This is a genomic window from Algoriphagus sp. AGSA1, from assembly GCF_021390545.1.
Taxonomy (GTDB): Bacteria; Bacteroidota; Bacteroidia; order Cytophagales; family Cyclobacteriaceae; genus Algoriphagus.
The window spans coordinates 115,344-196,398 of the sequence record NZ_JAJUWR010000009.1 but is presented as its reverse complement, the minus strand read 5'-3'; the positions used below and the strand labels follow the sequence as shown (position 1 = coordinate 196,398).

The 81,055-nt window shown below is 42.9% G+C and carries 65 protein-coding genes and 1 pseudogene (1 of these 66 running past the window's edge); 34 read left to right on the top strand and 32 right to left on the bottom strand.

The window, feature by feature from the left end:
- Positions 1-100: 100 nt before the first annotated feature.
- Complete coding sequence (locus LZF95_RS09135; RefSeq protein ID WP_233754677.1) at positions 101-1,927, bottom strand: alkaline phosphatase; 1,827 nt, start codon at positions 1,925-1,927, stop codon at positions 101-103.
- A 250-nt stretch (positions 1,928-2,177) separates the two neighbouring features.
- Here LZF95_RS09135 and LZF95_RS09130 point away from each other — a divergent pair, with 250 nt between their 5' ends.
- Both LZF95_RS09130 and LZF95_RS09125 read left to right on the top strand, forming a co-directional pair.
- Positions 2,178-3,281 (top strand): phosphatidylinositol-specific phospholipase C1-like protein, encoded by a 1,104-nt coding sequence (locus LZF95_RS09130; protein WP_233754676.1) that lies wholly within the window; start codon positions 2,178-2,180, stop codon positions 3,279-3,281.
- Positions 3,250-5,103 carry a metallophosphoesterase gene (locus tag LZF95_RS09125; RefSeq protein ID WP_233754675.1) on the top strand — a complete coding sequence of 618 codons (1,854 nt, stop codon included), beginning with the start codon at positions 3,250-3,252 and terminating at the stop codon, positions 5,101-5,103. Before LZF95_RS09130 ends, LZF95_RS09125 begins: the two co-directional genes overlap by 32 nt.
- Positions 5,104-5,212: 109 nt before the next feature.
- Here LZF95_RS09125 and LZF95_RS09120 read toward each other — a convergent pair whose 3' ends face one another.
- Together LZF95_RS09120 and LZF95_RS09115 are read right to left on the bottom strand one after the other, a co-directional pair.
- Positions 5,213-6,958, bottom strand: a complete 1,746-nt coding sequence (locus LZF95_RS09120; RefSeq protein WP_233754674.1) for a RagB/SusD family nutrient uptake outer membrane protein — start codon at positions 6,956-6,958, stop codon at positions 5,213-5,215.
- A gap of 131 nt (positions 6,959-7,089) precedes the next feature.
- Positions 7,090-10,176 (bottom strand): TonB-dependent receptor, encoded by a 3,087-nt coding sequence (locus tag LZF95_RS09115; RefSeq protein WP_233754673.1) that lies wholly within the window; start codon positions 10,174-10,176, stop codon positions 7,090-7,092.
- Between the two features lie 709 nt (positions 10,177-10,885).
- On the opposite strand from LZF95_RS09115, the gene LZF95_RS09110 reads away from it, so the two are divergent.
- Both LZF95_RS09110 and LZF95_RS09105 read left to right on the top strand, forming a co-directional pair.
- Positions 10,886-12,727, top strand: coding sequence for a hypothetical protein (locus LZF95_RS09110; RefSeq protein WP_233754672.1), 1,842 nt, complete (start codon positions 10,886-10,888; stop codon positions 12,725-12,727).
- A gap of 211 nt (positions 12,728-12,938) precedes the next feature.
- Complete coding sequence (locus tag LZF95_RS09105) at positions 12,939-13,943, top strand: exo-alpha-sialidase (RefSeq protein WP_233754671.1); 1,005 nt, start codon at positions 12,939-12,941, stop codon at positions 13,941-13,943.
- A gap of 648 nt (positions 13,944-14,591) precedes the next feature.
- On the opposite strand, the gene LZF95_RS09100 is transcribed toward LZF95_RS09105, so the two are convergent.
- From LZF95_RS09100 to LZF95_RS09090, 3 genes are read right to left on the bottom strand one after another with little or no spacing between them, the layout of a single operon-like run.
- Positions 14,592-15,977: an NAD(P)(+) transhydrogenase (Re/Si-specific) subunit beta gene (locus LZF95_RS09100; protein WP_233754670.1), complete on the bottom strand. Its 1,386-nt coding sequence runs from the start codon at positions 15,975-15,977 to the stop codon at positions 14,592-14,594.
- Positions 15,974-16,261: an NAD(P) transhydrogenase subunit alpha gene (locus LZF95_RS09095; RefSeq protein WP_233754669.1), complete on the bottom strand. Its 288-nt coding sequence runs from the start codon at positions 16,259-16,261 to the stop codon at positions 15,974-15,976. Before LZF95_RS09095 ends, LZF95_RS09100 begins: the two co-directional genes overlap by 4 nt.
- 12 nt (positions 16,262-16,273) lie before the next feature.
- Positions 16,274-17,452, bottom strand: a complete 1,179-nt coding sequence (locus tag LZF95_RS09090; protein ID WP_233754668.1) for a Re/Si-specific NAD(P)(+) transhydrogenase subunit alpha — start codon at positions 17,450-17,452, stop codon at positions 16,274-16,276.
- A 355-nt stretch (positions 17,453-17,807) separates the two neighbouring features.
- Between LZF95_RS09090 and LZF95_RS09085 the strand changes: the two genes are divergently transcribed.
- The 4 genes from LZF95_RS09085 (at position 17,808) to LZF95_RS09070 (ending at position 21,889) form a co-directional block, all read left to right on the top strand.
- On the top strand, positions 17,808-19,268 hold the full coding sequence (locus LZF95_RS09085; RefSeq protein ID WP_233754667.1) for a Gfo/Idh/MocA family protein: 1,461 nt from the start codon (positions 17,808-17,810) through the stop codon (positions 19,266-19,268).
- Between the two features lie 253 nt (positions 19,269-19,521).
- Positions 19,522-19,755 carry a hypothetical protein gene (locus LZF95_RS09080; RefSeq protein WP_233754666.1) on the top strand — a complete coding sequence of 78 codons (234 nt, stop codon included), beginning with the start codon at positions 19,522-19,524 and terminating at the stop codon, positions 19,753-19,755.
- Positions 19,756-19,880: 125 nt separating this feature from the next.
- On the top strand, positions 19,881-20,882 hold the full coding sequence (locus LZF95_RS09075) for a Gfo/Idh/MocA family protein (protein ID WP_233754665.1): 1,002 nt from the start codon (positions 19,881-19,883) through the stop codon (positions 20,880-20,882).
- A 212-nt stretch (positions 20,883-21,094) separates the two neighbouring features.
- Positions 21,095-21,889 carry an SDR family NAD(P)-dependent oxidoreductase gene (locus LZF95_RS09070; protein ID WP_233754664.1) on the top strand — a complete coding sequence of 265 codons (795 nt, stop codon included), beginning with the start codon at positions 21,095-21,097 and terminating at the stop codon, positions 21,887-21,889.
- Between the two features lie 198 nt (positions 21,890-22,087).
- Here LZF95_RS09070 and LZF95_RS09065 read toward each other — a convergent pair whose 3' ends face one another.
- From LZF95_RS09065 to LZF95_RS09045, 5 genes are all read right to left on the bottom strand, one after another.
- Positions 22,088-23,716 carry a sulfatase gene (locus LZF95_RS09065; RefSeq protein WP_233754663.1) on the bottom strand — a complete coding sequence of 543 codons (1,629 nt, stop codon included), beginning with the start codon at positions 23,714-23,716 and terminating at the stop codon, positions 22,088-22,090.
- Between the two features lie 99 nt (positions 23,717-23,815).
- A complete protein-coding gene (locus LZF95_RS09060) occupies positions 23,816-25,522 on the bottom strand; it encodes a RagB/SusD family nutrient uptake outer membrane protein (protein WP_233754662.1) in 1,707 nt (568 codons plus the stop codon).
- A 13-nt stretch (positions 25,523-25,535) separates the two neighbouring features.
- Positions 25,536-28,844 (bottom strand): TonB-dependent receptor, encoded by a 3,309-nt coding sequence (locus tag LZF95_RS09055; protein ID WP_233754661.1) that lies wholly within the window; start codon positions 28,842-28,844, stop codon positions 25,536-25,538.
- A 118-nt stretch (positions 28,845-28,962) separates the two neighbouring features.
- The gene (locus LZF95_RS09050; protein WP_233754660.1) at positions 28,963-29,970 is read right to left on the bottom strand and encodes a FecR family protein; all 1,008 of its coding nucleotides are present in this window, start codon (positions 29,968-29,970) and stop codon (positions 28,963-28,965) included.
- A 167-nt stretch (positions 29,971-30,137) separates the two neighbouring features.
- Positions 30,138-30,812: an RNA polymerase sigma factor gene (locus tag LZF95_RS09045; protein WP_233754659.1), complete on the bottom strand. Its 675-nt coding sequence runs from the start codon at positions 30,810-30,812 to the stop codon at positions 30,138-30,140.
- Positions 30,813-31,196: 384 nt separating this feature from the next.
- On the opposite strand from LZF95_RS09045, the gene LZF95_RS09040 reads away from it, so the two are divergent.
- The 3 genes from LZF95_RS09040 (at position 31,197) to LZF95_RS09030 (ending at position 36,168) form a co-directional block, all read left to right on the top strand.
- On the top strand, positions 31,197-33,611 hold the full coding sequence (locus tag LZF95_RS09040) for a DUF1549 domain-containing protein (protein ID WP_368670770.1): 2,415 nt from the start codon (positions 31,197-31,199) through the stop codon (positions 33,609-33,611).
- A 345-nt stretch (positions 33,612-33,956) separates the two neighbouring features.
- Positions 33,957-35,387, top strand: a complete 1,431-nt coding sequence (locus LZF95_RS09035) for a DUF1501 domain-containing protein (protein WP_233754658.1) — start codon at positions 33,957-33,959, stop codon at positions 35,385-35,387.
- A gap of 160 nt (positions 35,388-35,547) precedes the next feature.
- Positions 35,548-36,168: a dihydrofolate reductase family protein gene (locus LZF95_RS09030; protein WP_233754657.1), complete on the top strand. Its 621-nt coding sequence runs from the start codon at positions 35,548-35,550 to the stop codon at positions 36,166-36,168.
- Between the two features lie 866 nt (positions 36,169-37,034).
- Here the strand turns inward: LZF95_RS09030 and LZF95_RS09025 are convergent.
- A complete protein-coding gene (locus tag LZF95_RS09025) occupies positions 37,035-37,682 on the bottom strand; it encodes a DUF6266 family protein (protein WP_233754656.1) in 648 nt (215 codons plus the stop codon).
- Positions 37,683-37,968: 286 nt separating this feature from the next.
- On the bottom strand, positions 37,969-38,226 hold the full coding sequence (locus LZF95_RS09020; RefSeq protein WP_233754655.1) for a hypothetical protein: 258 nt from the start codon (positions 38,224-38,226) through the stop codon (positions 37,969-37,971).
- 241 nt (positions 38,227-38,467) lie between these two features.
- On the opposite strand from LZF95_RS09020, the gene LZF95_RS09015 reads away from it, so the two are divergent.
- The 4 genes from LZF95_RS09015 to LZF95_RS09000 all read left to right on the top strand — a co-directional run bounded on the left by LZF95_RS09015 (position 38,468) and on the right by LZF95_RS09000 (position 42,118).
- A complete protein-coding gene (locus tag LZF95_RS09015; RefSeq protein ID WP_233754654.1) occupies positions 38,468-38,881 on the top strand; it encodes an XRE family transcriptional regulator in 414 nt (137 codons plus the stop codon).
- Positions 38,882-39,264: 383 nt separating this feature from the next.
- Positions 39,265-39,867, top strand: a complete 603-nt coding sequence (locus tag LZF95_RS09010) for a hypothetical protein (RefSeq protein WP_233754653.1) — start codon at positions 39,265-39,267, stop codon at positions 39,865-39,867.
- A complete protein-coding gene (locus tag LZF95_RS09005; RefSeq protein WP_233754652.1) occupies positions 39,867-40,316 on the top strand; it encodes a type II toxin-antitoxin system VapC family toxin in 450 nt (149 codons plus the stop codon). The genes LZF95_RS09010 and LZF95_RS09005 overlap by 1 nt, the downstream gene beginning before the upstream one ends.
- Positions 40,317-40,945: 629 nt before the next feature.
- The gene (locus tag LZF95_RS09000; RefSeq protein ID WP_233754651.1) at positions 40,946-42,118 is read left to right on the top strand and encodes an alpha/beta hydrolase-fold protein; all 1,173 of its coding nucleotides are present in this window, start codon (positions 40,946-40,948) and stop codon (positions 42,116-42,118) included.
- 697 nt (positions 42,119-42,815) lie between these two features.
- On the opposite strand, the gene tnpA is transcribed toward LZF95_RS09000, so the two are convergent.
- Positions 42,816-43,262 carry an IS200/IS605 family transposase gene (gene tnpA, locus LZF95_RS08995; protein ID WP_233754650.1) on the bottom strand — a complete coding sequence of 149 codons (447 nt, stop codon included), beginning with the start codon at positions 43,260-43,262 and terminating at the stop codon, positions 42,816-42,818.
- A 593-nt stretch (positions 43,263-43,855) separates the two neighbouring features.
- On the opposite strand from tnpA, the gene LZF95_RS08990 reads away from it, so the two are divergent.
- Entirely contained in the window at positions 43,856-46,003 is a 2,148-nt protein-coding gene (locus LZF95_RS08990; protein ID WP_233754649.1) for an alpha-amylase family protein, read from the top strand.
- 72 nt (positions 46,004-46,075) lie between these two features.
- Positions 46,076-46,729: a DUF2490 domain-containing protein gene (locus tag LZF95_RS08985; RefSeq protein WP_233754648.1), complete on the top strand. Its 654-nt coding sequence runs from the start codon at positions 46,076-46,078 to the stop codon at positions 46,727-46,729.
- 126 nt (positions 46,730-46,855) lie between these two features.
- Here LZF95_RS08985 and LZF95_RS08980 read toward each other — a convergent pair whose 3' ends face one another.
- The gene (locus LZF95_RS08980; protein ID WP_233754647.1) at positions 46,856-47,737 is read right to left on the bottom strand and encodes an SDR family oxidoreductase; all 882 of its coding nucleotides are present in this window, start codon (positions 47,735-47,737) and stop codon (positions 46,856-46,858) included.
- Between the two features lie 155 nt (positions 47,738-47,892).
- On the opposite strand from LZF95_RS08980, the gene LZF95_RS08975 reads away from it, so the two are divergent.
- Positions 47,893-48,258: a helix-turn-helix domain-containing protein gene (locus LZF95_RS08975; RefSeq protein ID WP_233754646.1), complete on the top strand. Its 366-nt coding sequence runs from the start codon at positions 47,893-47,895 to the stop codon at positions 48,256-48,258.
- 173 nt (positions 48,259-48,431) lie between these two features.
- Here the strand turns inward: LZF95_RS08975 and LZF95_RS08970 are convergent, their stop codons facing one another.
- Both LZF95_RS08970 and LZF95_RS08965 read right to left on the bottom strand, forming a co-directional pair.
- Positions 48,432-49,169, bottom strand: coding sequence for a phytanoyl-CoA dioxygenase family protein (locus tag LZF95_RS08970; protein WP_233754645.1), 738 nt, complete (start codon positions 49,167-49,169; stop codon positions 48,432-48,434).
- Between the two features lie 83 nt (positions 49,170-49,252).
- Positions 49,253-49,702 (bottom strand): KTSC domain-containing protein, encoded by a 450-nt coding sequence (locus tag LZF95_RS08965; protein WP_233754644.1) that lies wholly within the window; start codon positions 49,700-49,702, stop codon positions 49,253-49,255.
- Between the two features lie 346 nt (positions 49,703-50,048).
- Between LZF95_RS08965 and LZF95_RS08960 the strand changes: the two genes are divergently transcribed.
- The 4 genes from LZF95_RS08960 to LZF95_RS08945 all read left to right on the top strand — a co-directional run bounded on the left by LZF95_RS08960 (position 50,049) and on the right by LZF95_RS08945 (position 53,064).
- Positions 50,049-51,104, top strand: coding sequence for a linear amide C-N hydrolase (locus LZF95_RS08960; RefSeq protein ID WP_233754643.1), 1,056 nt, complete (start codon positions 50,049-50,051; stop codon positions 51,102-51,104).
- Between the two features lie 178 nt (positions 51,105-51,282).
- A complete protein-coding gene (locus tag LZF95_RS08955) occupies positions 51,283-51,618 on the top strand; it encodes a hypothetical protein (protein WP_233754642.1) in 336 nt (111 codons plus the stop codon).
- A gap of 201 nt (positions 51,619-51,819) precedes the next feature.
- The gene (locus tag LZF95_RS08950) at positions 51,820-52,671 is read left to right on the top strand and encodes an HAEPLYID family protein (RefSeq protein ID WP_233754641.1); all 852 of its coding nucleotides are present in this window, start codon (positions 51,820-51,822) and stop codon (positions 52,669-52,671) included.
- Positions 52,672-52,740: 69 nt separating this feature from the next.
- Positions 52,741-53,064 carry a hypothetical protein gene (locus LZF95_RS08945; RefSeq protein WP_233754640.1) on the top strand — a complete coding sequence of 108 codons (324 nt, stop codon included), beginning with the start codon at positions 52,741-52,743 and terminating at the stop codon, positions 53,062-53,064.
- Here LZF95_RS08945 and LZF95_RS08940 read toward each other — a convergent pair whose 3' ends face one another.
- The gene (locus tag LZF95_RS08940) at positions 53,065-53,292 is read right to left on the bottom strand and encodes a hypothetical protein (RefSeq protein ID WP_233754639.1); all 228 of its coding nucleotides are present in this window, start codon (positions 53,290-53,292) and stop codon (positions 53,065-53,067) included.
- A 352-nt stretch (positions 53,293-53,644) separates the two neighbouring features.
- On the opposite strand from LZF95_RS08940, the gene LZF95_RS08935 reads away from it, so the two are divergent.
- Positions 53,645-54,040 (top strand): DUF1398 domain-containing protein, encoded by a 396-nt coding sequence (locus LZF95_RS08935; RefSeq protein WP_233754638.1) that lies wholly within the window; start codon positions 53,645-53,647, stop codon positions 54,038-54,040.
- A 168-nt stretch (positions 54,041-54,208) separates the two neighbouring features.
- On the opposite strand, the gene LZF95_RS08930 is transcribed toward LZF95_RS08935, so the two are convergent.
- Together LZF95_RS08930 and LZF95_RS08925 are read right to left on the bottom strand one after the other, a co-directional pair.
- Positions 54,209-54,547, bottom strand: coding sequence for a hypothetical protein (locus LZF95_RS08930; protein WP_233754637.1), 339 nt, complete (start codon positions 54,545-54,547; stop codon positions 54,209-54,211).
- Positions 54,548-54,742: 195 nt separating this feature from the next.
- Positions 54,743-55,909 carry a dicarboxylate/amino acid:cation symporter gene (locus LZF95_RS08925; protein WP_233754636.1) on the bottom strand — a complete coding sequence of 389 codons (1,167 nt, stop codon included), beginning with the start codon at positions 55,907-55,909 and terminating at the stop codon, positions 54,743-54,745.
- 110 nt (positions 55,910-56,019) lie between these two features.
- Here LZF95_RS08925 and LZF95_RS08920 point away from each other — a divergent pair, with 110 nt between their 5' ends.
- The gene (locus tag LZF95_RS08920) at positions 56,020-56,571 is read left to right on the top strand and encodes a cysteine hydrolase family protein (RefSeq protein ID WP_233754635.1); all 552 of its coding nucleotides are present in this window, start codon (positions 56,020-56,022) and stop codon (positions 56,569-56,571) included.
- Positions 56,572-56,956: 385 nt separating this feature from the next.
- Here the strand turns inward: LZF95_RS08920 and pgi are convergent, their stop codons facing one another.
- The gene (gene pgi / locus LZF95_RS08915; protein ID WP_233754634.1) at positions 56,957-58,600 is read right to left on the bottom strand and encodes a glucose-6-phosphate isomerase; all 1,644 of its coding nucleotides are present in this window, start codon (positions 58,598-58,600) and stop codon (positions 56,957-56,959) included.
- 252 nt (positions 58,601-58,852) lie between these two features.
- Between pgi and LZF95_RS08910 the strand changes: the two genes are divergently transcribed.
- On the top strand, positions 58,853-59,620 hold the full coding sequence (locus LZF95_RS08910; RefSeq protein ID WP_233754633.1) for a TonB family protein: 768 nt from the start codon (positions 58,853-58,855) through the stop codon (positions 59,618-59,620).
- A gap of 120 nt (positions 59,621-59,740) precedes the next feature.
- On the opposite strand, the gene acnA is transcribed toward LZF95_RS08910, so the two are convergent.
- A complete protein-coding gene (gene acnA / locus LZF95_RS08905; RefSeq protein WP_233754632.1) occupies positions 59,741-62,518 on the bottom strand; it encodes an aconitate hydratase AcnA in 2,778 nt (925 codons plus the stop codon).
- Positions 62,519-62,672: 154 nt separating this feature from the next.
- Here acnA and LZF95_RS08900 point away from each other — a divergent pair, with 154 nt between their 5' ends.
- Entirely contained in the window at positions 62,673-63,731 is a 1,059-nt protein-coding gene (locus tag LZF95_RS08900) for an endonuclease/exonuclease/phosphatase family protein (RefSeq protein ID WP_233754631.1), read from the top strand.
- Positions 63,732-63,741: 10 nt separating this feature from the next.
- Here the strand turns inward: LZF95_RS08900 and LZF95_RS08895 are convergent, their stop codons facing one another.
- Genes LZF95_RS08895 through LZF95_RS08880 form a run of 4 tightly spaced genes read right to left on the bottom strand, consistent with a single transcriptional unit; the run spans position 63,742 to position 66,701 of the window.
- Positions 63,742-64,719: an MlaD family protein gene (locus LZF95_RS08895; RefSeq protein WP_233754630.1), complete on the bottom strand. Its 978-nt coding sequence runs from the start codon at positions 64,717-64,719 to the stop codon at positions 63,742-63,744.
- Complete coding sequence (locus LZF95_RS08890) at positions 64,716-65,468, bottom strand: ABC transporter ATP-binding protein (RefSeq protein WP_233754629.1); 753 nt, start codon at positions 65,466-65,468, stop codon at positions 64,716-64,718. The genes LZF95_RS08895 and LZF95_RS08890 overlap by 4 nt, the downstream gene beginning before the upstream one ends.
- 3 nt (positions 65,469-65,471) lie before the next feature.
- The gene (locus LZF95_RS08885) at positions 65,472-66,269 is read right to left on the bottom strand and encodes an ABC transporter permease (protein WP_233754628.1); all 798 of its coding nucleotides are present in this window, start codon (positions 66,267-66,269) and stop codon (positions 65,472-65,474) included.
- 60 nt (positions 66,270-66,329) lie between these two features.
- A complete protein-coding gene (locus LZF95_RS08880) occupies positions 66,330-66,701 on the bottom strand; it encodes a response regulator (RefSeq protein ID WP_233754627.1) in 372 nt (123 codons plus the stop codon).
- 487 nt (positions 66,702-67,188) lie between these two features.
- Between LZF95_RS08880 and LZF95_RS08875 the strand changes: the two genes are divergently transcribed.
- Both LZF95_RS08875 and LZF95_RS08870 read left to right on the top strand, forming a co-directional pair.
- Positions 67,189-68,568, top strand: coding sequence for a TIGR00341 family protein (locus LZF95_RS08875; protein WP_306422302.1), 1,380 nt, complete (start codon positions 67,189-67,191; stop codon positions 68,566-68,568).
- Positions 68,569-68,673: 105 nt separating this feature from the next.
- The gene (locus tag LZF95_RS08870; RefSeq protein ID WP_233754626.1) at positions 68,674-69,129 is read left to right on the top strand and encodes a YciI family protein; all 456 of its coding nucleotides are present in this window, start codon (positions 68,674-68,676) and stop codon (positions 69,127-69,129) included.
- Positions 69,130-69,274: 145 nt separating this feature from the next.
- On the opposite strand, the gene LZF95_RS08865 is transcribed toward LZF95_RS08870, so the two are convergent.
- Positions 69,275-70,189, bottom strand: a complete 915-nt coding sequence (locus LZF95_RS08865; RefSeq protein ID WP_233754681.1) for a glutaminase — start codon at positions 70,187-70,189, stop codon at positions 69,275-69,277.
- A gap of 253 nt (positions 70,190-70,442) precedes the next feature.
- Here LZF95_RS08865 and LZF95_RS08860 point away from each other — a divergent pair, with 253 nt between their 5' ends.
- From LZF95_RS08860 to LZF95_RS08850, 3 genes are read left to right on the top strand one after another with little or no spacing between them, the layout of a single operon-like run.
- Positions 70,443-70,790: a PadR family transcriptional regulator gene (locus LZF95_RS08860; protein WP_233754625.1), complete on the top strand. Its 348-nt coding sequence runs from the start codon at positions 70,443-70,445 to the stop codon at positions 70,788-70,790.
- Between the two features lie 19 nt (positions 70,791-70,809).
- Positions 70,810-71,490 (top strand): hypothetical protein, encoded by a 681-nt coding sequence (locus tag LZF95_RS08855; RefSeq protein WP_233754624.1) that lies wholly within the window; start codon positions 70,810-70,812, stop codon positions 71,488-71,490.
- On the top strand, positions 71,487-72,185 hold the full coding sequence (locus LZF95_RS08850) for a hypothetical protein (protein ID WP_233754623.1): 699 nt from the start codon (positions 71,487-71,489) through the stop codon (positions 72,183-72,185). The genes LZF95_RS08855 and LZF95_RS08850 overlap by 4 nt, the downstream gene beginning before the upstream one ends.
- 115 nt (positions 72,186-72,300) lie before the next feature.
- Here the strand turns inward: LZF95_RS08850 and LZF95_RS08845 are convergent.
- Positions 72,301-72,498: pseudogene (locus tag LZF95_RS08845) on the bottom strand (glycoside hydrolase domain-containing protein); the annotation flags it as partial.
- A gap of 186 nt (positions 72,499-72,684) precedes the next feature.
- Here LZF95_RS08845 and typA point away from each other — a divergent pair.
- The gene (gene typA, locus LZF95_RS08840; protein ID WP_233754621.1) at positions 72,685-74,490 is read left to right on the top strand and encodes a translational GTPase TypA; all 1,806 of its coding nucleotides are present in this window, start codon (positions 72,685-72,687) and stop codon (positions 74,488-74,490) included.
- Positions 74,491-74,571: 81 nt separating this feature from the next.
- Here typA and LZF95_RS08835 read toward each other — a convergent pair whose 3' ends face one another.
- Positions 74,572-75,558, bottom strand: a complete 987-nt coding sequence (locus tag LZF95_RS08835; protein WP_233754620.1) for an aldo/keto reductase — start codon at positions 75,556-75,558, stop codon at positions 74,572-74,574.
- 253 nt (positions 75,559-75,811) lie between these two features.
- On the opposite strand from LZF95_RS08835, the gene LZF95_RS08830 reads away from it, so the two are divergent.
- Positions 75,812-76,204: a Dabb family protein gene (locus LZF95_RS08830; protein WP_233754619.1), complete on the top strand. Its 393-nt coding sequence runs from the start codon at positions 75,812-75,814 to the stop codon at positions 76,202-76,204.
- A 176-nt stretch (positions 76,205-76,380) separates the two neighbouring features.
- Positions 76,381-77,700, top strand: coding sequence for a S41 family peptidase (locus LZF95_RS08825; RefSeq protein WP_233754618.1), 1,320 nt, complete (start codon positions 76,381-76,383; stop codon positions 77,698-77,700).
- Here the strand turns inward: LZF95_RS08825 and LZF95_RS08820 are convergent.
- The 3 genes from LZF95_RS08820 to hisIE all read right to left on the bottom strand — a co-directional run.
- Positions 77,697-78,563 carry a universal stress protein gene (locus tag LZF95_RS08820; protein WP_233754617.1) on the bottom strand — a complete coding sequence of 289 codons (867 nt, stop codon included), beginning with the start codon at positions 78,561-78,563 and terminating at the stop codon, positions 77,697-77,699. The two genes, LZF95_RS08825 and LZF95_RS08820, sit on opposite strands and share 4 nt — an antisense overlap.
- Positions 78,564-78,805: 242 nt before the next feature.
- The gene (locus LZF95_RS08815) at positions 78,806-80,407 is read right to left on the bottom strand and encodes a BCCT family transporter (RefSeq protein WP_233754616.1); all 1,602 of its coding nucleotides are present in this window, start codon (positions 80,405-80,407) and stop codon (positions 78,806-78,808) included.
- A 109-nt stretch (positions 80,408-80,516) separates the two neighbouring features.
- On the bottom strand, positions 80,517-81,055 hold the 3' portion of the coding sequence (gene hisIE, locus LZF95_RS08810) for a bifunctional phosphoribosyl-AMP cyclohydrolase/phosphoribosyl-ATP diphosphatase HisIE (protein ID WP_233754615.1). Its footprint extends 61 nt past the window's final position; 539 of the gene's 600 nt are visible here — the last part of the coding sequence; its start codon lies off the right edge, out of view — the gene reads right to left on this strand; the stop codon is at positions 80,517-80,519.

Here is an 81,055-nt window from a genome sequence, read left to right as displayed (position 1 = left end):
GGAGAATCCCGATTCCTATAAAATTAAACGGTATTCAAAAAAATAGAGGCCGAAATCAGGAAATCGGCCTCTATTGAATAAAAAAGGCTGTCTTCAATTATCAAACATCAATATGAGACAGCCTCTTCTTTTTAATCAATCCAATAATCCTATGAAACACCTCCGTATTCTCATACACCCCTCTGAAGTCACCTGAGTGTGCCCCATAGGCGAATATCGGTACCATAATCCCGGTGTGGTCATCGCTGTGGAAACCAAGTTCCACCTTACCTGAAGCCACATCTCCCTGAGGTAAAGAAACCCCGCCTGTCTCATGGTCAGCCGTGATCAAAACCAAAGTTCCCGGATGCTCATCTGCAAAGCGTATCACCTCCCCTATTACCTCATCGAAGTCCAGCATTTCGGATACGATCATAGAGGTGCTATTCGCATGTCCCCCCGAATCAATATTTGCAGCCTCTACCATCATAAAGAACGGCGATTGTTTCTGCTCGAAAAAGTTAAGTGCGGCATTGGTGCTTTTCAAAAGATAATCCCCTCTGCCATCCAGCATCTTAGGCAAGGAGCCCTGAGCCGCAAAATAGCCAACCCGGTCTCCTGCCAACTCTTCCAGGCTTTCAACCAAGGTGAAGCCTTCTGCCTTCAGATTTTCGACTTCGAAGGCAAAATTATCCGCACCTCCACCTATGAATAGATTCAGTTTACTCTTTGGTAAAAAAGCAGCAATCTCTTCCGAGTCATCCCGCTCCGGATGATGTGCATAAAACGCCGCCGGAGTAGCACCTGTCAGTTTATCAGTGGTGATAATCCCACTGGAAAAACCAAAGTCAACCAGAATATCAGGCAGGTTTCTTAAGGGTTTCCCATCTGGCCCCACACTCAAAGCTCTGTTATTTGTTTTTTCACCAGTGGCATAAGCGGTGGCTCCCGCCGCAGAATCGGTGGTGAAATCATCCGCCGCCTGAGTCTTTACCAACCCCATATTCTTCAACTGGGTCAAGTTCAGCTCATTTCCATTGGCAAATAATCCGGCAGAAATCTGAGCCAATCCGTTCCCATCCCCTATCATTAAAATCACATTCTTCACCGGAACATCTGTACCATCTATTTCAAAATTAGGTTGGTAAACTTCATGTTTGTCCGGATTTTGGTAGATATTCTCCCCCAATTTACCCAGGTATTCAGCCGCAGCGATAGGATGGTCGGTATTGATATAATCCTCAGCCATTTCATAAAAAGCCTTCCAGGCAGATTTGCTGTCAGGAGAGCCCCAAAAACGAACCGGCTTATCGAAACTGTGAACCATATCAATGAAGTTCTGGACTTCTTGGCGCTCACTTTCCACCATTCTTCCCTTACCATTCCAGACAGAAAACTGCCTGAAACTCAAACTTACCATCCCTATCTTTTCCCAGGGTAAATCACTATTCAACTCCTTGCTTTGGTAATCAAAAAACATCCAATCCGGGTACTTTTGATAATCCTCCGGCTTGGGTCTATTTCCTGAAATTATCAGCTTCAAACCAGTCGGATTACCTTTACTGTAAAGCAGCTCGTCATAATTTGCCATACTTTCCAGCAAAACCTCCAGTGTAGCATAGGCCTCTGTTTTCAGATCAACCAACAAATGGAAATCAACAGAAGAAATCACGCCGCTTTTCAATCCCTCGGAAATAGGATTTAAGTACAAACTCTCTAAAGTTCGCTTCGGATTAATAGTCTCTGGTTCATGCGCAGCCATCAATTTCCCCTCTTGCAAAATCACATCTACTTCAATCGATGAAGCCCCAGCTGAATAAGCCGTCCAAAAAGGTACCGTCTGAAGATAGTCGTTGTGCGAATGAAGTTGGAAAGTTCTAGATTCCTGTGCCGCAAGCTGAAAAATGCTAAACAGCAGAAAAAGAAGAGATAGAGGGAATTTAAGCATGTCCAAAAATAAGATATTCAGAAGAAATAAGAATCTGAAAACAGCAAATAAGCAAGGCTTAACACTTTGATAAAGTCAAAATCATCGGTCAACGACCAGAATAAAAACAATATAACATAAGGAACTCCAAATAAACTTTATACAAAAAAAACCTCTATCCTGAGTTGACATAAATTAATAACATAAAGGTGATGCAAGTTTCAGTGCATTCCTTCTAAAAAAATGAAAATTGCGGATTAAATCACTCCCAATGAAAACCACAATCTTCCGCTCTTTTACAGCTTTTCTCCTTTTGATTTCACTGCACATTTCCGCCCAAGAACTGAAAATCAATCAGATCCAGGTAATCGGGAGTCACAACAGCTATAAAAGCCAAATGGCTCCTGAACTGCTGGAGTATTTATCCAAAGTTAATCCTTCCGCTTCGCAAAGCCTGGAATATGCACACATCTCTCTCGAAGCCCAGTTGGAACTAGGATTGAGAAATCTTGAACTCGACGTGTTCCATGATCCGGAAGGAGGAAGGTACTCCAACCCAAAAGGCTTGGAGATCATCAAAAGCAGTGGAGGGAGCATTCCTGCTTATGATCCTGATGATGCGCTTTCCAAACCCGGATTGAAGCTTTTCCATGTACAGGATCTGGACTTTCAGTCGCATTTTCTGCTGTTTGCAGATGCGTTGAAAGCCTTGAAAGCCTGGAGTGAAAACAATCCGAATCATACGCCAATTTTTATTCTGATCAATGCAAAAGACGGAAACATCCCCGGAACCCGTTCTACGCTTCCCTTTACCGCTACCGCTCTGGACAGCATAGATCTGGAAATCAGGACGCATTTGGGAATGGAGCATTTAATCACACCTGATATGGTACGGGGAAAATTCCAGGATTTGGAATCAGCGGTATTAGCAGGTAACTGGCCTCTCCTTGAGGATGTGAAAGGAAGATTTCTTTTTGTCCTGGATGAAAATGAAGAGAAAACAGACCGATACCTAACCGCAAAGCCTGACCTGAAAAACGCAGTGCTATTTGTCAATAAAAAAGAAGGGGATCCCACTGCCGGATTCAGAATTATAAATAATCCAATCGAAAACGAAACTTACATCAGGGATCTTGTCAAAAAGGGATATATGATCAGAACCCGGGCAGATTCTGACACCAAGGAAGCCAGGGATAATGATTACACAAAATTCGAAAAAGCCAAGGCTTCCGGTGCGCAGGTGATATCTACTGATTATTATCAGCCCTCCACTTTCTTCAAATCGGATTACCAAGTTAAATTCGGAGAAAACATATATGAGAGAGTAAATCCGATAATGGTCAATGATAAAACTCCTACTTCTGATTTTGAATAAAAAGCACCTACTCCCGGCGATCCTTGGTACTGCCTTTCAACTGGCTTTCTCCCATTCGAGCCTAGCGCAGACAGAGACACAACAAATTGCATTTCTATCAGATATCCATCTGCAAGATGTCTATGCGGATCTGAATTCTGAGGATTTCCAAGGCATTTTCAATCCTGCTTCCGGTAAATACGCCACTGTCCGGACCATGAAAAGCCAGATCAATTCCACAAGACTTTTCAATGAAAACTACTTTGCATTCATCGCCGCCCTGGAAGATCTAAAAAGAAAAGGCATTCAACTCGTGGTACTTCCGGGAGATTTCACCGATGACGGGCAACCTATGAATGTTCTGGCGCTAAAGAAAATATTGGATGAATATGCGGAAGATTCCGGAATGCGCTTTTTCCTGACTACCGGCAATCATGATCCTGTCAAGCCATTTGGAGCACTGGCGGGAAAACGGGACTTCCTTGGCGCAGATGGCTCAGAGCAATCTATTGCGGGCTCTAAGGCCGTTTTCCCATCTTCAGAGGTCGCTCTTTCGGATCAGGTCAATTACTGGGGATATGCGGAGATCACTGAAATTTTGGGGGATTTTGGTTTTTTCCCCAGTGAAAAAGACCTTTTTTGGGCTCATCCGTTCCAGCCACTGGATGTGGATAATTATGATTTTCAACAAGCAAAAGACAATTCTGCTCTAGAAAAACGGGTATATGAAGCAGGTGATTCCGGGCTTTTCTTACCCGATGCCAGTTACGTGGTAGAACCGATAGACGGAATTTGGCTTTTAGCTTTGGATGGAAATGTTTATACTTATAACGGAAGTGAGTGGAAAGGATCATCCGTAGGCTTTAACCAAGCTGCTTTTCACAAAAAACACCAACTAGACTGGATCAAAAAAGTAGCTGCCGAAGCTGAAAGGAGAGGAAAATCATTGATTTCCTTTAGCCACTATCCTTTAGTGGAATTCCACGACGGAGCTTCAAGTGAAATGGGTTCTCTTTTTGGAACCCAGAAATTCCAGCTCGAACGGGTGCCTTCTACTGAAACTACCAGTCAATATGCTAAAGCTGGGGTCAGAATCCATTTCGCCGGGCATATGCATATCAATGACACAGGGATTTACCATGACCAAACAACCACCCATACCATGTATAATATACAAGTACCTTCATTGGCAGCTTTTCCACCTGCGTACAAAACCTTAAGAATCCCCGATGCTTCCTCGCTTGAGATCGAAACTATCTCTCTGACTGAAGTGGAGCACATGAATGAGTTCTTTGATCTCTATCGAATGGAGCACCGATGGCTGCTGGAAAACCAAGACCCCGGAATATGGGACAGTTCTATACTTGCTTCCAAAGACTATCTTGAATATACCCGAAATCACCTATTGGAACTGACCAAATCCAGGTTTATCCCCTCTGACTGGCCAGAAAATCTCGCCATCCTATTACAGCATCTCACACATTCCGAACTCATCAATTGGAGCAAAATGAATGAGAATGATGGGGAACTTTTCCTCGGCGAAAAATTAAAAAAGCTGAAGATCAAACGTAACAAGGCTACTTCCAACAGAACCATTATCGATGATTTCTATTTACTTAAAAACGGTGATGAGCTTGGAAAAAATATGATTTCAGAAGATAGGGTTGAATTTTATGAAGAGTTGATTCCTTTGGTTACACAAAAAAAATATACCTCAGCACATCACTTAAACAGGGAGCTCATTCAGTTTTTTGGGATTTTTGATAAGCTGTATCACTCCTTGCCCTCCGATCATTTCTCTATAGATTTAAAGAACAACACCATAAAAAAAATAGTGAATTGATACAAAAGAGTTTATTGACAAAATCGAGGCGATATGTGGGGTTTAAAAACACAAAAACCGATGGGCAATAATCCCATCGGTTTTTTTGTATTCAGAAGGTTGATAGGTTTTAATATCCAGGGTTTTGCACCAAAAATCCCGCTTCACTTGATGCTCCGTCCATAGCCCTTTGAGGAATAGGAAACAATCGCTTGTTGACATCAGTATCATTCTTCTCTGTCCAGCTATCCTCATATTTCCCAAAGCGTATTTGATAGGTTCTTCTATGACCTTCCCAATACAACTCAAAGCCTGACTCACGGAATAAAATATCCAGATCAATCGTATTCAATGGAGCTGGAGTCTGAGCCGGACGCGCATTCCTTGAAGTTCTCAAAGTGTTGATATCTTCCAGCGCTCCAGCATTGTCACCTTTTCTTAGCTTGGCCTCAGCACGCATCAAGTAAATCTCTCCTAAGCGGACCAATACTAAATCCACACTACTGAAGTTACAGCAATCAGGGGCAGTATGGCTAAACTGGTATTTTGAGAATCTGTATCCAGCATTGTGTAAACTACCTTCCGTAGAAAAATCAATTTTCAGCGTATGATCAACATACCGGATGTCTGCCCCGCTGCTTCTTCTATTGATCACTGGGTATATTTTCACTTTTCCATCTCCGTCAGTCATGATATTCCCGCTACCGTCTTTTCTCGGCCCCCAAATGATATTCCTCAATATACCTCGGTTTATCTCAAATTCCTTTGCCTCAATAGTATAGAAATGATTTGCATCATTCGTAGGATTTACCCCTGTGAGATCCTTCAGGTTTTCAGGAATTATCGTGTTTTCCTTGAAAAAACGGGCATCAGCCTCAGCTGGATCCACATCCCCATAAGCATCTACCCAAGTCTGGAAGAAGTCTGGGGTCACTCCTACAGCGTCTGTACCACGGGTATTGGGAAATTCCGGTCTTGGAATCAGGTCTCCTGAAATCGGCCAATACGCCCATCGGCTATGCTCAGTCTGAAGCACTCCTCTTTGGTCAAGGGAGAAGATAATCTCAGGATTGCTGTGGTTACTGTCATCAAATAATTCAAAATATTCCGGAGACAGTGAATATGGTCCACTGATGATTCTATTGGTATATTGGATCACTTTGTCCATATCTTCTGATCTGAAGTCTGGCGTGCCATATGGATCTCTATACACCGCTGCATTGAGATAAAGTCTGGCCAACAATGCTTCCACTGCATGTTTGTTCAGTCTTCCCGGACCTTTTGTGTTATTGATCACATCCACTACAGATAATAATTCCGACTCTATGTAGCTGATCGCTTCTTGACCTCTAAGAAGTTCTGAGAGTTGGTCAGATGCATCTTTTTTGAAGACCAGCCCCCAGTTGTCAAGTGCCAACATATTGAGGTAAGCCTTCATGGCGATCATCTCATACAGTGGATCCTGAGCAGTAGAATTCCCGTTATCAACTTCCAATTGCAGTCTTTCCACTGCCAATACCGCTCTGGATAAAGCAAGTGTGATAGCCGTCCAGGTATCTCCCACCAAGCTATTCGTAGGGGTCATCAGATGCTGATGAATTGCGATGAACTTGCCCCCATCAAACCAATCCGTTCCTCCTCTATAAGGAAGGATTCCCTCATCAGAGGCCACCTCCTGAAGTCCGAAATTCACCGTATGCATCCATACCTGACGAAGCATACCATATACAGGAGCTATGGAGCCACTAACCACTTCTGCTTCACCTGTTCCGGTAAGAGACTCATCTAGAATTTCTTCGTCTAAGTCTGTACAACCTAGGAATGCGAACAGGAAGGCTGCTACAGGAAGTATTTTATAAAATCTATTAGTTTTCATGTGTTTGTAATTGTTTTTCAATGATCACATGGAATCTCGCCCGGGGAATAATCATCCCTTTGTGTGTCGCCTTCGACATGCTCGATTTCATATGTTTATAATTTTCAATAGTCTTACTTACTATCAACTTCTTAGAAGGTCAAATTCAGATTGATTGAGAATGTTCTGGCCCTAGGATAGGTGAACCTATCGATACCAAATGTCTGGATCCCAGCTGCGGTAGAACCTGTATTCACCTCAGGGTCAAATCCGGAATAATCCGTGATCACAAAGAGGTTTTGTCCAGTAACAGAAAGTCGGATATTTTGGAAAGCATCAGACAATCCCATTGCCTCTGTATTCAGGTTATATCCCAGTGTGGCATTATTCAACCTGAAAAAGGAGCCGCTTTCCAGGAATCGTGTAGAAACGGTATTGGAATTATTGAATGATTCCTCAGGGTACTGAACAGCAAAGTCAGTGGTGTTATTTGACCTGGACAGCTGTGCTTTGGTAAATAAAGACATGGCCGTGTGATTATAAATCTTATTACCCGCGGCACCATTGAAGTTCAACCCTAAATCGAAGCCTTTGTACCTGAAATTGGTATGAAAACCATAGATAAATTTAGGAATGGCACTTCCTACCACACTACGGTCATTGTCCAAGACTGCTCCGTCTCCATTGATATCCCTAAATCTATTCACACCATCTTCAGTAATCCCGTCAAACTGAAGCATATAGAAAGCGCCAATCGGCTGATTATTGATATAGCCGTTGATAGTGGCTCCAGTCTGGCCTGCACCTTGTGCTGCTCCAGTGGTCAACACCGAATAAGGAGAGTCTTTCACTTCATTTTGAATAAAGGTGACATTGCCTCCGATGTTGTATGAAAAAGAACCTTGATCATTGCTAGAGTAATCCAAAGCCAATTCGACCCCACTGTTATGGATCTCCATATCCGGAATATTGTTCCAATACGTGGATGTAGGCTGTACAGGATCTGCCGGAACCACTTCCAGTAGGATATTGGAAGAGACTTTATTAAAGTAATCCAAGGTACCTGTCAATCGGTAATCAAAGAATGCAAAATCAATCCCCAAATCTATCTGGGTAGATACTTCCCACTGAAGATTAGGATTGGCCAGACGTGTGAACACTATCCCATAAGGATATCCATCCAGGGAACTAGCGTCGGTATCAATAGGATATGTGTTATAGCTCCCCCCTCCTTGAGAGAGTCTGTCTTCAGCATAACTTGCCTTGGTGATTTTTGAAGGAATTTCCTGGTTTCCTGTTTGTCCCCAGCTTCCACGCAGTTTCAGATTATTGAAAAAGGAATTTGCCATAAAGTCCTCCTTACTGATATTCCACCCAAGAGCTACAGATGGGAAGTACCCATATTTGTTGTTCTCGCCGAATTTAGAAGATCCATCAGCACGGATGGTGGCAGTAAATAAGTACTTCTCCGCATAGACATAGTTGAATCTGCCGAAGAAGGATTGCAATTCATTGCGGATCGCAGATGAATTTACCGTAGTAGGATATTCACTGGTACTGTTATGATCCTGGTATCTAGGTTCTATATTATTATCAGCAAAGCCTCTCGCAGATGTGGTCCTGTATTCGTCCAGAAATGTCTGGTAAGAATGCCCGGCAAGTAAAGTAAGGTTGTGGATATTAGTATTCCAGTTATAGGTCAGGGTATTCTCCACCAGCTGGTTGGTATTGGCACTGATGGTCTGATCCAATGAACCATCTGAAATATTCGACTCATTGATCACGCCCGTGTAAGGTTTGTATTGTTGATACCTGTTGGTACCGGAATAATCCACTCCAAGGTTTAGCTTGTAAGTAAGACCATCCAGTATCTCAAATGATGGAGAAATAGTACCTATAATCCGATTATTGGCAGCATGGTCACTGTATAATTCATATCTCTTCAGTGGATTGAGCGCATTGGTATTCAATAAAGTAGGCTCCCCATTAGTATAGGCCGGTACAGTAGGGTTTAGACTGAGCATGTCACTGATCGTAGAGGTGATGCTTGGTCGCAAATTCTGGGTATGAGAAGCCGTCAGGTTATAGTCCACAATCAATCGACCATTGAATGCCTTCTGGTTCATATTCAGTTTTCCGGAATAACGCTTCAGTTCACTGTTTTTCAAAATACCCTCTTGATCCTGATAGCCCACGGAGGTGAAATAGGAAAATTTCTCCGTGTTGGCCCCACTCATAGAAAAATTATAATCCTGGGAAAAACCGGTCTGTGTCAATTCATCCTGCCAATCTGTATTCCCCCCGAAATCCTCCAATGCTCCGCCTGCGGCTACTACTTGGTTACGGAATTCATCAACCCCGAAAACATCAATTTTCTTGGCTATAGATGACCAAGCTGAGGAAGCTGAGAAATTCATCTGGGTAGTGCCTTTTTTTCCTTTTCTGGTAGTGATTACGACTACGCCGTTAGATGCTCTGGACCCATACAATGCCGTGGCACTGGCATCCTTCAGCACATCGATACTTTCTATATCGTTTGGATTGAGGAAGTTGAGCGGATTGGAGGCAATGCCTGTATCGGAATTATCCAGCAAGAATCCATCGAGTACATACAGGGGCTGAGTACCGGATCTAAGACTGCCCACACCTCTGATTATCACGTTCTGAGTTGCTCCCGGCTCACCACTCGTAGAGGTAATGTTCACACCGGCAATCTTCCCTTGCAATAGATCCACAGGATTTGAAACCACCCCTCTGTTGAAGTCCTCACTTTTCACCGAACCGATCGCTCCTGTGACATCCGATCTCTTTTGGGTACCGTACCCTACCACTACCAACTCATCCAACTGGGTAGCGTCAGGCTGCAATTGTACGTTAATAACAGTTTGTCCATTCACTGAGATTTCTTGTAGAACATATCCTACATACGATATCTGAAGGATGGCATCCTCACCTACTTCTATGGAAAATTTCCCATCAAGATCCGTGACGGTACCGTTTAGGGATCCTTTAATCCGTACCGTAGCACCAGGAAGCGGCGAGCCGGTTTCATCTGTGACAGTACCTGAGACAGACTGTAACTTAGGTACTAAATAGGGCATAGCCCCGCCCCCTATAAGCGCAGAATCATTTTCAACACCTTTTGCAATCAGGTGCGATGGGCCGGAACTTACTCCTGCCCAAATAACCATACATGTTGAAGCACGGATGATTTTTGATAACGGTAATTTTAAATTCATAAAATTTAAGCGTTGGGTAGATAAGAAATATAAAATTATAATTGACAATCAACAAGTTTCAGAAGAATATTTTATTCAATCTCAGCGCAAAAGTAAATTATATAAAAGGCAATGCTGTTAAGGAATTTTTAGGATTCTATTATGAATACAAAATTTGATTTTCTAAGGCTTTCCCAACCTAAAAACTAAACATCCGCAATCTCTCACTCCTGAAGAAAAAACTCACTAAACCTTAATTTTCAAATCCTTAAAATAATTCCTTATCTAGAAAAAACATTGAAATTTCATTCACACAAATCCATCAATCCGCTGCATAAACTATGGTGTTTACATATCACGCAGCTACTCCAATCGATTTGGAGAAAAACAATAACACTAAATTTCAACAAGCTCTTGCCCCCATTTAACCCTTGATTAACACATCCATACCACTTACTATAACCAAACTCTTACAGAAGAGTAAACTTATCAATAACATCAAACAACTTTAAAATTATATAACCTTAATATATAAACAACACCATCTTAACAATACCAGAGTCAAAACCTTGAATTTTTCACCTTTTCACCGTGCAACACTGTCATACCCTCCAAGTAAGAATAAGAACATCTGGATGATCAATCCGCGAAAAGATTCAAAGATATTTTTAGTCAAACCCCTGCTGGATTTGCAATTGTGGCAAAGAAAATGCGATGAAGCAAATAACTCATGCCGTCTGTAAAAACGGTGTCTAATACTTTTCAAGATTTTATTCAATACGTGGCTATACGGTCAATCAAATTGATTTTAGTTCTACTTGTACATAGCTGTATAAGCGAGGAGCTCATTGCCCAGACTGGGAATGATACCTCCACGACAACGATCGCTCAGCAGGCCCTGGAAAAAGGAAAGGATTTCATTACCCGATCCAATAGAGATACGGTATTGGCAGAAAAAGCAGAAGAGAAGTTTCTTCCTTTTGAAGGCAGGATAATCAGGAGTATCCATGTGGAGACGGTAGGGTTTGAATTTTCAATATATGGTGAAGAAAAGCCCATTGTGCAGAAAATCGGGCATCTCGCCAATAAGCTTCATACCAACACCCGGGAAAAGACAATTCAGCAGCACCTTTTTGTCAAGCCAAATCAACGGTTAAACCCATATAAATTAGGAGATAATGAGCGATACCTGAGGGATCAGAATTTCATCCTGGAAAGCAGGATCATTGTCACCCCGGTATTGGATACAGATTCGGTGGACCTTACTGTAGTGACGCGTGATATTTTCAGTATAGGAGGATCCCTTGGAGGAAGCTTTCCTGCTGCCCCACTTCTCAAGGTTTACGACGCCAATGTAGATGGACGTGCCCAGGGCTTCGAATTCGATTTACTTTTTGATGTGGACAGAAGTCCCAAAACCGGCATTGCGGTAGCCTATTCCAAAAGCAGTATTTTGGGTAGTTTTGCTGATTTGTTGATTTATTATACCCAGATCAATTCAGGCCTCAGTATGGGAGAGGAGGAGGAATTTGCTACAGGATTCAGCTTGGAAAGACCGCTGGTCTCACCTTATTCAAGACTTGCCGGAGGTGCCGGATGGAGCCATAACTGGTCCAAAAACGTAAATTCCCGTCCTGACTCTCTCTTTATGGACTACAAGTACAATGTATTGAACCTATGGGGCGGGTATAATTTCGGGGCAGATAAGGCGGTCCAGGATCGTAGCCGCAAGTTTCTAGCCCTACGGGTATTTGATGGATACTTTATTGATCAGCCAGAACAGGAAAACGCCCTAGACAAAAGCCGCTATTACAACAGTCAGGGAATTTTGGCTGAATTCACCATGTATGAGCAGGACTTCTTTAAGACTCAATATGTCTATGGATTCGGCAGGACTGAGGATATACCATCAGGCTATAATCTTTCTGCTACTGCGGGGATGACCAAAACCTCCGGATACGAACGTCCCTATGGAGACATCAACTTAAATTATAAGGCCGCATTTACAGGCGGCAGTTTTTATGAAGTCCTCATAAATGCCGCCGGATATCTCCGTAATGGCCTAGAAGATGTCGTGATTCAGACCGGAGGCACTTTTTATTCCCAGGCATTCTCCCTGGGCAGGTATAAAATCAGGAATTCAGGCACCTTATTGTACACCCAGCTTTTCAACAGGCTCACCAATGACTGGCTCACCATCCGGGGAAATACGATTCCAGGACTACGAGTAGAAGAAGTAGATGCAACCCAGAGGATTTCCTTAGGGTTCGAATCCAGCTTATTTACCCCATGGTCGCTAATAGGTTTCCGAATTGCCCCTTTTTCCTCCTTTTACTGGGCCAAGTTGAAATGCTCGACCTGTGGAGACAAATACCAAAATTTCACCGGCATTAGTCTCGGCATGAGAATCAGAAATGAAAACCTGGTCTTTGGCACCATGGAGATCAAAGGCACATTCATCCCAACGGATGATGATGGACAGTCTAAGTTTGCTTTTAGCTTTCGCAAAAATCTGAGGTTCAGAAAATCCGACATTTTTGTGACTGCACCAAATTTGATAAACTATAATTGATTTCAACAATGAGGAATTAGATCCTCCGATTATCCAGCATCTTGCAGGGTATCACATCCGAGAAGGCAAACACGAACTAACATAGGAGGACTGGGAACATTTTATAGATTTTGCAGAACTCCAGTGGAATCTATTCAGGAGAGCACGGGATACTGTGTTTTTTCCAATTCATTACTTTATATTTTCAAACCAAAACCAGATGCTTATCCTTATGAATTCCCTATTGCTATTCCTGACTTTATTCAGCTTTGTACCAAAAAACGAGAAACCAAAGGTGAAAATCCTCACATCCGGTTTCATTTACGAAGAAGCTCCATTTCCCTCCTGCCATGCCTCCACACTAGTGGAAACAGACCGTGGGATTCTTGCTTCTTGGTTTGGGGGAACCTATGAACGACATCCAGATGTAAGTATATACACCTCCCTTTTGGAGGAAGGCGATTGGTCTGTCCCGGAAATGGTAGCTGACGGAGTGGAAAACAAGGACTTCCGTAATCCTACCTGGAACCCCGTGCTCTACCGAAATCCTGAGGGACAACTCGTACTTTTCTACAAAGAAGGCCCTAATCCAAGAGAATGGTGGGGACTGTACAAAACCTCTGATGATGGGGGCATGAACTGGTCTGAAGCTGTACAGATTCCTCCCGGAATGCTAGGCCCTGTCAAAAACAAGGCGGTACTGTTGGCGGACGGCACCCTACTTCACCCTAGTAGCTTCGAAACCAACGGAATATGGAGTATGCATGTAGAAACTACTACTGCGGACATCCAAAACTGGAACAAAACAGAAATCGACAACGGTGAATTCCATGCTATCCAACCTACCATTTTGACCTACGCAGACGGTAAGCTACAGATGCTTGCCCGAACCCAGGAAGGTGTAATCGGCAGCACTTGGTCTTCTGATGGAGGAAAAAGCTGGACTAAGGTAGAATCCACAGGTTTGATCCATAATAATTCTGGAATAGATGCCGTGACTCTCAAAAACGGAATGCAACTATTGCTTTGTAACCCCATAAAAAACGGAAGAAATAAGCTCTCACTATTCATGTCCACTGATGGAGAAAACTGGGACGAAATTTATATTTTAGAAGATCAACCTGAAGGAGAATTCAGCTACCCGGCTATTATCCAGGCTCAAGATGGTTCGGTACACATGACCTATACCTACAATAGAGAAAAAATAAAATACGTGGCTTTGACCTTGGAGCAATGATCTTTTGCTCCACAAGACACTGTGAAATCGAGCCTAGTTTTGCCCCTCCCGGGGCTGTGAAGTTTGTTGTTCTCTGCTAGTCCCCCGGCTTTGCCGAGGGTTATGAATAGTTGCAACCCTTCGGGTTTTCATCGCCTGTGACACAATAAAATGTTTTTTTACAGATATTCACATATTCAAGTACACTGGTTCTATCCATTATATCACCCCAATGATTCTACTCTTTATTAATCGAACTCAGGTTAGGACCTGCTGAAAAACGCCCATATTAGACCAAAACCTATCATTTTGAATGCTTAGTCCATTTTTCATACAAGCGGTTTTTCAGCAAGCGCAAGCTTTTTAACAACTATAAGTCCTTGTTCATGCACCAGAAAATCCCAAAATCGGGATTTTCTAGCTAGTCTCAGGCACACCATCTTCTATGTTGGCCTCATTCGAAGTATAAGCATACATCTTCATTCAGCAGCCTTGAACCTGCCTGTCCGGTAGGCCCCCTCCCGGAGGGCAGGCAGGCCTGGCATACCTGAGACTTTTTCAGTAAGCCCTACCTAGTAGAGAGCACGGGGCGGGATCCGGTGGGGCAAAAAAAACCAGCGGTCTGGATTTCAGACCGCTGGTTTGCTAGATGACTATACTTTTACAGATTTACATCTCCTTCATTTCAGTTACCACTTTGGTAATCGTCTGTTTGGCATCACCGAAAAGCATCAGACAATTAGGATAGCCAAACAATTCATTTTCCACCCCGGCATATCCTTTTCCCATACTTCGTTTGGAGACAATTACCGTCCTGGCTTTATCCGCATTTAGGATCGGCATACCATAAATGGGGCTTTGCGGATTATTTCTGGCGGCAGGATTCACCACGTCATTTGCCCCTACGATCAGCACCAGGTCTGTATTTGCGAATTCATCATTGATAGACTCCATTTCTATCAGTTTATCATAAGAGATATTGGCTTCAGCAAGCAGCACATTCATGTGCCCCGGCATCCTTCCTGCTACGGGATGGATGGCAAACTTGAAGTCGATTTTCCGCTTTTCGCACTGCTCCATGAGCTCCCGGATCACATGCTGGGCCTGCGCCACTGCCATTCCATATCCCGGAACCACAATCACGGATGACACCCCGTCAAAAAGCATGGCGGTCTCCTCCACCCCTATTTCTTTCACCGTAATAGATGGTCCGTCTGCTCCTCCTTCGGCTACGGTCTGTCCAAATCCGCCCAACAACACATTGATCAGGGAACGGTTCATAGCTTTACACATGATCTGGGTAAGAATGATCCCTGAGGCTCCCACCAGTGAACCTGCCACAATCAGTACGTTATTGTTCAGGATAAAACCAGTGGCGCAGGCTGCCATACCAGAGTAGGAATTCAGCAGGGAGATCACCACGGGCATATCCGCACCTCCGATAGGGATCACTGTCAACACTCCTAAAAGCAATGCTATTACGATAAGGATCACGACCAGCATAGGGTTTGTCTGATCGAGTACAGTAAACACCGCCGCTGCCAGAAAACCTAAAAACAGAATAAGGTTGATCGGATGCTGTCCCTTGAAAGTAATAGGTGAGCCGGATATATTCCCATTGAGTTTCAGATAGGCTATCAAGGATCCTGTAAATGTGAGACCACCTATAAATACGGATACGATAATACTGATCACCGTCACCAGTTCTATGGATTCCATATTCACTTCCGTACGCAGGAAATAATCCGACAAGGCCACTGAGAAAGAGGCCAACCCACCAAATCCGTTGAAAATGGCAACCATTTCAGGCATTTTGGTCATCTCCACCTTATTGGCATAATAAAGACCTACAGCTGATCCCAAAACAACACAGGCAAATATCTCTACCAAGGAAACGGCATCAATCTGAACCAAGGTGGCCAATATGGCTATAAACATCCCCAATGCCGAAATGCGGTTGCCCTTTCTGGCTGATTGGGTTTTATTCAACATTTTGATTCCCAGCACAAACAATATGGAGGCGACCAAATAGGCTAATTCTATTGCTAAACTCATTTTTTCTTGAACATTTTAAGCATACGATCTGTGACAGTGTAGCCGCCGACTACATTGATGGTGGCCAGGACTAAGGCCGCCATCCCCAGCCATTTACTCAGGGTGGTATAACCCATTTCGCTGCAGGCCAGCAATGCTCCTACTATGGTAATCCCGGAGATTGCGTTGGAGCCGGACATCAGAGGCGTATGTAAGGTCGGGGGAACTTTGGCAATCAGCTCAAACCCCAGGAAACTTGCCAGGACAAGTATATAAATCAGAATAATCAGTGCTTCTGAGCTCATAGTTAGATAAGGTTACTTATTTAAAATTTTATTGGTGAATTCATGAACCACTTGCCCCTGATAGGTGATCAGGACACCTTTGGTGATCTCCTCTTCCCTATCCAGGGCCAACCCGTCTTTCGAGGCCAGGTGTAATAGCAACGTAGCGATGTTGGTCGCATACAGCTGGCTGGCATTGGTGGACAGTAGTGAGGGAAGGTTGGACTCCCCGATGATAGTCACGCCGTGTTTTTTAAGGATTTTATCCTTTTCAGAAATTTCACAGTTTCCGCCAGACTCCACGGCCATATCCACGATCACCGAGCCTTTTTTCATACTCTTCACCATCTCCTCGGTCACCAGAATAGGAGATTTTTTCCCCATCACCAATGCGGTGGTAATTACCAGATCTGAGTCTTTGATCTTACTTTGAATAAGCTCTTTCTGCTTTTGCAAAAACTCTTCTGAGACCTCTGAAGCATATCCTCCCTCTACCTTCACGTCTTCCGCACCTTCCACGCTCAAAAATCTTCCCCCCAAAGATTCCACCTGCTCTTTTGTTTCGGGACGCACATCGCTTACCTCCACTACAGCCCCTAGCCTTTTGGCTGTGGCGATGGCCTGCAGGCCGGCCACCCCGGCGCCAAAAATCAAAACTTTCGCAGGCGTGATGGTCCCTGACGCAGTCATCATCAGTGGAAAGATTTTCTCAAGGTAATTTGCACCCAAAATCACCGATTTATATCCGGCAAGATTGGCCTGGGAGCTCAAGCAGTCCATTTTCTGGGCTCTGGAAATCCTCGGCACCGCATCCATGGAAAAGGAAGTTATAGATTTTTTGTTCAGTTCATCGAGGATTTCTGGATGATTGTACGCATACATAATAGATATACATACACAGCCTTCCTTCATCTGGGCTATCTCTTCTTTGGTAAAAAGATTAACCTTCAATAGAACATCAGCAGAAAACACCTCTTGCGCATTTCCGATTTCAGCTCCTGATGATTTATATTCCTCATCCGAAAAATTGGAACCTATCCCCGCATCTTTCTCCACAGTGACAGTAAACTCCTTTTTGATCAATTGCTTGACTACATCAGGGCTGAGAGCAACTCTTTGTTCTCCTTGCTTAGTCTCTTTTAAAACTCCTATTTTCATTTTAGGCTGATTGAATTGGTATTTTTCAAAGCTATTCCGTTTATATATATTCAAAGAAACCAGGTTTTTTTTGCAATGGCTACCTGCTTTATCCTGATTTTTTACTATTTCTTGATATTTTCTATGGAGATACCTAAAAAGTATAAAATAAAACTTAAACCAAAAAATTGAGTTTTAACAACTATACCATCGATTGCGCGGCGTCGTGGAGCCGTTTATTCAATTATCAGATTGTTTTTTTCAAAAAAGCATGGAAGCTGAATCATTTCTTTTCAAGAAAAGAGATTTAAAGAATTTACAGAGTTTACCGCTGATCCCCTTATATCCAAGGTTTACAGACAAAGGGGCTAATTACAAAAGAATAAATCCCTATTTTTAGAATACTTATTGACCTTAAACTAATAACCTCATGCAGAACCGCAAGAAAATTTCTGAGGGACAGACCCGAAGAGATTTTATCAAAAACGCAGCAATTGCCTCATCATTCATGATAGTACCCAGAAATGTACTGGGAGGAGTGGGATTTATAGCTCCCAGCGATCAGCTAAATCTGGCAGCAATAGGAGCCGGGGGAAAAGGTGCCAGTGATATTAGGAATGCCTCTGTGAACGGACGAGAACGGGTAGCGGCTCTATGTGATGTTGATTTTTCCGGTTCTGCCAAAGCTTCTGTAGAGCGGTTTCCGGATGCCAAAAGATATGCGGACTTCCGCGAAATGCTGGACAAGGAAAAAGACATAGATGCTGTCACTATTTCCACGCCAGACCACGTACATGGACCGGCGGCAAAGTACGCCATGGAACGAGGAAAGCACGTGTATGTACAGAAGCCTATGACTCATAACATCAAAGAGGCAAGAATGCTGACTGAGATGGCCCGAAGCCAAAAGGTGGTGACCCAGATGGGAAACCAAGGTGGCTCGAATGAGCTCCTCAAACTGGTGCAGAAATGGATAGATGAGGATAAAATCGGTAAAATCTCCAAAGTAGAAGTTTGGACCAACAGACCGGTTTGGCCTCAAGGTGGCCCATTTCCCCCTCCTCAACCCAGCGCAAAGCCAGATGCTTTGAACTGGGACCTATGGCTAGGCCCTGCTCCTGAGATCCCTTATACACCGGAGCTACACCCTTTCAGCTGGAGAGGCTGGTGGAATTATGGAACTGGTGCCCTTGGGGATGTGGGATGTCATTTGATAGATATTCCTTTCAGGACTTTAGGGCTACACTATCCTAAAGATGCTGAATGTAGCGTAGGCTCCGTTTACAGTGGCATGTGGACTCCTGATTACCACCCCGATGGTTGCCCTGCTTCCTCTTTCATCACCCTCAACTTTGCTGAAACAGCCAAAAGCAAGTCTCCTATCAAAATGACCTGGATGGACGGGGGAATCAAGCCCGCACACCCGGACATTATCCCTGCAGACCATGAAATCGGCGGCGGAGCCAATGGGGTGTTGATCATCGGTGACAAGGGTATCATAGCTACCAATATCAACGACTCATCCCCGCTTATGCCTAAGCTGTACCTGAATGACGGCACACAGGAATTTGGCCCACAAACAGAAGAAAACATAGAACCGGAATACGGCCACCAGAGAAAATGGGTTGATGCATGTAAAGCAGGTTTTGGAAGTGCGGAACATAAAGGGCTCACTTCTTCCTTTGACTATGCCGGCCCAATGACCGAAACCGTGCTGATGGGTAACCTTGCCATACGTAGTTACATGCTCCGCAGGGAAAACAGCAAAGGCCAGCCTGAGTTTTATGGCAGGAAGAAATTGCTTTGGGATGGGGACAAACTTCTTATCACGAATTTTGAGGAAGCCAACCAATTTGTAGGAAGGACGTACAGGGATGGATGGGAAATGTAACTGACCCTTAGGAAAAAATCATTCGAAACCCGTTCAATTTGATTTTTGAACGGGTTTCGACATTTTAATATAATAGGTATTCACCTTCTCCTCGTTTACTTTCAGTGGAGATTAAGAGCGGTTGAGAGTAAATTTTCAGAAAAATTTAATAAAAAAGTAACACAAAATTGGATTTTATCCATAAATAGCCAACTCACATGTTTTCCTCAAAGGACAAACATGATAAGATTGGTAAGAATTAAACAATTAATAAATGGCACAAATGATTAAAAAGGGTAAAGAACTGATTCGTATCTGCCCTACCAACTCGCTTAAAATTGAATTTTCTATCGACGAGGGCGAAACTTGGAATCAACGTTACATGGGAAATCCCGCCAGTCCTGGGGAGTTCACCGACTTAAGCGACGGCGGAAAGGAATTGCTAGGTGAAGGCCCTAAGGGTAATTTCTACTCTAAAAACAAAGGGAAATCCTGGCATAAACGATAGCATAAGCCGCTACACATCCTATTATTAGCTATATAGGCTCCTTCAACTTATCCAACAAGCCGTCTCAACTTGATTTTATGCCAGCTAATAGGTCTAGATTTAGGAGCAATCTCTATTTTAGCATTATGAGCAAAATCCAAGATAAAGAAGTAAGGTGGGGAATTTTAGGTGTGGGGAATGTCTGTGAAATCAAATCAGCTCCAGCCATGAACCTGATCCCAAACAGCAAAATCGAAGCTGTCATGCGCCGCTCCGAAGCGAAAGTCAAAGACTATGCGGAAAGACATGGAGTGTCCAAATGGTACACTTCTGCGATTGAACTAATCAGTGATCCAAAAGTCAATGCCATTTACATCGCCACGCCTCCTCATGCACATCTGGAACTGGCAAAACTTGCCGCCTCGGCGGGAAAACCTGTGTATGTGGAAAAACCTATGGCCCGGACCCATGTAGAATGTTTGGAAATGATCGAATCATGCGAACAAGCCGGGGTGCCACTTTATGTGGCATATTACCGCAGGGAACTCCCACACTTCCTGAAGATCAAGGAACTGATAGATTCAGGTGTCATAGGTGATATCCGAACCGTACATATCAATCTCAAACAAAAACTTGATGCCTCCTTGATTACCAAAGTGGAAACGAATTGGCGGGTAGATCCCGAACTGGCCGGAGGGGGGTACTTTTTCGACTTGGCCTCCCATCAATTGGATCTGATGGACTTTTTCTTTGGAAAAATCACCCAAGCAAATGGTTTTGCTTCCAATCAGGCCGGGGCGTACGAAGCTGAGGATATTGTCGTCGGTGGTTTTGCGTTCGAAACCGGGGTGCTGGGCACCGGGAATTGGTGCTTCTCCTCTTCTGCAAATGCGGAAATAGACGAAACCACAATCTTTGGAAGTAAAGGAACAATTCAATTTGAGACCTTCGGAAAAGGAGAATTCACCCTCATTACTGATGAAAAGGGAATTGAAAACTTCAACTGTGACCTTCCTAAACATATCCAGGAGCCATTGATCAAAACCATAGTAGGCGATCTACTTGGTACTGAAACCTGCAATAGCTCCGGTGTCAGCGGAGCCAGGGCAAACTGGGTAATGGATCAGCTGGTGAAGAACAAGGTATAGGAAACCAGGGAGGACACAGGGTTTTGCACAGAGAGCACCGCCAATCTTCCGCCTCGGTTTGTGTCTCCACAAACCGAAATAAACTTAAAATTCAAGGAAAATAATTCTCTGGAATTTCGCCCTCGTCCGAATTTTATCATCCACACTTTAGTTTACTCTAGCATGTGGAACTTAGCCACATTGTATCGGAACATTTTTAATCATCACAACCAATGGATTTAAAATTAGAAGACAAAAAAGCATTTATCAGTGGCTCTACTGCCGGGATCGGGTATGCTATCGCAAAGAGATTCTTATTGGAAGGTGCCACAGTAATCATCAACGGAAGATCTCAGGAAAGTGTTGATAAGGCCATCGAAGAACTGAAAAGAGAAACTGGAAGCGACAAAGTCTCCGGGATTCCTGCTGATTTCTCCATAGTGGAAGAGGTGGACAAATTGTTAAAAGAACTTCCTGAAGTGGATATTTTGATCAACAATGCAGGGATTTTCGAGCCAAAAGCCTTTGAGCTTATCCCAGATGAGGATTGGTTTAGGTTCTTCGAGATCAATGTACTCAGTGGAATCAGGCTTGCTAGACAATATTTCCCTAAAATGCTTTCAAAAAACCAGGGCAGGATCATCTTCATTTCCAGCGAATCCGGCGTGTTTATTCCTGAGGAAATGATTCATTACGGAATGACCAAAACCGCCCAGCTTGCGGTAGCCAGAGGACTGGCGGAATTGACCAAGGGATCTGATGTGACCGTAAATTCTATTTTACCTGGTCCAACAAAATCCCGGGGCGTAGGAAAATTCATCGAAGATCTTTCTGGATCCAGCGGAAAATCCATAGACAAGGTCGAAAAGGAATTCTTCCAGGATATGAGACCGACCTCACTGATCCAGCGTTTCGCCACAGTGGAAGAAGTAGCCGATACGGTAGTGTATTATTCAAGTCCACTGGCCTCCGCAACGAATGGAGCAGCCATCCGGGTAGAGGGAGGGTTGGTAAAATCCATCCTGTAATCAGGATTTGACGTAGCGATTGGCACTTTTTATCAAATTCCGATTAGGGATCTTACTCTAGGAAAATAGCCTTACTGACTAACATTTTTTCAAGTCAGTAAGGCTTATTTTGTTTAATTCCAAAGGAGCTACCACATTCCTGTATTTTCTCATTGTTTAGTATAGGGTAAAAGGAGAGCTACCCATCTACCATGTGATTCAAAGCGACCGATCTATTTTACTTGGCATTGGAAACTCCCTCATAGGGCTATACCGCAAGTACGAGTCAAACACTTCTTTGTCAGGGCCAACTACTCTCGGATCTCCGGTGTTTTCCAACTCCTGAATAAGTGCTTCCTTCATCTCTTGTTCAACAGCCAAGAAGCTACTCTCTCCTATTAGGTTGTTTAAGTTATCCGGATCATTCTTCACGTCATACAATTCATATTCAGGACGCTTATTATGTGCCCATCCAAAAAACGGATTAACCTTTTCATCTTGCCAATTCTCAATAATATAAGATTTGGTAGGACTTCCATCAATATCGGTATATGCCCATTCTGAATGGTGGACCCCTTCTTCATCAATCCCGTGCATTGGCAATAGCTCACCGTCCGAATTGGGTTTTATACGCTGCGGTGCACCGGCTGGCCAGCGATCAGGGGTCATATTCCAAACCAACAGAAAATCTTCACTTCGGATAGAACGTTGTGGGTACCCCCAGTTTTGATAGCGGGAAGAGGAATGACGCTCCCTTCCTGAAAAAGCATATTTTCTAGAATTATCCATCCCCACATCCTTTTTGGACTGTAAAACATTCAAAATACTTTTTCCGGTTATCGGCATCATTCCCTCAGGACTTGTGCCAGTGAGCTCCAGAATGGTCGGCGCAAGGTCTGAAAAACTGATAACATCATTAATTACACGGCCTCCAGGAAAGTTTTTCGGATACCGTACAGCGAATGGAACATGGATCCCATATTCATAACTATTGGACTTTGCCCGTGGGAAAGGCATGCCATTATCGGAAGTCACTATTACCACGGTATTTTCAAGTTCACCTATCTCTTCTAGATATTCAAGCATCTGCTTTAAATGATAGTCAAACCATTCTATCTCTACAGCATAATCAAGTAGGTCTCCTCTGACTATCTCATTATCAGGAAAAAAACCAGGAACAACCACATCCGACAACTTTTTATCTGTTCTCTTCCAAGAACCTTCTTCATATGCGCGATGTGGTTCGTTGGCTCCATACCAAAAAAAGAAAGGCTCTTCACCTCTTACACTTTCCATAAAAAACTTGAAATTCTCAAAATAATTAAGTTTACTGATTTTGCTTGACGGTCTGATATCACCAACTGTTCCCGGTTCATAACTGATATTGCTATAGGTTATTCCCGCAGCATCAGTTTCCCTCCATAGAGAATCATTTGCATCCCTTGCATATTGAAATGGAGAGACCCCTTTACCTGTCCGCCCAGTCACATAACCATTGGAACCCAGCAAGTCCACAAATGGCACATACTTCTTCAGCCAAGGTGCCGCATGCTGACCGGATTGTTCGTTTTGCCAATGATGCCTTCCTGTAATTATCGAGCTCCTTGAGGGTGCGCAACCGGGAGACCCTGCAATACAGTTTTTGAAATAAACCCCCTCCCTTGCCACGCGATCAAATGCTGGAGTATTGACAAACTGACTCCCTGCAAAACTAGTATGGGCAAATGATTGATCATCACTGATGACAAAGAGGATGTTGGGGCGTGGATTCTCCTTTACCTTATCCCGCGAACATCCGGAAAACCAAGTTACAATAAGTATAACTGAAATAATCGTAAGGTTTTTCATTTTTCAAATTCATTTAAGACACAAACTAAGAGCAAATCACCAAGATGCTTTATCCACCTTTCAGGCAATCCTCTTCCATTTGTAGTACATTTCTTATTGTTAGTCGGCAGCATAGCCGGGGTTCTGAACCAAGACTGCTCCGGTATTCCTTTCTATTTCACTAAATGGGATAGGAAATAAATTGTGATAAGGTTGAACATCCACCCCAAAATTGGCTACACCCGGGTAGCCTTCACAATATTTGTTTGTCCGCTCATAAAGCAGCCCCAACCGGTTCAATGTCAGCCTGCGCTTTTCTTCCGTTCCCAATTCCCGCATTCTTTCGTCCAATATAAAGTCGATATCAACCTCTCCTGCAGTTACCAACCGGGCCTTGGCTCGATCCCTGACCACATTAATATCATTCGACGCAGCTGTAGGATTCCCATTGCCCAGATATGCCTCGGCTCTTAGCAGATAAGTTTCGGCCAACCTGATATGATATTGGTCACTATAGGTAGTACCAGCAGTAGAAGAAATAAGTGTTTTCAAAACAGGATCATCGTAGAGCTCTGTCGGATGCTGGCCCGGAGTAGTCACTTTAGCCTGATAGGGGTAAAAATTTCTGATTGTGTCTTCCAAGGTAGCCCGAAACTGCGATCTGTAATCTGATAATTTTTGACCATACCATTCCGAAGCAGGATTGTTAAAAGTAACATCTCGTATAAAATTATACTTGGAGTTTCTCATGTCATCCCAGTCAAATTGCCAAATACCATAATTAAAATGGTTAGTCCCCCTAAACCTACCTATCCCCCTTCCTCCTGTATTATCCGAGACACCTTGTGGAAGAAAGGGAGCTACTCCGGAAGGATCCCTAACCGTAAAACTCCATGGCCTCGGCGAATGGTCTCTTTCCAACATAGGGCCACGCAATGCAGATGAAGAAGTAACGCCCCCGGGCACATCCACCTCATATTGCCATACCCAAATTCCTTCCGTGTTTCCAGCTCCCCTGTTTTGGTTGTACCTTCTGGAAAGATCCCAATATACATCTCCGGGTTCATCTGCCATAGAGCCAAATCTTTCAGTCATCAAAGAAGTGTTTGGGTCATCTATAACTACACTGGCTGCTTCTATGGCTTCATTCCATCGCCCTAAGGAGACATACACCTCTGCTAATATGTGATAGGCAGCGAGGTCACTTATCTCCCCATCCCTCACTTCGGTGATCCCGGGTAAATTTGCTGAAGCAAACTCAAGGTCATTTGCAGCTTGTAGATATACCTCTTCCCTACTTGCCCTCACATAATCGGTCTTGGGGGATTGCGCTTCTTCAAGTTCTATAGGCACCCCTCCATACAAATGCGCCAAGTTTCTATAGGCGAGCCCCCGAAACAATTTGGCCTGTGCCTCTACCAACCTTTTATGCGTGTCGCTTGTCTCAGAACCATCTAGTCTGTTGAGGATGACGTTGGCACCAGCTATTACTTTGTAATATTGCCTCCAGTGAAAAATTGCCTGTCCAGATGTTGGCAGCAAAGTAGCCAGGTAAGACCCGAACCTATCATTCAGCTGGTTGGCTCCATTATAGCCTAGATCAGTACCATAGATATAATCCAAAGGACGGTGTTCTCCATCCGATAAGGCCAGCCTTGACTGGTCATAAAGTGCGATAACAGCACTGTTAAAATCTGCCTCGGTAACATAGGAATTTTCCGGACTCGGAAAATCCAAGGGGATTTCATCAAGTAGGGCTGAGTCAAGACATCCTAAAAGGCTAATTGCCATCAGGCCTATTAATATGTGATATTTACTTGTTTTCATAACTTTCATTATTTTAAAATCTTACATCAACCCCAAAAGAAACGCCCTTCATTACAGGCACTCCATTAATCTGAAGACCACTACCTGTCTCGGGATCCCAACCTACCCAATCAGTGAATGTGGCCAGGTTTTTACCACTGGCAAAAACTTTCAGTCCCTGTAACCCCCATTTTTCTATAGTACTCTGATTTAGCCTGTAGGCTAGGGTGACATCTTGTATCCGGACGAAACTTCTGTCTCCATAATACCGGTATTCAATTCCAGGAGCCTTATCCTGAGCTCTATAGCGGGCATCCGGATTGGAAGGAGTCCAATAATCGTAATCCTTGAAATAATTGTTTCTTCTGGCATTGTCAGCCACGCCAAAGCCGGGGTTGTTTAATCCCATGTAACCGTCCTTCCCGCCCTGTATAGAATTGATAAAAACCCTCAGGGTGAAATTTTTATATTTGAGTTCATTCAAAATCCCGAAACTAAAGGCGGGCTCTTCCCTACCAATAACCACTCTATCATTGGCATCAACTATTCCGTCATTGTTGTTGTCAACTATCCTATGAGTTCCTACAAAAAATCCCGGAGGAGCTTCTTCTCCCAGTTGGATAATCCCGCCTGATTCATAATCAAAAATCGTATTGATAGATTCTCCAATAAACAAGCCACTTGCCACAAGATCATCTTCAACCCCATCTCCATCCGCATCAAGACCCAGTAATGAGACAATCCGATTTCTATTAAAGGAAATATTAAAACTTGCATTCCAATTGAACTGATTTCTTTTGACCACATCTCCCTTCAGAATAAGTTCCATTCCCCTATTGGCAATTTCTCCCACATTGGTAGCAATGCTGTTGAACCCAGAAATTTCTGGTATATTAATACTGAAAAGCAGATCATTGGTAGTATTTTGATAATAATCCAATGTCCCTGTCATTCTATTGTCAAATAGGGAAAAGTCCAAACCAAAGTTATAACCTGTCGTGGTTTCCCAAGACAAATCAGGATTTGACAACGTGCTGACTGATTGGCCGAATACGGTGGATCCGCCATTCCCAAACACATAGGCCGGATACAAATTAACCCGGGCCAAAGAAGAATACCTGCTCGTCAAATTGCCATTGGTACCGTAAGACCCCCTGAACTTAAGATAATTCATCCACGACAAGTCCATAAAGGATTCCTCACTGATCACCCATCCAAGACCAACAGATGGGAAGACACCATATTTATTGTTTGCTGAAAAACCGGAAAACCCGTCTCGCCTGACAGTAGCGGTGAGCAAATATTTACCACCAAAGTCATAATTAATCCTTGCCGTTTGATATAAATAGCTTTCATGCCATGCGTTGGATTGGATCAATTGGAGCTGGCCTAAGCTTAAATCATGATATCCGAGATTAAGATTGTTATAGTTGGATCCATTAGCCTCAGTGCCTTCATGAGCCAACTCCCGACGGCCTACGACCGCGGTTACATCTATTCCATGATTATTACTGAATCTCTTCCTGTATGTCAGGATATGGTCCAGCGTCCAATCATAGGAGTTGTAATTTCTTTTAAACGCTTCCCCGGCACCTCCACTGCCATATTCATTACTTCTATAATGTCTTCTCCATGAAGCATTGTTACCAAAATTGACCCGATAATTTAATCCATTAACAAAGGGAATAGCGATATCCGCATATACATTCGCAAATAAGTTATTGTTTTTGTCAAAGTCATTGGATAAAGGAGCTATAAATGGATTGGTACGTTGAGCGCCATCAGGATTCATGATAATCTCCCCCTCTTCATCCCAAGGCACCACTGTGGGAGGCAAAGTGGTAATATTGCCCAACAAAGGGATTTCCCCTGAGTTATCAGCAAATGAGCCAAAGGATTGGACTCCGAATCTAAACCAGTCCAAAATCTGATGGTCTAGATTAATCCGGGCTGTGATCCGCTCATATTGGTCATTCATGATAAACCCCTCCTGCTTCGTATAACTGGTGGACATAAAGTAAGAAGTCTCAGCTGTAGCTCCCGTGACGCTCAGGTTATGGTTGGTAATATAACCTGTCTGTGTGGACTCATCCCACCAGTCAAATTCAGTTCCGTCTAAGTATCCGTCACGCATCACAGGCTCAAAACGTGCCCCTACATCGTAATCCGGATTCGGCTGTGTATAATCAGGAGCCAAGAAAGACAACTCCCAGTCCTGGTCCCTTACCTTGTTCAGGTAGCCCTCTCTATCTAATAATTCAGGCCTATTGGCGGGCGTCTGAGTAGTAACTGTCCCAGTGTAATTAAAAATAGGTTTTTGTTCTGTTTTGCCACTTTTCGTAGTGATCAAAATAACACCATTCGCTGCCTGTGCGCCATAGATTGCCATACTACTGGCATCTTTCAAAACGTCAATGGACTCAATATCAGTAGGGTTGAGGTCATTTAGACCTCCTGTGAAAATAATACCATCTACCACGATCAAAACATCCTGATTTCCATTAAGTGTGGTTCTTCCCCTGATAGAAATTGAAGGGTTCTGACCTGCTCTGTTCACCTGTCCTATAGTTAATCCCGGGACAGTACCTTGTAAGGATTGGGCAATATTAACGTTAGGGGATTCCCTGAAGGCATCAATATTAGCTTTCACTACAGAACCAGTCACATCGCTTTTCTTCTGGGTTCCATAGCCCACCACCACAACTTCCTCCAGAGCCTGCTCATCCTCCCGCATTGTTACATTGATTTCGGTTTGGTTCGCTACAGTAATCTTTTGCTGAATGAAGCCAATAAACGAAAACACCAATACATCCCCCGGTTCGGCAGAGATAGTATATACCCCATCAATATCTGTGACTGTACCAGAAGCAGAACCTTCTAGAATGATCGTCACCCCAGGCAAAGGATCACCGAAACTATCCGTTACTTTTCCTGCAATGTCAATCTGCACCGGTTTAATTTCTTCGTGCTGTGCTCCACTTCGGCTTGAGGCAAGCCACATGGAAATATTTCGGTTGACCTGTTGAAAATTCAACCCCGTTTGTCTTCCTATTACTTTAAGTAAATTCTCAACAGAAATTTTGGGATCACTAACAGATATTTTTTTACTTAAATATTCTTCATTCTCCTGAATCGTGAAACGAAATTCGGTCTGCTTTTCCACCGCACGTAAAACCTTGAGCAGTTTTTCTTCGCTGAACGAAACATTCACAAAAACTTCATCGATTTTTTGGGCTTTAGTAGTGTGCGCAAGTGCTACATTCAACACTAGCATCTGAAACAAAAAAACATATAAGGTATATTTTGTCATTCTCAGAATTAGCAGTATAGGTTTATTTATCATAATTTTGGGTTATAAAGTACTGACAAGTATTTTGTTAGGCTTAGCTAATCTGCGTCCAAACAAGTAGTTAAGCCGGTTCAGAATCAATGGGGCTCATCCCATTGGTTCTGTTTTTTTTTCAGAATGTGATGACCACATTCGAATTATTTATTTCATAGGCGAATTTTTTAGAGTATTGGAGATCTGTTAATACATTTTTCAGTGTTTCGTTTTCATATACCGTAGTCACTTTCCAGTTTTTAGGAACTCTGCCCCGAATTTGGATTTCTACACCATACCATCTTTCGAGTGAGCTGGAGACCTCATCCAGTGTAGCTTGTCTAAACACCAGCTTTCCTTCCTTCCATCCAATTACATCTTCCTGATTAAATGATAATTCTGAAAATGTCTGAGTTTCCGTGTTCACCACAAGCTCCTTCCCAGGGCTTAGGATTGTTGCGTTGTCTTCATTTTGCTTTTGGTTTATCCTCACACTACCTTCTGTCAGAGAAATCCGTATTTCATTAGCATCAAATGAATTCACGTTAAAAGCGGTGCCCAGAGCAACAGTCTCTACCTGATCACTTTCCACTACAAAAGGTTTTAGTGAGTCCTTTGCTACTTCAAAATATGCTTCCCCCTTCATATAAACCCTCCTTTCATCTCCTGAAAAATTGCTTGAATACTTGAGTTTAGAATTGCTGTTGAGATACACTACAGAACCGTCAGGCAGAAATATTTTTGTCTTTTGACCAGCTATATTTTCCTTCAAAATATAAATAGGGCTAACTGATACTGCGGTTTCTGGTTCGTTGCTAAAGTTTTGGGAAGAATAATAAAGCCAAATGGTTGAGCTGATCAGGATAACTATTGCAGCGGCATACTTCAGTATCCGCTGCCAATTAAGTTTCTTCCTTGACCCTGACAGCATTGCCTTTTCCCAGATCTCATTTGACTTTTCATCCACATTTACCAAAATGGGTTCGGGATTCTTCTCCCTCCACACTTTCTGGAAAGTCTCCATGAGTTCCAAATTCTCCTCACTCTGACAGGCCCAGGCTTTTAGGAGCTCAAGTTCCTCGTTGCTGGCAGCGTTTGTCAGCCATTTGGTAAGAATTTGGTCAATTTGCTCTTTATCTTTGTTCACATCTTAATAGACAATCGAAATAAGAAAAGGGCGTAATTGATTTTCTGTTTTTTCCAAAAATTAATTCTACTCACCTAGCTTGTACATTCCAAAAAAAAATGACAAAGTAACATTAGACAGAATTTGCATCTGCCTGACATCTAAAACAGGAAAGGCTAGCTAGCTCATTAAAACCATGAATTGCTTATGCGTATATCCAAGAGTCCGAAAGCACACCACAGAACCCCAAGAAAACCTTCTATTTTAGATGTGATGGGAATAATTTTCGATCGTTTTTGTTGATTGGACAAGTACATTTCTATTTCAACCCTTATGTCCCGTAATGCTAATTCCAAATGCTTTTTGACGGTTTTTTCAGCAATATCCAGCAACTTAGCTGTTTCTTTGATATTCAGCCCGTCATCCTTAATCATCTTATACACCAATCTTCGCTTTTGAGGCAAGTTATCCACACATTCTGCTATTTTTTGACGTAGCTCTGCTGTCAGCAATAGTTCAAGAGGTTGGGTATATTCTCCAGTTTTGAAATCCTGCAAATCAAGTGGGGTAAATAGTCCATCCTTTCTTTTGTTCTTTTTCAGTTGATTTAGGCATTGATTCTTTACAGAGAAATAAAGATACCCCTCAAAATTCTCAATGTCCTTAAGCTTATTTCGGTTTTTAAGCAGCCTTATAAATACCTCAGAAACCATATCTTCCGCCTCTTCATAATTTGGCAAAAAGCAGGTAGCATACGACAGGAGTTTTGAATGATATCTCTTAAAAAGTTCTGAGAAGGCTTCCTTGTCGGAATTAATGGAAATTTTATCTAGTAAAACCTTGTTCGAAGGATTGAAAGTCATCGGTTATCGGGTTGAATCATACAATTTAGATAAAATCCCACAAATATTTTTTTGCCAATACCTTATTAACTATATGGTTCCCTAATAAGAATATCCATCCTCCCGTCAAAACAGGACTATTGAGTTTGTCCGCCACAAAAACCGATATAAGCCTGCCGGTGGGCATAACAATCCAAAACCTGGATCTAGCCGGCATAAAGAAATCATAGTAAGTACAGGATAGGTTTAACCAATAAAACTATTATTTTTCAATTGTAGGTTAAGTAAACCTCATAGAATGAGCTCTTATCAACATGTTCCCCTGTAGTCAGAAAAACATTGAAAAACCAACTTCAAAAATCTTCTTCCCGTTCACTACGCTTCCTGTTTGTTGGTGGTTTATTTGTGATTAGTTGCTCAGCTTTTGTACAAGCTAAACCTGCTGAGGAGAACACTTTCTGGCTATGGCAATTTCTGGGAAGGCTTCATCCACTAATCGTCCATTTCCCAATCGCATTGCTTGTGGTGGCTGCGATCATGGAGCTATTCACCTTCGGGAAGTTCGATTCCAAGATCAGACCCGGCATTCTGATGCTAGCAGCTATCGGAGCGGTAAGCGCTATTATCGCCGCACCTATGGGGTGGCTGCTGGCAATGAATGAAGGAACCTCCGGCGAACTTCTGGACTTGCATCAATGGGTTGGAATCGGAACGGCTGCCTTTAGCGTGGTTACTTTATTCTTTCTCTCCAAGATTAGAAGCAATCCGGATTCAACTCAGGTAAAAGCTTATCGAGCTACACTATTTCTAACAGCAATTTGCGTTTCCGCCGCAGGACATTTTGGAGGTTCACTGACCCATGGCGAAGACTTTTTGACTGAAGTGTTGCCAAGTAGCAACGATGAAGAATCTGCAAGCGAAAAAAACCCTATGACTCTCACGGCCTACAACGCTGAACTAACTCCTGACAAAGAGATGAAACTGATCGGAGAAGTTCGGATGGTCCTGGCGCACAATTGCTACAAATGCCATAGTGGAGCAAAAATCGAAGGTGAATTACGGCTGGATGAAAAAGAGTATGTATTTGCCGGAGGCGAAAATGGCCAGATTCTTATCCCCGGAAACCCTGCTGAAAGTGAGATGATCCGCAGAATAAATCTCGGCAAAAAACACAAAGACGTGATGCCTTCCAAAGGCAAATTACTCAATAAACAAGACCGGGAATTATTAGCCCTTTGGATAGAAAAAGGAGCTCCTTGGCCAGATGGCGCTGCCCAGCAATCCGTTTATAGGGTTGCAGAACTGGCGCCCAGGAACCCAACTCTCCCGGCTTACAAAGCAGGTTTGGACAACCCCATTGATCTTTGGGTAGATGCCTATTTCCAAGAAAACAAACTGGAATGGAAAGAACTGGTCGATGACAAGACCTTCCTCAGAAGGATCTACCTGGACGCAACAGGAATGATACCGAATCCACAAGAATTGGAAGAATTCCAAAACGATCCAAGACCTGACAAACGGGATATTTGGCTACAAAATTTGCTGGACCAATCCGATGACTATGCCACACATTGGCTCACCTTCTGGAATGATGCGCTTCGCAATGACTATACAGGAACTGGCTACATTACGGGCGGTAGGTTCAATATCACAGACTGGCTTTACACTTCACTGCGGGACAATAAACCCTACGATCAGTTTGTAAAGCAATTACTCAACCCTACCGAGAAGTCTAAGGGTTTTATCGAGGGAATCCGCTGGCGTGGAACTGTCAATGCAAGTCAGCGAACCGAAATGCAAGCCGCACAAAATGTAGGGCAGGTGATTTTGGGGCTGAACCTCAAATGTGCTTCCTGCCATGATAGTTTTATCTCAGACTGGAAACTGGAAGAGTCCTATGCTTTCGCCAATATTTTCGCAGACTCCACACTGGAAGTCAGTCGCTGTGAAGTGCCAACAGGAAAAAAGGCCAAAACTAAAATCCTCTGGGAAGAATTGGGGGATATAGACAGCGTAGCCAACAAGGCTAAAAAGCTCCGTCAACTTGCTGATAAACTGGTGCAACCCGCAAATGGCAGAATGTACCGCACTATTGTGAATCGAGTTTGGAAGCAAATGATGGGTAGAGGAATCGTGGAGCCAGTGGACGAAATGGACAATGAGCCCTGGAGTCAGGATCTGCTGGATTGGCTGGCATCTGACTTCGTGGAGAATGGCTATGATTTGAAAGGACTGATTTACCAAATCGCCAGTTCTAAAATCTATCAATCCCAATCCATTGGCTACGAATCCTACGATGCTGTGATGGCTGATGATTACAAATTCAACGGAATGGTGCGAAAAAGAATGACAGCCGAGCAGTTTTCTGATGCGGTAAGTGAAATCTTCTATCCCCTTTTCACGGAAGAAGAAATCAAGTACAATCCCTATCAGCTACAGCCACCTGAATTGGCAATTCCAACTTTTGCGAGGGCATCATTGGTTTCCAACAATCCTTTCCTCACCGCTTTGGGAAGACCCAATCGTGAGATCGTCTCTACCAGCAGAGATGCCCAGGGAAATTTGCTTCAGGCACTGGAACTTACCAATGGAGAGCGTCTGAATACAGCTTTGCAAAAGGGAGCTAAAAAATGGAAGACTCAACTCAGCGATCCTGCACAGATCACGGAGGAATTATACTTAAAAGCTTTAAACCGAAAACCAAACGAGAAAGAACTAGCTATCGCAAAACAGGCTTTGGGGGCAAATCCGGATGCAGACAGAATCCAGGATTTGTTCTGGGCAATGATTCTGCTGCCGGAGTTTCAGATGGTGGAGTGATTTTGGATTTGGGATCTGAGATAACCGATTAAGCCAAGTGTTATCGTCATTGCGAGACTTAACATTTGGTTGCCAACCGCACAAAATCGGAATGACGTTGTAATGTCATCTCGATCCACCGCGGTGGAGGAGAGATCTCAAGCGATGCTACATTCATCACAATTCCCAAATAAGTCATCGGTAACGAAGCAGTCTAGGCGATTTCAAAAGGGATTGCTTCGTGCTTCGCAATGACAAGAAAGTGACAACCAAAATCAGGTAAGGCCAGGGCCGCTTCGGTCAGCAGTCTTGTAGAACAAAAGAAAGAATAGTGTCGACATCAGCGCAAGCAAATAGAGAAACATCATGAACACACCACTTAACCGAAGAGACTTTATCAAAAAAACCTCTGCTGCCGCAATGGCAACCATGGGAATGGGGGCTCCATTGGCGGGGCTGTTATCTTCATGCGGAGCTGACAAAATCCCGGCAACGGCAGACTCGGTGATTTTACTTTTCATGGCAGGTGGCATGGCGCACACCGAAACTTTTGATCCAAAGAAATACACCCCATTTCGCAAAGGAATGGAATCCAAAGAGGTTCTAAGTACTTTCCCCTCTATCCCAACTGCATTAGATGGTGTTTACTTTTCCGAAGGTCTGGAATCCATCGCCAAAGTCATGGACAAAGGAACTTTGATCCGATCCTACGTGGCGGCAGATCTGGGGCACATTCTACATACGCGGCACCAATACCATTTTCACACCTGCTATGAGCCTCCACAGTCGGTGGTGGTTCCTCATCTGGGCTCCTGGATTTCTAAGGAGCTAGGCCCGCTAAATCCCGTGATTCCTTCTTTCATCAATATTGGACAGCGATTTTCAGTTGGCGAAGGCGAGGAATTGAAAGCCTTTCATAGTGCAGGATTTTTGGGAAGTGAGCATGGGCCTTTCTTGATTCCAGACCCTTCCGCTGGTTTGGATACTGTGCGCCCTCCTATCGGGATGTCCATTCAGCGTTTTGAGTCTAGAAATCAATTGTATGAAAACCTGCTTTCTGCGGGCCCAATGGGCGAGTACGGTTCGGATTATCAAAAAGAATCCCTGAGGAGATCCATGGAGCAGGCCTATATCCTACTAAATTCCCCTGAAGCAAAGGCTTTTGATCTAAGTCTAGAACCCAAAGAAAGCTATGATAAGTATAATAACGGCAAGTTTGGACTAGGTTGCCTATTGGCAAAAAGGCTGGTAGAGCAAGGAGCAAGATACATTACGGTGACTTCGGAATACGAACCCTTTAAGGGCTGGGATACGCATGACAATGGACATACCCGTCTGAAAGACATGAAGAAAATGATCGATTCCCCGATTGCCCAACTTATCTCCGATCTGGATGAAAGTGGGAAACTGGAGAGAACATTGGTTATTGTAGCGAGCGAGTTTAGTCGGGATATGCTGACAGAAGGAAGACCTGGCCTAAAAGTGCTTGACCAAGTCGAAGTGCCTGATGTGATCGAAGATATGAAAAACTACGGGATGCACAGGCATTTCACAGACGGCTGCTCCATGTTGCTATTTGGCGGAGGTATCAAAAAAGGTCATGTCTATGGCAAAACCGCTGATGAGCGCCCTTGCAAAAGCATAGAAAAACCCATCAAAATCGACAGCATTCACCAGACCATCTATCATGCCTTGGGCATAGCTCCTGAGACAAACTACGAAATCGAAAAGCGACCATTTTACACTACTCCAGATGGTCATGGACAGGTTGAGTTTGATTTGTTGGACAAAGGGTAGGTGATAAGCACTGATTTTCACACGCTGATAAATGCCCGATCCATTTAGGCAGTGGGACTGGTTCCGTAATTCCTTAGTCTCAGAGGCTAAATACCTATCGCCAAAACACTCATATTGTATTTGTGAAGTTTTTATCTTTAACATTTAAACACGTAGCCAGATGAGCAAAATAATCTTTGACAGTGCAATCTCCCTTGACGGCTTTTTTGCAGGGGAAGACAGAAGTCCAAGCAATCCTATGGGCGGGGTCTCTCCGAAAATCCATGGTTGGATGTTTAAGCAAAAGGCTTTTTGGAAACACATCAAAATGGAAGGAGGCACAGAATCAGGCAAAGATAGTGAGCTGATCGATGCTGTGTTTGCACGCACAGGCGCTTACATCATGGGAAAGCGGATGTTTGAGGAAGGCGAGGTTGTTTGGGCAGAGGATCTCTACGAAGCGGATGTGTATGTACTGACACATGAGAAGCGGGAACCATGGGTTCAGAAGGGCTCAACCACATTTTATTTTGTCAATGATGGAATTGAAAGCGCATTGGAAAAAGCCAGGCAATCCGCCAAAGGTAAAGATATTCGAATTCAAGGCGGGGCAGAAACCATTCAGCAATTCCTAAATGCAGGACTTGTGGACGAGTTTTTCATTCATATTGCCCCGGTATTTTTAGGGAAGGGAATCCGGTTATTTGAGGGCATGAGCCCTGATACCTATGATTTCGAAATCGCTGAAGTCATCCCTTCTGACCGTACTACACATCTGAGATATAGATTGAAGAAGAAATAAAAGCAACCCGTAAAATTTGCCACGCTATAAATCCCGCCAACGAAGAGATTTTGAAACTTTACACAAGACTATTTCTAAGCCGTTGGAATGGCTCCCTGTCCACGGGTTGTACCCGTGGCTACGCTAAGGCGCACAGGTATTCAGAGGTTTGACCCCTGTCGGGGTCGGAAAAATGGTATTTTTGTTATCGTCAATCTGACAACGAAGTGCCTGCAAAAATCGATATACGAAACGGCGGTGAAGCCGTCGAACCTTTCAATAACTTGTCCGCCGTGGTGGAACCCTAGGTGAAACCTAGGGAAAATGGTAATCAAGAACGAGGACGGCAACCCCGAATGGGGTTGAACTTTTGGAAATGGAATTTCAAATTCCAGAAAAATACAAGGGTGAAGTTGCAAACTCACCCAGCATAAATCTCAAACTCTTTACTGGATCCAGAGAGCGCAATAGACTTCGCCGAGCTGGGTTCGATCTCCGCCACACCGGACGAGCACTTCAGGATCCTTTATTGTGGATCTGATTTCGACGTGAAAAATGACCACAAAGTGGTCAAACTTCTCAATACCGTCTCCGCATGTGGCGGAACCGCGGGCCTGCCGGTCAGGTTAGGTGAAACCCGTGGATATAAGAGGATAAAATACGCTATGGTGAGGCTCAATCCTGAAGTGCCTGTGCCGAGAATCGAGAGGTTAAACTCTTAGCAGTTTTCATATCCAACCCCAATCCACAGAATAAATAAAGATGGATTCATCCTAGGTTCCATTGCCAGGTAAGTACTGAATATTTCGTTTGACAAGGACACTATCTATCTCATCCGTTTTCAAACTACCCGTTCTGTGTAGAGTATCTAATCCAATATCGAATTCTCAAACTCTTCCTAGGTAACTGGAATCTGAGAATAAACAGGAGTTAGTCCCCTTTTTCCGATAAAACGCTAGATAGACACACCAAGTCTTTCCCAAATCCTTTTCTGAAAGTGAAATCTCTGCCTGTAAGCCTGATCTGGTACCGGCTTCTTTAAACCAATAGTATTTGCCTGATTCCGGATGAAGGATAAAAACCATGCAGTAGTCTGGAAAATAAGAACTCCCCTGCCCTGAATTATCGCCCCAGTTAATTTGGATAAGCTTGCCACTTCGAATTATCTGAGCCTCCTGCGGCCCCAATAGTGGTCCCTCGCTGATTTTTAGATAAGCTGGATCAATACGGGGTTCCTGCCCGAAGGTGTAGCCTTTATTGACCAAGTCCCGGAAAGCACAATGCATTCCCTTCCTGCCTTTAGTAGATTGATTCTGAAAACCGAAATTTAAGACTTTCTTGCAGGGCTTTAGAAATGCATTGATTTCCCGGAATCGCTGCCTGTTGAGCAATTGAAGTGGTGTGGGATGGGTCTTGTTTCGATGATTGGGAGAAGGAAGTTTCCTCATGATGGTCTGTCCATCCAACTCGTAGAAGGTAAATCCTCCTGATTTTCCCCGGAGTCTGAGCCCTCCAAAACTTAGTAATTTTGCCATAATCCTGCTGTTTAAGTGTCAAATATTTATGACCTAAAAGAACAGAATGACAGTACTTCCCGCAACCAAACGTGCGGAATATGCGGTTTTTGTAAAAGAATGCGTCGGGGTAAATTCCAGAGACTAGGGTACAAAGCCTGAATTTAGGCCGAATTATCCCTGTATTTAGGCTGTTTTTTGCATAGGATTGGCACTACTTTGGGAGACCTTTTGATGAAAACGTATGTAGCATTTCAAGCTCAAGGGATGTTGATTTGAGTTGTCCTAGTCCTTGGATTTGAGATTTTTAAGGCTTTAGAGTTTGAGCAACTTGGAGTTCAAGAGCTTTTTGCTGTTCGATGAGGATTTGAATCTCCCGATAGAGTTCTTCTTCATTTTCCCATTGGGAACAGAATCCCGAAATGAGCTTGCGGTTTATTTCTAGGGAATTCAGCAACAAGTCCATCATCCTAGAATCAGATTCAGAAAGGTGGAAATGAATATCTCCGGTGATGTTGAGAGGAGAGTCACAAAGATTACCTAGATGAAATACGAATGGTTGCATAGATTTTTTGATTTGTTTCCGACCAATTTCCAGGATATCAGCGGAATAGCCTATTCTAGAAAAGGATGAATTAGAAAGGCAAATGGAATAAAATATTCTGATGAATGGGCTGCTTGAGACCTTTCAGACAAAAAATGTCAGGCAATTTTCACTGTCTCTTGGATCATACTATCCAATGGGATAATTTAGTTTATTCCTTCTTAGGGGAATTCCCTATTTTTCCAATGACAATATTCAGACTATGAACGAGAAAATCCACCACGGCAGAAATATCAAGAGATTCCGGGAGATGATGGGCATCAAGCAGGAAGCCTTGGCTCACGAACTCGGGGATGACTGGTCCCAAAAGAGAATCAGCCTACTCGAACAAAAAGAAGAAGTAGAAGAAGAACTTCTCCGGCAGGTCGGTGAGATTCTCCGAATTCCAGTGGAAGCCTTCCAGAATTTTGATGAGGAGCAAGCGATAAATATCATTTCGAATACATTCCAAGATTTTAAGGATAATGCAATTGCCTCAGCAATGAATTATCAATGCTCGTTTAATCCTATAGATAAAATAGTCCAATTGTATGATGAAAAAACCGTCCTTTACGAGCGGATGCTAAAGGAAAAGGATGAGATGATGGCGAGATTGGAGAAGTTGTTGGGTAAGTAAATTAAGGTTTCAGTAGATTGAAGCATGCTAAGATTTGGTGTATTAGTAAAGAATTGTTGACTATGAAGTACGAACTCAAAATAGAACATGCAGAAGATGCTGATGGCAGCATTGATCTATCAAGGTTAAGCATACTTTCAGAAAGTCTAAGAAAGATTGCCGAAGGTGCCTTACTCCTTAGAATAAAAGGTCTCAGCAAAGCCAAAAAACCATTTAATCTGACCGAAGCTCTAAAAGTCACACTGACAGGTGTAGAAAAAGGAAGTACTATTCTAAGTCTTGATTCGGAAAAATTTGAAAAAACGCTACCCGCTTTTCAAACGGACTTATTCAGATTACAACACCAAAAGGATCTCCCAGAGAAGACTCCAATTTCGCTTTTCGTGGAATCCTTTAAAGAAGCTCTCGAAAATCCTGACAAAAGTGAACTATTAGACAAGCCTCTCCTGAGAAATCTTCTAAGCTTCAAAAAATCCTTTTTAAATGATAATGAGGTTTTTTCGATTAAAAATGAAGGATCGATAGAAGGCTTAACTTTATTAAAATCAGACTTCAAAAAGATTCAAATAACCGAGACTGAAATCCCTTCGCCAGAACCGGTGGTTGTTAATGGCAGGATAGAAGAACTTAAATACAGTACACAAAAGGTAAAGATTTTGACTGAAGAAGGCTTGGTTGATGCTTTTCTTTCAGAAGATTTCAACCCACAGGACATTATTCCTTGGTGGGGAAAGAATGCAACTGTAACAGGAATTATGCATTATAAACCTGGTAAAAGATTTTCAATAGAAATTGAAAGGATTTTCGAACAGGAATCAGGGGATGATTTTTTTTCCAAGAGACCAAAACATGAAAATCTGGAGGAGCAAATTAATAGGCAAATCGCAGAGGGAAAAGACCTTAATCCTTTAAAATTTATTGTGGGGACATGGCCCGGTGAGGAATCTGATGAAGAGTTTGATGCCCTTCTTAAAAGTCTGGATTGATGCGAAAAGTCCTTCTAGACACTTCTGTAATTCTTCATTATATGAGAGGTGATGAGACTTTTCGAAAAGTGGAAGAGGACTATAATTTGCTGAATGATCCAAGTCGTATCATTCTGATTTCGGCAATTAGCATCGGTGAAATTGCCGGATTTTTTCTCAGAAGAGGATATGGTAACAAACAAACGGAGCGTTGGCGAAAATTATTGGAAAAGTCCATCACACTCAGCATTGATGGCAAGGATGAAAATCTTATGGAAGCATTTGCAGAACTTCAGGCTTATTCCCAAAATAATCATCCTACTTTATCAGCAGGTAAATCCAGAACGATTGGTCAAAATGATCTTTGGATTGCCGCTACTGCCAAAACAATTGGCGCAACACTTTTTACTAAAGATCCCGATTTTGAGCATTTTCATGAAGTATTTTTTACTATTGTCAAGGTTGAATGAAGCACCTTTGAAATTCTAAGAAGTTGGTGGTGGTGGAGAAAACTATGTGGTACATCAATTGGGTATATGTGCTCATAAAAAATGGGGTTTAGTAAAGGAGAGGAAGATCGGGGATTTCTGAAAAGATGTCAAGGTAGGTTCGACCCTTTCAGGGTCGGAAGAGTGGAGTGGTGTCTGGCTTTCTAGCCATGGGTTTCACCCATGGTTATTGAGAGGTTTGACCACTTCGTGGTCATTTGACAGTCAAATTATGGAAAGGGAATCGCAAGTATATCAAGATCCTGAAGGGATCAAACCTTTCAATAACCCTAGGTGCAACCTAGGGAAAATGGAAATCAAGAACGCATACGGCAACCCCGAATGGGGTTGAACTTTTGGGAAATGGAATTTCAAATTCCAGAAAAATATAAGGGTGAAGTTGCAAACTCACCCAGCCTAGTCACAAGCTCTCGCTAGACTAAGATATTTCAGACTTGGAATTTTCTTACCTCCCAAAGGCAACCTTCTATATGAATTCGGCATCTTCATAATGAATACATGCAAGATAGCTGGTGCTGCAGAGTCTCTTCCTTCTTGGTCACATTGGTCACAAATGCAGTTTCATATAGTTTCAAGACAAAATGCAAAAGATGACTTTATTAAAAACAATTTACCCCTACCTATTAATTTTATTCTTACTAAGCCATGCAACCTATGCACAATTGGACAGTATTCCGACAAATAATGATGAATCATTCCTTTTAGACTCAAAAGCACTCAATGAACCACGAAGTATCTGGGTACATCTGCCTTCAGATTACGCCTCAACCAACAAAAGCTATCCGGTAATCTATTTACTTGATGGTGAGGGACATTTTAATTATGTATCCAATCTTGTCGATTACCTTTCCGGTTATGACAGAAACAGGATTCCGGAAATGATAGTGGTTGCCATTCCCAATGTAAATCGAGGAAGGGATCTTATTCCAACATCTTTATTTGAAGGGAGTATAGATGGTTCAAGAAGAACAAGTACCGACGATGGTGGATATAATTTTTTACAGTTTATAAAAAGCGAACTAATACCTCATATCGACACCAGCTATAGGTCTGCTCCATATCGTATTTTAGCGGGACATTCTTTAGCCGGGCTTTTTGCCCTATATACTAAAGTAACAGATCCTGACCTATTCCAGTCCACCATACTTATGAGTCCGGCTATTGATATTGAGGGTGGAAATACGAAAATCCTAGATGATTTCAAATCCTTCCTAATTAGTCATGAAAACCGCTTAGATAAATTTTTTATTTCCATTGGAGATGAAAACACTCAGGCTGTGGACACTCTTGCAGAGCAAATAACAATGTTTGCATCTGAAAGGATAGATTGGGATTTTCAAAAATATTCGGATGAAAACCATTTTTCGGTAACTTACAAAAGCATGTTTGATGCTCTAAAATTCATCTATAATGATTGGTTTATAGACAATTATGTATCAACGAACATGACCTACGACGAAATCCGGTTGCACTTTGAGAAATTGTCAAATGAGTTTGGGTACACTATGGTGCCCGGAGAGGAGTTTATGAACAACTTCGGTTATAAACAGCTCAGATCAAATAATAGTGATGAAGCGATTAAAATATTCAAACAGAATGTAAAAAACTACCCCGATTCATGGAATGCTTATGACAGTTTGGGCGAAGCATATGCATTAAAAGGGAAAACAGGTATGGCCATTGAGAGTTATGAAAAGTCAATTTCCTTAAACCCGAATAATGAGATTGGAAAAGATATGCTGAAGAAGCTAAAATCCAAATAAATCGGTAACAGCTGGGTTTTCGTCAGATGCGTAGCAAAATCCTAAAAACTGAAGAACAATGGCGCACTATCACCCTGTTGTTGAGGTAATTGAAAGGAAGAACAATGCTTCTTATTGTTCTTTTCTCCGTGAGGCGTCCCCATCCACCTAGGAAGTATCCGCTTGGTGGCCAAATGTTCGACACCCTACGGGGTCGTGGGGCCGTTGGAATGGCTCACTATCCACGGGTTGCACCCGTGGTTATTCACAGGTTTGACCACTTCGTGGTCAGGATTTTGGCAAATTGGAAGGAATTGAATAGCGAAATTTGCTAGAACAATGTTCGGGAAAATTAACGATCCTGAAGGGATCGAACTTTTCAATAACCCTAGGTGAAACCTAGGGAAAAGGGAACCAAGAACGTAGACGGCAACCCCGAATGGGGTTGAACTTTTGAGAAATGGAATTACAAATTCCAAAAAACATGAAGGAAATAGTTCGACACCCTCCAGGGTCGTGTTAATCACTTCGTATGTTCCGTTATCCACGGGTTGCGCCCGTGGTTATTCACAGGTTTGACCACTATGTGGTCATTTTATGGAGATCAAATTGCAAGAAATTCATGATCCTGAAGGGATCAAACCTTTCAATAACCCTAGGTAAAACCTAGGGAAAAGGGAACCAAGAACGCATACGGCAACCCCGAATGGGGTTGAACCTATAGAAGATATTTCTCATCAAATTCAATTTCATATTCCTCCAACAATGCCTTGTATTCGTCTATAAACGATGTTTGTTTATGATGTTCCTCTTGGTTTTTGACATAATTTATCAAGCGATCTTTTGACTTAATGGACTCTGAAAAAGCTCCATAACCATCTTGCCATCCATTGAATTTTGGAAAAATCCCCTCTCTTTTAATAAAATCATCACTTGCCAATTTGATATCTTTCACCAAGGATGAAATAGCAATCGTGGGATGTACATGCGTCAATATGTGAATATGATCTTCCACGCCATTGATCCGGTAGAGATGGCAATTTTTATTGGTCAGTAGGTGGTGGATAAATCCAAACATCCTCTTTTTTTCATCCTGGATGATTGTTCGCTCACGGTGTTTTGTGGAGTAAACAATGTGGTAGATCAATTGTGTATGAGTCCCCATATAACTCTGGTTTTGGTGGAAAAATGAATTGAATGAATTTCGGGATTTTGGATTGGATTGACAATTGGTTTTAGGAATTGTTCGACCCCCGTCAGGGTCGTGGGGAATTATTTGCATCATCGTTGTCCACGGGTTTCACCTGCGGCTATTCAGAGGTTTGACCCCTGTCGGGGTCGGAAAAATGGAAACAAAGAATGCAAGAGATTACGATCCTGAAACGAGAGTCCCAGTGAGTGCGGAGATTTCGGGTGGAAAATTAATGATCCTGAAAGGATCGAACTTTTCAATAACTTGTCCGCCGTGGTGGAACCTTAGGTGAAACCTAGGGAAAATGGAAATCAAGAACGCATACGGCAACCCCGAATGGGGTTGAACTTTTGGAAATGGAATTAGCCCGACAACTGTACGTGATTCCAAAAATAGAAAAGCCTACATGGTAACTGCACCATTCTATCTTATCCGCTTCGTCAAAAATTTCATGGGTCACTTGTCCAACCTCTTATTTTGAAAAAACATAAAAGACCCCACCGAAACGGTAGATTTAATCCTCGGCATAGTATATTGGTTCATCAACCCTATAACTAACCTATTGAATGAAACGGATTCCTTTTTTCCCGATGCGACAAGTCTGCAAAAACTTGTTTTACGGAGTGGTTTTTCTACTGATTCCATTTAGCACCCTAGCCCAATCCTCTTCCTGGCCTGATAGTATCCCTTGGTGGAAAGCAAATAACCTACGGGTGATCCAAACCAACCTGCCTGCATATGAGGCTGAAACCCTTGATGCAGATTCCCTGATCGCTGATCTTAAAAGCCTCTCTGCAAATACATTGATTATCAATGCGGGGGGAATTATGGCTTTCTACCCTACCCAACTGGAATATCAGTACACCAATCCCTACATGAAGGAGGACATGCTGGGCGATGTCATCTCCAAATGCCATGAAAATGGAATTAAAGTAATCGTAAGATTCGATTTCAGCAGGGCGCATAAAAGTATTTTTGATAAGCAACCTGATTGGTTTTACCTCTCTCCCGAGGGGCAACGGATCGTGAATGACGATATGTATGTGATCTCGATCAATGCGCCTTATGAACAAGAGCAGCTGTTCAATATCATAGAAGAAGTGATTGATGGTTACCCTATCGATGGTATTTTTATCAATATGCCGGGATACGCCACCAAAAATGCCTATACCGGGGAATATCATGGGATTGATCAGAACCCCTACGATAGGAAACGCTTTTCGGAATACAGTGACGGGATGAAACTTCCTGTGACAGAAGACTACAGTGATCCGGTTTTTATAAAATATCAGGAATTCAAGCAATACACCTCTGACGACCTGATGCGCCGCGTCCATGAGCTGGTCAAATCCAAAAACGAGCAGATCGCCATCTGTACCTACTCTGAGAAATATGTGGATATCATCCGACATGAGTCTCAGACCAATTCCCTGCCTTACTGGCCATACAATGCCTCGGACAATGTGAACAACACCGCTCATTCCTATCCAGATCACATTGTCAGCAATGCCAGTATCCAGCAGATTTCCTTTCAGTCCCGATACAATGCAGTAGAGCTAGAGGAGGTGGCTATACGGTTGTACGAAAATATCGCCAATGGCTCAGGATTGGACATGAGCATTATGGGGGATTTTCGCGATTATGAGGATGAGCGGAATTTTGACATCTATAGGAAGGTGTATGCATTACATAAGAAGTATGAGCCCTACTTTGGAAACTACATTTCGCCAGCTAAAGTAGCTGTAATAGCTCCAGGATCATGGCCGTCGGGTGATGCCGCACAGGAATATCGAGGTATTCAACTCATGCTCAAGGAATCCCATACCCAGTTTGATATCGTGGAGAAAAGCCAGATTGCGCATCTGGAGGACAAGCTCAAAACCTATAAACTGCTGATCCTGCCCGAAATCACAAATTTAGATGCAGAATCCTTGGAAGCACTTATCCGGATCAATGAATCAGGCACCAATCTGATAGCCACCAACCGGTCTTTGTCAGCCCATCCGGAAGCGTTGGAAAGTTTGTTTGGAGCCAAAATCAAGCAACTAGATCATGAGGGCAGTGGCTATTATCTCAATCCCGCCGACAAAAAACTCTTCACGAGATTTGAGCAACAAGAACTGCTTTTCTGGAAATTCAATATGGGATTATATGACTTTGAAACCGCAGATGAGCACAGACTGCCTATCTATACTCCTGGAAGACCTGGTCCACCGGAGAAAATCGGCGGCCACGAGCCATCAGGCTATTATGCGGTTGGTATAAAAAAACACGCCCAAAGCAGTGCTGTTCTCCTTCCGATCAATCTGGGAAAACTGTATTACCTACATGGTTATGAACAGCATAAGAATATTCTCTTGGATTTGATTGACTATACCTATCCGGAGGTGAATGACTTGATCGTCACCGACGTGCATCCGCGTGTAGAAGCCATACTACAAGAGTATGCCCGGAATATCCCAGAAAATTATGCTAAAGAAGCCATGGAGGGGATGATCCTTCATTTGGTCAATCTCACAGGTTTCAGTGGCAATACATATTTCAGCCCATTACCCATTCAGGAGAGCAGATTTAAAGTTAAAACCAAGTTTGAGCCCAGAAGGATATGGAGTATGATCGAGGGCAATGAAATCATCTTTGATTACGAAGATGGATATGCGACATTCGAGGTGGAAAAACTGGGAGAATACGAGGGGATTGTGATTGAACGTTAACCAGGAAAACATCTATCTAAAAAAATAAGCGAAAAGTATAGACCTAGTGCTGAGCTAGTCAATTTGGAAAACATGAAAAAAATTCTATTCGCAATACTTTTCGTTCCATTATCACTTCTGGCCCAAAATACCGAAACAGGTAACTGGCTGATCTATTTTGGTGACAAAAAAATCAATTCCAAGTTTAACTGGCATCATGAAGTTCAGTATCGTAGCTATAATTTTATAGGCGATACAGAGCAACTTCTTTTGAGGACTGGAATAGGATATAATCTCTCAGAAAACAACAATAACATCTTGCTAGGATATGCTTTCATCTACACCGAACCCTATATTGGGGGTACAGACATAAAAACCGAGTTTAACGAAAACCGTATCTATCAGCAATTTATTACCAGACAAACCTTTGGTCGCTTTGCTTTGCAACATCGCTATAGATTCGAACAGCGCTTTTTTGGAGATGACTTTAGACTGAGGCTACGGTACTTTATGGGGCTGAATGTGGCTTTGAACAAAAATCAGCTAACAGACCAAACGCTGTATTTATCCGCCTATAACGAAATCTTCATGAACACCGAAAAAACCTACTTCGACAGAAACAGGCTTTATGGAGGGATTGGCTACAGGTTTTCACAAAAAGCCAGAACAGAAATGGGCATGATGAATCAATCCACCAATAATTCTTCCCGAAATCAACTGAATATCATCACATTCCTGAATTTTTAAATCCAAGCAACTTCTAGATCAACAAACAACCTGAACCATAGAAAACTGAAGTTACCCTGTTTATTTAAATGAGAGGCCACCTCAACTTTTCGAGGTAGCCTCTGTTTTTTAAATTTTCCTTACATACTATTTAATCCCTCCATAAGTCTGGGTCAGATATTCTTTCAAAGAAACGGGTTTTTTGCCCAGTAAAGTCTCCAGGTCTGAGTTCACACTTTCAAATTCACCTTGCTTGATCGCTTCGGCAAAACTGGAGAACATTCCTATATACTCCGCAGGCACTCCTGCGTTTGTAAGTGTTTCACGATAATCTTCCTTGCTTGGACTTACATAGGAAACTTTATTCCCTGTCCATGCTGAAAGTTCATCGGCAACTGATTGGAAGGTGTAGCTCTCTATGTTATTCATTGCATATTCCTTGTTTTCATGGCCTGTTTCCATCAGCACATTAGCAGTTGCTTCAGCAAGATTTTCACGGGCCGCAAACGCAACTTTTCCCTGTCCCGCAGGAAAGTATATACCCGTTTCCAAAACCTGCTGTCCGACAAAAAGTGGAATGACGTCCAAGTATAGGTTATTCCTGAATATAGTATAGTTCAACCCACTCTCTTTAAGTGCCTTTTCGGTTTCTATATGAGATTGGGCTAGAAGAGCCATAGGCGAATCATCACTTTCATTTTTTCGCTCAAAACTGGTATATAACACATGCTTTACACCTGCTTCTTTTGCCGCATTGATTACATTTCTATGCTGAGAAGCACGATTGCTGATGTCAGTTCCCGAAATCAATAGAAGTTTATCTACTCCTTGAAATGCGGTGACCAAACTTTGGTAGTCAGCATAATCGCCGACCTTTATGTTGATCCCCTTATCGCTGAGATTCTTTGCTTTGGACTCATCCCGTACAAGTCCTGTGATAGAAGATGCCGGAACTCCTTTTTCAATAAGAAAATTAATGGTGGACATGCCGAAATGGCCGGAAGCACCTGTTATTAGGATTTTGCTCATGTTTAAAGTATTAAGGTCGTAAAGTAGATTACCAAAAGATTTTAAGTTACTTTTAGTAACTCAAATGTATTAGGGAGTTCGCTATTTCACAAGAAGGCACTGCTAAGTAAGCTAGTTACCTGCAGGTTATTATTATTGAAAATCAAGCATATACCATGGGAAAAATATTAGAATATTATCGAAGTTCAGAAAACTGCCCTATTCGTACAGTACTAGACCGCATTGGGGACAAATGGTCGATTCTGGTAATCCTGATCCTAGGAGAAGAAGAAACCATGAGGTTCAATGAGCTTCAAAAATCGATGGGGGATATTTCCCAGAAGATGCTGACGGTTACCTTGAGAAAACTTGAATCCGATGGATTGGTACATCGTACGATTTTTCCGGAAATACCTCCCAAGGTAGAATACAAGCTAACGGAAAGAGGAAAATCACTTCTACCTCATATCCATAGTCTCTCTGACTGGGCAGCCGATAACATAGAGGGAATAAAACAATCCAGAGAGCACCCTGGACATTAAAGTATTCCTGGACGCCTCCATATTGCATTAAAGAATTGGAAAATGTGAAGAGCGGATGAACAACAGGAAGAAATAAAGAATGGAACGGACATATCCTCAGGCTATTCCAGCAGGATCAGAACTTTCACTACTGCCCATTCTTCTCCTTCCTTTAATACAAAGGAATTACCTTCTCAAACATCCAAAATCTCTCGTCCCTTTTGCCCAATCCTCTGGAAGGTTTCTTCAGTGATGTACTTTTTTTGGTCAATCTGTTGAGGTTGCGCACTTGTACAGAAATAACTATGGATACTCCTCCGCACCTGTTGCGTTTGATTGGTTGTACCTCCATGCCATACGTGTGAGTTGAAGATAAAAACCGAACCTGCTGGGGCTATGATCCTTGTTTCTTCGGGATGCCTGTCAAAAGGATCTGCCATCACTTCATCAGGCAAGCTACTCCATTTGTGGGATTTGGGTACGATTCGGGTGGCCCCATTATGGGGTGTGAAATCATCCAAAAGCCAAATACTGTTACAAACCTGGTAAGAACCATTTACCACCGTGTTTTTCCAATCCACGTGAAGTTTTTGAAGCCCTTTAGTGGGTTTGGCAGCCCGGTAATTGAGGGAGGATAATTTATAAGCCTGGCCCAATACGGCTTCAATACCCGCCAGCACACGAGGATGAGTGTAAAACACATCGAAAACAGCCCCTTTGTTGACCAAGTCAGCCAGACGGTCTGCCCCTTCTTCTTTTGGGTGGCGGATGTATTTTGACTCTGAAAGTTCTGCCCCTGCTTGTTCTCCTTCCAACTGCAGCAATTCGTCAATTCGGTCATTGACTTGTAAGATTTGATCTTTGCTTAATAGTTGGCCTAAATCAAGATAACCATGTGTGTCCAAAAATTCGATTTCCTGTGTTGAGAGCATTTTCGGGAGATTTCATGTATAGGTGAAAATTTACAAAAAATCCTAGATCTTACTTCTAGTCCCAGGTAAAAGGTTGAAAACTCTTACTCCACCTCCGTGCTCTTCTTTGTCTTTCTATGGATATAATTGGGATAAATGGCCCGCTTGGCAAAACGGTTGATCTTATCACTGTTGATCATTTTCTGAAAGATAGTCGAAGTCACACCAAAGTACTCGTAAGTAGATCCATCCACAAAGGTGATTTCCAAAACCATGCCCTTGTGATGATAATCGACAATGCCAGCACCATTGATTGTCTCAGTGTAGGCCGCCCGGTTTGCCTCATGAGTCTCCGGTGCTATGCTTACCAAAAAATGATAGCCGTCGATAATCCTCCGGCTTTGCAGTTCAGCCTCTACTTTCAAAGCATCCCCATCCTGAAATTTGTCGGGATGCCACTCCTTCACCAGATTTCGGTAGGTCTTTTTGAGCGTGGCCAGATCGATTTCTTTTCCCACTCCGAAAAGTTTCTTGTATTCGTTGATGCGCTTCATGTAGTGTTTTATTTGCGGGTGCAAAAGTAGATCTTTATTTCACGGTAATCACTATATAGACTAAATGTCTCCTATAGCTATCCGTATTGGTATTGCTTATGATAAAATATCAGGCCTTGATGGCAAAAAGCTTTCCTCTCCGAACCAAATTCATTACTACCATTGTGGTTCGCAGTTAATTCCCAGAATGAATCTGTTAATTAAGACAACTAAAACACGTATCTAATCAGCTACTTACAGGGATTTTTACTATATTATCCACTCTTACATAGTTGTAGAATATGATTCAGTAATTCGATGATAAATCATCAATAAATTTTTACATCACATCTTTATTCAACTTCCCATGAAAAATCGTATCCACTTATTTTTACCGCTATTCTTGCTGTTTTCTTTGCTGGTTATCGAGAATAGTCCAGCCTGTACCAGAGTGGTATATCAGGGACCCAATGGGACAATAGTCACTGCACGGTCCATGGATTGGAAAGACGACATCCCTGCCAATCTTTGGATCTTCCCTAGAGGAATGGATAGAACCGGTGAGGTGGGCGCTTCCTCCGTAAAATGGAAATCCCGCTATGGAAGTGTGGTGACCAGCTCCTGGGACATCGCTTCTGCCGACGGCATGAATGAAATGGGACTTGTAGGCAATTTATTATGGTTGGTAGAGTCTGAATATCCTGATTTTCAAAAAGACACAGATCAGCCGGGACTGGCTATTTCACTATGGCTCCAATATGTACTGGATAATTTTTCAACAGTACAGGAAGCTGTAGAAGCATTGGGCAAGGAGGAATTTGTGGTGGTCTCCTCATTCATTCCGGGCACCGATAAATTTACCACCGTACATCTTTCCATTTCAGACAAAATAGGAAACAATGCAATCTTTGAATACATAGGTGGAAAACTGGTAATCCACCAGGACATGTCTTATGTGGCTATGACCAATTCGCCTGTCTTTGAAGAACAATTGGCAATCAACTCGTACTGGAAAGGTATTCCCGGCACCATAATGCTTCCAGGTACCAACCGGGCTGCCGACCGCTTTGTACGTGCGTCCTATTATATAGATGCCATTCCCAAAACAGATGATATGAAAGTGGTGATTCCCAGCGTCTTCAGTGTAATCCGAAATTGTTCAGTTCCATTCGGGATTTCATCTGCCTCAGAACCCAATATTTCATCTACCCGATGGAGAACAGTGTCCGATCAAAAAAACCTTGTTTACTACTTTGACAATGTACTAAACCCCAATGTAGTCTGGGTAGAATTCAGCAAAATTGATTTCAGCGAAAACGCCCAAGTCCGTAAGTTGGCTCTGGATAATAACGAGAATTATTCCGGGGAGTCATCTCAAGACTTTCAAACCGCAGCTCCATTTCAGTTTTCAGGGCTGGAATGACAATAACATGCCCTTTCGCTGAAAAAATTTTGGATCAAATACAAGGAAGACTCAATAGATGAATGTCTAGAAGAAAAGTAACCAACCTGAAGTATTTCGCAAAAGGAAAATTCCCTAATATTGCAGCGTGATCGTCCACTTACGAAATAGTGCAATTTTAAAACTCGTATGGGTGCTGATGGGCATCTATATACTGAATATCAGTGCGGACACTCCCGACCCTGAATCCAATCATATAGCGGAGGATCTCAGCATCAATGATCAAGAGAGCATGATCGAAGTCCTCGTAGAAACCATTCTCGGATTCGAGGACACCTTCGAAGAATTCGACGATCCTGATGGGGACGACCAAAACAAGAAAATCTCTCCAAAAACAGACCTCATCCACACTGATGCAGTTGAGCAAAGCAGGCTCTACAACTTTTCAATAAGTTCCAAAATCCAATTCTCCGATCCGAGAATTAAGCTCTCATTTGGATTTTCCGAGCTTGACTCCCCTCCTCCTAACTGCTGATTGTCTTTCCCAAAGGCTTCAACAACCTAGGGACTTTCTACTATCCCTAACAAGCAAAACTTCATTCTGATGAAAGAATTGTTGGAGAAATATGCCTATGAGGACAATTGTGTTTACACACTTCCATTTAGAGAGGCATTTTTCCACGATCACCAGTAGAATTTCTTATTTCTATCATCCCATACAAAAACCAACTAATCCGTGAATCTCAACTATTTACTACTATCCCTATTGCTATTGGTATCCATGAATAATTCTATTGCCCAAATCACCAATGCTGAAAAGGACAGCATCTATATACACCAGATTGAAGAACAAAAAGAACCTGACAAGGTACTACATGCAGAGCCGCTATATATAGACTTGATCAGGGATCTGGGCGCAAGAAAAGGAGAAAAAGAATGGAATGTGGGGCTGGGGCTGACCGACAATCTAAAATTTGATTCTTATGAAGCGCTCGTCGAATACGAATGGGCGCCTATAAACCGTCTGGGCTTGGAAGTAGAATTGCCCCTTACCTTTTATGCACCTATCAACGGAACCGAACGGGACTCGATCCCTTCCAACCAATTAAACAGTCTCAAACTTGCAGCGCAGTGGACATTCTTGGTCAACGCTCCTCTAGCCACCTCTATGGCACTGGGCTATATCAATGAATTTGAATTATCTGACTTCAGGAACTTTGGCAATCCTTTGATCAAAGGGAATGTTTATAATCCCTTCTTGGTGGTCGCCAAACGATGGGGCACCAATTACCATACACTTATCTATACCGGCCCGATGTTTCACCAGGATTTTGTCCAAAAGCAGATGCACATGACCTATGATATCAATACTAGTTTTCACTACATGATCTCCGGTACCAGGAATTTTATCGGTATTGAGGTCAATCAAACGCTACACGATAATAACGTCAAGACAGTGATGCGCCCTCAGATGAGGGTAGCTTTGAGCGAAAGTCTCCTGGTAGGCATAGTAGCTGGTATTCCGGTCCACAAGGGAAATGAACGTCTAAGTTCTTTTGTAAGGTTGATATGGGAGCCTGGGCATTAAACTGTTTTTTTTAACTATTTTTCAAGTAGAAATGTAATCTTTTCAAAGAGAGGAAACGTACTAATAAACGTGAAAAAATATATAATACCTGCCATCGCTTTTCTGATTTTCATTGCTGGACTGGTTTGTATGGTAGTGCCATTCATTCCGCTAGGTTGGCTCCTGATCGCCCTTGCCGCTTTGCTCATGTCACCCTACATTAAATTCATGCGGAGATTTATTGGATGGCTTGCAAAAAAAGACTCTACCGGCATAGTGGAAAAAGCCGGGGAAAAGGCATCCAAGCTATATGAGTGGGCAGGTGATCACAAAAGAGCGGAAAAGCTGGAAACGATTATAGAAAAAAACAGCGAAAACCCGGATGACTCAGAAAAAAACAACTCTGCGAATTAATTAGCGCTTGTTTTTATCCCTTTCCTCGTTATCGACAGTCTCTTCCTGCACATCGTTTTTACGGTCGTTCTCTCTTTCGATCTTATTGTAATCTTCTTTTTTGGGCGGTTTAGCTCCTTCAGGATTACCCGGGGTTTTGCGTGTGGTTCTCTTATCCACATCATCTTTCTTTTTCCCTAAAAGCAACAGAGAATAAATATCTGTCGGTTCATTATTGATTATCAGCATGGTACTATGGTTTAGAAAGTAATACTAAAGCCAACAATCGTTCCACTGGAAGGATTCAGAAAAGAAACTTCCTATATGTCAAAAACGAAGAGCTGCCAATTGCTATCAACCAAATGTATATTCTACACAGGTCAAAATATCCTTAAATCGGGGATATTTTGACTTAGTTTCACGTTCCCGGATTAATAGAAATCACTTCAGGCATCCTTTATGAAGTTATACTACCGTCTGTGAAGGTGTTTTTAAGGCAAGATATCAAAGATTCCTCAATAGGCTTACAAATTGATTATTGCTTCCTGGTATCGCTGCCAGTTAAACACATGTATTATAATCTAATTAACCCAGCAATGAAATGTTAACACTAGATCAGATAGAAACAGCTCAGAATAAAGCCCAAACAGGGGCAGATTTCCCTTCATTCGTCCACGAATTACAATTATTAGGCGTGAAATATTATGAGACCTTTGTCTTTGATGGTCACACCGTATATTTTGATGCGGAAGACCGTGAAGTCACTTCACCTGCCAAGTATGCTCCACTGGAAATAGCCAGTGAAGCTAACATAGATCAATTTAGAATTGAGCTTACCGCACACCAACAAGGCAAATCAGATTATCAAACTTTCTGTCAAGATGCCGCTAGGTACGGTGTTGAAAAATGGATGGTAATCATAGATAAAATGACCTGTACCTATTATGATAAAAACGGAGAGGAAGTTCTGGTAGAATCCATTACAGATCATACCTAAACTCATTTGGTTAGGACATGCCGAAAAACGTCAGTAACAGATCAGGATCAATCATTTTGAAGGATTAATCCGTTTTTCATGCGGACGGTTTTTCAGCAAGCCCTATTTAATGTTTGGGGAGATGATCATCAAATTTTCTCTCTCAAAAACCTAATGTAGATAAGGTTATCAAATATCAAAATCTTCGGATTCCTCTACCGGTACACGCTTGATGAATTCATCGTAGAATTGATTATCCTCATCTGAGTACGTTCCATAGGCGTTCAGCAAAAAGCCTTTTTCCCCTGTTTCGCTGTGAAGCAAGTAGATCACGGCCATATCAGATGGATCTGATTCTCCCTCAAATCTGTATGTTTTTACTATGTTGAGTTGCTCAGGCTGATAAATTCTGTCTGAATCTTCAAAAGATGCCCCAGCCCGTTGGATATTCAACTCTTGACCATATCCCCTGTTGGGAAGCAGGTTCAATACCTGGGAATAGGTGGTCATTGATCTGGATGTGCTCATGGTTTCTATTTTTTGAAAGTTTCTACACTATCCAATACAAGTCCAAGACCAATAAAAAAGAGATGTATAAAACCCTGCAATACATCTTAAAAACCATGAAGTATGAGCTTTTATTTATAGCTCCGGCAGCCAACTACAGCTTAAAATGCGGTAAACTCACCCCTATATGGGAAAAGGCTTACAGACTGGTATTCATTAGGCTGCTTTTGTGATTTTATCCACTACGAGCGCAATAGCTCCATCGCCTGTGACATTACAGGCTGTACCGAAGCTGTCCATGGCAATATAAAGAGCGATCATCAAACCTACCATTTCTTCGCTGAAGCCAAGCATGGACTGCAATATCGCAATGGCAGCCATAATAGCACCTCCGGGCACGCCAGGAGCGGCAACCATCGCTACACCCAACATAAAAATAAATCCAGCAAACATGCCGAAGTCAAAGGGAACTCCTTCCAAAATCATCAACGCCATAGCACAGGCAGTGATTTTCATGATGCTCCCAGACAAGTGGATCGTGGCACAGAGTGGAATCACAAAGCCTGCGATTTTTGGGGAAACGCCGTTCTTCTCAGCCTGCTCCAGCGTCACCGGTATAGTAGCTGCCGAGGACTGAGTGCCCAGTGCTGTAAAGTAAGCAGGCATCATATTCCCCAATAGCCGGAAAGGATTCTTTTTAACGATAGCTCCCGTGATTACATATTGCAACAACAACAGGAAAATATGCATGGCGAAAATCACCCCTATGATATTCAAGAACACAGAAAGGATGGAGTACACCTGGCCACTGAATGCCATATTGGCAAATATCCCAAGAATAAAGAGCGGTAGGAGCGGAATGATTACATTTTCGATCACCTGCATAATGATCGCCTCAAAATCCTTGACCACCTTCTGCAAGGTGGAATTCTCCTGGAAGGAAAGCCCTAAACCAATCACAAAGGCCAAAACCAAAGCCGACATCACATCGATCACCGCCGGAATAGTGATGCTGAAATACGGCAATAAATCCTCTCCGCTCTCCCCTATCTCAGCAGCATCATTTACATGGGATGCCAACAAGGAAGGAAAAATCGTGGAAGAAGTGAAATAGCTCATGAAACCGGAAAAGATGGTAGAACCGTATGCGATAGCTGCTGTAATGAGGAGTAACCTTCCAGCTCCTTTACCCAGATCGGATATTGCCGGCATGATCAAACCCAAAATAATCAGTGGAATAGCAAAGTTGAGGAACTGTCCAAAAAACGCATTGAACGTAGCAAAAATACGATTGACAGACTCCGGCAGGTAAAGACCGAAGAGGATGCCCAAAACAATGGCAATGAATACTTTGAACAGTAGATTGGAGAATATTTGTTTCATTTTTTAGCTATAATTTGGGTTTGAAAGGCAATTGTACGCCTTTCTGGATTTTAAGATTGCTAAGATATAAGGAATGAACTCTAAGAGTTTGATACATTTGAAAAAAGAATATGAAAAACCGGAAAGCACTAGTGGTTATTGACATGCAGAAGGGTTCGTTCACATCAAAAACACCTAGATTTGATACATCAGGGGTTGTACGACGAATTAATGAGCTTGCGACATTATTCCGCCAAACGAAAAATCCTGTGTTTTACATACAGCACGACGGAACGGGCAGTGGCCATTTTGAAAAGAATTCAGAGGATTGGGAGATTTTGGACGAACTAAGAATAGACCCCACTGATGTCAGAATTGATAAATATGCGAATGATGTTTTTCATAAATCTGAATTACATTCAAAACTAATGCAACTGAATGTAGATGAGTTGTTTATAACAGGCTGTGCCACTGATTTCTGCGTAGAATCAACTATTCAATCAGCATTGACGAAGGAGTATCAGATTACAGTTGTGGAAGATGGACATACCACTGGGGATCGGCCAAATCTTAAGGCCGAACAGGTTATTGACCATTACAATTGGGTTTGGAGAAACATGATACCGATAAATGGACAAATCAAGGTGGAGAAAACCGAGTATATAAAAACGATTCTCCGGTAAATTAAATGATCATAAAAGCGTAGGTTTGGCCTGTGTTTCGAGAGGTCTAAATTTTGATTTGAAAACTAGTGGTCTGTGAGGACACAGACCCCGGAAAAGGTGAAATAAATCTCAAATGCGATTCCCATCTCGCTACCAATGATATAAAAAAGGGATTTGGTCGCTCCGCCAAGGCAAGCCCGACTTAACCTCAAACTGCTGTTCTTCGCGCTCCTCTCTGTGGTCTTTGTGCCAATATAGCCTTTTACAAAAAATCCCGACTCTTCTAAGAATCGGGATCATGGATTTTTAAGATAACCGCCCCGGTCTGTGCCCCCACAGACCGGAATTTCGCTAGGGTATTTGGTTTATGCAGACACAAACCACGGTAGTTTGAAGCTTCTGCCTACCTCATTTTTTTATAAGCATTGATCAGTCCATTTGTTGAGCCGTCGTGTGCAGTGATTTCTTCATTGCCCCGCAACTCAGGAAGAATGCCGTTTGCCAAGACTTTGCCTAGCTCCACTCCCCACTGATCAAAGCTGAAAATATCCCAGATCACTCCCTGAACGAAGATTTTGTGTTCATACATCGCAATCAAGGCACCAAGGGTATAAGGTGTGATTTCCTTTACCAGTATGGAGTTGGTCGGTCTGTTACCTTCAAAAACCCGGTGCGGTGCTATTTTCTCAATCTCCTCATCCGACTTGCCGGCAGCTTTCATTTCAGCCTTCACCTCTTCGAGAGACTTTCCTTTCATCAGGGCCTCTGTCTGTGCAAAGAAATTAGACAACAACTTCTGATGATGATCCCCGATAGGATTATGCGATATCGCAGGAGCAATAAAATCACATGGAATGAGGTGTGTGCCCTGATGGATGAGCTGGTAGAACGCATGCTGCCCATTAGTTCCCGGTTCACCCCAGATGATCGGCCCGGTGGTGTAGTTCACTTTTTCCCCGGAACGGCTTACATACTTACCATTGCTTTCCATATTTCCCTGTTGGAAATAGGCCGCGAACCTATGCATGTACTGATCATAAGGCAAAATAGCTTCAGAGCTGGCCCCGAGGAAATTGGTGTTCCAGATGCCAATCATCGCCAGGACTACCGGGATGTTCCGGTCAAACTGTGAACTGCGGAAATGATTATCCATGGCATGTGCTCCTTGCAGTAAGTGATGGAAATTCTCAAAGCCAACCGCACAGGCTATCGGCAAGCCTATCGCAGACCAAAGGGAATATCTTCCCCCTACCCAATCCCAAAATTCAAACATATTATCCGTATCAATCCCGAATTCGGAAACAGCCTTGGCATTGGTAGATAATGCCACAAAGTGTTTGGCAACAGCCGTATCTATTTTGGCATGCTCCAAGAACCAATCCCTGGCAGTATGCGCATTGGTCATGGTTTCCTGTGTGGTAAAAGTTTTGGACGCGATAAAGAACAGCGTAGTCTCCGGATCTACCTTTTTCAACGTCTCTACGATATGGGTTCCATCTACATTGGACACAAAGAAGCATTCAATATCCGGATTCTGATAAGGCTTTAATGCCTCAGTCACCATTACAGGGCCAAGATCCGAACCACCGATACCGATGTTTACGAGAGATTTGATTGGCTTGCCTGTATAGCCAAGCCATTGTTTGTTTTGGATTTTATCCGCAAAAGCCTTCATCTTCTGCAGCACGGCATTTACATCATCCATGATATTCTCCCCGTCCAACTTCACAACATCTCCAGAGGTGTTTCTCAAAGCCGTATGCAGTACAGCACGACCTTCGGTCTGATTGATCGGTTTCCCTGAAAACATAGCTTCAATAGCTTCATGCAGCTTGCACTCGCGAGCTAGGTCATATAGGGCATCCAAAATATCCTGGTTTAGCCTGTTCTTGGAGAAATCGACCAAAATATCCTCAAGAGTGATGCTCAATCGATCAAAACGCTCTCTTTGATCAAATTGCGAAAGAATAGTCATGTCTTTATGCTCATCGGCAAGTTGCTGAAGTCTTGACCAGGCAGGGGTGGTAGTGGGATTAATTGCGTTCATTTCGTGGTTTTAATAGGATAAAGACACAAAAATAAGATTTATCCTGTGGGATAAAAGGCTTTTGTCATAAAGCCATCGCCAGTCAGAAATCAAGCTAGTATTCTGTAGATAATCCGGAACAAAGAGTGAAAAATGGAGTCACTTATTGAAAAGGACAAAAGAATATAGGATCGAATGTTATTTCCTAACGGGAGTTGTACCTACCGTCAAGATATTGTATAATTAAACTTCGATCATAGTCAACATATTATTATGCCGTTCAGAATTAACTATCGCCTTACTTTTCTGTTGCTTTTTGCTCTCCAATCTGCCCCCATACTTTCTAATGCCCAAGAAAAACAAGTCCACAGACTGAATGAACATTTTTACCCTATTGCTGACAAGGACAGTCTAAGTTATGCATATAAAGCCATCGTAGTCAAGCTCACAGACAGTACATCCATAGAGCGGATTTTCAACCTGAATAATCAAATCGTAAAAGTAACCCGGTATGGCAATAACGCACAAGGCAATTTCCCGGAAGAACACATAGAGACTTATGGCACCGATGGAGTACTCATCTCCAAAAAAATCAAGAATCAAAACAACGGCTACTTCCACGCTACTTACTATAGCGAAGGAGAGGCCATGGGAGAGGTACTATATCAAGGCTCCAACAACTACGAAATCCAAGAGGCAGAAAGTGGGGAAATAATACATATGGAACATAATCCATTTGAACCCCAACCTCTCTACGACAAAAAAGGATGGGAAAAAATAATGATAAAGAATTTAAGTTATCCAGTTTCAGCAAGAAGAAGGGGTGAACAAGGCACGGTTATCATTGGCATCTATGTCAATGAATTCGGTGAGCGAACCGCTCCCTTGGTAGTGAATCCTGATAAGGTAAGTGAATCCCTGGCTGAGGAAGCCCTTCGGGTGGTAAATAAATATGAGGGAGAAATCACCCCTGCTACTACACATGAAGGCAATACGGTAGATGCCTGGTTATATATTCCGATACGCTTTATGCTGGATTGAAAAAAGCAAAACCCGCCACTGCTGACGGGTTTTGTATAGTTAAAGGCTAAAGACAGGACAAGCAGTCCCACTCTGGCTGCACCCGGCACCGGCCACCCGACACCTGTCATCCAACTTCCTTTATTCCTTCAAGAAATCCCTCAGCACATAATTCAAAATACCTCCGTGCTTATAATAGGCGATCTCCACCTCAGAATCCAATCGGGATATCACCTCGATTTTCTTCTCCTGAGCTTCTGATTTCACGATTACTTGAAATTTCTGAGAAGGTGTCAGTCCAGATTCAATCCCTATAATGCTGAATTCTTCTTTTCCTGTAAGGCCTAGGCTTTCCGCATTTTCTCCTGGCAGATATTGAAGTGGAAGTACGCCCATCCCCACAAGATTGCTCCTATGGATACGCTCATAGCTTTCTGCGATCACAGCCTTGATCCCGAGTAGGTTGGTGCCTTTGGCCGCCCAGTCACGGGAAGACCCCGATCCATATTCTTTTCCGGCCAGCACTATCAAGGGAACATTTGCTGTCTGATACTTTTGCGAAGCGTCGAAAACAGACATTTCTTCACCTGTTGGAATGTACGTAGTAAATCCTCCCTCCTGCTTACTCAGTTGGTTTTTGATCCGAACATTGGCAAAAGTGCCTCTCACCATCACCTCATCATTCCCTCTTCTGGATCCGTAGGAATTGAAATCAGGCCGCTCTACTCCCCGTCCATTGAGGTATTTTCCTGCCGGAGTATCCGGTCTGAAGGATCCTGCAGGCGAGATATGGTCTGTGGTAATCGAATCGCCTAGTTTCAGTAGAACTCTTCCATTTACGATGTCTTTTGGCTCCGGCACATCCACAGAGATATCCTTGAAAAACGGTGCCTCCTTGATGTACGTGCTATTCACATCCCAAGGATAAATCTGTCCCTCACCGGAATGAAGCTCTTTCCAGATTTCATTTCCTTCGAAGATCTCTCCATAATTTTTCTGATAATCATCCGGGGTAAGGACTTTTCTGGCCACCTCTGCTATCTCTTCATTGGTAGGCCAAATATCTTTCATGTAAACCGGTTCCAGATTAGGGTCATACCCAAGTGGTTCATTGTACAGATCCACATCCACGCGCCCAGCAATAGCATACACCACCACCAGCATGGGTGACATCAGGTAATTCATCTTCACCTGGGGATGCACCCTCGCCTCGAAGTTCCTGTTACCCGAAAGCACCGATGCCACTACCAAGTCATTATCCTCCACAGCTTGTGCAATATGTCGTGGCAATGGTCCGGAATTCCCAATACAAGAGGTACAGCCATACCCTACCGTATGGAATTTCAGTGCCTCCAAGTCTTCCAGTAAATTGGATTTTTCCAAATAGTCCGTTACGACTTTGGATCCCGGGGCCAGGGAAGTTTTCACCCATGGTTTCACATCCAGTCCTCTTTCTCTGGCCTTTTTGGCCACCAAACCCGCTCCCAACATCACAGAAGGATTAGAAGTGTTTGTGCAGGAAGTAATTGCGGCAATAACTATAGAGCCATCATACAGTTCGAATTTCTCATTGTGCAGATTCACTGAAACGGTCTTTAGCCCATTTTTGATACTGGTTTTAATCTCTGTTTCCGCGGGCGCTTTTTCATGGGACTGATCTTCTGTCTGTCCACCTCCTTCTTCTACAAAGCGTGCGACTTCCTCTCTTTTATCAATGGGGATATATTGTCTGCCATGTACAGAGTGAAGCAGTTCTTCAAACTTGGGCTTGAATTCTTTTACAAGGATCTTGTCTTGGGGGCGTTTGGGCCCGGACACTGTTGCTTCTACAGTTCCAAGGTCCAACTCTACCACCGAACTGTAATTGATCAGCTCCTCATCCTTTCTCCATAACATATTTGCTTTGCAATAATCCTCCACTAGTTTTATCTGTTCTGCGGAGCGGTTTGTCTTACCCATATAATCCAGGGTACGGTCATCGATCGGAAAGTAGGTGACGGTACAGCCAAATTCAGGGGACATATTGGAGATTGTCGCCCTGTCCGGCACAGATAGATGATCCAACCCCGGACCATATACCTCTACGAATTTCCCCACTACGCCATGTTTTCTAAGTAATTCAGTAATGGTCAAGACCATATCCGTGGCGGTAGTTCCCGCAGGTAATTTCCCGGTCAGCTTCAATCCTACCACTTCAGGCATAATGAAGTAGATCGGCTGGCCTAGCAATGCCGCTTCCGCCTCTATCCCCCCGACACCCCAGCCTACCACACCTATTCCATTCACCATAGGCGTATGGGAATCAGTACCGACCAGTGTATCAGGAAACACCATCCCATCTCGTCTGATCACCCCTTGGGCAAGGTATTCGAGATTGACCTGATGGCAGATCCCCATCCCGGGAGGTACTACTGAGAAATTGTCAAACGTCTTCTGCGCCCACTTTAGGAATTTATAGCGCTCAGAGTTCCGTTCATATTCCACCTCCACGTTTCTTTGATAGCTGTAATTGGTACCGAAGTAATCCACTTGAACGGAGTGGTCTATCACCAGATCCACGGGAATCAAAGGGTTGATCGCACTAGGGTTTTTACCTTTTCTATAGGCTTCCGAACGCAATGAAGCAATATCCACCACTGCCGGAACGCCGGTAAAATCCTGCATCAACACCCGTGCGGGCTTATAGGGGATATCCTTGTCAGAGGGTTTTGGCGACCAACCAATCAATGTTTCCAAATGCTCCTTGGTTATGGCAAAATCATCAAAATTGCGTAGGGCATTTTCCAATAAAATCCTGATGGAGAAAGGTAAATGCTTTACCGGGTGGCCACTGGATTCAAGTTTTTCTAAACTCCAATAGGTATGTGTACCAGTGGAAGTTGTGAGGGAAGATTTAATTTGGAATGGGTCTTGGCTCATAGTAAATTGAGGCTTTGGTGAAAAAAAGGATTCATGCTAATAACCCGTAAAAGGCATTGGGAATTCCATTAAGGATTTTATGTAGCCCAAAGTCTTGCCACTTATCGACTTATTTGCACATCTTTAAGTTAACATTTAAGAATTCAGAATAGTAATGACCGAGCTACTTTTACGGGTTTTCAGTGCGTTTTTTATTTTCGCCACTTTCTTCCCTCTAGTCAAATTGGATTATTGGTGGGTCAGGGTTTTTGATTATCCCAGACTGCAGAAATTGGTGATCATTCTGATTTTAGGGCTTTTGTGGCTAGCGAACGACGGCGCATCCCAAGCCTCTGAACTTTACATCTGGCTAGGTTTATTGTGCATCTGTGCGATCTACCTGACCAGTAAGGTAATACCATTCACACTATTAGGCAGTAAAATGATAGATACAGTCCCTTTCGATGAAGAGAGAGGAATCCATATCCTGGTAGCAAATGTCTATCAGTACAATGATGCATATCACAAAGCTGTCACCCTGGTAAAAAAGACAGATCCTGATGTGGTTTTTCTAGTGGAAACTGACAAAGCCTGGGAAAAAGGCATGTCCCAAATAGAAGACCGTTTTGATTTTCAAATCAAGATTCCACTGGACAATACTTATGGGTTGCTTTTTTACTCAAAATTAGAAATCCTCAAACAGGAAATAAACTACCTGGTAGATGACGAAATCCCATCTCTCGAACTGGAGATCAAACTCCGAAACGGGGAAATAATTACCATATATGCGATCCATCCAACTCCACCTGTACCGGGTGAAAACACGGAAAGTACGGAAAGAGATGCGGAAATATTGATCGTAGGCAAAAAATCCAAAGAGAATAAACGCCCTACTTTGGTCATTGGGGATCTCAACGACGTAGCCTGGAGCTATACGACCACTTTATTTTTGAAAATCTCAGAGATGGCAGATCCCCGCAGGGGAAGAGGATTATTTAATACTTTCCATGCGAAAGTCCCGCTTTTCAGATGGCCCCTTGACCATATTTTCCTTAGCAAGCATTTTGGTCTAGCCAAACTAAAAATAGAAAATGAGATCGGCTCGGATCATTTCCCTATTTCCATGAAGGCAGTGTTGACACCGCAGAATACTACGGATACCCTGGAAGCAAACGGAGAAGAGAAAAAAGAAGCCCGCGAGAAAATCAGTCGCGGGCTAGTAGCTGAGGATTAAATCAAATCCCTTACTTATTCTCTTTAGCTTCAGCTTTTTGTTTACGCTTGAAGCCTTTGTTGAATGGCCAGGTGTATTCTAATGCCTCCATACCCCTATTCAGATTATAGGTAGCCGAATCGGTATTTTCCAGTGTGCTTTTTAGTGTTTCTGCAAATTCGGGGTCATTGAGAAGCATTCCCATGGAATTGTTAGGATCGTTGAATTTATCGGTGACCTCACTTAACTTCTGGGTCATTTTTTCCGAATTGGCGGCTGCCTGTCTGAAACTTTCCATAGTATGTCTCAGATCGTTTGCCATAGTGGTATCAGTTACCAGGTCGTTGAATAAACTACCCTCCTTATTGAGTTTGGCAGAAAAGCTTTGTAGCTCTGCAATCATCCTGTTACTGTTTATAGAAGCTTTGTTCAAGTTTTCCACGATAGCCTTAAAGTTCACTCCAATCAGAGAATCTGTCAGAGCTGCCCCTACCATGCCTTCTCCTTCTGCCAGTTTGCTGGTGAGATTTTTCAGGTTTCCGGTAATCTCCACCAGGTTTTCATTGTTGGCTTGAAGTGTCTCCATCATCTGGTCTGTGTTCATAGGCATCACTGCCTCTAACCTATCCCCGTCCTGTACAGGGGGGGCCATAGTAGTCCCTCCATAGATCACGATGATTTTATTACCGATGAGCCCGTCGGAACTAATGGTGGCTTTAGAGTCTTTTCTAATGAAATCCACCACTTTTTGCTCTACGTTCATCTCTATTTCCACTTGTGAATCTCCGTAGAAATTGATTTTGCGAACAGTCCCGATTTTCACCCCTGAAAACCAGATATTATTTCCTGCCTGTAATCCTCCGATGTCGTCAAATACGGCTTTAAGCTGGATAGCCTTTACAAACTTTTTCTGCTGACCGCCCAGGGTCAGAATGCCCGCAACAAGGATAGCTATGCCCAAAAAGACAAATATCCCTACTATGACTGATCTTTTATTTTCGCCTCTCATGAGTTGATAAAATTATAATCGTAAAATGATTTTATACGTTGATCTTCCGCATTAGGGAACACTTCCTCAAAAGTCCCTACTGCATCAAATTGTCCATCCAGTAATACCGCCATCCTGTCTCCTGTTACTTTGGCGCAGGTCAAATCGTGCGTGATCACTATAGAAGAAGTATTGTACTCTTCACGAATCTGTACGATCAGGTTATTGATATCCATGCAAGTGATGGGATCAAGTCCTGCTGTAGGCTCATCATAAAGCATAATTTCCGGTTCTAGGATCAGGGTCCGGGCTACCCCGATACGCTTCTTCTGTCCACCGGACAGTTCCGAAGGCATTTGATTGATGGATTGAGGCAGCCCCACACTTTCCAGCAACGCCTCTATCTTCATATCTTTTTCCTTTCTCGACAGGTTTTTAATATTTCTCACCAGTGGAAACTCCATATTTTCCTTCACTGTCATACTATCGTACAAGGCTGAATTCTGGAATGAAAAACCAATCTTCAGACGTAATTCATTGAGTTCTTTTGTGCCTAGGTTAGCCACGTCCTTACCCAATACCTTCACGGTACCTTCGTCTTGCTTTAGCAGCCCAACCATGATTTTGATCAGCACGGACTTACCTGAGCCAGACTTCCCAAGCACCACTAGGTTCTCCCCTTTGTATAGATCCAGATCCACCCCCATGAGCACATCCAAATCTCCAAATGATTTCTCTAACCCGCGTATTTCTACTACTTTTTCTTCCATGTCTTACATCATTCGAATTGCGTTCACAATCTGAAGAACCAACAGTTCTTCTATAAATATCAGGAACATGGCCATCACCACAGCGGCATTTGCGGCACGCCCCACGCCTTCTGTTCCTTTGGAAGAGTTATATCCCTTATAGCAGCCCACAATCCCTATGGTAAAACCAAACAGCAGCGATTTCAGCACTGAGGATATGATATCCAGAAAGCTGATGGCTTCGAATACCTGTACAAAGAAGGTTACCAGGCTGACATTTTCATTGGCATTTACACTCAGAAATGAGCCCATCAGCGCCACAAAATCTGTAAACATCACCAATACGGGTATCATAAACGTAGTCGCCAGCACCCTGGTAACTACGAGGAATTTGAAAGGGTTGGTCGCTGACACTTCCATAGCATCTATCTGCTCAGTGACCTTCATAGATCCGATCTCAGCACCTATACTCGATCCCACTTTCCCGGCCGCGATCAGTGCGGTCACCAGAGGCCCCATAGCCCGTACTACAGCGATGGAAATCAGGGAAGGCAGCCATGAAGTGGCACCAAATTCTGAAAGGGAAGGGCGCGATTGATTAGTAAAAACTATCCCTACGATAAAACCTGTCAGCGCAATCAAGGGAAGGGATTCCACACCGATCCTATAACATTGTTGGACTACCTCTTTAAACTCGTAAGGAGGCAAAAACACCTCTTTGAAAAATCGTCTTACGAAATTCCAAGCGTCTGCCAAGCCGGTAAAAAACTTATCTATTTTCTTTGAAAGCAGGGGCTTTCTGTCTTCTGCTTTTTCAGTCATATAATCTTTCTGATGGCTCGAAATTAATTAAATTATTCAAAAGGACAGGCCTAAACTGTTTCAAAGTCCCAGGATTGAAAATAAGTCGGATTCACTTAGAGGTTTTTCAAAGATCTGATGTATTCTGCTATCCTGGGCAGCTCTGAGAAACACTTCTTCCATGACAGACGCGGTCTGCAAAATCACCCTGCAATCCGGTCGTAATTTCTCCATTTGATCCACAAATCCCCAACCGTCCATTTCGGGAAGATTTAAATCAACCAAAAGCAAATCTACGGATTCAGATCTGAGATACTCCAAAGCTTCTGATGGTCGGTCAAAATAAACAAATTCGATACCCGGATTTATTCTGGTAAGTCTTTTCCAAAGAAGTATTTTCTGGATTTTATCATCGTCAAGGAGTAGTATTTTTTTAATAGGGGCAGTGCTCATCCGGTAAAATAAATTTAGATGTAATGTGAAAGAATATGTTTACTTAAAACTATCAGATTCTCCCTTTAAAATCAATTCCAGAAGTCTGGATATCTGAACGGATTGATCTGGTGAAACAGCAATCTACTACTTTTCAATTAAAGGCTTCTCTTAAATGTTATCTGAATCCTTGATAGTTCCCCAGCTCCCAAAAGAAATTGAGGCAAGACAATTTTAAGCCTAGGCTAACTTTTTTAGCCTAGTCAAATTATGAGCTGTCTAAAATAGAATTAAACATCTTTAAACCAATTGGTTAAATATTTTTATATAAACTATAACTTAGTGGATATTGAAAGGATTATTTTAGAGAAACGGGCGGTTTATTATTCCATCCAAATACACCCCATAGAATATTCGGCAAATTTATTTGCGCTCTTATAGCACTAAACCGGGCTGGATTTTCGCTATTTTGCCGGAATATAAAAACGCCGTGGTAATACCTTGAGACATGATGGAAGAAGCCAATCCAAGAAAAAAGCGAAGCAACAGATTCATAAGGTTCCTGCTGTATATCCGGGACCGGTTTGATCTACAGGAAGGAAAAGAAGATGAGCTGGAGACCATTGTTTACATCAGCAAAAATGTAGAATTCCGGGGAGCCAATCTCTGGATTTTGATCTTTGCAATCTTTGTGGCATCGGTGGGACTGAATGTAAATTCTACCGCAGTGGTCATAGGCGCCATGCTCATTTCGCCCCTTATGGGTCCCATTATGGGGATCGGGATGGCAGCGGGAATCAATGATTTCGACCTCCTCAAACGCTCACTTAGAAACCTTGCGGTAGCAGTGTTTATAGCAATTTTGACCTCCTCTATCTACTTCACTTTTACCCCTCTGGACGATGCCCAATCCGAGCTTCTCGCCAGGACAGAACCTACGATATGGGATGTGCTGATCGCACTCTTTGGGGGTCTCGCAGGTATAGTTGCAGGTTCACGAAAAGAAAAGAGCAACGCCATACCGGGAGTTGCCATTGCCACGGCTTTGATGCCTCCACTGTGTACTGCCGGCTATGGACTGGCCACCATGAACCTGTATTATTTCATCGGTGCTTTTTATCTCTTTTTTATCAATTCGGTATTCATCTCCCTTTCGACTTATCTGATAGTCCGGTTTATGAAATATCCCAAAAAGGAATTTCTGGATGCGAAAAAGGAAAAGAGGGTGCAGACTTACATTACTATTTTTACCATTCTGACGATTGTCCCCAGCGTATATCTGGCTTACGGAATCGTTGTCCGTTCTATATGGGAAGAACAGGCAAAGACTTTTGTCCAAAATGAATTTGTCTATCCAAAAACCCAGGTTTTGAGTGCTGATTTCTTCTATAGCCAAGAGCCAAAAACCATACAAATCAACCTGATCGGTGAACGTCTCCCCGATACGGAAATCACAAAGCTTCAGGAGCAGGCAATAGCCCAGGGTTTTGTGAACACAGAGCTGAAAATCAATCAAAGTGGCAGCGGGCAGACCGATCTGAACCTATTGAGATCAGATATACTCAAAGATCTCTATGAACGCAATGAGCGGCTAATCCAGGATAAGGATGCGAAAATACAACTACTGGAAAGGGAGGTAGCAAACTATGGACAAGTAAGGGTGCTGGGAAATGAAATAGCTCAGGAAGCAAAGGTGAATCATCCTGATCTAAAAAAATTCACCTTAAACCGCTCCATGATCACGGATCTGGAAAACAAAACAACCGATACCTTATTGATTGCTTATGCGGAGTTTGGCAAAAAGCCTACAAGTGGTGACACCAATAAATTACTTAACTGGCTGAAACTACGCACCAAATCCGATACGGTAGCCTTAATCTTGCAATGATCCCTTATTGTTTTGGAGTTGACACATAGTAGATAATAAAAAGAACATAGACCACACTCCTCTCATTAAGTATAATTAGTATTTCAAAATCTAAACTAGAACCCTATGAAAAAGTTACTACTTACCCTTTTCCTGCTCAGTTCCCTAAACTTACTAAGCCATGCTCAAAACGACGCCTATGACCCAGAACTGGCGGCAGAGGTAGGTGCTGACAAATATGGCATGAAAAAGTATGTGATTGCCTTTCTATACCGTGGTGACCGCGTGAGCGAATATACCGAACAGCAACGAAGCGATATTCAGGCTGGACATATGGCAAATATCAACCGGATGTCTGAAGAAGGTCAACTCGTCATGGCAGGCCCGTTCTTTGGGAATGAGGATCTGAGAGGTCTTTACATATTTGCCGTGGAAACACTGGAGGAAGCTGAAGAACTCACCTCCACCGACCCGGCCATCAAGGCAGGGGTACTCAAAATGGTCCTGAAAGAATGGTATGGCTCGGCGGCTTTGATGCTGATGAATGAGTTACATTCCAAAGTTGCCGAGGAGTTGATTTAACGGTTGGTTTCACTTTTTCTGAAGACCTTTGGATAGTTCCCGCTGATCTCCGCAGAACAAGACGCAGATTTTCGTTGCTCTTGCTTTAACATCCTGGTTCTATATTCTGTGCCATTAGTGGGCTCATAACCCAAGGGCATCTTGGCTAGAATAAGGAAAACCCCAATTTATCCGTCAAAAGCTCCAGCGCTCTGATGGCCTTTACGGAATTGCCTTTTTCATTAAGTTCCGGACTCCATACGGCTATACTGAACTTATGTGGCATCACGGCGGCCACTCCTCCCCCAACCCCACTTTTCCCTGGCATTCCTACTTTGAATGCAAATTCCCCCGCCTCATCGTAAAACCCGCAGGTCAGCATCAGGGCGTTGACACGGCGGGCATGGCTTTCTGATAAGATTAATCTATCAGCGAAAATGGAATATCCATCATTGGCTAAAAAGGAAAAGGATTTTGCCAGATCCACACAGCTCATCTCCATAGCGCAATGGGAAAAATACACTTCAAGCACTTCATCGATGGGATTGTTGAAGTTTTTAAATGATTTTAGGAAATAGGCCAGAGCGGTATTTCGCTCACCGTGATTCATTTCCGAATTTTTGACATCAGGATTGATTTTCACACAGGTCTCTCCCGCCAGTTCGTTGATAAACTCCGTGATCTGGCTTATAGGACTCTCAAATTTGCTGCACAGCGCATCCGTGATTACCAGTGCCCCGGCATTGATAAAAGGGTTTCTGGGAATCCCTTTTTCATACTCCAATTGTGCGATAGAATTGAAAGGATCTCCACTGGGCTCCACGTTTACCCTAGTCCAGAGCTTGGAATTGAACACATTAAAAACCATCGTGAGCGTATGAACCTTACTGATACTCTGGATAGAAAATGGCTTTTGATAATCCCCAACACCATAGACATTTCCTTTGAGATCCACCAGGGCTATTCCAAACTGATGCGGATCTACGGTGGCGATCTCAGGGATGTAATCCGCGACTTTGCCTTTTAGGTTCTCTGCTTGCACCTCTTGGTACACTTCTTCGATAAGTTGTTGGTAGTCCATTCTGGAAAAATGCGGAAAATTGGGAGAGAATGAAAGTTTTTTGTTTGAAATCAGGCTTGTGTTAGTGGCTGGAAGACGGGAGAATGATGACTGAAGCGCACTTCGGTCTCCCGCCTTCGGTCTTCTGACCTCCAAAGAAAAGAAATTAAGTCTATTGGCATTCTTACAGAACTCAAGAAAAAAACACATACCTAAAATTCTTATGTATATAATATTTTTATATATTTGGAGAAGCTAGGTAATACGCAAACTCATGTCGAACAACAATCTGATCAAAGGCTCACTCCAAACCATCATCCTCAAACTTCTGGAAGAGAATGATAAAATGTACGGCTATGAGATCACCCAGCGGGTGAAGGAGCTGACTGCCGGTGAAATCAAAATCACCGAAGGTGCCCTCTACCCTGCCCTGCACAAGCTGGAAGCAGAGGGATTGCTCAGCACCGAGATCCAGCAAGTGGACAACCGGGTGCGAAAATACTACAGCCTGACTAAAGACGGGCAAAAGCAAGTCACCAGCAAAATGTCTGAGTTGCAAGGCTTCGTAGAAAACCTCCAGCGGATCCTGACCCCAAATCTAAAACCAGGATTCAATATCTGATTTTTTAAATGAAGCACCTATGAGAAAACTTACAGAACAGGAACTCGATCAGGTAAAAAGGGCCATTTCGGCCAAGGATTTGACTTCTGCAGAAATTCTTCTGGAAATCTATGATCACTATGTGACTCATCTGGAGAGTTTTGAGCAAGCTGATTTCGAAGTAGAATTATTTGAATTGGAGCAGAAGTTCAACTACAGCTACTGCCATGCACTTCAGGCGAAGTTTGTGAAAGCTTCAAAAAAAGAAATTTTCAACCTACAGTGGTCAATTTTTAAGACTTACTTCACGTGGCCTAGAATTGTGGCCACAGTAATATCCCTCTTATTATACACACTTCTTTGGATTGAGGTAGAAAACAAGACCAAGGCACAGTTGCTCATCATACCCATTGTTTCAATTGCGATTTTATCCGCTTGGATTTACTATTGCTCATTTAGAAAAGTGTCGGACATTAAAAAAATGATGAATAGTTCAAAACCAATTCAATCATCGCTTTTGACTTCCATCATGTTACAGTTATCCTTGATCACCTCTTCGTTTAACTTAATGATCATGCTCCCCAGACTTTTTGATGTACCGGATTTCATGGACAAGACTTATTTCATAGCAGGAACTTTAGCTTTGTTTTTTATTTATGTCAGCTATTCACTGACGCTTTATGAAGCCTGGAAGATCAAATCCAAAACCGCTTTGATATGAAGCTCTCCCCTTCCCAAATCACCGACCTCAAAAAACTGATCTCCTACAAAGGCTATCCGGAGATCGATCTGCAATTCGAGATTCTGGACCATGCTGCCTGCAAGGTGGAAGTGCTTTTGGAAGAGAGACCTTCTATGGACCTGGATGATGCATTCCGCAAAGTCCACAGCGAGTTCGGGATTTTTGGGTTTTCTGATCTGGCTGAGTCTTATACCAAAAGCATAGGAAAACGCTATAGACGATTTTTCTGGGAGGAGTTTATATCCTTTTTCACTAGCTACAGAATCATCTACCCAGCCACGATAGGATTTATTCTCTATTGGCTAAGTGTCTATACCCGACCATTTGGTATGCAACTTACTTTACCTTTTTGGGCTGTGGCATTCTTTTTTGTGGGTCTGATTTATATTATTGTCAGCTACTATAGGGCTAACAAAAGCCTTAAAAACTATGTGGCCTTTAAAAGCACCAACAACTTTTTATTAATCCTGAATGTGTTTATGCAAATGAATATTCATGGATTAAGGTTTTTTGAAAACCCGGATTACGTAATAGACCTCACTGTACGGGGAGTTTTCATGGCCCTGGGCATTTTGATTATAGCCTTGTCGTTCTTATCGATTTTTCTTCTTCCTAAAGTTCTGGACAGATCCATAGCAGAAACCAGAAAGCTACAGTCTATCTATGAATCTTAGAACCGATTACGCCGTCGTTTGAGCCCACAAACCACAAAATTCAAAAAGATCACTTCCTTTTTTTTAAAACAATACTTCCTTCGCCTTTTAACCTTGACCATTGAAAATTGTCCATTCAATCCGTCTCCAATTCGATCAACCCACCTTTTTTAAATAATTCATGCCCAACATAATAGCCTTCCAGCGTTTTTCCATTGACTTTGATTCCTTTTAAGTTTCTCCCTCCAGCAGGATTCAGGATCACCAGATCATTGCCATTGTCCACCTTCCAAGTCACCTCGTCAAAAAGCGGCGCCGTTACCAAATAATCAGCATCAGCTTTGCAATGCTAAGCAAACTCGCTTCCTATTCAAATGATAATATGATCAATGGAAGCTTAATTTTCAGGAAAAAATTGATTTTTTCACCAGTAACATGCTATTATTCAGTCAAACTTCACGAAGTCATAACCTTACTGCAAAATATTATTTGTACTTTTGCGCCTTCAATCAGGCAAACCATGCAGAATATTCGGAATATCGCGATCATCGCACACGTGGACCACGGCAAAACTACACTCGTGGACAAAATCATCCACGCATCTAAAATCTTCAGAGAGAACCAGCAGTTCGACGACTTGATTCTTGACAACAATGATCTGGAGCGTGAAAGAGGGATTACCATTCTATCCAAAAACGTATCAGTAAGATACAGAGACACTAAAATAAACATCATTGACACTCCTGGTCACGCCGATTTCGGCGGTGAAGTGGAGCGGGTGTTGAAAATGGCAGACGGTGTGATCCTTTTGGTGGATGCATTTGAAGGCCCTATGCCTCAGACCCGATTTGTATTGGGCAAGGCTTTAGATCTTGGATTGACTCCTATTGTAGTAGTAAATAAAGTAGATAAGGAAAACTGTCGCCCAGACGAAGTTCACGAATCAGTATGGGAATTGATGTTCAACTTGGACGCTACTGAAGAGCAATTGGAGTTTCAAACGCTTTACGGTTCTGCCAAGCAAAATTGGATGGGGCCTGATTGGAAAAACCCAACCGATTCAATTATTCCTCTATTGGACGCAATCGTGGATCATATCCCCGCTCCAAAAATCGAGGAAGGAACACTTCAGATGCAGATCACTTCCCTGGATTATTCCAGTTTTGTAGGTCGTATTGCAATAGGTCGTATCAAAAGAGGAACAATCAAAGTAAATCAGCAAATCGCATTGATGAAAGCTGATGGTTCTGTGAAGAAAATGAAAGTGAAGGAACTTCACACATTTGAGGGCTTAGGCAAGAATAGTGTAGAAGAAGCATTTGCCGGTGATATTTGTGCAGTGACTGGAATCGATGACTTCGAAATCGGTGACACCATCGCAGATGTGGACAACCCTGAGGCACTTCCCAGAATCGCCATAGATGAGCCTACCATGAATATGCTCTTCACCATCAACAACTCTCCGTTCTTCGGAAAAGAAGGGAAATTTGTGACCTCCCGTCACCTGAGAGACCGTCTGATGAAAGAGACTGAGAAGAACCTGGCTCTTCGTGTTGAATCAACTGATTCAGAAGATAAATTCCTTGTCTATGGACGTGGTATCCTTCACTTGTCTGTTTTGATCGAAACGATGAGAAGAGAAGGTTACGAACTTCAGGTAGGACAACCTCAGGTTATTTTTAAGGAAATCGATGGCGTAAAATGCGAACCAATCGAGACATTGGTTGTCGATGTACCACAGGAAACTGCCGGTAAGGTAATCGAACTGGCCACCCAGCGTAAGGGTGAATTGCTGATCATGGAGCCAAAAGGCGATCTTCAGCACCTGGAATTCAAAATACCTTCCAGAGGATTGATCGGACTGAGAAACAATATGCTGACTGCTACTCAAGGTGAGGCTATCATGAACCATAGATTCACTTCATACGAGCCATTTAAAGGCACTATGCCAGGGCGTACCAACGGTTCATTGATCTCTATGGAAGGCGGACAATGTACAGCTTATGCTATTGACAAACTTCAGGACAGAGGCACTTTCTTCGTTGACCCGGGAGATGAACTTTACACAGGTCAGGTGATCGGTGAAAACTCCCGTGACAATGACATCGTAGTGAACGTGCAGAAAGGCAAGAAACTGACCAACATGCGTGCTTCCGGTTCTGATGACAACGTAAGGATCGTACCTGCTAAAAAGTTCTCACTTGAGGAATCCATGGAATACATACAGAAGGATGAGTATCTGGAGATCACTCCCAAGTCTATCCGGATGAGAAAAATCTATCTGGACGAAGGTGAAAGAAACAGAATGGCAAAGAAAGACGCTTAAATAGATTTTAGAACCAAGATTCTAGAGTCAAGCTATATGGAATCCCTCAAGCGAAAGGTTGGGGGATTTTTTTATTGGTTCTTACCAAAGTTCATGAACCTCATCTCTGATGTATTTGTCATAAATACGTTTAACTCCTTCCATTTGATCCTTGGAGATTGGGGGCAGCTGACTCGCATTTACATTAGCTGCTATCTGGGAAGATTTGGACGCTCCCGGAATTACCACACTCACTTGGTCATGCATGAGTATCCAACGAAGTGCTAAAGCTGCCAAAGACCCACTCCCCTTGAAAAGCGTTTTCAGCTCATCTATTGCCGGAAACGCTTTTTCAAGAGGAACTCCCGAAAAGGTCTCCCCCTTGTCAAATGCCTTCCCTTCCCGGTTAAAGTATCTATGATCGTCTTTTGAAAAAGTAGTCTTTTCATTGATTTTTCCTGAAAGCAATCCACTCGCCAACGGTACCCGCACAATCAAGCCTATATTTTTTTTCGCTGCCTCAGGAAACAATTCTTCGGCAGGTTTCTGCCTGAACATATTAAAAATCACCTGAACCGTAGATACTACGTCATACTCCATAGCCTGCTTCGCTTCATCCACTGTCTCCACACTTACTCCCATGGCGGCGATCTTTCCTTCTGCCCTCAATTTTTCAAATAAGTTATACACTTCATCACGCTGATAGACAGAGCTGGGCGGACAGTGAAGCTGAATGAGATCCAGTCGGTTCAATCCCGTGTTCCGCAGACTATCCTCCACATGGCGACGGAGTTTCTCCACACTATAAGTCTCGTTTATATGGGGCTGAATCCTCCTTCCACATTTGGTGGCAACATAGATCTTTTCGGAGCGTTGGCGCACGGCTTCCCCCACTGCCGATTCGCTCAGCCCGGCATCATATACGTCCGCCGTATCGACGAAATTTATCCCCCTATCAAAAGCCGCATGTAAAATCTCCTCTGCAATTTTAGGGTCAAAAGGTGTTCCCCATCCTCCACCCACTTGCCAGGTGCCCAGACCAATTTCAGAAATTTTCCAACCAGTTTTTCCTAAAGTTCTGTAATTCATGCTGCTGTTAATTAAAAGTAATTGAGGTTTTCACATAAAAGGGAGGCTAAAAACCATCCGATTATCTAAAAGTAATTTAATTATTTATCTTTAGAATCACGGTTCCTATTGATATTTGTCTGACAGAAAAAAACATTGATGGACGGTGACTCCACAAACGGGAATACAAGAAAAACTTACTTTGCGGTGATCTGTATCGTTGTCTGCGGGAACCATCTAAGACTTTCGGAAAAACAATCCAGACCTTCAAACTATGAAAACACGTAGAAAATTCATCAAAACAATCGGCGTGGCAAGTGCCGCTGCTGTCTTACCTCTAAACTCAATCGCTAAAGAAATGGCAAAACAAAAAATGATTCACCAGGTTTACTTTTGGCTACATGATGAAGCAAACACACAAGAATTCCTAACCGAAGCCGTGCCCATGCTTGGACGGTGTAAAACTGTAGGCAAGTTTATAGCAGGCACTCCCGCAGCGACCGAAAAGCGCGATGTGGTAGATCATAGCTATCAAGTAGCCTGCACTATATTCTTCGACAGTCTGGAAGACCAGCTAGTATATCAGTCCGACCCTACCCACCTGGAGTTTATTGACAAGTACTCCCATATGTGGAGAAAAGTGCAGGTATATGATATCGCTATCTAAGCTGACACTGGTATGATTCAAAACCTGTCAGGTCTGCAGCACTTGAGTTGAAGCTATGAAATCGGAACATGCTGTTTTAGTGCAAGACCTGACAGGTCTATCCCGATCTTTTGATCAGTATTATAAACCTAATAACTCCATCTACTCGTAACTAACAACAGCCAAGACATCCATTTATGAATAACGCAAAGTTAATTATAGGAGTAGTTTTTGTCTTTCTTTGGTCGTGTGAACCAAAAGAAGACATTATCCCTGACCCTCAATCGACGGTAGTCAGAGACGCCATTTTAGCATCTATGCAGGAATGGTATTATTGGAATGAGGAGCTTCCTGCGGCTGTCACTCCGGCTGACTATGCTTCCAATGAAGCTTTGCTGGATGCTATTATCTACAAGCCGCTGGATCGCTTTTCCTACCTTACCACTCAGGAGGCATTCAACAATGCCTTTGTCGGTAGAAATGCCGGCCATGGTTTTGGTTTTGCCTTTGATGCTACGGAGCGGCTTTACCTCACTTTTGTATATGAGGAGTCTCCAGCCGGACTGGACGGATGGCAGCGGGGATGGGAAATTATAGAGATCAATGGTAAAACAATTTCCGAATACAAAAACAGTACTGGGGGTTATGATTTCCAATTAGGCCCTGCTGATCCCGGTATCAGCAATGCGTTCACCTTCAGATTACCTGATGGAACTACCACTACACGCACAAATGTGAAAGCAGAGTATCAATCAAATTCTGTACTTCATCAGGAAATCATAGACCTGAATGGCAAAAAAGTCGGCTACTGGGTATATCAAAGCTTCAAGGCCACCGCTGGGCAATCCCCCACTAAAAGCCTCGAAGTGGACGAGTCCATTGAGTTTTTTGAAACAGCGGGAATAGACGAACTGATCATCGACCTGAGATACAATGGCGGAGGCTCAGTGGCAGTGGCAGAGCAAATAAACAACTATCTTATCCCCTTTTCCCACAGTGAGAAACTCATGTATGTCAACAAACTGAACTCTCTGAAAACAGATCTTCAAAAAAGTGTGGATTTCAAAAAGCTAGGGAATCTCAATTTAAACAAACTAATTTTCATCACCTCCAGAGGTTCAGCATCAGCTTCTGAGTTGGTTATAAATACCTTAATGCCCTACCTTGATATTGTGCTGATTGGAGACAACACTTTTGGAAAACCTGTAGGTTCATTCCCACTTTCGGCATACAACAGAACCCTCAGAGACAATAATGTGGAATTGGTACCAATCACCTTCGCCACGGCAAATGCAGAGGGAAAAGCAGATTATTTTGATGGATTCCCCGCTGATTTCTCTGTAGGGGACAGTCCCCAGTTTAATTGGGGAGATCCAAGCGACCTACGCTTGGCCGCAGCGTTGATGACTATTGAAAACGGAGCCGTTGGAGGAAGGCTTTTGAACAGCTTCTATAGACCCAAATGGGAAATGATAGACCAATTCAAAGGACTCCAACAGGAATTTCCTGCCTACTAGTCGGGTTTTACGATTAATACAGGGATTTTTCTGTCTGCGGTGATCATCCGGTCGGCCACACTTCCTACCAATAGGTCATCCTCATCCGCTTTCCCCTTATTTCCCATCACAATTAAGTTAGCCCCATAGTTCAGCGCCGTTTCATACAGACTTTTACTGATATGGTTTCCGCTATCTTCCACAAAGATAAGGGGTTCGCTGAGGCCTGTTTTTTTCTGTATTTTGTTATAATCGTGCTCAGCCTTGCTTCGGAGGTTATTTAGGTATTTCTCCTGGTTTTTGAAATACGGAAAATACTGGAACCCAGATTTTAAAACATGGACCGGAACCAGTTTCGAAGATAAATTTCTTGAAAGGTTCAATCCGCGGCGGATTACTTTTTCCGAATAATCTGAAAAGTCTAGCGCCAATGCTATACTTTCAAATTCCGTATTGGCATTTTCCGGCACAAAAAGACAATCCGAGTCTGTAAGCCGAATCACCTTACTACTGAAAATCCCTGTTCCGTTATTCTTTTCTTTCTTACCCAGCACGACCAGATTAAACTGCTCGGCATCCACCCATCTGATCAGGGCCTCAAGTTTTCCACCCCAAGTCACGTTCACATGAATGCTGGATTTTTTCTCGCCGAATACACGCTCTACAAGATCCAATATCTCATCTTCTATCACCTCTTCTAGCGGCTTATGCAGCTGCTCTCTCAGGGTGGCTAATTCAGCAGAATCGTTCTCCAAGGCAACAAAATGAACCAAAGTCAAGGAATCAAAATCAAATACATCGTCCAATTTCTTGAAATACCTAAGCAAAAACTCATCTGAATCACTCAGATCCAGGAAAATACCGATTTTCTTTAATGGTTTCATCTGTTTATATTCTGATTTTTAATGGTCAGATAGCCTGTCCCGATTTTTCTTCGGGAGAATCTCGCCAGGCGAATAATCATCCCTCTGTGTGTCGCTTGCTTCATGCTCGATTTCATGGGGTTATAATTTGTTTTTAAAGGTCACCTAAATAGTCAGGGCAGGCTATGGAATCCCTGCCTTCGGCAGGCAGGTCGCATGCCTTAAAATCATTCCGGTGTGTGACGTTCTCGACATGCTCGATTTCATGGCTTCTTGTCCTTATCGATTTGCTTCATAATCACTTTGGTCAGCCGGTTGGCATAGGACTTCTGATCCAACTCATCGGTCAATTGCTTATCACGGGCATATTCTTTCTTCACTCCTTTTAGAAGTGAGTAGCACATGATAGTAAGAATGATCAGAAACGGGAGCCCTGTGGAGATCGTGGCCGTCTGCAAAGCCGTAAGTCCTCCTCCTATAAGCAGTACTGCGGCCACGGCCCCCTCTGTAGTAGCCCAAAAAACCCGCTGCAGGGTAGGTGTGTTCAGCTTACCACCAGAAGTAATGCTATCTATGACCAAGGATCCTGAGTCTGATGAAGTCACGAAAAAACTCGCTACCAACAATATGCCCAAGACAGACCCTATCATGCGAAGAGGGAATTTTTCCAAAAACACGAAGAGGGCAGTGGACTCATCCGCCACTATTGCCCTGGCAAACTCATGGCTTCCACCAGCTAATGTATCCTGCATGTCAAGAAAAATAGCAGATCCTCCCAAAGTAGTCATCCAGAAAAAAGTCAAAATGCTAGGTGCCAAAAGCACTCCAAAAATAAACTCCCGGATGGTTCTGCCTTTGGATATCCGTGCGATAAACATCCCCACAAAAGGTGACCAGGAAATCCACCAAGCCCAGTAAAATACCGTCCAGTCTCCCTGCCAACCTTTGTTTACAAATGCTTCCGTCCAAGTGGATACCTCTATAAGTTCATTCATGTAGATACCCATATTCTGAATAAAAGACTTGAACACAAAAAGTGTAGGGCCAAAAATCAAAACAAACAATAGAAGTAGGCCGGCAATCCTCACGTTCCATTCGCTAAGGACTTTTACCCCTTTATCTACTCCTGACACTACAGAGAGAGTTGCTATGGCTGTGATCCCTGCTATCAGCCCCACTTGGATCCATACATTATTTGGGGTTTCGAAAACATGCGACAATCCTCCACTAACTTGCCGCACCCCTACTCCCAAAGACGTCGCCAAACCAAATATTGTGGCCAGGACAGCGAAAATATCTATTACATCGCCCATCCACCCGTGTATCCTGTCTCCAAGAAGAGGATAAAAGACAGATCGGATAGTGAGTGGCAAATTTCTGTTGAACGAGAAAAAGGCCAATGAAAGCGCGACCACAGCATATATAGCCCATGCATGGATTCCCCAATGCAAAAAAGTAAAATTCATTGCCTGCTGGGCAGCTTCAATCGTATAGGGGGCAGCCACTGGAGGTTTGGCATAATGTGACACAGGCTCAGCTACCCCATAGAAAAGCAGCCCGATGCCCATTCCCGCACTGAAAAGCATAGAAAACCAGGCACCGGTAGAGAAGTCTGGAGTGGCATCCTTCCCTCCCAACCTAACAGATCCATATTTACTAAATCCCAAGAAGAGGCAAAAAATGATAAATACATTCACTGCCAAGATAAAAAGCCAGCCTACTTTGTCAGTCACAAAACTTTTCACTGTCCCAAACAAAACCACCATAGGCTCTCCGACGACAATAGTGACTGTCATAAAAACTATCAGCAAAATGATAGCTGGAAAAAATACTGGGTTGTGGATATCTACGTACTTGTTTTTCATAGGCTAAAAATCAAATAAAAAGTTACGGAATTCTACTTGGACATAAAAAAGGGCTGAATTTATTCAACCCCTGAGGTACAAACACCCTGGTATAATTACCACCAAGCCTTTACTTTTTGTTATGCCGCGCTATCAGCACATCCATCACCTCATCCAATTCATATCCTTTGGCTTCCAGCAATACCAGGTAATGGTAAAGCAAGTCTGCCGCTTCTCCCATAAATAGCTCCTTGTTATCGTCCTTTGCCTCAATCACGATCTCCACGGCTTCTTCCCCCACCTTTTGGGCTACTTTATTGATGCCCTTGGCAAAAAGGGAGGCAGTATAGGATGTATCGCTGGGATTGTTCTTCCGGTCTTTGATGATGGCTCTCAATTGATCAATGAAGACAGTCTTAGAGGAATTGCGCTCATCAAAACATGTATCGGCTCCAGTATGACATACAGGGCCTCGTGGATTAGCTTTCACTAAGATCGAATCCCCATCGCAGTCCACCGCTATAGAAACCAACTCCATAAAATTCCCAGAAGTCTCACCCTTCGTCCAAAGCCGGTTTTTACTACGGCTGAAAAAAGTAACCATCTTGGTCTCCTTGGTTTTTGCCAAAGCCTCTTCATTCATGTAACCCTGCATCAGTACTTTCCCAC

Excerpts from the sequence above, each read along its gene's own strand:
- LZF95_RS09135 (WP_233754677.1), bottom strand. The coding sequence starts at position 1,927 with ATGCTTAAATTCCCTCTATCTCTTCTTTTTCTGCTGTTTAGCATTTTT.
- LZF95_RS09130 (WP_233754676.1), top strand. The coding sequence starts at position 2,178 with ATGAAAACCACAATCTTCCGCTCTTTTACAGCTTTTCTCCTTTTGATT.
- LZF95_RS09125 (WP_233754675.1), top strand. The coding sequence starts at position 3,250 with ATGATAAAACTCCTACTTCTGATTTTGAATAAAAAGCACCTACTCCCG.
- LZF95_RS09120 (WP_233754674.1), bottom strand. The coding sequence starts at position 6,958 with ATGAAAACTAATAGATTTTATAAAATACTTCCTGTAGCAGCCTTCCTG.
- LZF95_RS09115 (WP_233754673.1), bottom strand. The coding sequence starts at position 10,176 with ATGAATTTAAAATTACCGTTATCAAAAATCATCCGTGCTTCAACATGT.
- LZF95_RS09110 (WP_233754672.1), top strand. The coding sequence starts at position 10,886 with ATGCCGTCTGTAAAAACGGTGTCTAATACTTTTCAAGATTTTATTCAA.
- LZF95_RS09105 (WP_233754671.1), top strand. The coding sequence starts at position 12,939 with ATGAATTCCCTATTGCTATTCCTGACTTTATTCAGCTTTGTACCAAAA.
- LZF95_RS09100 (WP_233754670.1), bottom strand. The coding sequence starts at position 15,977 with ATGAGTTTAGCAATAGAATTAGCCTATTTGGTCGCCTCCATATTGTTT.
- LZF95_RS09095 (WP_233754669.1), bottom strand. The coding sequence starts at position 16,261 with ATGAGCTCAGAAGCACTGATTATTCTGATTTATATACTTGTCCTGGCA.
- LZF95_RS09085 (WP_233754667.1), top strand. The coding sequence starts at position 17,808 with ATGCAGAACCGCAAGAAAATTTCTGAGGGACAGACCCGAAGAGATTTT.
- LZF95_RS09080 (WP_233754666.1), top strand. The coding sequence starts at position 19,522 with ATGGCACAAATGATTAAAAAGGGTAAAGAACTGATTCGTATCTGCCCT.
- LZF95_RS09075 (WP_233754665.1), top strand. The coding sequence starts at position 19,881 with ATGAGCAAAATCCAAGATAAAGAAGTAAGGTGGGGAATTTTAGGTGTG.
- LZF95_RS09070 (WP_233754664.1), top strand. The coding sequence starts at position 21,095 with ATGGATTTAAAATTAGAAGACAAAAAAGCATTTATCAGTGGCTCTACT.
- LZF95_RS09065 (WP_233754663.1), bottom strand. The coding sequence starts at position 23,716 with ATGAAAAACCTTACGATTATTTCAGTTATACTTATTGTAACTTGGTTT.
- LZF95_RS09060 (WP_233754662.1), bottom strand. The coding sequence starts at position 25,522 with ATGAAAACAAGTAAATATCACATATTAATAGGCCTGATGGCAATTAGC.
- LZF95_RS09055 (WP_233754661.1), bottom strand. The coding sequence starts at position 28,844 with ATGATAAATAAACCTATACTGCTAATTCTGAGAATGACAAAATATACC.
- LZF95_RS09045 (WP_233754659.1), bottom strand. The coding sequence starts at position 30,812 with ATGACTTTCAATCCTTCGAACAAGGTTTTACTAGATAAAATTTCCATT.
- LZF95_RS09035 (WP_233754658.1), top strand. The coding sequence starts at position 33,957 with ATGAACACACCACTTAACCGAAGAGACTTTATCAAAAAAACCTCTGCT.
- LZF95_RS09030 (WP_233754657.1), top strand. The coding sequence starts at position 35,548 with ATGAGCAAAATAATCTTTGACAGTGCAATCTCCCTTGACGGCTTTTTT.
- LZF95_RS09025 (WP_233754656.1), bottom strand. The coding sequence starts at position 37,682 with ATGGCAAAATTACTAAGTTTTGGAGGGCTCAGACTCCGGGGAAAATCA.
- LZF95_RS09020 (WP_233754655.1), bottom strand. The coding sequence starts at position 38,226 with ATGCAACCATTCGTATTTCATCTAGGTAATCTTTGTGACTCTCCTCTC.
- LZF95_RS09015 (WP_233754654.1), top strand. The coding sequence starts at position 38,468 with ATGAACGAGAAAATCCACCACGGCAGAAATATCAAGAGATTCCGGGAG.
- LZF95_RS09005 (WP_233754652.1), top strand. The coding sequence starts at position 39,867 with ATGCGAAAAGTCCTTCTAGACACTTCTGTAATTCTTCATTATATGAGA.
- LZF95_RS09000 (WP_233754651.1), top strand. The coding sequence starts at position 40,946 with ATGACTTTATTAAAAACAATTTACCCCTACCTATTAATTTTATTCTTA.
- tnpA (WP_233754650.1), bottom strand. The coding sequence starts at position 43,262 with ATGGGGACTCATACACAATTGATCTACCACATTGTTTACTCCACAAAA.
- LZF95_RS08990 (WP_233754649.1), top strand. The coding sequence starts at position 43,856 with ATGAAACGGATTCCTTTTTTCCCGATGCGACAAGTCTGCAAAAACTTG.
- LZF95_RS08985 (WP_233754648.1), top strand. The coding sequence starts at position 46,076 with ATGAAAAAAATTCTATTCGCAATACTTTTCGTTCCATTATCACTTCTG.
- LZF95_RS08980 (WP_233754647.1), bottom strand. The coding sequence starts at position 47,737 with ATGAGCAAAATCCTAATAACAGGTGCTTCCGGCCATTTCGGCATGTCC.
- LZF95_RS08975 (WP_233754646.1), top strand. The coding sequence starts at position 47,893 with ATGGGAAAAATATTAGAATATTATCGAAGTTCAGAAAACTGCCCTATT.
- LZF95_RS08970 (WP_233754645.1), bottom strand. The coding sequence starts at position 49,169 with ATGCTCTCAACACAGGAAATCGAATTTTTGGACACACATGGTTATCTT.
- LZF95_RS08965 (WP_233754644.1), bottom strand. The coding sequence starts at position 49,702 with ATGAAGCGCATCAACGAATACAAGAAACTTTTCGGAGTGGGAAAAGAA.
- LZF95_RS08960 (WP_233754643.1), top strand. The coding sequence starts at position 50,049 with ATGAAAAATCGTATCCACTTATTTTTACCGCTATTCTTGCTGTTTTCT.
- LZF95_RS08955 (WP_233754642.1), top strand. The coding sequence starts at position 51,283 with ATGGGCATCTATATACTGAATATCAGTGCGGACACTCCCGACCCTGAA.
- LZF95_RS08940 (WP_233754639.1), bottom strand. The coding sequence starts at position 53,292 with ATGCTGATAATCAATAATGAACCGACAGATATTTATTCTCTGTTGCTT.
- LZF95_RS08935 (WP_233754638.1), top strand. The coding sequence starts at position 53,645 with ATGTTAACACTAGATCAGATAGAAACAGCTCAGAATAAAGCCCAAACA.
- LZF95_RS08930 (WP_233754637.1), bottom strand. The coding sequence starts at position 54,547 with ATGAGCACATCCAGATCAATGACCACCTATTCCCAGGTATTGAACCTG.
- LZF95_RS08925 (WP_233754636.1), bottom strand. The coding sequence starts at position 55,909 with ATGAAACAAATATTCTCCAATCTACTGTTCAAAGTATTCATTGCCATT.
- LZF95_RS08920 (WP_233754635.1), top strand. The coding sequence starts at position 56,020 with ATGAAAAACCGGAAAGCACTAGTGGTTATTGACATGCAGAAGGGTTCG.
- pgi (WP_233754634.1), bottom strand. The coding sequence starts at position 58,600 with ATGAACGCAATTAATCCCACTACCACCCCTGCCTGGTCAAGACTTCAG.
- LZF95_RS08910 (WP_233754633.1), top strand. The coding sequence starts at position 58,853 with ATGCCGTTCAGAATTAACTATCGCCTTACTTTTCTGTTGCTTTTTGCT.
- acnA (WP_233754632.1), bottom strand. The coding sequence starts at position 62,518 with ATGAGCCAAGACCCATTCCAAATTAAATCTTCCCTCACAACTTCCACT.
- LZF95_RS08900 (WP_233754631.1), top strand. The coding sequence starts at position 62,673 with ATGACCGAGCTACTTTTACGGGTTTTCAGTGCGTTTTTTATTTTCGCC.
- LZF95_RS08895 (WP_233754630.1), bottom strand. The coding sequence starts at position 64,719 with ATGAGAGGCGAAAATAAAAGATCAGTCATAGTAGGGATATTTGTCTTT.
- LZF95_RS08890 (WP_233754629.1), bottom strand. The coding sequence starts at position 65,468 with ATGGAAGAAAAAGTAGTAGAAATACGCGGGTTAGAGAAATCATTTGGA.
- LZF95_RS08885 (WP_233754628.1), bottom strand. The coding sequence starts at position 66,269 with ATGACTGAAAAAGCAGAAGACAGAAAGCCCCTGCTTTCAAAGAAAATA.
- LZF95_RS08880 (WP_233754627.1), bottom strand. The coding sequence starts at position 66,701 with ATGAGCACTGCCCCTATTAAAAAAATACTACTCCTTGACGATGATAAA.
- LZF95_RS08875 (WP_306422302.1), top strand. The coding sequence starts at position 67,189 with ATGATGGAAGAAGCCAATCCAAGAAAAAAGCGAAGCAACAGATTCATA.
- LZF95_RS08870 (WP_233754626.1), top strand. The coding sequence starts at position 68,674 with ATGAAAAAGTTACTACTTACCCTTTTCCTGCTCAGTTCCCTAAACTTA.
- LZF95_RS08865 (WP_233754681.1), bottom strand. The coding sequence starts at position 70,189 with ATGGACTACCAACAACTTATCGAAGAAGTGTACCAAGAGGTGCAAGCA.
- LZF95_RS08860 (WP_233754625.1), top strand. The coding sequence starts at position 70,443 with ATGTCGAACAACAATCTGATCAAAGGCTCACTCCAAACCATCATCCTC.
- LZF95_RS08855 (WP_233754624.1), top strand. The coding sequence starts at position 70,810 with ATGAGAAAACTTACAGAACAGGAACTCGATCAGGTAAAAAGGGCCATT.
- LZF95_RS08850 (WP_233754623.1), top strand. The coding sequence starts at position 71,487 with ATGAAGCTCTCCCCTTCCCAAATCACCGACCTCAAAAAACTGATCTCC.
- typA (WP_233754621.1), top strand. The coding sequence starts at position 72,685 with ATGCAGAATATTCGGAATATCGCGATCATCGCACACGTGGACCACGGC.
- LZF95_RS08835 (WP_233754620.1), bottom strand. The coding sequence starts at position 75,558 with ATGAATTACAGAACTTTAGGAAAAACTGGTTGGAAAATTTCTGAAATT.
- LZF95_RS08830 (WP_233754619.1), top strand. The coding sequence starts at position 75,812 with ATGAAAACACGTAGAAAATTCATCAAAACAATCGGCGTGGCAAGTGCC.
- LZF95_RS08825 (WP_233754618.1), top strand. The coding sequence starts at position 76,381 with ATGAATAACGCAAAGTTAATTATAGGAGTAGTTTTTGTCTTTCTTTGG.
- LZF95_RS08820 (WP_233754617.1), bottom strand. The coding sequence starts at position 78,563 with ATGAAACCATTAAAGAAAATCGGTATTTTCCTGGATCTGAGTGATTCA.
- LZF95_RS08815 (WP_233754616.1), bottom strand. The coding sequence starts at position 80,407 with ATGAAAAACAAGTACGTAGATATCCACAACCCAGTATTTTTTCCAGCT.